The sequence below is a fragment of the Marinobacter bryozoorum genome (genome assembly GCF_023156245.1).
Lineage (GTDB): Bacteria > Pseudomonadota > Gammaproteobacteria > Pseudomonadales > Oleiphilaceae > Marinobacter > Marinobacter bryozoorum.
Genome location: NZ_JAKZAH010000006.1, coordinates 57672 through 171268 on the forward strand (window position 1 = coordinate 57672; position 113597 = coordinate 171268).

At 60.8% G+C, this 113597-nt stretch carries 110 protein-coding genes and 1 tRNA gene (1 of these 111 only partly in view); 53 read left to right on the top strand and 58 right to left on the bottom strand.

Annotation, left to right across the window (positions count from 1 at the left end; all coding sequences use genetic code 11):
• A protein-coding gene (locus MLC59_RS05250) for a long-chain-fatty-acid--CoA ligase (RefSeq protein WP_248231605.1) crosses the window boundary here: on the bottom strand, positions 1-862 show its 5' portion. 752 nt of this gene lie to the left of the window's left edge; the window shows 862 of its 1614 coding nt (coding positions 1-862); it begins with the start codon at positions 860-862; its stop codon lies beyond the left edge, outside the window.
• A gap of 299 nt (positions 863-1161) precedes the next feature.
• The gene (locus tag MLC59_RS05255; protein WP_248231606.1) at positions 1162-1896 is read right to left on the bottom strand and encodes a VC0807 family protein; all 735 of its coding nucleotides are present in this window, start codon (positions 1894-1896) and stop codon (positions 1162-1164) included.
• A 302-nt stretch (positions 1897-2198) separates the two neighbouring features.
• Between MLC59_RS05255 and MLC59_RS05260 the strand changes: the two genes are divergently transcribed.
• A complete protein-coding gene (locus tag MLC59_RS05260) occupies positions 2199-2522 on the top strand; it encodes a DUF3135 domain-containing protein (RefSeq protein ID WP_248231607.1) in 324 nt (107 codons plus the stop codon).
• Between the two features lie 261 nt (positions 2523-2783).
• Here the strand turns inward: MLC59_RS05260 and MLC59_RS05265 are convergent, their stop codons facing one another.
• From MLC59_RS05265 to MLC59_RS05360, 20 genes are all read right to left on the bottom strand, one after another.
• A complete protein-coding gene (locus MLC59_RS05265) occupies positions 2784-3182 on the bottom strand; it encodes an HAD family hydrolase (protein ID WP_248231608.1) in 399 nt (132 codons plus the stop codon).
• Between the two features lie 271 nt (positions 3183-3453).
• On the bottom strand, positions 3454-4032 hold the full coding sequence (locus tag MLC59_RS05270; protein ID WP_248231611.1) for a hypothetical protein: 579 nt from the start codon (positions 4030-4032) through the stop codon (positions 3454-3456).
• Complete coding sequence (locus MLC59_RS05275) at positions 4029-4514, bottom strand: hypothetical protein (protein ID WP_248231616.1); 486 nt, start codon at positions 4512-4514, stop codon at positions 4029-4031. The genes MLC59_RS05270 and MLC59_RS05275 overlap by 4 nt, the downstream gene beginning before the upstream one ends.
• Positions 4515-5075: 561 nt before the next feature.
• The gene (locus MLC59_RS05280; RefSeq protein ID WP_248231622.1) at positions 5076-5420 is read right to left on the bottom strand and encodes a putative quinol monooxygenase; all 345 of its coding nucleotides are present in this window, start codon (positions 5418-5420) and stop codon (positions 5076-5078) included.
• Positions 5421-5530: 110 nt separating this feature from the next.
• Positions 5531-5845, bottom strand: a complete 315-nt coding sequence (locus tag MLC59_RS05285; protein ID WP_248231627.1) for a HigA family addiction module antitoxin — start codon at positions 5843-5845, stop codon at positions 5531-5533.
• Positions 5846-5875: 30 nt separating this feature from the next.
• Positions 5876-6364: a hypothetical protein gene (locus MLC59_RS05290; protein WP_248231628.1), complete on the bottom strand. Its 489-nt coding sequence runs from the start codon at positions 6362-6364 to the stop codon at positions 5876-5878.
• Between the two features lie 572 nt (positions 6365-6936).
• A complete protein-coding gene (gene nuoN, locus MLC59_RS05295) occupies positions 6937-8376 on the bottom strand; it encodes an NADH-quinone oxidoreductase subunit NuoN (RefSeq protein ID WP_427901702.1) in 1440 nt (479 codons plus the stop codon).
• Entirely contained in the window at positions 8373-9905 is a 1533-nt protein-coding gene (nuoM, locus tag MLC59_RS05300) for an NADH-quinone oxidoreductase subunit M (RefSeq protein ID WP_248231633.1), read from the bottom strand. The genes nuoN and nuoM overlap by 4 nt, the downstream gene beginning before the upstream one ends.
• A complete protein-coding gene (gene nuoL / locus MLC59_RS05305; RefSeq protein WP_248231637.1) occupies positions 9902-11770 on the bottom strand; it encodes an NADH-quinone oxidoreductase subunit L in 1869 nt (622 codons plus the stop codon). The genes nuoM and nuoL overlap by 4 nt, the downstream gene beginning before the upstream one ends.
• The gene (nuoK, locus tag MLC59_RS05310; RefSeq protein WP_248231638.1) at positions 11767-12075 is read right to left on the bottom strand and encodes an NADH-quinone oxidoreductase subunit NuoK; all 309 of its coding nucleotides are present in this window, start codon (positions 12073-12075) and stop codon (positions 11767-11769) included. The genes nuoL and nuoK overlap by 4 nt, the downstream gene beginning before the upstream one ends.
• Positions 12072-12611, bottom strand: coding sequence for an NADH-quinone oxidoreductase subunit J (gene nuoJ / locus MLC59_RS05315; RefSeq protein WP_248231640.1), 540 nt, complete (start codon positions 12609-12611; stop codon positions 12072-12074). The genes nuoK and nuoJ overlap by 4 nt, the downstream gene beginning before the upstream one ends.
• Before the next feature lie 15 nt (positions 12612-12626).
• Positions 12627-13196 carry an NADH-quinone oxidoreductase subunit NuoI gene (nuoI, locus tag MLC59_RS05320; protein ID WP_248231642.1) on the bottom strand — a complete coding sequence of 190 codons (570 nt, stop codon included), beginning with the start codon at positions 13194-13196 and terminating at the stop codon, positions 12627-12629.
• An 8-nt stretch (positions 13197-13204) separates the two neighbouring features.
• On the bottom strand, positions 13205-14182 hold the full coding sequence (gene nuoH, locus MLC59_RS05325) for an NADH-quinone oxidoreductase subunit NuoH (RefSeq protein ID WP_248231643.1): 978 nt from the start codon (positions 14180-14182) through the stop codon (positions 13205-13207).
• A complete protein-coding gene (gene nuoG, locus MLC59_RS05330) occupies positions 14179-16905 on the bottom strand; it encodes an NADH-quinone oxidoreductase subunit NuoG (RefSeq protein ID WP_248231645.1) in 2727 nt (908 codons plus the stop codon). The genes nuoH and nuoG overlap by 4 nt, the downstream gene beginning before the upstream one ends.
• Positions 16906-16949: 44 nt before the next feature.
• Complete coding sequence (nuoF, locus tag MLC59_RS05335; protein WP_248231647.1) at positions 16950-18332, bottom strand: NADH-quinone oxidoreductase subunit NuoF; 1383 nt, start codon at positions 18330-18332, stop codon at positions 16950-16952.
• Entirely contained in the window at positions 18329-18841 is a 513-nt protein-coding gene (nuoE, locus tag MLC59_RS05340) for an NADH-quinone oxidoreductase subunit NuoE (RefSeq protein WP_248231650.1), read from the bottom strand. The genes nuoF and nuoE overlap by 4 nt, the downstream gene beginning before the upstream one ends.
• Before the next feature lie 2 nt (positions 18842-18843).
• Positions 18844-20610 carry an NADH-quinone oxidoreductase subunit C/D gene (nuoC, locus tag MLC59_RS05345; protein ID WP_248231657.1) on the bottom strand — a complete coding sequence of 589 codons (1767 nt, stop codon included), beginning with the start codon at positions 20608-20610 and terminating at the stop codon, positions 18844-18846.
• A gap of 39 nt (positions 20611-20649) precedes the next feature.
• Positions 20650-21327: a NuoB/complex I 20 kDa subunit family protein gene (locus MLC59_RS05350; protein ID WP_248231881.1), complete on the bottom strand. Its 678-nt coding sequence runs from the start codon at positions 21325-21327 to the stop codon at positions 20650-20652.
• Between the two features lie 70 nt (positions 21328-21397).
• The gene (ndhC, locus tag MLC59_RS05355) at positions 21398-21805 is read right to left on the bottom strand and encodes an NADH-quinone oxidoreductase subunit A (RefSeq protein ID WP_091850722.1); all 408 of its coding nucleotides are present in this window, start codon (positions 21803-21805) and stop codon (positions 21398-21400) included.
• 496 nt (positions 21806-22301) lie between these two features.
• Positions 22302-23987, bottom strand: a complete 1686-nt coding sequence (locus MLC59_RS05360) for an ABC transporter transmembrane domain-containing protein (protein ID WP_248231660.1) — start codon at positions 23985-23987, stop codon at positions 22302-22304.
• A gap of 327 nt (positions 23988-24314) precedes the next feature.
• Here MLC59_RS05360 and MLC59_RS05365 point away from each other — a divergent pair, with 327 nt between their 5' ends.
• Complete coding sequence (locus MLC59_RS05365) at positions 24315-26132, top strand: ABCB family ABC transporter ATP-binding protein/permease (RefSeq protein WP_248231663.1); 1818 nt, start codon at positions 24315-24317, stop codon at positions 26130-26132.
• 6 nt (positions 26133-26138) lie between these two features.
• On the opposite strand, the gene MLC59_RS05370 is transcribed toward MLC59_RS05365, so the two are convergent.
• Entirely contained in the window at positions 26139-27569 is a 1431-nt protein-coding gene (locus MLC59_RS05370) for an NAD-dependent succinate-semialdehyde dehydrogenase (protein WP_248231665.1), read from the bottom strand.
• Positions 27570-27660: 91 nt separating this feature from the next.
• On the opposite strand from MLC59_RS05370, the gene MLC59_RS05375 reads away from it, so the two are divergent.
• The 7 genes from MLC59_RS05375 to MLC59_RS05405 all read left to right on the top strand — a co-directional run bounded on the left by MLC59_RS05375 (position 27661) and on the right by MLC59_RS05405 (position 31275).
• A complete protein-coding gene (locus tag MLC59_RS05375) occupies positions 27661-28095 on the top strand; it encodes a MaoC family dehydratase (protein WP_248231668.1) in 435 nt (144 codons plus the stop codon).
• A gap of 255 nt (positions 28096-28350) precedes the next feature.
• The gene (gene fos / locus MLC59_RS05380) at positions 28351-28761 is read left to right on the top strand and encodes a fosfomycin resistance glutathione transferase (RefSeq protein ID WP_248231884.1); all 411 of its coding nucleotides are present in this window, start codon (positions 28351-28353) and stop codon (positions 28759-28761) included.
• 24 nt (positions 28762-28785) lie between these two features.
• Positions 28786-29427, top strand: a complete 642-nt coding sequence (locus MLC59_RS05385; protein WP_248231670.1) for a nucleoside/nucleotide kinase family protein — start codon at positions 28786-28788, stop codon at positions 29425-29427.
• Positions 29428-29506: 79 nt separating this feature from the next.
• The gene (locus tag MLC59_RS05390; RefSeq protein WP_248231672.1) at positions 29507-29965 is read left to right on the top strand and encodes a GNAT family N-acetyltransferase; all 459 of its coding nucleotides are present in this window, start codon (positions 29507-29509) and stop codon (positions 29963-29965) included.
• Between the two features lie 188 nt (positions 29966-30153).
• On the top strand, positions 30154-30387 hold the full coding sequence (locus tag MLC59_RS05395) for a hypothetical protein (protein WP_248231674.1): 234 nt from the start codon (positions 30154-30156) through the stop codon (positions 30385-30387).
• Positions 30374-30637: a type II toxin-antitoxin system RelE family toxin gene (locus MLC59_RS05400; protein ID WP_248231676.1), complete on the top strand. Its 264-nt coding sequence runs from the start codon at positions 30374-30376 to the stop codon at positions 30635-30637. Before MLC59_RS05395 ends, MLC59_RS05400 begins: the two co-directional genes overlap by 14 nt.
• Before the next feature lie 47 nt (positions 30638-30684).
• Positions 30685-31275: a GNAT family N-acetyltransferase gene (locus MLC59_RS05405; protein ID WP_248231679.1), complete on the top strand. Its 591-nt coding sequence runs from the start codon at positions 30685-30687 to the stop codon at positions 31273-31275.
• Between the two features lie 11 nt (positions 31276-31286).
• Here the strand turns inward: MLC59_RS05405 and MLC59_RS05410 are convergent.
• The 3 genes from MLC59_RS05410 to glyQ all read right to left on the bottom strand — a co-directional run bounded on the left by MLC59_RS05410 (position 31287) and on the right by glyQ (position 34526).
• Positions 31287-31363: transfer RNA gene (locus MLC59_RS05410), tRNA-Pro, on the bottom strand.
• 89 nt (positions 31364-31452) lie between these two features.
• The gene (gene glyS, locus MLC59_RS05415; protein ID WP_248231687.1) at positions 31453-33531 is read right to left on the bottom strand and encodes a glycine--tRNA ligase subunit beta; all 2079 of its coding nucleotides are present in this window, start codon (positions 33529-33531) and stop codon (positions 31453-31455) included.
• Positions 33532-33533: 2 nt separating this feature from the next.
• Positions 33534-34526 carry a glycine--tRNA ligase subunit alpha gene (glyQ, locus tag MLC59_RS05420; protein ID WP_248231887.1) on the bottom strand — a complete coding sequence of 331 codons (993 nt, stop codon included), beginning with the start codon at positions 34524-34526 and terminating at the stop codon, positions 33534-33536.
• Between the two features lie 541 nt (positions 34527-35067).
• Between glyQ and MLC59_RS05425 the strand changes: the two genes are divergently transcribed.
• Positions 35068-35637: a hypothetical protein gene (locus MLC59_RS05425; protein WP_248231689.1), complete on the top strand. Its 570-nt coding sequence runs from the start codon at positions 35068-35070 to the stop codon at positions 35635-35637.
• Positions 35634-36488: a hypothetical protein gene (locus MLC59_RS05430; RefSeq protein WP_248231692.1), complete on the top strand. Its 855-nt coding sequence runs from the start codon at positions 35634-35636 to the stop codon at positions 36486-36488. The genes MLC59_RS05425 and MLC59_RS05430 overlap by 4 nt, the downstream gene beginning before the upstream one ends.
• A gap of 127 nt (positions 36489-36615) precedes the next feature.
• Here MLC59_RS05430 and MLC59_RS05435 read toward each other — a convergent pair whose 3' ends face one another.
• The 5 genes from MLC59_RS05435 to def all read right to left on the bottom strand — a co-directional run bounded on the left by MLC59_RS05435 (position 36616) and on the right by def (position 42311).
• Positions 36616-38064, bottom strand: a complete 1449-nt coding sequence (locus MLC59_RS05435) for a TrkH family potassium uptake protein (RefSeq protein ID WP_248231697.1) — start codon at positions 38062-38064, stop codon at positions 36616-36618.
• A 33-nt stretch (positions 38065-38097) separates the two neighbouring features.
• Complete coding sequence (gene trkA / locus MLC59_RS05440) at positions 38098-39471, bottom strand: Trk system potassium transporter TrkA (protein ID WP_248231700.1); 1374 nt, start codon at positions 39469-39471, stop codon at positions 38098-38100.
• Positions 39468-40778: a 16S rRNA (cytosine(967)-C(5))-methyltransferase RsmB gene (gene rsmB / locus MLC59_RS05445; protein ID WP_248231704.1), complete on the bottom strand. Its 1311-nt coding sequence runs from the start codon at positions 40776-40778 to the stop codon at positions 39468-39470. Before rsmB ends, trkA begins: the two co-directional genes overlap by 4 nt.
• The gene (gene fmt / locus MLC59_RS05450) at positions 40778-41713 is read right to left on the bottom strand and encodes a methionyl-tRNA formyltransferase (protein WP_248231713.1); all 936 of its coding nucleotides are present in this window, start codon (positions 41711-41713) and stop codon (positions 40778-40780) included. Before fmt ends, rsmB begins: the two co-directional genes overlap by 1 nt.
• Positions 41714-41804: 91 nt before the next feature.
• Positions 41805-42311, bottom strand: a complete 507-nt coding sequence (gene def / locus MLC59_RS05455) for a peptide deformylase (RefSeq protein ID WP_248231896.1) — start codon at positions 42309-42311, stop codon at positions 41805-41807.
• 345 nt (positions 42312-42656) lie between these two features.
• Between def and MLC59_RS05460 the strand changes: the two genes are divergently transcribed.
• From MLC59_RS05460 to MLC59_RS05495, 8 genes are all read left to right on the top strand, one after another.
• The gene (locus tag MLC59_RS05460) at positions 42657-43673 is read left to right on the top strand and encodes a LysM peptidoglycan-binding domain-containing protein (protein ID WP_248231716.1); all 1017 of its coding nucleotides are present in this window, start codon (positions 42657-42659) and stop codon (positions 43671-43673) included.
• A gap of 81 nt (positions 43674-43754) precedes the next feature.
• A complete protein-coding gene (gene dprA, locus MLC59_RS05465; RefSeq protein WP_248231721.1) occupies positions 43755-44960 on the top strand; it encodes a DNA-processing protein DprA in 1206 nt (401 codons plus the stop codon).
• Between the two features lie 47 nt (positions 44961-45007).
• Positions 45008-45583: an L-threonylcarbamoyladenylate synthase type 1 TsaC gene (tsaC, locus tag MLC59_RS05470; RefSeq protein ID WP_248231723.1), complete on the top strand. Its 576-nt coding sequence runs from the start codon at positions 45008-45010 to the stop codon at positions 45581-45583.
• An 8-nt stretch (positions 45584-45591) separates the two neighbouring features.
• Positions 45592-46524 carry an oxygen-dependent coproporphyrinogen oxidase gene (hemF, locus tag MLC59_RS05475; protein ID WP_248231725.1) on the top strand — a complete coding sequence of 311 codons (933 nt, stop codon included), beginning with the start codon at positions 45592-45594 and terminating at the stop codon, positions 46522-46524.
• Positions 46517-47341: a shikimate dehydrogenase gene (gene aroE, locus MLC59_RS05480; protein ID WP_248231727.1), complete on the top strand. Its 825-nt coding sequence runs from the start codon at positions 46517-46519 to the stop codon at positions 47339-47341. Before hemF ends, aroE begins: the two co-directional genes overlap by 8 nt.
• Positions 47342-47449: 108 nt before the next feature.
• On the top strand, positions 47450-48223 hold the full coding sequence (locus MLC59_RS05485) for a MotA/TolQ/ExbB proton channel family protein (RefSeq protein ID WP_248231728.1): 774 nt from the start codon (positions 47450-47452) through the stop codon (positions 48221-48223).
• A gap of 3 nt (positions 48224-48226) precedes the next feature.
• A complete protein-coding gene (locus MLC59_RS05490) occupies positions 48227-49063 on the top strand; it encodes a flagellar motor protein MotB (protein WP_345799753.1) in 837 nt (278 codons plus the stop codon).
• A gap of 108 nt (positions 49064-49171) precedes the next feature.
• Entirely contained in the window at positions 49172-49489 is a 318-nt protein-coding gene (locus MLC59_RS05495; protein WP_248231730.1) for a PA4642 family protein, read from the top strand.
• A 51-nt stretch (positions 49490-49540) separates the two neighbouring features.
• Here MLC59_RS05495 and MLC59_RS05500 read toward each other — a convergent pair whose 3' ends face one another.
• Entirely contained in the window at positions 49541-49996 is a 456-nt protein-coding gene (locus tag MLC59_RS05500) for an Hsp20/alpha crystallin family protein (protein ID WP_248231731.1), read from the bottom strand.
• A gap of 343 nt (positions 49997-50339) precedes the next feature.
• On the bottom strand, positions 50340-50876 hold the full coding sequence (locus MLC59_RS05505; RefSeq protein WP_248231734.1) for a gamma carbonic anhydrase family protein: 537 nt from the start codon (positions 50874-50876) through the stop codon (positions 50340-50342).
• A gap of 290 nt (positions 50877-51166) precedes the next feature.
• Between MLC59_RS05505 and prlC the strand changes: the two genes are divergently transcribed.
• A complete protein-coding gene (gene prlC / locus MLC59_RS05510; RefSeq protein WP_248231735.1) occupies positions 51167-53218 on the top strand; it encodes an oligopeptidase A in 2052 nt (683 codons plus the stop codon).
• Positions 53219-53229: 11 nt separating this feature from the next.
• Positions 53230-53484 (top strand): YheV family putative zinc ribbon protein, encoded by a 255-nt coding sequence (locus MLC59_RS05515; RefSeq protein WP_248231737.1) that lies wholly within the window; start codon positions 53230-53232, stop codon positions 53482-53484.
• 295 nt (positions 53485-53779) lie between these two features.
• Here MLC59_RS05515 and MLC59_RS05520 read toward each other — a convergent pair whose 3' ends face one another.
• The 5 genes from MLC59_RS05520 to MLC59_RS05540 form a co-directional block, all read right to left on the bottom strand.
• Positions 53780-55111 carry a Na+/H+ antiporter family protein gene (locus MLC59_RS05520; RefSeq protein WP_248231738.1) on the bottom strand — a complete coding sequence of 444 codons (1332 nt, stop codon included), beginning with the start codon at positions 55109-55111 and terminating at the stop codon, positions 53780-53782.
• A 147-nt stretch (positions 55112-55258) separates the two neighbouring features.
• The gene (locus MLC59_RS05525) at positions 55259-55477 is read right to left on the bottom strand and encodes a DUF1653 domain-containing protein (RefSeq protein ID WP_248231739.1); all 219 of its coding nucleotides are present in this window, start codon (positions 55475-55477) and stop codon (positions 55259-55261) included.
• Positions 55478-55487: 10 nt separating this feature from the next.
• Positions 55488-55871 carry a DoxX family protein gene (locus tag MLC59_RS05530; protein ID WP_248231740.1) on the bottom strand — a complete coding sequence of 128 codons (384 nt, stop codon included), beginning with the start codon at positions 55869-55871 and terminating at the stop codon, positions 55488-55490.
• Positions 55872-56089: 218 nt separating this feature from the next.
• On the bottom strand, positions 56090-56731 hold the full coding sequence (locus tag MLC59_RS05535; RefSeq protein WP_248231741.1) for a hypothetical protein: 642 nt from the start codon (positions 56729-56731) through the stop codon (positions 56090-56092).
• A gap of 105 nt (positions 56732-56836) precedes the next feature.
• Positions 56837-58177 carry an MATE family efflux transporter gene (locus tag MLC59_RS05540; RefSeq protein WP_248231742.1) on the bottom strand — a complete coding sequence of 447 codons (1341 nt, stop codon included), beginning with the start codon at positions 58175-58177 and terminating at the stop codon, positions 56837-56839.
• A 322-nt stretch (positions 58178-58499) separates the two neighbouring features.
• On the opposite strand from MLC59_RS05540, the gene coxB reads away from it, so the two are divergent.
• From coxB to MLC59_RS05555, 3 genes are all read left to right on the top strand, one after another.
• A complete protein-coding gene (gene coxB, locus MLC59_RS05545; RefSeq protein ID WP_248231745.1) occupies positions 58500-59639 on the top strand; it encodes a cytochrome c oxidase subunit II in 1140 nt (379 codons plus the stop codon).
• A gap of 92 nt (positions 59640-59731) precedes the next feature.
• Positions 59732-61318 carry a cytochrome c oxidase subunit I gene (gene ctaD, locus MLC59_RS05550; RefSeq protein ID WP_248231746.1) on the top strand — a complete coding sequence of 529 codons (1587 nt, stop codon included), beginning with the start codon at positions 59732-59734 and terminating at the stop codon, positions 61316-61318.
• 114 nt (positions 61319-61432) lie between these two features.
• Positions 61433-62320, top strand: a complete 888-nt coding sequence (locus MLC59_RS05555) for a cytochrome c oxidase subunit 3 (RefSeq protein WP_248231750.1) — start codon at positions 61433-61435, stop codon at positions 62318-62320.
• Positions 62321-62385: 65 nt separating this feature from the next.
• Here the strand turns inward: MLC59_RS05555 and MLC59_RS05560 are convergent, their stop codons facing one another.
• Positions 62386-62598 (bottom strand): twin transmembrane helix small protein, encoded by a 213-nt coding sequence (locus MLC59_RS05560; protein ID WP_248231751.1) that lies wholly within the window; start codon positions 62596-62598, stop codon positions 62386-62388.
• 74 nt (positions 62599-62672) lie between these two features.
• Between MLC59_RS05560 and MLC59_RS05565 the strand changes: the two genes are divergently transcribed.
• From MLC59_RS05565 to MLC59_RS05615, 11 genes are all read left to right on the top strand, one after another.
• On the top strand, positions 62673-63398 hold the full coding sequence (locus tag MLC59_RS05565) for an SURF1 family protein (protein WP_248231752.1): 726 nt from the start codon (positions 62673-62675) through the stop codon (positions 63396-63398).
• Positions 63399-64034 (top strand): hypothetical protein, encoded by a 636-nt coding sequence (locus MLC59_RS05570; protein WP_248231753.1) that lies wholly within the window; start codon positions 63399-63401, stop codon positions 64032-64034.
• A gap of 104 nt (positions 64035-64138) precedes the next feature.
• Positions 64139-65188, top strand: coding sequence for a COX15/CtaA family protein (locus tag MLC59_RS05575; RefSeq protein ID WP_248231901.1), 1050 nt, complete (start codon positions 64139-64141; stop codon positions 65186-65188).
• The gene (gene cyoE / locus MLC59_RS05580; RefSeq protein ID WP_248231754.1) at positions 65185-66096 is read left to right on the top strand and encodes a heme o synthase; all 912 of its coding nucleotides are present in this window, start codon (positions 65185-65187) and stop codon (positions 66094-66096) included. Before MLC59_RS05575 ends, cyoE begins: the two co-directional genes overlap by 4 nt.
• 51 nt (positions 66097-66147) lie before the next feature.
• The gene (locus MLC59_RS05585) at positions 66148-66810 is read left to right on the top strand and encodes an SCO family protein (protein WP_248231755.1); all 663 of its coding nucleotides are present in this window, start codon (positions 66148-66150) and stop codon (positions 66808-66810) included.
• 50 nt (positions 66811-66860) lie between these two features.
• The gene (locus tag MLC59_RS05590) at positions 66861-67160 is read left to right on the top strand and encodes a putative quinol monooxygenase (protein ID WP_248231758.1); all 300 of its coding nucleotides are present in this window, start codon (positions 66861-66863) and stop codon (positions 67158-67160) included.
• A gap of 35 nt (positions 67161-67195) precedes the next feature.
• Positions 67196-68398 carry a YbfB/YjiJ family MFS transporter gene (locus tag MLC59_RS05595; RefSeq protein WP_248231759.1) on the top strand — a complete coding sequence of 401 codons (1203 nt, stop codon included), beginning with the start codon at positions 67196-67198 and terminating at the stop codon, positions 68396-68398.
• Between the two features lie 36 nt (positions 68399-68434).
• Positions 68435-70918 (top strand): ATP-dependent helicase HrpB, encoded by a 2484-nt coding sequence (hrpB, locus tag MLC59_RS05600; RefSeq protein WP_248231764.1) that lies wholly within the window; start codon positions 68435-68437, stop codon positions 70916-70918.
• A gap of 74 nt (positions 70919-70992) precedes the next feature.
• Positions 70993-71703, top strand: coding sequence for an aspartate/glutamate racemase family protein (locus MLC59_RS05605; RefSeq protein WP_248231767.1), 711 nt, complete (start codon positions 70993-70995; stop codon positions 71701-71703).
• Between the two features lie 292 nt (positions 71704-71995).
• Positions 71996-72457, top strand: coding sequence for a DUF5675 family protein (locus MLC59_RS05610; protein WP_248231773.1), 462 nt, complete (start codon positions 71996-71998; stop codon positions 72455-72457).
• A 7-nt stretch (positions 72458-72464) separates the two neighbouring features.
• Positions 72465-73193 (top strand): hypothetical protein, encoded by a 729-nt coding sequence (locus MLC59_RS05615; RefSeq protein ID WP_248231775.1) that lies wholly within the window; start codon positions 72465-72467, stop codon positions 73191-73193.
• A gap of 133 nt (positions 73194-73326) precedes the next feature.
• Here MLC59_RS05615 and MLC59_RS05620 read toward each other — a convergent pair whose 3' ends face one another.
• The 6 genes from MLC59_RS05620 to MLC59_RS05645 form a co-directional block, all read right to left on the bottom strand.
• Positions 73327-73734 (bottom strand): CBS domain-containing protein, encoded by a 408-nt coding sequence (locus MLC59_RS05620; protein ID WP_248231777.1) that lies wholly within the window; start codon positions 73732-73734, stop codon positions 73327-73329.
• A 136-nt stretch (positions 73735-73870) separates the two neighbouring features.
• Positions 73871-74602, bottom strand: a complete 732-nt coding sequence (locus MLC59_RS05625; RefSeq protein ID WP_248231780.1) for a sulfite exporter TauE/SafE family protein — start codon at positions 74600-74602, stop codon at positions 73871-73873.
• On the bottom strand, positions 74599-75432 hold the full coding sequence (locus MLC59_RS05630; RefSeq protein ID WP_248231783.1) for an SDR family oxidoreductase: 834 nt from the start codon (positions 75430-75432) through the stop codon (positions 74599-74601). The genes MLC59_RS05625 and MLC59_RS05630 overlap by 4 nt, the downstream gene beginning before the upstream one ends.
• Positions 75429-76370, bottom strand: a complete 942-nt coding sequence (locus MLC59_RS05635; RefSeq protein WP_248231788.1) for an SDR family oxidoreductase — start codon at positions 76368-76370, stop codon at positions 75429-75431. The genes MLC59_RS05630 and MLC59_RS05635 overlap by 4 nt, the downstream gene beginning before the upstream one ends.
• 4 nt (positions 76371-76374) lie before the next feature.
• On the bottom strand, positions 76375-77277 hold the full coding sequence (locus MLC59_RS05640) for a bile acid:sodium symporter family protein (protein WP_248231791.1): 903 nt from the start codon (positions 77275-77277) through the stop codon (positions 76375-76377).
• A 6-nt stretch (positions 77278-77283) separates the two neighbouring features.
• Positions 77284-78585, bottom strand: coding sequence for a flavin-containing monooxygenase (locus tag MLC59_RS05645; protein ID WP_248231792.1), 1302 nt, complete (start codon positions 78583-78585; stop codon positions 77284-77286).
• Positions 78586-78683: 98 nt separating this feature from the next.
• Here MLC59_RS05645 and MLC59_RS05650 point away from each other — a divergent pair, with 98 nt between their 5' ends.
• The gene (locus MLC59_RS05650) at positions 78684-79658 is read left to right on the top strand and encodes an AraC family transcriptional regulator (RefSeq protein ID WP_248231799.1); all 975 of its coding nucleotides are present in this window, start codon (positions 78684-78686) and stop codon (positions 79656-79658) included.
• A 153-nt stretch (positions 79659-79811) separates the two neighbouring features.
• On the opposite strand, the gene MLC59_RS05655 is transcribed toward MLC59_RS05650, so the two are convergent.
• The gene (locus MLC59_RS05655) at positions 79812-80180 is read right to left on the bottom strand and encodes a DUF6746 family protein (RefSeq protein ID WP_248231803.1); all 369 of its coding nucleotides are present in this window, start codon (positions 80178-80180) and stop codon (positions 79812-79814) included.
• A gap of 148 nt (positions 80181-80328) precedes the next feature.
• On the opposite strand from MLC59_RS05655, the gene MLC59_RS05660 reads away from it, so the two are divergent.
• The 3 genes from MLC59_RS05660 (at position 80329) to MLC59_RS05670 (ending at position 84251) form a co-directional block, all read left to right on the top strand.
• Entirely contained in the window at positions 80329-81138 is an 810-nt protein-coding gene (locus MLC59_RS05660) for an ATP-grasp domain-containing protein (protein ID WP_248231804.1), read from the top strand.
• 139 nt (positions 81139-81277) lie between these two features.
• A complete protein-coding gene (locus MLC59_RS05665; protein WP_248231809.1) occupies positions 81278-82453 on the top strand; it encodes a type III PLP-dependent enzyme in 1176 nt (391 codons plus the stop codon).
• A 193-nt stretch (positions 82454-82646) separates the two neighbouring features.
• Positions 82647-84251, top strand: a complete 1605-nt coding sequence (locus tag MLC59_RS05670) for a Na/Pi cotransporter family protein (RefSeq protein ID WP_248231810.1) — start codon at positions 82647-82649, stop codon at positions 84249-84251.
• A gap of 8 nt (positions 84252-84259) precedes the next feature.
• Here MLC59_RS05670 and MLC59_RS05675 read toward each other — a convergent pair whose 3' ends face one another.
• The 4 genes from MLC59_RS05675 to MLC59_RS05690 form a co-directional block, all read right to left on the bottom strand.
• A complete protein-coding gene (locus MLC59_RS05675; RefSeq protein WP_248231812.1) occupies positions 84260-85462 on the bottom strand; it encodes an MFS transporter in 1203 nt (400 codons plus the stop codon).
• 11 nt (positions 85463-85473) lie between these two features.
• Positions 85474-85869: an ectoine synthase gene (locus tag MLC59_RS05680; protein WP_248231814.1), complete on the bottom strand. Its 396-nt coding sequence runs from the start codon at positions 85867-85869 to the stop codon at positions 85474-85476.
• 75 nt (positions 85870-85944) lie between these two features.
• Positions 85945-87399, bottom strand: coding sequence for a GTPase/DUF3482 domain-containing protein (locus MLC59_RS05685; protein ID WP_248231818.1), 1455 nt, complete (start codon positions 87397-87399; stop codon positions 85945-85947).
• Complete coding sequence (locus MLC59_RS05690) at positions 87386-88765, bottom strand: DUF2868 domain-containing protein (RefSeq protein WP_248231828.1); 1380 nt, start codon at positions 88763-88765, stop codon at positions 87386-87388. The genes MLC59_RS05685 and MLC59_RS05690 overlap by 14 nt, the downstream gene beginning before the upstream one ends.
• 83 nt (positions 88766-88848) lie before the next feature.
• Between MLC59_RS05690 and MLC59_RS05695 the strand changes: the two genes are divergently transcribed.
• Entirely contained in the window at positions 88849-89211 is a 363-nt protein-coding gene (locus MLC59_RS05695) for a DUF6164 family protein (protein ID WP_248231830.1), read from the top strand.
• Here MLC59_RS05695 and MLC59_RS05700 read toward each other — a convergent pair.
• Positions 89168-90082: an alpha/beta hydrolase gene (locus MLC59_RS05700; RefSeq protein ID WP_248231832.1), complete on the bottom strand. Its 915-nt coding sequence runs from the start codon at positions 90080-90082 to the stop codon at positions 89168-89170. The genes MLC59_RS05695 and MLC59_RS05700 overlap by 44 nt on opposite strands.
• A 112-nt stretch (positions 90083-90194) precedes the next feature.
• On the opposite strand from MLC59_RS05700, the gene MLC59_RS05705 reads away from it, so the two are divergent.
• The 4 genes from MLC59_RS05705 to MLC59_RS05720 all read left to right on the top strand — a co-directional run bounded on the left by MLC59_RS05705 (position 90195) and on the right by MLC59_RS05720 (position 97156).
• On the top strand, positions 90195-91625 hold the full coding sequence (locus MLC59_RS05705) for a sigma-54 interaction domain-containing protein (RefSeq protein WP_248231839.1): 1431 nt from the start codon (positions 90195-90197) through the stop codon (positions 91623-91625).
• 188 nt (positions 91626-91813) lie between these two features.
• Positions 91814-92593 carry a 3-hydroxybutyrate dehydrogenase gene (locus MLC59_RS05710; RefSeq protein WP_248231841.1) on the top strand — a complete coding sequence of 260 codons (780 nt, stop codon included), beginning with the start codon at positions 91814-91816 and terminating at the stop codon, positions 92591-92593.
• A 13-nt stretch (positions 92594-92606) separates the two neighbouring features.
• The gene (locus MLC59_RS05715; protein ID WP_248231842.1) at positions 92607-94601 is read left to right on the top strand and encodes an acetoacetate--CoA ligase; all 1995 of its coding nucleotides are present in this window, start codon (positions 92607-92609) and stop codon (positions 94599-94601) included.
• A 305-nt stretch (positions 94602-94906) separates the two neighbouring features.
• Entirely contained in the window at positions 94907-97156 is a 2250-nt protein-coding gene (locus MLC59_RS05720) for an NADP-dependent isocitrate dehydrogenase (protein ID WP_248231844.1), read from the top strand.
• A gap of 240 nt (positions 97157-97396) precedes the next feature.
• Here the strand turns inward: MLC59_RS05720 and ybaK are convergent, their stop codons facing one another.
• A complete protein-coding gene (gene ybaK / locus MLC59_RS05725; RefSeq protein WP_248231845.1) occupies positions 97397-97864 on the bottom strand; it encodes a Cys-tRNA(Pro) deacylase in 468 nt (155 codons plus the stop codon).
• 54 nt (positions 97865-97918) lie between these two features.
• Positions 97919-99220, bottom strand: coding sequence for an MFS transporter (locus MLC59_RS05730; protein WP_248231846.1), 1302 nt, complete (start codon positions 99218-99220; stop codon positions 97919-97921).
• A 208-nt stretch (positions 99221-99428) separates the two neighbouring features.
• On the opposite strand from MLC59_RS05730, the gene MLC59_RS05735 reads away from it, so the two are divergent.
• The gene (locus MLC59_RS05735) at positions 99429-101015 is read left to right on the top strand and encodes a sensor domain-containing diguanylate cyclase (RefSeq protein WP_248231848.1); all 1587 of its coding nucleotides are present in this window, start codon (positions 99429-99431) and stop codon (positions 101013-101015) included.
• Here the strand turns inward: MLC59_RS05735 and MLC59_RS05740 are convergent.
• The 3 genes from MLC59_RS05740 to MLC59_RS05750 form a co-directional block, all read right to left on the bottom strand.
• On the bottom strand, positions 101001-101345 hold the full coding sequence (locus MLC59_RS05740) for a hypothetical protein (RefSeq protein WP_248231851.1): 345 nt from the start codon (positions 101343-101345) through the stop codon (positions 101001-101003). The two genes, MLC59_RS05735 and MLC59_RS05740, sit on opposite strands and share 15 nt — an antisense overlap.
• 55 nt (positions 101346-101400) lie before the next feature.
• Positions 101401-101673 carry a hypothetical protein gene (locus MLC59_RS05745; RefSeq protein WP_248231853.1) on the bottom strand — a complete coding sequence of 91 codons (273 nt, stop codon included), beginning with the start codon at positions 101671-101673 and terminating at the stop codon, positions 101401-101403.
• A gap of 549 nt (positions 101674-102222) precedes the next feature.
• Positions 102223-102750 carry a 3'-5' exonuclease gene (locus tag MLC59_RS05750; protein WP_248231855.1) on the bottom strand — a complete coding sequence of 176 codons (528 nt, stop codon included), beginning with the start codon at positions 102748-102750 and terminating at the stop codon, positions 102223-102225.
• Positions 102751-102917: 167 nt separating this feature from the next.
• Between MLC59_RS05750 and queC the strand changes: the two genes are divergently transcribed.
• Complete coding sequence (queC, locus tag MLC59_RS05755; RefSeq protein ID WP_248231861.1) at positions 102918-103583, top strand: 7-cyano-7-deazaguanine synthase QueC; 666 nt, start codon at positions 102918-102920, stop codon at positions 103581-103583.
• On the top strand, positions 103583-104260 hold the full coding sequence (queE, locus tag MLC59_RS05760) for a 7-carboxy-7-deazaguanine synthase (RefSeq protein WP_248231865.1): 678 nt from the start codon (positions 103583-103585) through the stop codon (positions 104258-104260). Before queC ends, queE begins: the two co-directional genes overlap by 1 nt.
• A 33-nt stretch (positions 104261-104293) precedes the next feature.
• Here the strand turns inward: queE and MLC59_RS05765 are convergent, their stop codons facing one another.
• The gene (locus MLC59_RS05765; RefSeq protein WP_248231866.1) at positions 104294-106030 is read right to left on the bottom strand and encodes an ExeM/NucH family extracellular endonuclease; all 1737 of its coding nucleotides are present in this window, start codon (positions 106028-106030) and stop codon (positions 104294-104296) included.
• Between the two features lie 55 nt (positions 106031-106085).
• Positions 106086-106997: a WYL domain-containing protein gene (locus MLC59_RS05770; protein ID WP_248231870.1), complete on the bottom strand. Its 912-nt coding sequence runs from the start codon at positions 106995-106997 to the stop codon at positions 106086-106088.
• Positions 106998-107308: 311 nt separating this feature from the next.
• Between MLC59_RS05770 and MLC59_RS05775 the strand changes: the two genes are divergently transcribed.
• The 6 genes from MLC59_RS05775 to MLC59_RS05800 all read left to right on the top strand — a co-directional run bounded on the left by MLC59_RS05775 (position 107309) and on the right by MLC59_RS05800 (position 113553).
• Complete coding sequence (locus MLC59_RS05775) at positions 107309-108589, top strand: MFS transporter (RefSeq protein ID WP_248231871.1); 1281 nt, start codon at positions 107309-107311, stop codon at positions 108587-108589.
• 107 nt (positions 108590-108696) lie between these two features.
• Positions 108697-109140, top strand: coding sequence for a MarR family transcriptional regulator (locus tag MLC59_RS05780; RefSeq protein ID WP_248231872.1), 444 nt, complete (start codon positions 108697-108699; stop codon positions 109138-109140).
• 288 nt (positions 109141-109428) lie between these two features.
• Positions 109429-109998, top strand: a complete 570-nt coding sequence (locus MLC59_RS05785) for a TMEM165/GDT1 family protein (protein WP_248231873.1) — start codon at positions 109429-109431, stop codon at positions 109996-109998.
• Positions 109999-110110: 112 nt separating this feature from the next.
• A complete protein-coding gene (locus MLC59_RS05790; protein WP_248231874.1) occupies positions 110111-111250 on the top strand; it encodes a L,D-transpeptidase family protein in 1140 nt (379 codons plus the stop codon).
• 72 nt (positions 111251-111322) lie between these two features.
• Positions 111323-112780 (top strand): NfeD family protein, encoded by a 1458-nt coding sequence (locus MLC59_RS05795; RefSeq protein ID WP_248231875.1) that lies wholly within the window; start codon positions 111323-111325, stop codon positions 112778-112780.
• A complete protein-coding gene (locus tag MLC59_RS05800) occupies positions 112777-113553 on the top strand; it encodes a slipin family protein (protein ID WP_248231876.1) in 777 nt (258 codons plus the stop codon). The genes MLC59_RS05795 and MLC59_RS05800 overlap by 4 nt, the downstream gene beginning before the upstream one ends.
• Positions 113554-113597: the final 44 nt, after the last annotated feature.

The following is a 113597-nucleotide window of genomic DNA, read 5'->3' on the forward strand; positions in this document are numbered from 1 at the left end:
GACGGCCAAGTTCCGTCAGCACCATGTTGAGAACGATCGGAGCACCGCACATATGGGTAACGCCATAGCGCTCAATACGCTGGTAGATATCGTCCGCGTCCACCTTGCGCAGGCAGACATGGGTTCCGCCGACGGCTGTGATTGCCCAGGTATAACCCCAGCCGTTGCAGTGGAACATGGGCAGGGTCCACAGATAGACGGTCTGGTCGTTCATGTTGAAGGCCATGGCATCGCTCATGGCGGCCAGGTAGGCGCCCCGGTGATGGTAGACCACCCCTTTGGGATTACCCGTCGTACCGGAGGTGTAGTTAAGGCTGATGGCATCCCATTCGTCCCTGGGGCCTGCCCATTCGGCATCCGGGTCGCCAGCGGCCAGCAGGGCCTCGTAGCTTTGCCCGGCAAGGCCACTGGTAGGGCCGGCGTCCCGCTCAATGGCGATCAGTAACGGCTGGTGATCCACCGATGCCAGTGTTTCCTGTACTACCGGCTCAAATTCGGTGTCGTACATCAGCACCCGGGCTTCGCCGTGGTTCAGGATAAAACCCAGGGTGGCGGCATCGAGGCGGATATTGAGGGTGTTGAGAACGGCGCCGCCCATGGGCACACCGTAATGGGCTTCCAGCATCTCGTGGCTGTTGGGGCACAGCATAGCCACCGTGTCGTCGTGGCCAATACCGGCGTTCGCCAGGGCGCTGGCCAGACGGGTGCTGCGTTCCAGCAGCTGTCGGTAGCTGAGGGTCATGTCATCATCGATGACGGCCGTCTTTTCAGGGTAGACAGTGGCCGAGCGCCTGAGAAAACTCACCGGGCTCAGGGTCGCGTAATTGGCCACGGTTTTGCCCAGTTCGTTGTATTTGTTCATGGGTGCAACCGTTTTGTGTCTGTACTGTTACGCTACTTGAAAGGTAGCGGATGACCATGGGTTATGTGGTCATGGGTACGATTTTTTGTTTTTGCTTCTGTCTAAAATTAGAGCGAGCGTTCGAAATACGCAATCAGAATGCCGATTGAATTTTTCTATAGGTAATATGAGTAGACCAATTCGCTTTAGATGAAAGCTGACAGGAAGGTATTTATCAGGTCAGTAAGTGCTCACAATCCTACTTTGGTATGAGCCGTGACGCACCCACAACCGGTAGGTGCGTTCCAGGTTAACGGTCATTAATTGCCTTTGTTGCACTGCCCGCTGGCAGCCGGAGAAATGACCTCTTCCAGGGTGTGCCCTGTAAGCCGGCGAATGCTACGCCAGAGGTAGAAGAAGATGGCGATCATCATCACCATGGAGGGAATGGCGATCATCGGATAGCTCACCAGGGTCATGCGCCCGAGCTCCTCGTTGAACGCCTGGGTGCCGGACGGGCTGGTAACAATCCACCGTGCCAGGATGTAGTTCATGATCGCGGAGAACAGGAAGGTTCCGGCAAAGAAGTAGCTGGCTTTCATCAGCCGGTTCTCGAATTCGGCTTCGCAGCCCCTTTCCTGCAGGGACTTCTGGATCTTGTCCACATCCAGCACATTGGGGTTATACAGGAGGGTGCGCACGAGGGGGTATTTTGTCCGCGTGGAAATCAGTACCGCCAGGCCGATGACCAGTGGCACCGCCGCCTCCTTGACTGCCAGCCATTGGGCATCGATTTCCATCAGCCCGATACCGCCGGTAAGCCCGACACTGATCACGCCAAGCACCGCAATGAAGTTCTTTTTCCGATATCGGATCAGCTCGAACAGCCCCCATCCCAGCGGAAAGGCCAGGCCGATAAGCAGTGCCCAGGTGTTACCCAGATACTCGTCGCCGCTGAGTTTCATGAGGATCACCGACGGTATGATGATGCTGACCAGAAGGTCCACCCAGGGGCGGGGCTTGTGGTCGGGGATCTGGTTAGGCTGGTCGGTCATTTTTGGGTCCCTGTGATGACGGTGTTTCTGGGCAGTCATGATGATAACACGGGGGGATGCTGGTCGTTACGGGGCAGCTGGCGGTGAACCGTGCATCGGTGGTCTTGCGGCTGAAGGGTGGTGGGCAAGGCTTCCGAAACAGTCAGAAAAACAAAGTTTTTCGTTTCGGAAGCCTTGCCCACCACCCTTCGGTCTGACCTTTTTGGTTACACTTTCGCAATTCAGGTGGATTTGCGGGCTGGACGGTCTAGCTTTGTTATTGGTTGTGGTTTGTTTCTTTGGACCAGGGAAGGAGGACAACCATGGATATGCCCACCTTTGAAGAGCTTCGGATGCTCGCCGAGCGTGACCCAGTGGGTTTCGAAACCCTGCGTGGCGAACTGATCGAGGACTGTATCAGTCAGAGCTCACCCTCTAACCAGCGCCGGCTGCGCGGGATTCAGTTTGTAATTGATGCCAGGCGGCGGGTCGCCGGCAGTCCCATGAAAGCACTGCTCGATATCCAGGGCATGATGTATGACTCGTTCCTGGAGTTACGTCTGGCCCTTAAGGGACAGTGGCGCCCTGCTGACCTGTCTGCGGAAGGACGAGCGCAAGTTTTGCCTCTTCGTCGGCCACCCCGATGAGCGTCTGTTTGTGAGCGGTATAGCCTGCGCCGATCGTGCCGTACGCCTCTGGGGTGGCTTTTTCTGCGGGACGGTAGCTTGCGGGAGGAAAGGGTTCCGCGGTGGACTTCCGGAATGAAAAACTTCGCTTTCTTACTTTTCCGGCAGCCCCGCCCGGAACCTTTCGTTATGACTTCAACATGGTTGACTGTGGTCAGGGCAGCAACTCGCTGAGCGAGCCTATGATTGTTACTCCATCCGGAGCTGTTGAAGCACTGGCTGTTAACCAAACGGTTTGATACCTGCAGCTAATGCTGGTGCGATATCTTTATCAAAGTTGTCTCCCACCATTGCGGTGTCCTGTGGCGTAAGGCCCAGCCGGTGAAGTATTTCGATGAGGAACTCAGGAGAGCCCTTGGGCTGACCGATGTTCGACTGGCAAAAGTAACCCGAGATGTATCGATCGAGTCCGACTCGCCGAAACGCCTTTTCTATGTCCCCCACAGTCGAATCAGCAGCGCCGGTGGCTACGTAAATACTGGCGTTCCTGGAAAGGTAGGCCAGAACTTGTTCTGCGCCCTCTACGGCTTGCACCTTAGTCCAGTCACACATTTTCCCGCATGAATGTGGAAAATCGACCATCAGGGTGTTACCCCAGTCAAAGAGATAACCTTTGGTCAAACCTGGCTTCTCCGGGGGCGGGCTTTTGAGGGCATTGTAGGGGTATTCTCCTGAATTGGGCGGATGTCCGAGGAGGAAAGGGCTCCGGGTACGCGTGCCGGAACGAAAAACTTACGTTTTCCTGACTGTTCCGGTACGCGTACCCGGAGCCCTTTCTATCAGACTTACTGGATAGTGCTTAGTCCAGTGCCAAGGATCCGTTCCAGTTGCGGTTTGGCAGTCAGACACCGGATGGTCACTGGACGTTTACAAGGAGAGATCCCCCAACCGCTCAATAGCTGGAAAAGAATATGTCGTTAATAATCTGATCACGGTCGCTCTGACGCAACAAAGGAGCGAAAAGCTCTCGGGAAGCACCCGCCGGAAGACTGCCAAGGAACTCATCCGCCGCCTTTTCAAACCTGTTAGAACCCGCCAGCTTCAGCGTCAGGACATAGTTAACGTCTGTCGCTGGTTTATCCAGTTGCAATTCGTAACGGCGTGCTGCCTCACGATAGCAGTCATCGCGTCCCCCATATTCACGTTTGCTCGCCTCCCCGGCCATACATTGGAAAAAATAGTCTTGCGGACTCCCGGTTAAATCTGCAACCGAGCGTGCCTCCTCTGCAGCTTCGTCCAGCTTACCAAGCCTTACGAGAACTCGGACCCGCTGTTTCTTCGCGGGTACGTACTCTTCGTCCAGATCTATTGCTTCGTTCAGGAGACTCAATGAACGACGAAGTTCGGCATTGTCAGAGTCAGGCGAGGTTAACGTTACCGCTTCTTCGGTCAGACGTTCTGCTGACTCATCCGACGAAGTGGAACAACCCGCCAATAAGGACACAATCATGAGTATCAGCAGCTGTTTCATTGCTTAACTCCGGTTATCCGGATGGATTCCCGTGCTATCGAGGACGAGTTGTAGCCGACACCGCTTCCGAAAGTATAAAACCCTTCAATAGCAAGAGAATATGCGTCAGACGTGGACATCGGGGGAAGCGAAATATTTGCAGAGCCAATCGCCACGTACTCATCATCCGGCCACACCTCATTCGAGCCGACTGCCAATCGTTTATGGGCAATCGACTTGCCGGCCCGAAGCAGACTGGCAGAGGCAAAAAACTCAATTGAATCCTTGTACTCTGGCAACGTCATGGCGGCGGTATGTCCCATCGCACTAACAAACAACTCGTTTCCACGGATGTTGACTGCACCTCTCAGGTAGAAGCTGCCTAGCGCACCAATACCTTCCTGCTGAAGATAAGAGAACTTCCGTACGAAAAACTCCCGCTTCTCGGGTACAAACGTGTGAAACCTTTCGCGGTCTATTGATGTAGCGATCCATCGTGTCATGTGAAAATCCTTTTTCTACTGAGATAGTTACGTTCAGAGCGTCAAATGCCAGAAGCGAATCCTACGAGAACAAGCCGAGCAAGGAAAGGAACGACCTCACGCCATGTAGTCCGGCTTTTCCAGCATGCACCGGGGCGGGTCTGATGGCCAATCTGGACTTCCTTTTGGAAGTGACTGTTCTTGCTTCTCTGCGTTATCCCAGTCAAAGAGATTAACTTTGGTCAAGCCTGGCTTCTCCGGGGGCGGGCTTTTGGGGGCATTGTAGGGGTATTTCTCCTGAATTGGGCGGATGTCCGAGGTGGAAAGGCCTCCGGGTACGCGTGCCGGAACGAAAAACTTACGTTTTCCTGACTGTTCCGGCACGCGTATCCGAAGCCCTTTCTGTTTACTTCAGTGGATGACGCTATTGATGTCTGCGGCCCCTGCAGCTGTCTGTCTGTCCGGGTTCCCGGACGTATCGGGGTGCGTGCCCCGGTAGCCTCAACGATTCCTTGGGTAATGTGCTGGTACCGTCTTTTAGTGACGATAGGCCTGCCGATTCCGTACAAGCGCCTGACTTTCTCAGCCAATCTCCTGGATATCATAGTGCCTTTCAGCATTTGCTGTGACCCGGCCCCACTTGGACCTGGATACGCGCTGCTGATGAGCCTGGAAGGTTTTGCGGTCGGCGAATATCTCGTATACCTGGAACCGTTTCGGGTTATTCAGGTCCTGCTTGACCATGAAATCCTGACAACCTGGTTCCTGTCTAGTCAGCGTTATGTGATTCGGCAATTCCTCCAAGACGTTGTTGAGATCACCTTCGGGGACAACGATATATCCCTGTAGAGTTATTGGTGGCATGAGGACATTCCTGTCAGGAACCGATGTATCCAGCTGAAGATCGCCCCTTGCGAGATCTGTCACGCAAACGCTTATATCTCGCCTGCCATAGGGCTTCGGATGGTAGCTGGCTCCCGGGGACCAGCTTGGCCTATTGCCTCTGGCTGGCTAACGGGTGTCCCGGTTTCCAGAGGTTATGCTCTGTGATCGATTTCAGACGCAGCATTCCACGGACGAATATTCTTCAACTGGTCCTCCAGGGCATCTTCCGCAATCTCAGTGTCGTAGGCTGCTTGAGCTCGCAACCAGTAGCCATTGGACAATCCAAAGAAGCGACAGAGTCGCAGGTCCGTGTCCGCGGTTATCGAACGTTTTCCCGCAATAATCTGGCCTATCCTTTGAGCAGGCACCTTAATCTCTTTAGCCAGGCGGTATTGAGAAATACCCATAGGCTCAAGGAACTCTTCTTTCAGTAACTCCCCTGGCGTTACCGCTTCAATGTTGCGCATGAGTTACCTTCTAATGGTAATTAACTTTTATCAGTCTAGCTCCCTCAAGATGCGCCTATCATCGAACGGCTCATCGAAGTACCCCGTTGCCATCAGATCTGTCTTTACGCTCTCTGGCAGCTCGATGTACTTCCGCTCAAGTTCCCAACTGCCCGGCCCGAAGATCAGCGGGCGGGTATTCTCAATAATCGCCCTCGCCTTATCGGAAAGATCCACTCCCTCCAGGCGACCGATGGTGTAGGCCAGCTCGGTCAGTTCAGGTTTTTCACAGGCTCTTTGAGCCATTGCACTGGACGTTATGAGAAAGCCACGGGCCATGTCCGGCTCCAGGCTGGCCAGCTTGTCCATCACTTCAGATGGAGGAAGGTCGCGAGAGCTCGCTTTCTCCTCGCACCGTTCGATCGCGGAACCATAGTCGGCGATTTTTTCGGCCAGATATCGATGCTCAATGTCTCTCTCGCCAGCCTGCGAGAAGGCGGAAGCCAGAAACATAATGGATACTGTCATCAAAATTTTCATTACCGACCTCTGCAGCCATTGTCTACAGCTTCCCAGAACTGGCGCTGCTGATAGTTGAGCCCCTGACGCAGGCGCTGCATCTTCGCGATGTCGGAAACCCTTCTGCGTACGATGGGGCTGATGCTGTCATGGACTGGGTAAACAGAACCCAGTCCGTGGAGGCGATATTAAACGCAGCCTCGGGCGCCTTATTACCCAAAAAGATCGTTGCCAGCACACCAACGGGGAGAGCTTTCTCCAGCCAGTCTCCGTTTCGTTCCACTTTCCGGATAGCTTCAAGAGCTTCCTGATTTTTTTCACTGAGCTGAAGATCTACAATGCTTGGACATTCCATTCCTTTTCACCTTCCTTGTTTGAGACGGCTGTAAGTGTAAAGCCAGACAGGCCCGGCAGTAAGTACTTGAGATGCCAGCAGGCACCTTTGTCTGGAAATTGAGGCCTGTAGCAATGGGGAACTTCTGCTCATTCTCTCTGACTAGGGGGCCCGTCTGGGTAATTCTCCGTAACTCCGACTTTTCCCGGTCAGATGTGCCGCTCCAAGGCATCAGCCAGAGACAGCACAAACAAGCCCTTCAAAGCGCTGCAGACAAGTCAACAACCCAGTCAATAACCGGCGCCGGATAAACCCCGATCACCAGGATCAGCACAGCTACCACCATCAGCGTCAGGCCACCAACACGGCTCCCCCAGTCCTCGGTCGCATCCCGCCGGCGCATCCCGGGTTCTGGCATATACAGCGTCACCATTACCCGCAGATAATAGAACAGGCCGATAGCACTGCCGGCGACTATGCTGCCCACCAGCCACCATCGGGCATCCGCCACACCCAGGGCAATTACATAGAATTTCCCGATAAACCCGGCGGTTAATGGAATACCCGCCAGCGAGAGGAAACTCACGGTCATGACAGCTGCCAGCCACGGCCGGCGCCAGAACAGGCCCCGGTAATGGTGCAGGCCGGCGGCGTCTTCGCCGCCGAAGGGGCTGGACACCTGGGTGACCACGCCGAAGGCAGCCAGGGTGGTGACCAGGTAGGTGATCAGGTAGACCCCGGTGGCTTCCACGGCCAGTTGCCCCCCTACGACGATCGCGACGAGCAGGTAGCCGAAGTGGGCGATGGACGAGTAGCCCAGCAGCCGCTTCAGGTTGGGCTGGAACAGCGCCAGCAGGTTGCCGCCGAGCATGGTGATGAGGGCTAGCAGGGTAAACAGGGTACGTAACCACTCACTATCAAAAATGGGTGCGACCATGACCAGCCGCAGCAACACCAGGAATACCGCCAGTTTGCTTACCGTGGCGAGGAAGATGGTGGCCGGTGCCGGGCCGCCCTGGTACACGTCCGGGGTCCATAGATGGAAAGGCACGATGGACAGCTTGAAGCCCAGGCCCACCACCATCAATACCGCGCCGGCCAGGGTCCAGGCATCCGGGGAGGCGGCCAGTCCGGCAGCGAGGCCGGCCAGGTCCATGCGGCCGGTGCGGGCGTAGATCAGCGCCATGCCGAACAGCAGGAAGGCAGTGGCGGCGGCGGATAGCACCAGGTACTTGATGCCTGCCTCCAGGGACCGTTCCGCCCGGAAGCTGTAGGCCAGCATGCCGTACAAGGGCATGGACAGCAGCTCCAGGCTGATGAACAGGGTCGCCAGGTGGTCGCTCGCCACCAACCCCAGGGCGCCGGTGACGGCACAGAGCAACAGCAGATAGAACTCTTCCCGGGGACCGATATAGCCAGTCAGGTAGTGGTGGCTGAGGGCCACGGTCACCAGGGCACACAGCAGCACCAGCACGCTGCCCATGATCGCCAGGCCGTCCACCGTCATCAGCGGCGGTGATGTCAGGGCTCCGGCGGCCAGGGGTACGCTCAGCAGGGCCAGCACCAGCCCACCGGCGGACACCATGGCGGTGCCGGCATGGTGCCGTTGCCAGGCCACACCCAGCATCACTACCACGGCGGTGGTGGCGACAATGATCAGCGGTAGCAGGGAAACCAGGCTTTCCAGGGTCAGCATCAGTTCACCTCCCCTGCCCGGGCGGCCAGATCACTGGCATCGGTGAACAGTTCAGCAACCGGTGCGGCCACGGCAGCGGTGGTATCCAGCAAGGGTTGCGGGTAGAGCCCCACGGCGATGGTCAGCACCAGCAGGGTCAGCATCATGCCGTACTCCCGGGCATCAGGACCTTTCAGCGGACCGGGGCGATACTCGGGCCCGTAGTGCACCCGCTGCATCAGTAGCAGGGAGTAGATGGCCGCCAGCACCAGCCCCACACTGGCGATGACCACCACCACCGGCGCGCTGGGGAAGGTGCCGAACAGCACCATGAACTCCCCCACAAAGTTGGCGGTGGCCGGCATGCCCAGGGAGGCGGCCACAAAACACAGGGTAAACCCGGGCAGCACCGGTATCCGGCTCCACAGCCCGCCCATGGTGCGCATGTCCCGGGTGTGGATGCGTTCGTAAAGCTGGCCGCTGAGGATAAACAGCCCGGCGCTGGAGAAGGCGTGGGCCACCATCAGGATAATGGCCCCCTGGATCGCCAGTTCCGAGCCGGAATACAGGGCAATCAGCACAAAGCCCATGTGGGAGATACTGGTATAGGCAATCAGTCGCTTGATGTCCTGCTGCCCGCAGGCCAGTACCGCCCCGTAGATGATGCCCACCAGCCCCAGGGTCATGGCGACCGGGGCAAAGGCCGCAGACTGTTCCGGGAACAGCGGCAGGGCAAAGCGGATCATGCCGTAGGCGGCGGTTTTCAGCAGGATGCCCGCCAGGTCGACACTGCCAGCCGTGGGCGCCTGGGCGTGGGCGTCCGGCAGCCAGCCGTGGAAGGGCACCACCGGCAGTTTCACCGCGAAGGCGATAAAGAACCCCAGCATCAGCCAGAACGCCAGCGGTTCCGGCACATCGGTACCCCGCAGCACGTCATAGCTGAACGACAGTTCGCCAGTATTGCTGTAATGGACGAACACCAGCGCGAGGATCGCCACCAGCATCAGCAGGCCGCTGGCCTGGGTGTAGATGAAGAAGCGGGTGGCGGCGCGGATGCGGGTCTGGCCGGGGGAGCCACTGTGGCCCCACAGGGCAATCAGGAAATACATGGGCACCAGCATCATTTCCCAGAACAGAAAGAACAGGAACAGGTCCAGGGCCAGGAATACGCCCACCACGCCGCCGAGGATAAACAGCAGGTTGAGGTGAAAGAAACCCACGCGGTGGGCAATCTCATGCCAGGAGCAGAGCACCGCCAGGGTGCCCAGAAAGCCGGTCAGCGCCACCAGTATCAGTGACAGGCCGTCCATTGCCAGGTGTATTTCGATGCCGAATCGGGGAATCCACGGTACCCGCCACTCCAGCAGCCACTGGCTTTCATAACTGCCGGGCAGACTGAAGTCACCCCCGAGCCATAGCACCACGCTGATCACCAGTACGAACAGCATGGTGGCCAGGGCGATCCAGCGGGGTGCCTGTTCGCCCCAGCGCTCTGCCTGCCAGCACAGCAGGCCCCCCAGGAACGGGATCAGGATCAGCCACACCAGGATCATGCGACACCTCCCGGTACCAGGGCCAGTGCCAGTAATATCACGGTGGCACCGAATACCATCACCACCGCATAGCTGCGGGTACGCCCGTTCTGGCTGCGTACCAGGCCGGCGTTGAATCCGCGGGCGATCAGTGCCGGCAGGTTCATGATCAGGTTGATAAAGTCGAACCGCAGCATCCGTACACTCCATTGCCAGGGCCGCACCAGTACCCGGTCGAACAGGGCATCGAAGCCCCAGGCGTGGTGCCAGAGTTTCCAGAGGCTGGCGCCGGCGCCTTTGCTGGCCACGTCATCAAGCCATGGTCGGCGCATCAGGAACAGCCATCCGGCCAGGGCCAGGCCGGCCACGACCGCGCCGATCGCCAGTACCTGCAACAGGGTATGGCCACCTTCGACGGCTTCCCCCGGGGCGTCCGGGAACAGCCCGCCCAGGCCCGGATACAGCCAGGCGCCGATGAAGGTAGAGAGTACTGCCAGCACCACCAGCGGCAGGTGGTGGGTGATCAGGTTGGTGCCGGGTTCGGGGTGACGGGCGTGGTCGCTGCCGGGTTCACCATGGAAGGTGCCGAGCACCAGCCGCACGGTGTAGATGCCGGTTAGTACGGCCCCCAGCAAACCGGCGATCAGCAGTCCGTTGCGGTCAGCGGCCATGGCCTGCCACAGGATTTCGTCCTTGCTGAAGAAGCCGGCGCTGACGAGCGGCAGGGCCACCAGGGCGGCGCCACCCACGATAAAGCCACCATAGGCCACCGGCAGCTTGCGCCACAGGCCGCCCAGCTTGCGCATATCCTGTTCATGGTGGCAGCTGATAATCACCGCCCCGGCGGAGAGGAACAACAGGGCCTTGAAGAAGGCGTGGGTGACCAGGTGGAAAATGGCCGCGTCGAAGGCCCCCACTCCCAGGGCGAGGAACATGTAGCCGATCTGGCTCATGGTGGAATAGGCCAGCACCCGCTTGATATCGGTCTGGGCCAGGGCCGCAAACGCCGCCAGCAGCAGGGAGATGGCGCCGATCACGCCCACCAGCAGCATCACGTCTGGCGCCAGCAGGAACAGGCCGTTTAGCCGGGCGATGAGGTAGATCCCGGCGGTGACCATGGTGGCGGCGTGGATGAGTGCGGACACCGGCGTGGGGCCAGCCATGGCGTCCGGTAGCCAGGTATGCAGCGGTACCTGGGCGGATTTGCCCAGGGCGCCGCCGAGTACCAGCAGGGCGGCGAGGTTGGCCGTGGCGCTTCCTTCGGCCCAGAACTCCGGTGCCCGGGTCAGCACGGTGGCGATGTCCAGGGTGCCCAACTCCATGAAGACCAGGAACAACCCCAGCGCCAGGAACACATCGCCGATGCGGGTCACCACAAAGGCCTTGAAGGCGGCCCGGGCATTATCCAGGCCCTGGTAGTAGTAGCCAATCAGCCCGTAACTGCACAGGCCGACGCCTTCCCAGCCCAGGAACAGCAACAGCAGGTTGTCCCCCAGCACCAGCAGCATCATGCTGAACACGAACAGGTTCATCCAGGCGTAGAAGCGGGTAATGCCGGCTTCGCCGGTCATGTACCAGGCGGCGAACAGGTGGATCAAAAAGCCCACCCCGGTGATCACCGCCATCATCACCAGCGCCAGGCCATCCACCCCCAGGCCGATGGTGGGCTGGAAGTCTCCCACCGAGATCCAGGTCCACAGGGTGATAATCTCGCGGTCGCCGGTGTGGGAAAGCACCGCCCATAAGGTGGCCAGGGCCGCCAGCCCCACGCTGCCCACGCCAATAACCGAGCTGCCCCGTGCCCCCAGCCGGCCGCTGGAAAACGCCAGCACCAGGGTGCCCATCAGAGGAAACAGGAACGAAAGTACCACCGGTGTAACCATCATCCACGCATCCTGCTGGCTGCATCGAGATCAAGGGAACGGTAACGCTGGTAGAGCTGGATCATCAGCGCCAGGCCGACACTGGCTTCCGCCGCCGCCAGGGTGATGACCAGCAGGAACATGGCCTGGCCGTCCGGCTGGCTCCAGGCGGTGGCCCCCACCACAAAGGCCAGGGCTGCCGAATTGAGCATCACTTCCAGGCTCATCAGCACGAACAGCATGCTGCGACGCAGCATCAACCCGGCCAGCCCCAGGCTGAACAGGATGCTGGCGAGGATCAGCCCGTGTTCCATGGGAATACCGTTCATGGCGTGCCTCCACGCTTGCGGTTGCCCGTCATCTTCCGGTTCAGGGGATTGCTGCGCCGGCCTACGTGGGACGCGGTAACCAGCGCCGCCAGCAGCAGGATGGCGGCCAGTTCCACCACCATCAGCCAGGGGCCGAACAGGGTCAGCCCCACGGCCCTGGCGGTGAGCAGTTCTCCGTCAATCACCTCGCTTACCCCACCCTGGCGCAGCAGCGCCAGCAAGGCTCCCAGCAGGACCAGCGCCAGCAGCGACGGTCCCAGCCAGTGGCGGGGGTGGGTCCAGGTCAGCTCGCGCTCGGCGTCCGGGCGCAGGTTGAGCATCATTACCACGAACACAAACAGCACCATGATGGCGCCGGCGTAGACAATGATCTCCAGGGCCCCGGCAAAGGGTGCACCCAGGGCGAAGAACACCATGGCCACCGCGATCAGCGAGACGATCAGGTACACCACCGCATGCACCGGGCTGGTGCCGGTGATCACGCCGACGGTAGCCAGCACCGCCACCAGGCCACTGAGGTAGAAGGCGATCTCCATCAGGTCCGGTTCCTTCTATGGCAGCAGTGAACGCACATCTTCCGGTGCCTCCTCGTTCTTGGCTTCGCCCTTGTCCTTGCCGCCGATGGCCAGTCCGGCCACCTTGTAGAAATGGTAGTCATGGTCCTTGCCGGGGCCGTTGATCAGCAGGTCTTCCTTCTCGTAAACCAGCTGCTGGCGGCCGTACTCCCCCATCTCGAAATCCGGTGTCAGCTGGATGGCGGAGGTGGGGCAGGCTTCCTCGCACATGCCACAGAAGATGCAGCGGGAGAAATTGATGCGGAAGAACTCCGGGTACCAGCGGCCGTCCTCCTGCTCTCCCTTTTGCAGGGAGATGCAATCCACCGGACAGGCCACCGCGCACAGGTTGCAGGCCACGCAGCGCTCCTCGCCGTCCGGGTCCCGGGTCAGCACGATGCGGCCCCGGTAGCGGGGCGGCAGGTATACCTGTTCCTCGGGGTAGTTGACGGTTTCCCGCTTGCGGAAACTGTGCATGAACACCATGCCCAGTGTGCGCAGCTGGGACCAGGTGGCCGGCACCAGCCAGAGTACGGAACGGATGACCGGGACCTTCTGTTTCTCCATAAGGCCTCCTATCCACCCACCAGGAGCATGACTGCTCCGGTGGCCAGTAAGTTGATCAGTGTCAGCGGCAGGCATACCTTCCAGCCGAAACTCATCACCCGGTCATACCGGGGCCGGGGCAGTGACGCCCGCAGCAGGATGAACAGCATGAGGAAGAACCCTGTCTTGATTGCGAACCAGAGAATCGGTGGCAGCCAGGGGCCGTGCCAGCCGCCGAAGAACAGGGTGACGATCAACGCGGACACCAGCACCATGCCCACGTATTCGCCGATAAAGAACATGCCGAACTTCATGCCGGAGTATTCAATATGGTAGCCGTCCGCCAGCTCCTGTTCGGCCTCCGGCTGGTCAAAGGGATGGCGGTGGGTCACGGCGACACCGGCGATGAAGAAGGTGGCGAAGCCGAAGAACTGGGGAATGATGAACCACAGGCCTTCCTGGGCGTTGACGATGTCGCGCATATTGAAGGATCCGGCCAGGGCCACCACCCCCATCAGCGACAGTCCCATGAATACCTCGTAGGACAGGGTCTGGGCCGACGCCCGCAGTGCCCCCAACAGGGCGTACTTATTGCCGCTGGCCCAGCCCCCAAGCAGCACGGCGTAGACGTTGATGCCCGCCATGGCCAGGAAGAACAACAAGCCGATGTGCATGTCCGCCACGCCCCAGCCGGGGGTGATGGGGATGATCACAAACGACAGCAGCAGTGAGGCAAAGGCGATGATCGGCGCCAGAACGAACAGGGGCCGGTCCGCGAAGGGCGGTATCCAGTCCTCCTTGAAGAAGATCTTAAGCATGTCGGCAATCAGTTGCCCTGTGCCGAAGGGCCCCACCCGGTTGGGGCCATAGCGGTCCTGCCACAGGCCCAGCAAACGACGCTCCACCACGGTCAGGGCTGCCCCCAGCAGCACCGCCCCCAGCAGGACCACCAGGGCCTGGAACATTCCCCAGAGAATGGCGGCCAGTTCCGGGGTCCACCAGTTCATGGCGCACCTCCTTCGGCCTTGCGCAGGGTCAGTGTGTCGCCCTGGGCCAGGCCGGGTAGCAGACCCGCAGGCAAACCAGCCCAACCGGAGGGCCACTCGCCCTGCTCTTGCACGGTCAGGGCCGGTCCATCACCGATGAGGACGCTGTCCCCCTGGCAGACCCCCAATGCCTCGGCATCCTTCTGGTTCAGGATAAGCACAGGCGTGGTCATTCTTTGCTGGATGGGCTCGGCCCGGGCCGAGGTTTCCTCGCCGCCGAACAGCCTTGGCAATATCAGGGCGCGCAGCGATCCATCCGTGGTGTCTCCCGGCGCGGGCGGCACAGCGGCGCTGTAGGACCGGTGCCCTGCTTCCCGCTGAATCAGGCGAATCCCCGGGTCGCCGCCCCGGAGGTGTCCGCCGATCTCGTCGGTGAACTTGTTCCAGGCCTGGGGAGAGTTCCAGCCCGGGGCCCAGGCGAAGGGCACCTGCTGGCGCGGCTGGTCGAAACCGCTGTAGCCCTCCATGGAAAACGCGAAGGGTGTGTCCGGGTCCTGCGGGGGGCGGACTTCGCTCACCGCCAGGTTGGCCCGCATGGCAGTACGGCCGCTGTAACGGTGGGGTTCCCGCGCCAGGCGCAAGCCTTCGATGCGGTAATCGGCCCCGGGGGCGGCGTCCACAATACCGGCCAGTGCGGCATGGGCCTCGGCGCAGGCCCGGGTTACGGCGTCCAGGTTGATGTCGGTGACCGCCTCTCCCCTTAATCCGGCCGTCAGGGCGTGCAGCCAGCGCCAGCTTTCATGGATGCGGGCCTCCGGACGCATATAGGCGGGTTCGAATACCTGGAAAAAGCGCTGGGCCCGGCCCTCGAGGTTGACCAGGGTGCCGTCGCCTTCGGCAAAGGTGGCCGCCGGCAGGGTGAAGTGAGCCCCTGACGTTGTTGCGGTGCTCTGGTGGTCCACGACCACCTGGATATCTGCGCGCCCCAGGGCTTGTTCCACCTGCTCCGGTGGTAGCCGCTGGTAAAGGTCGTTTTCCAGAACTACCACGGCGTCGGCCCGGCCCCCATTCAGTTCGTCCAGGGCCCAGTCCAGGGCCTGGCCACCCATCAGTGAAAGGCCGGTACTATTGGCTTCCCGGCGAATCAGCACCAAACCGCCCTGCTTGGCCCGCCGGGCCAGGGCCTGGGCAATATTGCCCGCCGCCTGCAACACGGCTTCCGACGCCAGGCTGCCACCGCTGACGATCAGCGGGCGCTCAGCGGCCATCAGGTCATCGGCGATACGCCTGGCCGTTTCGCGGGTGTCCGGGTCAAGGTGGTCCACCGCGGGTGCGGCCGGATCAATGAGATGGGCCACGGCAAAGCCCAGCCGGGCGATGTCGTCCGGCGCCAGGGAATAGCGGCCGGCGGCCACGTCGTCCAGGTCCGTGCCGGTGGGCCAGGCAATATGCATGGGATGGTAGCTGTCCTGCCCCAGGGTTTTCAGGGCTTCGGCATTCCAGGCCGGCACTCCGATCTTCTCGCCCATGGCTTCTCGCCGGGCCAGGGCTGCCTGGCGCAGGTTCAGCCCGAGGCGCCCGGCACTCTGTACCGGGTCTTCACCCAGCACCAGGATGGCGTCGTGGTCTTCGATCTCCCTTGGCGTCGGTGTGGGCAGGCCCGTGGTCCGCTGGAGGTGGTTCATCAGGTCAAGGCAGGCCTGCTCCCGGGACTCGATGCCAGTGGAGAAGTTGTCAGGGCCCACCAGTTCCCGCAACTGGTGATTACTCTCCAGGCTGGCCCGGGGTGAGCCTATGCCGATAATCCTGCGGGCATGGCGGAGGGCATCGGTGATGCGGTTCAGGGCCGTATCCACCTCCAGCGTTACCGGCGGCTGCCCGGCCCCATCCCGCCACAAGGGCACCAGGGGGCGGTCGTTACGGTTCACGTAGCCATAGCCGAAACGACCGCGGTCACAGAGGAAGTAACCATTCACTTCACCGTGGTAGCGGTTCTCGATGCGGCGGATGGTGCCATAGCGTTCCCCGGGGCTGATGTTGCAGCCGAGGGAGCACTGGTGGCAGATGCCCGGTGCAAACTGCAGGTCCCACTTGCGGGTGTAGTGGTCGGAATGGCTCTGGTCGGTGAAGACGCCGGTGGGGCAGACCTCGGTCAGGTTACCGGCGAACGGACTTTCCAGGGTGCCATCCTCGTAGCGCCCGAAGTAGATATTGTCCTTGGCGCCGAAGGCGCCCAGGTCGGTGCCGCCGGCGTAGTCGTTGTAGAAGCGCACACAACGGTAGCAGGTGATGCAGCGGTTCATCTCATGGGCGATGAACGGCCCCAGGTACTGGTTGCGGCGGGTGCGTTTGCGGTAGCGGTAACGGCGCCGGTCATGGCCGGTCATCACCGTCATGTCCTGCAAATGGCAGTGGCCGCCCTCCTCGCACACCGGGCAGTCGTGGGGGTGGTTGATCATCAGCCATTCCACCACGCTGGCGCGGAAGGCCTTCGCTTCCTCGTCGTCAATGGAAATGCGGGTCTGGTCTGTCGCCGGGCTCATGCAGGACATCACCAGCATGCCCTTGTCGTCGTCCGCGTCCTTGTACTGACGCACCGCGCACTGGCGGCAGGCACCGACGCTGCCCATGGCCGGGTGCCAGCAGAAATAGGGGATGTCCAGGCCCAGGGACAGGCAGGCCTGGAGCAGGTTCTGGGCCCCGTTCACCTCGTATTGCTGTCCGTCCACATGGATGATGGCCATGGTTCAGTCCCGTTTGCCTGGGTTTGTCACCGGGCGTTCTGTTCTCATACTTCCCCCACCGGAATCGGGTCCTGGTGGGCTTCGCCCCTGGGCTTGCCCACGCCTTGTTCGAATTCATGGCGGAAATGTCTGAGCGCCGTCTGCAACGGCATGGCGGCACCGGGGGCATGGGCGCAGAAGGTCAGGCCGGGACCGCAGTCCGCCGCCAGCTTGTCCAGGAGCTCGATATCGCCGGGCTCGCCCTGCCCTTGCTCCAGTGACTGCAGCAGTTTGACGACCCATGGCAGGCCGTCGCGGCAGGGCGTGCACCAGCCACAGGATTCCCGGGCGAAGAATTGCTCCAGGTTGCGCATCAGCGACACCATGCTCATATCATCCGGCACCACCGTGAGCAGACCGGTCCCAAGGCGGCTGCCCTCCTTGCCCATGGTGTCAAAGTCCAGGGGCAGCTCCAGGTGCTCTGGCAACAGGAATCCGGTACTGGCACCCCCGGGCAGCCAGGCCTTGAGCTGGCGGTTGTCCCGCAGACCCCCGGCGCGGTCGAGAATCTCCATCCCGGTGGTACCCATGGGCAGTTCCCACAGGCCAGGGTTGTCCACCGGGCCGGAACAGCCGTAGAGCTTGCTACCGCCATCGTCGGTGCGGTCGCCGGACAGGCCCTGGTACCACCCAGCGCCGTTAAGGATCACCGCCGGTACGTTACACAGGGTTTCCACGTTGTTCACCACCGAGGGTTTGCCCCAGGCACCGGACTGCCCCGGGAATGGGGGCTTGCCCCGGGGATTGGCGCGCTTGCCCTCCAGGGAGTTGATCAGCGCGGTTTCCTCGCCGCAGATGTAGCGCCCGGCGCCGGTGTGTACGGCAATGTCGAAGTCGAACCCGCTGCCGTTGATGTCCGGCCCCAGCCAGCCGGCGTCCCTGGCCTCATCAATGGCCCGGTTCAGAACCCGGGCGGCCTCCACGTACTCGCCGCGCAGGAAGATGTAGCCATAACGGCTGTTATTGGCAAAGGCCCCGAGGATCATGCCCTCGATGAGCAGGTGGGGCTGCTGTTCCATCAGCAACCGGTCCTTGAAGGTGCCTGGTTCCATCTCGTCCGCGTTACAGATCAGGTAACCACGGGGTATGTCGCCCCCTTGCAGGGTCAGGCTCCACTTGAGTCCGGCGGAGAAGCCCGCCCCGCCACGGCCGCGGACGTTGGCTTCCTTCATGGTGGCAATGATGGCCTGTGGGTCCCCTTCAGAGAGCGCCTTGCGCACGGACTGGTAGCCGTCCTTGCGCAGGTACTCGTCGAGCCAGACCGCCTCGCCGTCGTCCCGCAGCCGCCAGGTGAGCGGGTGGGTGTCGGCACGGCGTTCCGCCTCCGTTTGCAGCAGCCGGCTGCGATAGCCCACAGACCGGCGCTGGTTGGGTATGGACTCGCTCATGGGTAGCCCTCCAGCAGGCCGGGCAAGTCGTCGGCAGTCACCGGCCCGTAGGTATCGTCGTCGATCATCAGTGCCGGGGCACCGTCACACGCCCCCAGACAGCAAACCGGCAGCAAGGTGAAGCGGCTGTCGTTAGTGGTCTCGCCATAATCGATGCCCAGCTGATCCACCAGGGCCTGTTTGAGTTCGTCAAACCCGGTCAGGAAGCAGGAACTGCTGTCACACACCAGGATCACATGGCGCCCTACCGGCTGTCGGAAGATCAGGCTGTAAAAGGTGGCCACGCCCTCCACCGCACCGGGGCCGATGCCGAGTACCCGCGCAACCGCCGGGATCGCCTCATCCGGTACCCAGCCGTGGCGGCGTTGGACGATCTTCAGGGCCTCGATGCAGGCGGCCTGGGGCTGCTCGTAGTGTTCCAGTTCCCTCAGGATGGCGGTCTCATCTGCCGGGTGAAGCTCGAAGCCGTCGCTGCCGATAATCTGTGATGTAGCTACAGGCTCTGCCATGGTTAGCGGTCCACGTCTGCCATTACGAAATCGATGCTGCCCAGATGGGCGATCAGGTCCGGCACGAAGCCGCCCCGCATCACCGCCGGTATCTGCTGCAGATGCGGAAAACTCGGCGTGCGGATACGGGTGCGGTAACTCATGGTGTTGCCGTCGCTGGTCAGGTAGTAACTGTTGATGCCCTTGGTGGCCTCCACCATCTGCAGGGACTCCTGGGGCTTGAGCACCGGCCCCCAGGACACCTGCAGGAAGTGGGTAATCAGCGTTTCTATGTGCTGCAGCATGCGCTCCCGGGGTGGAGGCGTGGTGAGCGGATGGTCGGCCTTGTAGTCGCCGCTGGGCATGTGGTCCATGCACTGCTGGATGATGCGCAGGCTCTGGCGCATCTCGTCGATGCGTAGCTGGCCCCGGTCGAATACATCGCCGTTCTGGGCCAGGGGCACTTCGAAATCGAAATGCTCGTAGCCGGAATAGGGTCGCTGTTTGCGCAGGTCGAAGTTGCAGCCGGTGGCCCGCAGGTTGGGGCCAGTGACGCCCCATTCCAGCGCCTCAGCGGTGTTAAAGGCGGCCACGTGGCGGGTACGCTCCCGCACCAGGGCGTTTTCCATCATCGCCTTTTCGTATTCCCGCAGCCGCGGCGGCATCCAGTCCAGGAAGCCCTGCACCAGCTTTTCCCATCCCCGGGGCAGGTCCTGGGCAACACCGCCGATGCGGTACCAGGCCGGATGCATGCGAAAGCCGGTGATACCCTCGATCACTTCGTACCCCCGCTGGCGGTCGCTGAAGGTGTAGAACACCGGCGACATGGCCCCCAGGTCTTGCAGGTAGGTGCCCAGGAACAGCAGATGGCTGGTGATGCGGAACATCTCCGCCATCATCACCCGGATGGTTTTCACCCGGTCCGGTACTTCTATGCCGGCCAGTTTTTCCACCGCCAGTACATAGGGCAGGTTGTTCATCACCCCGCCGGTGTAGTCGATGCGGTCGGTATAGGGTATGAAACTGTGCCAGGACTGGCGCTCGGCCATTTTCTCGGCGCCCCGGTGGTGGTAGCCGATATCGGGCACGCAGTCGACCACCTCCTCACCGTCCAGCTGCAGCACGATACGGAAGGCGCCGTGGGCAGAGGGGTGGTTGGGCCCCAGGTTGAGGAACATGAACTCCGCGCCGTCCCGCTCCCGTTGCATGCCCCAGGCTTCCGGCTCGAAGCGCATGGCCTCCTGTTCCTCACCCTGGCCTTCCACGGTGAGGGTGTAGGGATCGAATTCTGTCGCCCGGGCGGGATAGTCCTTTCGCAGCGGGTGGCCTTCCCAGGTGGGAGGCATGAGGATACGTGCCAGGTGGGGGTGGCCCTCCACATGGATGCCGAACAGGTCCCACACCTCCCGCTCGTACCAGCTGGCATTGGCAAACACGCCAGTGACCGTGGGCACCCGCAGGTCCGACTCGTCCAGGGCGACCTTGAGCATCAGGTCCTCGTTCCGTTCCACCGAGAGCAGGTGGTAGAACACGGTGAAATCCGATGCGGGAAGCCCATCCCGGTGGCTACGCAGTCGCTCGTCCACCGCCGACAGGTCGTAGAGCATGCTGAACGGCGCCGGTACCTGTTTCAGATGGGCAAGGATGTCCACCAGGCTCTCCCGGCGCACCCAGAACACAGGCATGCCGGTGAGGGTGGGCTGCACGTGCAGCACATCCTCCCGGAACTGGTCCAGCAGGTGGCCGTTATCGGCGTTAGCCTGCGGGTTGTCGACGGTGCCTGTGGTCATGGTGCTGATCCATTCCCTGAGTTGTCGGTCTGCAATGGGTCAGAGTTTGTCCGGCGTCCTCAGCTCGGTAGCCTGGATGCGCCGGTCCCGCCACTTTTCCCGCTGGGAGGGCATTTCCGCCCGGTACACCCCCTGGTCGCCCACCACCCAGGACAGCGGCCGGCGCTCTTCCTGGATGGAATCCTGCAATAGCTGCAACCCTTGCAGGAACGCCTCCGGCCGGGGCGGACAGCCGGGCACGTAAACGTCCACCGGCAGAAACTTGTCGACGCCCTGAACCACCGAGTAAATGTCGTACATGCCGCCGGAATTGGCGCAGGAACCCATGGAGATCACCCACTTGGGTTCCAGCATCTGGTCGTACAGTTGCTGGATCACCGGCGCCATCTTGATAAAACAGGTGCCGGCAATAACCATGAAGTCAGCTTGCCGGGGTGAGGCCCGGATGACTTCGGAGCCGAAGCGGGCAATATCGTGGGGCGCGGTAAAGGCGGTGGTCATCTCCACATAACAGCAGGACAACCCGAAGTTGTAGGGCCACAGGGAGTTCTTGCGGCCCCAGTTGACCGCGTTGTTCAGCACCTCGCTGAGCTTGCCGGTGAACACGTTGCGTTCAAGCTGACGCTTGATCGGGTCCTCCGTCGGTTCACGGTGCCCGGTGGGATAGCGCCGGTCGCCGCCGGGATGTTCTTCTGCCCGGGTCAGGGTGTAGGCCATTGGTGCCTCCATGGACACCCCTTGCAGTGGACCCATGACCACCGCGGGATGCGTCCGGTGATACGTTGGTTCAGTCAGCCGGTTTGCGGCCGGACGCCTCCGGGGCCCAGTCCAGGGCGCCGGTGCGGCTGTCATAGAGCAGGCCGGCCAGCAGTATGAAGATGAAGACCGCTGCGCCCCAGAAGCCGGTCCACCCCACGTCCGGGATCACAATGGCCCAGGCGAACAGGAACACGGCTTCGATATCGAAGATCACGAACAGCATCGCGACCAGGTAGAACTTGACGGAAAACCGTTGGCGGGCATCGCCGGTGCCGACGATGCCGGATTCGAAAGGGAGGTTTTTGCTGACTCCCCGGCTACGACCACCGAGCAGGCTGGAGGCCCCTACCATAAAGGCGCACAGGCCCAGAGTAGCGACAATAAAGAAACCAGTGGCCCAGTATCGGGCCAGTAAATCGGTAACCGTGTCCGCCATGTGCTCTCCGTGACCGTGGTGGCGGTCGTTGAGATTAACGGTGGCGCCCTGGTTGCTTCCGGAGCGTTTAAATTCGGTGTCTGTTGGTTAAAAAACTAGCAACGGGTTGGGGAATGGGCAAACCTGTTGGTGGGTTATTCGTTGATTTGAATCATTGGGTGGGTGGTTCTTTGCTTTTCGTTGGCCTCGTAGCCTGCAGGGTTTGCGGGTGGAATAGGTCTGGGGGAGGCCTTCCGGAACGAAAAACTTACGTTTTCCTGACTGTTCCGGAAGGCCTCCCCCAGACCCATTCTTTAGGGCTTTTGTGGGGTCGCTTTTGCGGGAACAGTTCCTGGTTTTTAGCGGGACTGGCACCGATGTTCGCAGTGGGGGGGGGGGGGGGGGGGGGGGGGGGGGGGGGGGGGGGGGGGGGGGGGGGGGGGGGGGGGGGGGGGGGGGGGGGGCGCCCCCCCCCCCCCCCCCCCCCCCCCCCCCCACTACCCCCCAAGTCGAAAACTCAGGACTCCCCAGCAGAATCACGAAACTGAAGAGCAGCCAGGCGGGCATAAAGGCTGTTACGCCCAACCAGCTCATCATGCCGCCCCGCATCCAATAGCTGTCCCTGGTCCATCACCAGGATGCGGTCCGCATGTCGAACTGTAGCCAGCCGGTGGGCTATCACCAGGGTGGTGCGACCAGCCATCAGTTCCGGCATGGCCTGCTGCACCAGATATTCACTCTCTGCATCCAGGGCACTGGTGGCCTCATCCAGCAACAGGATGGGCGCGTCCGCCAGCAGCGCCCGGGCGATGGCCAGGCGTTGTTTCTGACCGCCGGATAAACCCAGGCCGACGTCGCCCAGCCTGGTCTCATAACCTGCCGGCAGCCGCTCGATAAACTCATGGGCATGGGCCGTGCGGGCGGCGGTGATGACTTTATCCAGGCTTGCTTCGGGTCGTGCGTAGCGAATGTTGTCGGCGATGGTGCCGTGGAACAGGGCTGGCGTCTGGGGTACCAGGGCGAAGCAGCTGCGCAGGTCCGCCGGGCTGAGCTGGCGGGAATCGAAGTCGTCGATCAGGATCTGCCCTTCCTGCGGATCATAGAATCGCAGCAGCAGATCAAACAGTGTGGATTTACCGGCTCCGGATGGACCGACAAGGGCAACGGTCTCACCGGCCCGGATGGTGACGGACAGATCCCGGATTACGGTCACATCGGGGCGGGCGGGGTAACCAAAGCTCACGTTGCGGAATTCGATCTCACCCTGCACAGGTTCGGCCAGCGCCCGTGAGCCGGTGGCCTCAGGGTCGATTTCCGTCTGTGTCTGTAACAGCTCAAAGATGCGGGCAGCGGCGCCGGCGGCCCGTTGCAGTTCCCCGATCACCTCGCTGAGGGCGCCGGCGGAGACGCCCACCAGCAGGCTGTAGAACACGAAGGCGGCCAGTTCTCCGGGGCTGGTTCGCCCGGCGATCACATCCAGGCCACCGATCCAGATCACGATACCGACGGCGCCCATGACCAGGGTGATGGCGATGGTCATCAGCCAGGCCCGCTGGCGGATACGGTCCCGGGCGATGGCGAAGGCGTTTTCCGCCACCGCGGCGAAGCGATCCCGGTCTACCGGCTGGTGGTTGAAGGCCTGCACGGTCTTGATCTGGGCCAGGTTCTCGCCCACATAACTGCCCACATCCGCCACCCGGTCCTGGCTTAGCCGGGAGAGCTTGCGCACCCGCCGGCCATAGAACAGGATGGGCACGATTACCACCGGAAAACCGAAGATGATCACGCTGGCCAGCTTGGGGTTGGTGATGAACAGCAGGATGATGCCGCCAAACAGCATCAGCAGGTTGCGCAGGGCGATGGACACGGTGGAGCCAATGACGGACTGCAACACTGTGGTATCGGCGGTAAACCGGGACTGGATTTCCAGGCTGCGGTTCTTCTCATAGAAGCCCGGGTGCAGGTCGATCAGGTGGTTGAAGACCTGCTTGCGGATGTCGGCCACGACCCGCTCGCCAATCCAGGACACCAGGTAGAAGCGGGTGAACGAGCCCACGGCCAGTCCCAGTACCAGCAGGAAGAACAACCCGACAGACCGGGCCAGCATTTCGGGTGACTGGGTTGCCAGGCCCTGGTCCACCAGGATGCGCAGCCCCTGGCCCAGGGACAGGGTGATGCCGGCGGTGATCACCAGTGCGGTCATGGCGCCGGCTACGGCCTTGCGGTAGGGCAGGATGAAGTTCCGGGCCAGGGCGAAGGCGCTTTTGTGTTGGCGTATTATGGTTTTGACTCCTGTCCGGGTTTTGGTTTGTTTCGCCTGTTGGTTTGGGGGTGGAACGGGTCCGGGGAGGGCCTTCCGGAACGAAAAACCTGGGTTTTTCTGACTGTTCCGGAAGGCCCTCCCCGGACCCGTTCTGCTGGACTTCCGTGCGATCGCCCTGGTCCCTGGGGGTATCGGATCCGGGGTCGTAACCCGCTATTCTACGGTCTATCATGCCCGATTGATCCATCCTCTGACCGGAACTGCCCCTTGCGAGCCTACGCCGACAACGACTACCCCGCCAATCACAAGCCGGACTGGAAGATCATCGCCGGGCTCTGGCCCTATCTGGCAGAGTACCGGGGCCGGGTGGTGCTGTCTGTGGTTTTGCTGGTGATGGCGAAGCTGGCAACCGTGGCTACGCCGGTAGCGCTCAAGTACATCGTCGACTACCTGGATACTACCAGTTCAGAACAGATCCTTTTGTGGATTCCGGTGATGCTGGTGGTGGCCTATGGCCTGTTACGGTTTGGCAGTACGCTGTTCAGTGAGCTGCGGGATGCGGTGTTTGCCCGGGTGGCAGAGCGTGCCATGAGGCGCGTGTCCCTGCGGGTGTTCCGTCACCTGCACCAGCTGGCACTGGGCTTTCACCTGGATCGCAAGACCGGCGGCCTGGCCCGTGACATTGAGCGGGGCACCAACGGTATCAGCTTCCTGCTGCGCTTCACCCTGTTCAATATTATCCCCACCATCCTCGAGATCCTGATGGTGTCTGCCATCCTGCTGTGGGCGTTCAGTCCTGGCTATGTGCTGGCCATCCTGGTGGCAGTGGTGGTGTATGTGGTGTTCTCCATCCGCGTCACGGAATGGCGCACCCGCTTTGTTCGCGAAGCCAACGCCCGGGACAACCAGTCCAATTCCCGTGCTGTGGACAGCCTGCTCAACTACGAGACGGTGAAGTACTTCAATAACGAGGAATTCGAGGCCCGGCGCTACGATGAAGACCTGCAGGAATGGGAACGGGCACGGCTCAACAACCGCCTGTCGCTGGCCGCCCTCAATACCGGGCAGGCCCTGATCATCGGCGTGGCGCTGATTGTCATCATGGCCATGGCGGTACAGGAGGTGGCCAGTGGTGCCATCACCCTGGGCGATTTCACCATGATCAACGCCTACCTGATCCAGTTGTTCATTCCCCTGAATGCCCTGGGCTTTGTCTACCGGGAAATTCGCCAGGCGCTGGTCAATGTGGAGCGGCTGTTCGGGCTGCTGGGCGAGCCTGCGGCGGTCACTGACGCCCCGGATGCGGGCCAGCTTGGTACCGCTGGCGGGTCGGTGCGGTTCGAGTCAGTGCGGTTTGGATACCAGCCCGACCGCACCATTCTCCATGATGTGAGCTTCGAGATCCCTGCCGGCCACAAGGTGGCGGTGGTGGGGGCCAGCGGGGCCGGCAAGTCCACCCTGGCCCGGCTGCTGTTCCGGTTTTTCGATGTGGATGGCGGGCGTATCACCATCGACGGCCAGGATATCCGCACCGTCACCCAGGACAGCCTGCGCTCCGCCATTGGTGTGGTGCCCCAGGACACGGTGCTGTTCAATGACACCCTGTACCAGAACCTGGCCTATGGCCGCCCGGGTGCCAGTGAGGAAGAGGTGCGGCGGGCCGCGAAACTGGCCCATCTGGACCACTTCATCGAAACCTTGCCCCAGGGCTATCAGACCCGGGTGGGTGAGCGGGGTCTGAAGCTGTCCGGTGGCGAGAAGCAGCGGGTTGCCATCGCCCGGGTCTTCCTCAAGAACCCGCCCATCCTGATTCTGGACGAGGCTACGTCATCCCTGGACTCGGTATCGGAACAGGTGATCCTGGAAGCGCTGCGGGAGGTTAGCGAACAGCGTACCACCCTGGTCATCGCCCACCGCCTGTCGACCGTGCGGGATGCCGATACCATTCTGGTGATGGACGGAGGCCGGATTGTGGAGCGGGGCACCCACCGGGAGTTGCTCACTGCCGGCGGGCGCTACGCGGACCTGTGGCTGCGCCAGCAGGAGGACGGAGAGGCCGAGGCCTCACCGAAACGACCTGACTGACCGGGTTCAGGCCCCGGCCACGGCGATACCGCCGAGCTTGGTTTCCAGGTATTCCTGGATGCCTTCCTGGGCGCCTTCCCGGCCCAGGCCGCTTTCCTTCATACCACCGAAGGGTGCCGCTGCGCTGGTGGGGTTGATGTCGTTGATGCCGATAATGCCGAAATCCAGCGCCTCGAACACCCGCATGCAGCGGGACAGGTTCTCCGAATAGATATAGGCGGCCAGGCCGTAACGGGTGTCGTTGGCCATGGCGATGGCTTCTTCCTCGGTATCGAAGGGAATGACGGCGGCCACCGGGCCAAAGGTTTCCTCCCGGTAGATCAGCATTTCCGGGGTCACGTCGGCCAGCAGCGTGGGTGCGTAGAAGTGACCGCCGGCCAGTTCCGGGGTCTGCAGTCGCTCCCCGCCGTTCAGTACCCGGGCGCCCTTGGCGACAGCGTCCTTCACCTGGTTGTCCACCTTGCGTACGGCCACGTCATTGATCAGTGGCCCGATGCGAACGCCCTCCTCCATACCGTTGCCGGCTTTCATGGTACTGATGCGTTTGCTCAGCTCTTCCAGGAACGGCCCCATCATATCCCGCTGCACCAGGATCCGGTTGGGGCTGATGCAGGCCTGGCCGGTGTTGAGGAATTTCACCAGCGACAGGCCCTTGGCGGCATGCACCGGGTCTGCATCCGCAAACACCAGTGCCGGGGCGTGGCCGCCCAGTTCCATGGACACCCGCTTCATGTGCCGGGCCGCCCGCTCGTTCAGCAATTTGCCCACGGCGGTGGAGCCGGTGAAGGTGAGCTTGCGTACCCGGGGGTCTTCGCACAGGGCCGTACCCACGGGCACCGGGTCCTTCTTGGTGATCAGATTGACCACGCCCTTGGGGAAGCCTGCCTGCTCAAAGATGCGGAACATGGCCATGGCGCACAGCGGGGTGCTTTCCGCAGGCTTGAGTACCACGGTGCAGCCGGCCGCCAGGGCCGGGCCCACCTTGCGGGTGATCATGGAAATGGGGTAGTTCCAGGGGGTAATGGCGCCGACCACGCCCACCGGCTGCTGCTGCACCCAGAAGCGCTGGTCCGGGCGGGCGGAAGGGATGCTCTGACCGTATAGGCGCTTGGCTTCTTCAGCAAACCACAGCAGGAAGTCGGCGCCGTACTGGACTTCATTCAGGGAGGCTTTCAGGGGTTTGCCCTGCTCCCGGGTCATCAGTTCCGCCAGTTCCCGTTTTTGTTCCATCATCAGCTGCCAGGCCCGGTACAGCAGGGTCGAGCGCTCGTAGGCGGTGGTCCGGCGCCAGCTGAAGAAGGCCTCGTGGGCTGCACCGATGGCTTCGTCAATCTGCGCGGCGCTGGCATCCGGCACCTGGCCGATAACTTCGCCATTGGCGGGGTTGGTGACTTCAAAGGTATGGCCGGTATCGACCCAGGTGCCGTTTATATACATACTTCGCTACCGTGTTGTTATGGATTGGGGGAGTTTCTGTAAACATCCTATTTATCCCCGCAAAGATCAACCGTACTAATGGAGCAAGGCCATGAATGACCTCCACGGCTATTACCTGGAAGACCTGGAAGTGGGCATGAGCGCCAGCTATGCCAAGACCATCACTGAAGCGGATGTGGTGTTGTTCGCCGGCATAACCGGTGACGATAACCCGGTGCATATGAACGCCGAGTTCGCCGCGGAAACGGCCTTCGGCCAGCGAATCGTCCACGGTATGTTCAATGCTGGCCTGATCTCGACGGTACTGGGCACACGCCTGCCCGGCCCCGGCGCTATCTATGTCGACCAGCAGTTACGCTTCAAGGCCCCGGTGCATATCGGTGACACAGTGACGGCCACGGCGACCGTGGAAGAGATCGATGAACGCCGTCGCCGGGTCAAACTGAAAACGGTGTGTACGGTCAAGGGTAAGGTGGTGGCTGACGGTTTTGCCACCAACATGGTGGACCGTCGGCCAGAGGCCTGAGTGGCCGACGCGATGCGGTTGCGGCCCGGGCATTTGGCCTGGTAACGCCAGTGGTGGCGGCGGGAAAGCAGGTCACTGATGAACGACAGAACCACGTGGCGGGTTTTCAGCCATGCACTCGGTGACTCAGGTTATGTGCTGGTGATGGTCTTCACAGATGCTCCAAATGTAGCCGACGAAGTCGACTGTCGCCAGACTGGGATTCTGGCTGAAAACCAGGGTGTTCGTGGAGGTGTAGGCAAAGAGGATAACAGCATGGTTAGTGGTATCAATCATATAACCCTGGCTGTCAGTGATCTTGAGCGATCATTTAGGTTTTATACCAGGGTGGTCGGACTGAAGCCGGTGGCGAAGTGGTCAGGGGGTGCATATCTCCTCGCTGGCGAAGGGTGGGTCTGTCTGTCGCTGGATGCGGGCAAGCGTAGCGAACCCGAGCCTGAGTACACCCACATAGCGTTTTCCGTGGAGAAGGGGTCCTTCAACGAGAGCGCTGAGGCTATCCGCTCGCATAATGTGAGGATCTGGAAAGAGAACCAGAGCGAGGGAGATTCCCTGTACTTTCTGGATCCGGACGGGCACAAACTGGAACTTCACGCGGGTGACCTCCAGACCCGGCTAGCTGCGCTCAGGGAACAACCGTACGAGGGCCTTGAGCTGTATGTCTAAAATTCAGGCAGGAGACTTTTTGTCTTGGCGATAGGGGAAATTGCGCAAACGGTCCTGGGTATCCAGAGCCCATTCGTGACGCGGGTCGCCATTGATGGCGTCGATGGCGCGGGCAAGACGGTATTCGCAGATGAGCTTGCTCGAAGGCTTGAGGCTTTTGGTGCGAAGGTGATCCGCGCCTCGGTGGACGGATTTCATCACCCTCGCTCGGTCAGGTACCGTCGTGGCCGGTATTGCCCGAAGGGATTTCACCACGACTCCTACGACTACCAGGCACTTGAGCAGGCGCTGCTTGAGCCGCTCTCGCCCGGAGGATCAGGCCAGTTCATTCCGGCGGTGTTCGATCACCGCACCGATACGCCGGTCAGAATGAGCCCGCGACAGGCGAGCGCGGGCGATATCCTGGTTTTTGACGGCATTTTTGCCCACCGGCGCGAGCTCCGCGGATACTGGGATCTGTCTGTATTTCTTGAGGTACCTTTTGAAACGTCGGTCCGGCGATTGGGCTGGCGGGACGGTACGTCTCCGGACCCGGATGCGCCCCTGAACAGGCGCTACATCGAAGGACAGCTGCTGTACCTGAGCGAGTGCTCGCCAGCTGATCGTGCCACGGTGGTGGTCGACAATAGCGAGCTTGGTTCCCCACGCATCCTTCGGTATGGTTAACGATTCGCCCTATTGCAGTCTGTTCCGTGAAAAGCCCGGAGCACAGTGCTGTACAGCCAGAGACAAAGGCAGGAGAGCCATGGAAGAACACCGGGTCAATTTCGTCACCGTCGATGACAAGCAGGACTGGCGCCCCCTGTTCGATGGCTACGCTGCATTCTACAAGACCCCGATAACCGACAGGATTGCCGATCAGGTCTGGGACTGGCTGCTGGATCCCGCCCATGAACTTGAGGGGCTGATCGCCCGCGACCAGAGGGGCAAGGCGCTGGGGATTGCCCATGTTCGTGCCTGTCCCCGTTCGCTCGCCGGGGGATATATCGGCTTTCTGGACGATATGTTTGTGGTGCCCGAAGCGAGAGGGAGCGGTGCCGCCGATGCCCTCTTTTCCCGGCTGAATGCACTGGCGCAGGAGCGCGGCTGGAGTGCCCTGCGCTGGATCACCCAGCATTTCAACGAGCGCGGCCGTGCGTTCTATGATCGCTACACCGGCGGGCCCAGTGATTTCATCGTGTATCAGCTGAACCGTGAGCAATAGACAATCGAACCTGAAGGGCCACCAGCTGATCTGGTCTGACCTGAACCGGGTGCGGGATATGCGGTTTGATGGCTTTTCGCCGGCAACATATCCGCTTAGGTGTGAAAGACTCTGGCAATGAATCCGACACTTGGCGCCAGGACGTCGTGACGTTATGATGTCCTTTTCTGGCTGAGTCGGAGATTGTCATGAGCGAACCCTCCAAGCGGTCGACCGTTTATTTTGACCCCCAGTTACATGCTGCGCTGCGCCTGAAGGCCGCACATACCAACCGCAGTGTCTCGGATATTGTGAACGACGCGGTTCGTGCTGCCCTGGCTGAAGACCAGGAGGACCTGGCGGCGTTTGAGGAACGGGTGGCTGAGCCCACTATGACCTATGAAGCGTTGCTGGATGACCTGAAAGCCCATGGCAAAATATAGGCTGGTTTTCAGAAAGTCTGTTTCCAAAGACCTCCGCTCCATAGCCAACCAGGACGTCGCTCGCATACTCAAGCGGATGAAAGCCCTGGAGGATGATCCCCGTCCCCCCGGCAGTGAGAAGCTGTCCGGGTTGGAGCGTTATCGGGTCCGTCAGGGTAACTATCGCATTGTCTACGAAGTGATTGACGATCAGTTGGTGGTTATCGTGGTCAGAATCGGTCATCGCAAAGACGTCTATAAACGCTTGTAAAAGTCTGGAGTTGTTCTCCGTTAAATTGTCGCTGAAAGGGAAGTCATATGGGATTTGAGGTAACGCAACCCCTGCTGGAAGGACGCCACGTTCGTTTGGAGCCGCTTTCGGACGCGCACGTGGAGGGCCTGTTCGGGATCGGCCAGCACCAGGAAGACTGGGCCTATTTGCCGACTGCGGCGTTCACCAGCTGCGCCGATGCCGAACAATGGATACAGCAGGCACTGGAGCTGGCCCGCAAGGAGCCGCATTACCCCTATGTGCTGGTTGAGCCCGCATCCGGCGCCCTGATGGGCAGCACCCGTTACCTCAATGTCCGACCCTGGGACCATGCCCTGGAGATCGGTTACACCTGGCTGGGGCGCGACTACCAGCGCACGCCGGTGAATACCGAGGCCAAGTACCTGCTGCTCAGGCATGCGTTTGAGGAACTGGGTGCCTACCGGGTGGAGCTGAAGACAGATGCACGGAACCTGCGTTCGCAGAAAGCCATCGAACGGCTGGGCGCTCAAAGGGAAGGTGTACTACGGCGGCATATGGTGGTTCAGGATGGCTATGTGCGGGATTCGGTAATGTACAGCATCACTGACCCGGACTGGCCGGATATCAAGAAAGGACTGCTGGGAAAACTGGGATAACGGGAAAGGAGTGGTCGGCGTGGCAGGATTCGAACCTGCGACCCCTTCGTCCCGAACGAAGTGCGCTACCAAGCTGCGCCACACGCCGAACAACGGCCGGTATTATACGTAAAACAGGCCGCTTTACCACCCCCCGGAACGGGAATTTCCAGGGGGTGGCGTTGCGGGTTCTGCCTATCAGGCGCCCGGCAGCACCGAGATGTCCGCTACCCGCAGGAACAGGTTGCGCAGGCGGTTCAGCAGGGCCAGGCGGTTGTTGCGGACCGCCTCGTCGTCTGCCATCACCATCACCTCGTCAAAGAAGGCATCCACCGGTGCCCGCAGGCTGGCCAGGGAGCTTAGGGCCGTGGCGTAGTCGCCCTGGTCGAACAGCGGTACCACCTTCTGGGCCTGCTCACTGACCTGCTCTGACAGGGCGATTTCCGCCTTGTCCTGCAGCAACGCGTTATCCACATGCTCCCCGATGGAATCGCCACCCTGCTTGGTGAGGATATTGGATACCCGTTTGTTGGCGGCTGCCAGTGCCTCGGCTTCTGGCAGCTTGCGGAAAGCGTCCACGGCTTTCACCCGGCGGTCGAAGTCCAGCGGGCGGGTGGGACGGCGGGCGTGGACGGCCAGGTAGACCTCGGCGCTGATGTCCTGCTCTTCGAAGTGAGCCCGGAAACGCTCCAGAATGTAGTCCACCACCGTGCTGGCGGTGTTCTGTTCGGTGAGCTGGGTGAAGTTCTGCTCGGCCCATTCGCACAGCTGCTGAAGGTCCAGGGGCAGCCCACGCTCGATGATGATGCGCAGCACACCCAGGGACGCCCGGCGCAATGCGAAGGGGTCACGGGTGCCGGAAGGCGGCTGGTTGATGCCGAACAGGCCCACCAGGGAATCAATCCGGTCGGCGATGGCCACGGCACAGCCTGTCAGGGTGGAGGGCAGGTCATCACCGGCAAAGCGGGGCATGTACTGTTCGTTCAGGGCCTTGGCCACGTCCTCGTGCTCGCCGTCGTTGGCCGCGTAGTACTGGCCCATGATGCCTTGCAGGTCGGTGAACTCCAGAACCATCTCGGTGACCAGGTCAGTCTTGCCCAGCATGGCAACACGTTCGGCCAGGGAGGGGTCGCTATTGATGGCTTCGGCAATCTTGCCGGCCAGGGCTGCGACGCGGACGGACTTGTCGTGGATGCTGCCCAGCTTTTCCTGGAACACGATCGGCTTGAGCTGGTCGATACGGTCTTCCAGCCGGGTCTTGCGATCGGTCTCATAGAAGAACGCGGCGTCGGACAGGCGCGGGCGGATAACCTTTTCATTGCCGGCTATGACCTGGCCCGGGTCCTTGCTCTCGAGGTTGGCCAGGGTGATGAAGACCGGCAGCATCTTCCCGTCGCGGTCCACCACGTGGAAGTACTTCTGGTGCTCCTTCATGGAGGAGATCAGCGCCTCGGCGGGCACGTCCAGGAAGCGCTCCTCGAACCGGCCCAGCAGTGGCACAGGCCACTCGTTGAGGGCGGTGACCTCGTCCAGCAGGTCCTCGTCGATCACGGCCTTGCCAGCGACTTCTTTCTCGGCAATTTCTGTCACGCCCTGGCGGATCACTTCCCGGCGTTCGGCGAAGTCCGCAATCACGTAGCCTTCCTGCTTGAGGACGATCTCGTAGTCGTTCGGAGTCGGCACAATCAGCGAGCGTGGGCAATGGAAGCGGTGACCACGGGTGGTGTTCCCCGGCTCCAGGCCCATGATGGGTGCGTTGACCACGGTATTGCCGTACATGAAGACCAGCCAGTGAACGGGCCGGACAAATTCCGTACGGTGGGCACCCCAGCGCATGCGCTTGGGAATGGGCAGGCCGGCCAGGGCCTGTTCTACCAGCTGTGGCAGCAGCTCAACCGTGGGCTTGCCCTGCTCTACCGTGCGATAGACGACCCAGGCACCCTTGTCGGTTTCCAGGGTATCCAGCTGCTCTGGCGTAACCCCCAGTGAGCTGGCGAACCCGTTAAGGGCCTTGGTGGGGTTGCCATCGTCATCGAAGGCGGCCTTGATGGCCGGGCCACGCTTCTCCACCGGTTTGTCCGGCTGGGCATCCTCCAGCTTGCGCACGCGCACGGCCAGGCGGCGGGGTGCGGCAAAGGCTTCGACCTTGTCAAAGGCAATGCCGGCCTCTTCCAGGCCACCACGGATACCCTCGGCAAACGCATCAGACAGGGGTTTGAGGGCCTTGGGAGGGAGTTCCTCGGTGCCCAGCTCGACCAGAAAATCCTGAGTAGCCATGATTATGCGTTCCCCTTCTTGGCGTTTTTGCCTTTCTTGCCCTTGCCGGCGTTCTCTTCAGCGGCCAGGACTTCCTTTCGCAGCGCATCCGGCGCCATCGGGAAGCCCAGGGCCTTGCGGCTGTCGAAATAGGCCTGGGCCACGGCCCGTGCCAGGGTACGAACCCGCAGGATGAAGCGCTGTCGCTCGGTGACAGAAATCGCGTGGCGGGCGTCTAGCAGGTTGAAGGTATGGGAGGCCTTGAGTACTTGCTCATAGGCAGGCAGGGCCAGGCCGGCTTCGATCAGGCGGGCACTCTCGCGTTCATAGACATCGAAGCTGTGGAACAGGAACTCGGTGTCCGCATGCTCGAAGTTGTAGGTGGACATCTCCACCTCCTGCTGGTGGAACACGTCGCCGTAGGTGACCACACCGTCCGGGCCCTCGGTCCACACCAGGTCGTATACGCTGTCCACCCCCTGCAGGTACATGGCGATGCGCTCCAGGCCGTAGGTCAGCTCACCGGTGACCGGGTAGCATTCCAGGCCGCCCACCTGCTGGAAGTAGGTGAACTGGGTCACCTCCATGCCGTTCAGCCAGATTTCCCAGCCGAGGCCCCAGGCCCCCAGGGTGGGGGATTCCCAATTGTCTTCCACGAAGCGGATGTCGTGTACCAGCGGGTCCAGCCCCAGCGCCCGCAGGGAATCCAGGTACAGCTCCTGGATGTTGTCCGGGGACGGCTTGAGCACGACCTGGAACTGGTAGTAGTGCTGCAGGCGGTTGGGGTTCTCGCCGTAACGGCCGTCAGTGGGGCGGCGGCTGGGCTGCACATAGGCAGCGTTCCAGGTTTCCGGACCGATGGAGCGCAGGAAGGTGGCGGGGTGAAAGGTGCCAGCCCCCACTTCCATATCCAGTGGCTGGAGAACCACGCAGCCATGCTGCGCCCAGAAATTCTGCAGTGCCAGGATCAGACCCTGGAAGGTCTTCAGATCCGGTTTTGACGGTTGTGATGCCATGGTTGTCACGACGGTAGCCTGCTATTCAGTCTGTGTGTTGCGGGCGGTCGGACAACATAACAGAGCCGGCCCGCATCGAAAGGCGGGTATTATACGCGTCAAGGCAGGGTATTTCTAAGGCGGTGTCGAAATAGTACACAAGCCCGTCTGCTGCTCGTGGGTAGGGGTGCTGCGACTACCTTGCGGGGTCGGCCAGTCGTCCAGGCTTGGTTTTCTGAAATGCCTCACATACATGGCGGCATCATTGTTGCCGGTAGCAAAGAATTGATATAGGTTCCTATTGCGGCCGTCAGGATGACAGGCCTCCAACGCGAGAGCTCATTCCTTCCAAAAACGCAAAGGATTGTGATGTTCCTACTGTTGTACTGCGCTGACTACCTTTGGTCAGTCTTCGTTTTTGGTATGTCTTCCGGAGGCCATATACCGTCACCATTGCTTGGGGGCTGCTCGCACTTTATATGGATATTAATTTACAAGGAGTAGTGATATGGAATTGCAAAGCACTGGCTGGTAAATTGCGGGCGCAAGCGGAGCTCAGGTTATGGCGGGGACACCGATTGCGAGGGTCGAAATAGGCGGCGCACATATCGTTCTGCCTATAAAACATACCGAAAACAAAAAGCTGGTGACGCTAAAAGGCCCAGGCGCAGGGTTCGGGCTGGGCGCCTCGATTTCTGTACCATTCGTAAACGGATCTTATAGCCATGAAGATTTCCCTGCGAGCAAGATCGGCAGTATCTACCAGGGACTTTCTCGGCCCAATCGCGGAGTGTATACGGAGGCTGATTTCAACGGCGGTGTGCTTGTAAAAACTCTGACGGCAGGAAAGCAGATCAGCGCAAACGTTTCAGCCGCCATGTGGTTTGATGCCCCCGTAGAAGCGTGTATGGCGAGAATGAGTTGCAGCCGTGAGGAATTTTTCCAGATCATGGAGAATGTGATTGTTTCCTACGTCAGGGGGAAGTTCAATGCGGTAGGTGTTGGAGTTCATACTATGGAACGATTCATGAAAAGCGTTAAAGCCGTTGGTTTCTTTTCGGGCTTGAGTCTTGAAACCCAGTTGATCGGTGCCAGCGTGGATGCATTTGTCTATAACGTGTCGTCGTCATGAAAATCACATTACTAATCGGTTTGGTGGGTCTGCTTATGACAGGTTGTCAGACCATGTCGCAAGGTGAACCCGTCACGTTTGAGTGGCGGGTTCAGGATTCTCCGGCTAAGTACCAAGTGGTCTATCAGGAAATAGACGTTAAGCCCGGATTGATGGTGAGTGGGTTTGAGGTTCTGGACAACCAGGAGCTCCGGAATCTGGTCAAGCAAGAGCTACGGTCATTGAGATTGCCTCCAGCGACATACGAAGGACGGGTTGAATCCCACGAGGGTCTGGTAAGAGCAACCGTTACCGGGGTTGTGCCCGATTACGACGGGCCCCCGCAAGATGACCAGGAAAAATTCCTGCGGCAGATGATAGAGAATAATGCCGGGAACGCAGAGTTGGTTGGTGACTTCTCGAATAATGGTGAGCTGAGGTCCTTCTATCATGCCCAGAAGCAACGTAACGCATTGAATTTACTGTTTTCGCTTGCTGGCCGGTCGTTAGAAACTGGTGATTACTGGCAGCCCAGGGTTTTTGGTGTTGAAGTGGGACCGGGCTTCTTCCCGGAAGACACCCGCCGGATTAGTCGGTCGTTCCTGGAATCGGTAACGGCAACCGATGATGGAGAACAAGTCGCCACGATGCTTTACGTCATCAGTGACGAAGTGGACGGATATTTTCGGGTTAAGCGTGAAGGGGAACTGAAAGAAGTCCCGGTCAGCATTTCCCATACTTATCTTGCGTTGGGTGACTTCAATGTCACGACTGGAAGGTGGGAAAGCTTCACAGGTGTTAGTGGCCATTTGTCCCGGGGAACTACTCGAAATGAGAGCATGATCCTTTATGCGCTACGTCCGGAAGGGTAGTAGGTTTGAGTAGTGAGCACGCCTCTCCTCAGACTGTTTTGGCTTCTCAGACAAGGAGTTCTGGCCCTGGCAGAGGCTAACTCACGAGGTTGGTAGCTGCCCCTTAGTAGGTAGGGGGCTTTAGGAGCTACCGCCGCCAGAAGGCAGGCGTCAGCAACACCAGCAGGGTGAAAACCTCCAGCCGGCCCAGCAGCATGGCGAAGCACAGCACCCACTTGGCGACGTCGTTGATGTTGCCGTAGTGGTAGGCGACCTCGCCCAGGCCCGGGCCCAGGTTGTTCATGGCGGCGGCGACCGCGGTCCAGGCGGTGACCTGGTCCAGGCCGGTGGCCAGCAGGATGATCAGCATGGCGACGAACATGAACATGTAGACCGAGAAGAAGCCCCACACGGCCTGCAGTACCCGGTCCGATACCGGCCGGTTACCCAGTTTCACCGGGATAACCGCATTGGGGTGTAACAGGCGTTTCACTTCCCGGGAGCCCTGCCGGTAGATCAGCAGGACCCGCATCACCTTCATGCCGCCGCCGGTAGAGCCCGCGCAGCCGCCCATGAACGCCAGTACGAACAGCATGAAGGGCAGCATCAGCGGCCACTGGCTGAAATCCGCCGCACCAAAACCGGTGGTGGTGGCAATGGAAACCACCTCGAAGATGCCCTTGGTGATCGCCGTTGAGGGATCCAGCGTGGCGGTGTAGATCAGCACCAGTACGGTAATCAGGCTGACCCCGGCCAGCATGCTGAAATAGAACCGGAACTCCGAGTCCTGCCAGTAGGATTTCAGGCTGCGCTGGCGGAAGGCCATGAAGTGCAGGGCGAAGTTGGCGCCGGCGATGATCATGAAGACCACGGCGATCATTTCAATCAGGGCGCTGTCGAAGTAGCCGATGCTGGCATCGTGGGTGGAAAAACCGCCGATAGCGATGGTGGAAAAACTGTGGCCGATGGCATCGAACCAGCTCATGCCGGCGGCCCAGTAAGCCAGCGCACACAGCACGGTCAGGGCCACGTAGATGTACCACAGGGCCTTGGCGGTCTCCCCGATGCGAGGGGTCAGCTTGTTGTCTTTCACCGGCCCTGGCACCTCGGCCCGATATAGCTGCATACCACCGATGCCCAGCATGGGCAGGATGGCCACCGCCAGTACGATGATCCCCATGCCACCGAGCCACTGTAACTGCTGCCGATACCAGAGCATGGATTCCGGCAGGGAATCGATGCCGGTGATCACCGTGGCGCCGGTTGTGGTGAGGCCGGACACCGCTTCAAACAGGGCGTCCACGTAGGTGTAGGGGGCATTGTTGCTCAGGTAGAAGGGGATGGAGCCGGCCACACTCAGCACCACCCAGAACAGGGTGGTAATCAGGAAGCCATCCCGCACCCGCAGGTCCCCGGCCACCTTGCGGAACGGCAGCCACACCACCAGACCGCCGATCATGACCATCAGCAGACCGTTGCTGAAACGTTGCCACTGGCCGTCGTCATACAGCAGGGAGATACCCAGGGGCGGCAGCATGGTGAGGCTGAACAGCATCATCAGCAGGCCAAGAACCTTGGCGATCACCGGCAGGCGCATTCTAGAGTCCCCTGTCTCGCATCGGCATGGTCATCAGAAGAACGTCAGCCCCACCTGGAACAGTTTTTCCACCTCGCGGATACGGGTCTTGTCCACCAGGAACAGGATAACGTGGTCATCCGGTTGCACCCGCAGGTGATCGTGGGCGATAAGTACTTCGTTATGGCGCACGATGGCACCGATGGTGGTGCCCTGGGGCAGCTTGATCTCGTCCAGCCGCTTGCCGACTACCCGGGATGAGCGGTGGTCGCCATGGGCGATGGCTTCGATGGCTTCGGCGGCACCGCGGCGCAGCGCGTGCACGTTGACCACATCGCCCTTGCGTACGTGGGTGAGCAGGCTGCCGATGGTGGTCTGCTGGGGGGAAATGGCCACGTCGATCTCGCCACCCTGGATCAGGTCCACGTAGTCCGGGTTATTGATCAGGGTGAGGACCTTGCGGGCCCCCAGGCGCTTGGCCAGCAATGACGCCATGATGTTGGCTTCGTCATCGTTGGTGACCGCGCAGAATACATCGGTGCTCTCGATGTTCTCTTCCAGCAGGATGTCCTTGTTGGCGGCGTTGCCTTCCAGCACGATGGTCTTGCGCAGGTTTTCCGACAGCATCACGCATCGGTCCCGGTCACGCTCCAGCAGCTTGACCTGGTAGCGGTTCTCCAGGGTGTGGGCCAGGCGCTGGCCGATGTTGCCGCCACCGCAGATAAAGATGCGCTTGTAGGGCTTCTCCAGGGGCTGGAGTTCGCTCATGACCGAGCGGATATGGTCGGTGCCGGCGATGAAGAAGACTTCGTCGCCATCCTCGATCACCGTATCCCCCTGGGGGATGATGGGCCGGTCCTTGCGGAAGATGGCGGCGACCCGGGTGTCGATGCGGGGCATGTGGGTGCGCAGGTAGGACAGCTCATGGCCCACCAGTGGACCGCCCTCGGTGGCGCGGATGGCCACCAGCCGCACCAGGCCATTGGAGAACTCCAGCACCTGCAGGGCGCCGGGGTATTCGATCAGCCTGGTGATGTGCTGGGTTACCAGGTGCTCCGGGCTGATCAGCACGTCTACCGGGAAGCCGTTCTCGCCGAACAGTTCCTTGCGGGCCAGGTAGGCGTTGGCCCGCACCCGGCTGATCTTGGAGGGTGTGCGAAACAGGGAAAAGGCCACCTGGCAGGCGACCATGTTGGTTTCGTCGGAATTGGTGACGGCAATCAGCATGTCCGCGTCTTCGGCGCCGGCCTGTCTCAGAACCGTGGGGTAGGAGGCCAGGCCCTGTACGGTGCGGATGTCCAGGCGGTCCTGCAGCTCCCGCAGGCGCAGGCCGTCACTGTCGATCACCGTGATATCGTTGGCCTCGTTGGCCAGGTTCTCGGCCAGGCTGCCGCCCACCTGCCCTGCACCGAGGATAATGATCTTCACTGGCGCTCCTCCGGCCTGCCCTTGACCAGGCAGGCGTAGAAAAATCCGTCGTGGCTTCGCGGGTCCGGCAGTAGCTGCCGGCCATACCCGGTGTCCAGCCCCCATGGTGCGTCGGCTGGCAGCAGGGAGGCATCGGCCTGCTGGTCCAGGAACCGCCGGATTATACGACTGTTCTCCTGGGGAAACACGGAACATGTCGCGTAAACCAGCCGGCCACCGGGTTTCAGGGTGGCCCAGAGGTTCGCAAGCAGTCCGGACTGGATCCCCGCCAGCGGCGTGATATCCGTCTCCCGGCGCAGCAGTTTGATATCCGGGTGCCGGCGGATGACGCCGGTGGCGCTGCAGGGGACGTCGAGCAGAATGCTGTCAAACAGGGCGCCGTCCCACCAGCGGTCAGTATCACCTGCGTCAGCCTCTTTCAGTGTGGCAGACAGCTGCAGGCGATCCAGGTTTTCCTGGATACGGGGCAGGCGCTCCGCGGACTCGTCGATGGCGATCACCTCCGCCTGGTTGGCTGCCGCCTCCAGGATGGCGCAGGTCTTGCCGCCGGGAGCTGCACAGGCGTCCAGGATGCGCTGGCCTGGTTCGGGTTGCAGCCACTGGGTACACAGCTGGGCCGCTTCGTCCTGGACGCTGGCATCGCCCTCGGCAAAGCCCGGTAACAAATCCACCGGTACCGGGCGGTCCAGCTGGATGCCATGGGGCGCGAAACGGGTGGCCTTGCCGGGAATGCCGGCTTCGCGAAGCCGCTCCAGGTACTCATCCCGGGTGCCATGCAGGGTATTCACCCGCAGGGTCATGGGCGCCTGGACGTTGTTGGCATCGAGGATGGCAGCCCAGTGGTCTGGCCAGTTGTGCCGCAACTTGGCGATCATCCAGCCAGGGTGGCTGTAGCGGGCTTCGTCGGTAGACGGCTCCGGTGCGCCTTCGCGCTCCGCCGCACGCAGTACGCCATTAACCAGTCCCGCCAGGGGTGTCTTGCCCAGCGCCTTGCAGGCCTCCACAGTCTCGTTGAGGATCGCGTAGGTGGCGTTATCGCTGAACCTCAGCTGGAACAGGGCCACCAGCATCAGGTGGTGAACCACCCGGTCCTGTTTGCGAAGGGGTTTGCGCAGGCGGCCGTTGAGCTCGGCATCGAGACGGTGGAACCAGCGGCAGGTGCCGTAGCACAGGGCCTGCAGCTGGGGGCGGAGGTCCGGGTCCAGGTCGGCCGCGGTACGGGGCAGGCACTGGCTCATGGACTCCCCCTGCTCCACCGCCTGGATGACCTGGGCGGCGACCGCCCTGAGGGGTAGTTCCCGGGCCATCACTGCAGCACCTGGCCGGGTTCCAGCACCGGTTTGCCGCCGTTGATGAGGTCGGATACCGACATGGCTCGGGTGCCGGGCAGCTGAATCCGGGAGACACGCAATATGCCCGACCCGCAGGCGATATCGACGCCACTGCGCTCCCGTGCCAGCACGGTTCCGGGGACGGCGTCACTTTGTTCGTCAATGTGACGGGCCTCGTGGATGCGGATGCGCTGGCCTTCCAGCTCGCCATCAGTCCCCGGCCAGGGATTGAACGCGCGAACCTTGCGGGCGATGCTCGCGGCGTCTGACTGCCATTCAATGTGGGCTTCGTCCTTGCTCAGCTTGTGGGCGTAGGTGGCGTCGTTGTCGTTCTGGGGTTCCGGGTTCAGGCCCCGGGAGTCCAGTGCGGCCAGGGCTTCGACGATGGCAGCCCCACCCATGTCGGCGAGCCTGTCATGGAGGCTGCCGCCGGTATCGTCGTCATGGATCGGGGTGCGATGTTTCAGCAGCATGTCGCCGGTATCCAGCCCGGCATCCATTTGCATGATGGTAATACCGGTTTCGGCGTCACCGGCTTCGATGGCCCGGTGGATGGGGGCGGCACCACGCCAGCGGGGCAGTATGGATGCATGGATATTCAGGCAGCCCTTCGTGGGAATATCCAGTACCGCCTGTGGCAGGATCAGGCCGTAGGCTGCCACCACCATGACATCGGGCGCCAGCTCTTGCAGTTGCTGTTGCTCTTCCGGTGACTTCAGTGATGTGGGCTGGTAAACCGGGATGCCGGCCGTAACGGCGGTCTGTTTGACCGGGCCAAACTGTTGTTTGCGACCACGGCCAGCGGGGCGATCCGGTTGGGTGTAGACCGCGACAACCTCGTGGTCGGTTTTCAGCAGCGCCCGGAGGGCGACAGCGGCAAAGTCCGGGGTTCCGGCAAAGACAATTCGCACAGCAATTTCCTGTTTCTGGCTGCGTTGGCGACGGCAGCAACGAAAAAACCGGGTGCTTACACCCGGTTCTTCAGGCTCTGACCCGGTGTGGTCAGGCGCTTTTCTTGTGGAGCTTCTCCAGCTTCTTGCGAATCCGGTTGCGTTTGAGGGCGCTCAGGTAATCCACGAAAAGCTTGCCGTTGAGGTGGTCCATCTCGTGCTGGATGCAAACCGCCAACAGGCCGGTGGCTTCCAGCTCGTAGGGCTTGCCATCGTAATCCCGCGCCTTGATGCGAACATGCTCGATGCGCTCAACATCCTCATAGAAGCCGGGTACCGAGAGGCAGCCTTCCTGCATTGGCTGGTAGTCGCCGTCGAGCACTTCCACTTCCGGGTTGATAAATACCCGGGGCTCGCTCTTGTCCTCGGACAGGTCCATGACGATGATCTGCTCATGGACGTTGACCTGGGTGGCCGCCAGGCCGATACCCGGAGCGTCGTACATGGTTTCGAACATGTCGTCGATCAGCTTGCGGTGCCGGTCGGTGACTTCTTCCACCGGCTTGGCGATGGTCCGCAACCTGGGGTCCGGATATTCAAGAATGTTCAGAATCATAATTGCCCGTGCTTGCCTGAGTTGCCATGATCTCCGGGAGATCCCTGGCTGGTGTCACAAAATGCGATCGCGTACCGCGACTTTTGCTGTCTACTGGCTATCATAATCGGAGCGAAACCCCCGTGTTCAAGGGGCGCCAGCGTTTTATGGTGACTATTATCCCCCGAAGATCGATTGAATACAAACTGATCAGACGATAGCCAGAAACTACTACAAGAGAAGAATATAAGATCACAATTTCTTTACTTTCCTCTATATTAGAGGTGTCGGAGAGCCCCGCCGCTTTCCCGATGATCTCTCTGTAAGGGGGAGCACGCTTTCAAGGCACGCGCGATGAAGGATTCTACAATGAGGAAACTGCTGTACGCTCTGGCAGCCGTAATGCTGCTGTCCGCCTCCTGGGCACAGGCGCAGGGCCCGGAGTTCCGGTCTGATCACCCCGAGCGTTACACCGTCAAGCAGGGTGATACCTTATGGGATATCTCTTCCCGCTTCCTTAGCAACCCCTGGTATTGGCCGGAAATCTGGCACGTAAACCCGCAGGTCAATAACCCCCACCTGATCTACCCCGGGGATGAGCTGGCGCTGGTGTACATCGACGGCAAGCCACGTCTGACCAAGGCCAGCAACGGCGTGATAAAGCTGTCGCCGAAGGTGCGTTCCGAGCGGATCGACACCCCGATTCCTGCCATCCCGCTGGATGCTATTGAAAGCTTCCTGACCAAGACCCGCATCGTGTCGCAGGAGGAGCTGGAAAGCGCCCCCTATGTGCTGGAGGGGGAGGAGAGCCGCATTGTCACCGGCGCCGGTGACCGGGTATACGCCCGTGGCGAGGCTCCTGCCCGCAGTGTCGGGATCTTCCGCAAGAGTCGGGCCCACGTGGACCCGGACACCGGTGAATTTCTGGGGCTGGAAGCCCGCTCCATCGGTGATGGCAATGTTACCGACGAGCAAGGGGATATCCTCACCGTACAGCTGACCAAGACCCGCGAGGAGGTCCGCATCGAGGACCGCCTGCTGGCCCGGGAAGACCGTCGTATCAACACCAGCTTCACCCCCAGTGCACCGGACGGTGACGTTGAAGGCAAGATGATTGCCGTGGAGACCGGCGTAACACAGATTGGTCAGTACAATGTGGTGGTGCTGAACCGTGGCGCCCGTGATGGACTCAGGGTTGGCAACGTATTGGCTGTGCTCAAGGCTGGTAACCGGGCGAGGGACCCGGTCACTGACGAGATCGTACAGCTGCCGGACGAGCGTGCTGGCCTGCTGATGGTCTTCCAGACCTATGAAAAACTCAGCTATGGCCTGGTGCTGAAAGCCACCCGCTCCCTGTCCATCGGTGACAAGGTCACCAATCCCTGATACTGGCAGGCCCCGGCCTGATTTGATGACCGGGCTGCCAGGATGGCAGCCTCTGTTACTACACGGAGGTTCGCTGTGACGATGACAACGGCACCCGATACCAGGTTCCTTACCTCTTCTTCCGCTCCCTGGCTGTTACTGGCGATGCTGCCCCGCTTCAGTGGCAAACGCTGGCTGGCCGTCTGCGACTCGTTCTCCGACCCCCGGGAATTCCTTGAGGCCTCGACGGCCACCCAAAAGTCCTTTGGCGCCGGGCCCGAGGCCCGCGCCCTGATGGCGGCCTGGCAGCGGCAGGACCTGGCGTTTCAGCCGTTGGCTGAGGTAGCTCAGGCCTTCGATACCTGTCAGCACAAAGCCATTCAGTTGGTCGGCTGGGGCGAAGCGGAGTACCCCGAGCCCCTGCGCCACATCCCGGATGCCCCGGCGGTGCTCTATGTCCGTGGCCGGGCGGAACTGTTGTCGCGCCCACAACTGGCCATTGTCGGGTCTCGCAATGCTACCCGGGCCGGCCTCGACCGTGCCTGGCAATTTGCCGCGGCGCTGGCACGAAAGGGTTATGGCGTTACCAGCGGACTGGCACAGGGCGTTGATGGAGCCGCCCATGCCGGCGCACTCTCCGTGGGTGGCGACACCCTGGCCGTGGTGGGCACCGGGGTTGACGTCATCTATCCCCGGAGCCATGCAGAACTGACCCGCCAGATCGCTGAGCAGGGTGTACTGGTGTCAGAGTATCCGCCCGGAACGGGACCCAAGTCCGGTCACTTTCCCCGCCGCAACCGGATCATCAGCGGCCTGAGTCGCGGCATCCTGGTGGTGGAGGCCGGGCTCAGGTCCGGCTCGCTGATTACCGCCCGCCTGGCCCTGGAGCAGGGGCGGGAAGTCTTCGCTGTGCCCGGTTCCATTCATAACCCGCTGGCCCGGGGCTGCCATTCTCTGATCCGCCAGGGTGCCCGGTTGGTGGAGACGGTGGACGATATCGAGGAAGAACTCTCGGCCTGGTGGAACGAGCCCGTTAAACCACGGCCCCGCCCTGCCCGTAAACCAGCAGTGGCCCCGGATCTGTTTGCCGCTGAGCCTGCAACTGCCCCCATGCCGGAACACCTGGCAGAGCGGGAAATCGCGGTATTACAGGCTTTAGGGTATGATCCCCGCTCAACCGATCAACTTTGCACTGCCACGGGATTGCCTGCCGACCAGCTGATGCAGTCGCTGCTGTTGCTGGAGATGGAAGGGCTGGTGGAGTCGGCGCCCGGAGGCTACCTGCGGGTGTTGCAGACTCCGTCCTGATGGCTCCAGGCAAACCTGGTGGCAGTGGCTACCTTCAGCGGAGTGTCATGACTGCGACCATCAACCTTGCGACGGAATGGGGCCGCCAGCGGCTGGTCAGTACCGTCGATAACAATGGCGTCATTGCCTATCCCACCGAAGCCGTATGGGGCCTGGGCTGCAATCCCTGGAGCGAGTTTGCGGTTGATACCATACTGGCCCTGAAACAGCGGCCCATGCACAAGGGGCTGATCCTGGTAGCCGGTTCCGTGGAGCAGGTGCGCTTCCTGCTGGACCCGTTGCCTGAAGAGTTACGGCGAAGGGCCGAGCAGCACTGGCCTGGACCGGTGACCTGTGTGGTACCGGATGTGAAAGAACAGGTACCCCATTGGGTCCGTGGAGACCACGACTCGATTGCGGTGCGGGTCAGCGCACACCCCCTGGTACAACGGCTGTGCAACCTGGCAGGTATGCCGCTGGTGTCCACGTCCTGCAACCCTGCAGGCCGGGAACCGGCCCGTTCACCCTGGCAGGTCAGCCGTTATTTCCCGGCGGGCATTGACCTGATGGTGTCCGGCGCGTTGGGCGGCGCCCGCCAGCCCAGTACCATCATCGATATCACCACTGGCCAGACACTGCGATAGGAGGCCCGATGACCGACGCTGCGATGCCCGATACCAATGCCGTTCACCAATACCTGCTGGGACTCCAGGAGAGTATCTGCGAGCGGCTGGAAGCCCTCGATGGCAAGGCCCGTTTTGTCACCGACTCCTGGGACCGACCGGAAGGCGGTGGCGGTATCAGTCGCGTTATCACGGACGGTGACGTGTTTGAGAAAGGCGGCGTGAATTTCTCCCGGGTTATGGGTAACCAGATGCCGCCGTCCGCCACGGCCCACCGCCCCCACCTGGCGGGGGCACCCTGGCAGGCCATGGGCGTGTCCCTGGTGATGCATCCCCAGAACCCCTATGTACCCACGTCCCACGCCAACGTTCGTTTCTTCGTAGCGACACCCAAAGATGGCGAGCCGGTCTGGTGGTTCGGTGGTGGCTTTGACCTGACGCCCTATTACGGCTTCGAGGAAGACTGTATCCACTGGCATGAGACCGCCCGCAATGCCTGCCGGCCCTTTGGTGCCGATGTCTACAACCGGTACAAGCAGTGGTGCGACGAATACTTCTACCTGAAGCACCGGCAGGAGCCCCGGGGTATCGGTGGACTGTTCTTCGACGACCACAACACCGGCAACTTCGATGACGATTTCGGCCTGATGCAATCCGTCGGCTCCAGTTTCATCGCCGCCTACGAACCCATTGTCCAGCGGCGCAGGGATATCCCCTGGGGCGAACGGGAGCGGGAGTTCCAGCTTTACCGTCGGGGCCGGTATGTGGAGTTCAACCTGGTGTACGACCGTGGCACCCTGTTCGGGCTGCAGTCCGGTGGGCGCACGGAGTCCATCCTTATGTCCCTGCCGCCGCTGGTACGCTGGGACTATGACCGCCGCCCGGAACCGGGTACCGAGGAGGCTCGCCTGACCGAGCACTTCCTGACCGGGCGCAACTGGCTGGAGGAAGAAAATGAATGAACTCTACGCAGTGGTGGGCAACCCCATCAGCCACAGCAAATCCCCCAGGATTCACAGCCTGTTCGCCGCGCAGACCGGTGAACCGGTGGAGTACACGGCCATTCAGGCTCCCCTGGACGGGTTCGCGGAAACGGTGCGGGAGTTCTTCGCAAAGGGTGGCAAGGGCCTGAACGTTACGGTTCCTTTCAAAGAGCAGGCCTGGCAGCTGGCGGACCGGCGCAGTGAGCGCGCAGAGAAAGCTGGTGCCGCCAATACCCTTTACCAGGACAGTCAGGGCCGCCTGGTGGCGGATAACACGGATGGCGCCGGCCTGGTGACGGACCTGAAGGTAAACGCTGGTATCACGCTGGCCGGGCGCCGTGTGCTGGTGCTGGGGGCTGGCGGTGCTGTGCGGGGGGTGCTCGGGCCCCTGCTGGCTGAGCAGCCGGGTGAACTGGTCATAGCCAATCGCACAGTGGCCAAGGCCCAGGGGCTGGCGTCCCTGTTCCGCGACGAGGCAGGGCCCGCTGAGCTCAGGGCTTGCGGCTTCGGGGCGGTAAACGGTGCTTTCGATGTCATTATCAATGGCACCAGTGCCAGCCTTCAGGGCGATTTGCCACCGCTGCCAGCGACCGTGATCACACCGGCTACCGTGGTCTACGACATGATGTATGCTGCCGGCGACACACCGTTCAACGAATGGGCCCGGGCGCAGGGCGCCGGCAAGGTGCTGGACGGACTGGGTATGCTGGTGCAGCAGGCGGCTGAATCCTTTCGGATATGGCGGGGCGTAGAACCGCAAACCGTCCCTGTTATCGAGGAATTGCGTAACCACTGACAGACGGTTACGCACCGTTACCGTTTGCCTTTTGAGTGAGCGGCGCGGGGCGGAGAGCATGGACTATGTTGTGAACAGTTTCTGGCATCCGTCAATATAAGGCGCTACATGGATATCCTTACCCTGGTCGGTCTGGTGGCGGGCATTGCCATCGTCATCATTGCCATGCTGGCCAATGCTTCGATCCTGACCTTTTTGAACCTGCCCGGCATTGCTATCGTTCTGGGCGGAACCTTTGCAGTAACCCTGGTGCGCTTCCGGCTGTCTACGGTGACCGCTTCGGTAAGGCTGGCCATGCATACCGTATTTACGGACCGGCTTGACCGACCCAATGACCTGATCCGGGAAGTCGGCGAACTGGCCCGGGTCGTTCGCAAGGATGGCATTCTGGGCCTTGAAAGCCACGAAACGGAAAACCCGTTCCTGCAGAAAGCCATCAACCTGTGTGTGGACGGTCACCCGCCGGAAATGGTGGAAGAGACCCTGGCCCAGGACATCCAGCAGACGGGTGAGCGATACGAAGTGGCAGAGCGGGTGTTCCGGGGCATCGGCGATTCCGCTCCGGCCATTGGTATGCTGGGTACCCTGGTGGGGCTGGTGCAGATGCTGAATACCCTCGATGACCCCGCTTCCATCGGTCCTGCCATGGCCATTGCACTGTTGACCACACTTTACGGCGCCTTTATCGCACAGCTGATTGCGATCCCACTGGCGGACAAGCTTCAGTTGAAGGCAGAAGACGAGCGCCGCAACCAGCTGTTGATTGTGACCAGTATCCAGAACATCCTGCGGGGCCAGAATCCCCGGGTCATCACCGAGATTCTCTCGTCCTTCGTGCACCCCGGCCAGCAGCCTTCCACGCAAGAGAGTGAGGAGGCCTGACCGGTGGCGTTACGCCCTATAGCGCCTCGCTCCAAAAAGGCATCCGGCGGTGCACCTGCGTGGATGGTAACCTTTGCGGACCTGGCCACCCTGATGCTCACCTTCTTCATCCTGCTGTTGTCGTTCGCGGAGATGGATGCAGAGAAGTACCGGGCTATGGCGCAGTCCATGGCCGTGGCCTTTGGCACGGCTAACGTGGTGGCAGAAGATGTGGGTGGCTCGCCCCTGACCCTGATCGAGTCAGACACGGTCTCGCTGCCTGATCCGCCGGACAGTCCAAAAGAGGAGGCAGAATTCATCGATGATCGGGGTGCGTCGCCTGAGCTCACTACCATTCCGGATGGTATTGTCGAGCTGTCACAGCGATTGATCGGTGAGCTGGAGGCGGAGGTGGCCGATGAGTCACTCAGCATCAACTATGACCAGCAACAGGTGGTGATCCGCTTCTCCGAGCAGGCCACCTTCAATTCGGGGGAGGCTGAGATCAAAACCGGTATGCTGCCGATTATTGATCGTGTCGTGGAGGTGGTGTCCCAGTGCATGGGGGATGTTATCGTGGCCGGCTACACGGATGATGTACCCATTACCAGCAGCCGCTTTCGCTCGAACTGGGATCTCTCGGCTGCCCGCGCTGTCTCCGTAGTGCATGAGCTGGTGCTGAACCGCAAAATTCCCGCTGAGCGGGTGATTGCGGCAGGGCGGGCGGAAACCCAGCCACTGGTACCGAACAACTCTGCTGAGAACCGTGCCCTGAACCGTCGGGTGGAAATCTCCATTCGCGAGCCGGAGTGTGGCGATTCGGTACCCACCCGCGACCTGCCGGTGGAAATCCTGCCCTGATATTCCCGCCCGCTAGAACCTAAGACACAATTCGTCTAGGTAGACTCCGCATCCTGTCGTTATACTGTTTGGTCCTGATTTTTTACCACCCTTATAACGAGAGAGACCATGAGCGGACCGGAAAAGCCAAAGGTTATCGGAGAAGAATGGAGCGACGAGCGGGTAAAGAGCTTTCTGTTCCTGAGCCCTGTCGATGCCCGAATCAATCCCGATCACCATGTTCTGATCAAGGCGTATGAAGCCATGCGGGCCGAGGATTTCGAGCGCTTCCTGGGCTTTTTCGTGGCAGCGGGCAGGGATATCAATGCCCGGGATGAGCATGGTGAGACCATGTTGGACCACGTATCCCGCCACCGTCGGATGACGGCCTATGCAGAGGCATTGCGAAAGGCCGGTGCTAAAAAAGCGGCTGAGGTGGAAGCCTGAGCTTCCACCCTCGCCGCATCCCTGTAAGGCTCTGCAGAGCCTGGGCTGAGGTCAGTCGACGTCGACCTCAATGGCTTTCGGCTCTACCGGCTCGGCCTTGTTCAGCGTCAGTGACAGTATACCGTCCTTGAACTTTGCCTTGATGCTGTCGGCATCCACGTTGTCGGGCAGGGTAAAGCGGCGCATGAAGCTGCCGTAAACCCGCTCCACACGGTGGTGTTTGTCGTCACCGCTTTCGCTCTCCTGCTTGCGTTCGCCCTGGATGGTCAGCACACCCTCGTGGACGGTGACTTTCACATCTTCCTTGTTCATGCCAGGTAGCTCGGCATCAATCACGAAGGCCTCATTGGTTTCCTTGATATCCACGGCCGGTGCCCAGTCGTTGCGACGGAACAGGTCCTTGCCTTCCCGCTCGCCGTTGGTGGCGGGCAGGCCGAAGTAGCGGTTGTAGCGGTTGATCAGGTCTTCAAACTCACTGACCGGATTCCAGCGGGTAAGATTGCTCATAATGAAACTCCTCCTTTGAACCTGAATACGGTTTATCTATTCAGCTTCATTCGCGGAACAGCTCCATCACGGTGGCGCCAGCCGGATGGTTATCCGTGAACTTCTGCTGGGATTGAATCTAGGTGCGGATTGGGGATTTTCAAGCGGTGTTCTGGTTGTTTTTTGATCTGGATCAGGTTGGGGTTGGTAGCCTGCGAGTTTGGGGTGGCATGGGTCCCGAAGAGGCCATCCGGAACGAAAAACTCCGTTTTCCTGACTGTTCCGGATGGCCTCTTCGGGACCCATAGCCGTTGAACATCAGTGATAACGCCTGTGGTCGCTACTCGATGTTAAGGATTATTTTTCACTGCTCCGCCAGGTAGTCGTCCTTCAGCTTCACGTAATTGGCAGCCGTGTACTTGAAGAAGGTTTTTTCCTTGTCGGTCAGTGCCCGGGCCTTTTTGCAGGGGGAGCCGACATACAGGTGACCGGATTCCAGGGTCTTGCCGGGCGGGACGAGGCAGCCGGCGGCGATGATAACGTCGTCTTCCACCACCGCGCCGTCCATGATGATGGCACCCATCCCCACGAGCACACGACTGCCGATGGTCGCGCCGTGGATCAGCGCCTTGTGGCCAACGGTGACGTCGTCACCCAGTGTGGTGGGCCAGCCGCCGGGGTTGTAATCGGAGGCGTGGGTGATGTGGATGACGGTACCGTCCTGAATGCTGCAGCGGTCACCGATGCGGATCCGGTGCATGTCGCCGCGTACCACGGTCATGGGCCAGACGGAGCAGTCGTCACCCATTTCCACGTCGCCGATGACGGCTGCGGACTCATCCACCCATGCCCGGGCACCGAATTTTGGGGTGTAACCCTTGTGAGAACGTATGTTCGCCATTACATACACCTATTAGCCAGAAGGTTTGTCGGGGATTATCTTCACAGATAAACCTGACAATATCACGGGTGCCGGTATCGCAAGCTTAGCTCTGGCGGTATCAGAAATGCCGGAAGGACAGGTATGGGGGAGTATTTTCGCAGCAGCGACAGGATGTCGCGGAGCAAGGTCGGTCCAGGGATGGACCGTGAATTGCGGCGAAGAAAATACTCCCCCATACCTGGCCCGCCCCCGAATTTACAGGCTACCTGAACGTCAATGTCCAAATTCGTCAGCAAAGAAGAGGCCACATGAACAATCCACTGCTCACCGAAGAACTGCTCCCCAGCTTCGACCACATCCGCGTCGAACACATGGAGCCCGCGATTGACCAGATCCTCAGCGACAACCGCGTCCAGATCCAGGACCTGGCCGGCCAGGACGATCCTACCTGGGATACCCTGGTACAGCCCATGCAGTCCCTGGATGACCGGCTCAATAATGCCTGGTCGGTGATCTCCCACCTCAACGGCGTGATGAACAACGAGGAGCTCCGCGCGGTCCACAAGCGGTGCCTCGAAAAGCTCACGGAGTACGGCACTGAGGTCAGTCAGAACGAGCAGCTGTGCGCAGCGTTCAAGAAAGTCGCCGACCGGCCAGACTTCAAGGATCTCAGTGAAGCCCAGCAGAAGATGGTGAACAACACCCTGCGGGACTTCCACCTGGGTGGTGTTGACCTGCCGGAGGACAAAAAGAAAACCTTTGCCAACCTGTCCCGGGAACTGGCCGACCTGTCCAGCCGTTTCAGTGATAACGTACTGGACGCCACCCAGAACTGGTTCAAACACATCACCGATGAGAAGGAGCTGTCCGGCGTTCCCGAATCGGCCCTTGATGGCGCCCGTCAGGCCGCAAAGCAGAAAGACCTGGACGGTTTCGTGATTACCCTGGATTTCCCCAGCTTCTTCCCGGTGATGACTTATTGCGACAACCGGGAATTACGCCGGGAAGTCTACGAAGCCTTTGTTACCCGGGCGTCGGATATGGGGCCGGATGCCGGCAAGTGGGATAACACTCCGATCATGGCGGAGATCCTCAAGCGCCGTCATGCCCAGTCGAAACTGCTGGGCTTCAACAACTACGCAGAACGCTCCCTGGCCACCAAGATGGCGTCCAGCGTGGATGAGGTGCTGGAGTTCCTGCACCAACTGGCCGCGAAGTCCAAGCCGGTGGCTGAAAAGGAAGTCGCAGAACTCAAGGCCTTCGCAAAAGATGAGTATGGCGTTGAGGATCTGCAAGCCTGGGATATCGGCTATTACAGCGAGAAGCTGCGTCAGAAGCGTTACGACATTTCCCCGGAAACCCTGCGTCCCTGGTTCCCGGCCGAGCGGGTGATTTCCGGCATGTTCCAGGTCACGGAGAAGCTGTTCGGTGTCCAGATCGAGCAGCAGCCGCAGGTGGAAACCTGGCACAAGGACGCCACCGCCTACCGCATCTCCCGTAATGGTGAAGCCATTGCGTGGTTCTACCTGGACCCCTACGCCCGTCAGGGCAAGCGTGGTGGCGCCTGGATGGCCGACTGCCGGGTAAGGTGGGAAAACCAGCGTGGCCAGCTGCAGCTGCCGGTGGCCTTCCTCACCTGCAACTTCACCCCGCCGGTGGAAGGCAAGCCGTCCCTGCTGACCCATGATGAGGTCACTACCCTGTTCCACGAGTTCGGCCATGGCCTGCACCACATGCTCACCCAGGTGGATGTGGCGGATGTCTCCGGTATCAATGGCGTCGCCTGGGACGCGGTGGAGTTGCCCAGCCAGTTCCTGGAAAACTGGTGCTGGAACCCGGAATCCCTGGAGCTGATTGCCGCCCATCACGAGACTGGCGAGCCCTTGCCCCAGGATCTGCTAGACAAGATGCTGGCCGCGAAGAATTTCCAGGCCGGCATGCAGATGGTGCGGCAGCTGGAGTTCTCCCTGTTCGACTTCCGTCTGCACGCGGAATTCACGGAGGAGGCACCCACCAATCCGCTGGAGATGCACCGGGAAGTTCGCAAGGAAATCGCGGTGGTGGAGTCACCGGCGTTCAACCGGTTCCCGAATGCGTTTTCCCATATCTTCGCGGGGGGTTATGCGGCCGGTTACTACAGCTACAAGTGGGCGGAAGTGCTGGCAGCGGATGCGTTCTCACTGTTTGAGGAGAACGGTATCTTCGATCCGGAAACCGGCCATTCCTTCCGGGAGAATATCCTGGAGATGGGTGGTTCCCGGGAGCCGGCAGAGTTGTTCAAGGCCTTCCGTGGGCGTGATCCGGATGTGGACGCCCTGCTCCGCCAGTCCGGCATCACCGACCACGATCACGCAGCCTGAGGAGTCAGACTATGGCCCGTACACCGAAACGTTTTATTGCCGGGGCCGTGTGCCCCCGGTGCGCGGCCATGGACCGGCTGACCATGTTTACCGATGACGACGGGGTGCAGCACAGGGAGTGTGTGTCCTGCGGGTTTTCCGACAGTCAGGGGGGGGACGGTCCTTCTGGTAATCCTGAACTGGAGACGCGGGTGAACAAGCGGACCAATGAGGAGGACCATACGGTCAAGCAGGTGGTTTTCTTCAAGGCCCGCTCTGACGAGTGACTGTTGCTTGGTCGTTTGGTTGTAGCCTGCTGATTCTGGGGGCTTCAAGGGTCCGTGTGGGCGGTTCCGAAACGAAAACCCTGTTTTCTGACTGTTTCGGAACCGCCCACACGGACCCTTTCGTTTTCGCTTTTTGAATATCGCCCGGGGTAGTTCTTTTCGCTTGCGGCCAGCCTGGGGTTTATCGTGAGGGTTTGGTGGGGTGATTTCAAAACAGTCAGAAAACAGGGTTTTCGTTTTGAAACCACCCCACCAAACCCTCACCTCCCCCAAAACAACAGGCCAATAAAACAGGTCAGAGCACCATAGCCGCCAACCACCCAAACACCAGCAAGGGCAGGTTATAGTGCAGGAACGTGGGCACCACCGTATCCCAGATGTGGTTGTGCTGTCCGTCGACGTTCAGGCCGGCGGTTGGACCGAGGGTTGAGTCGGACGCCGGTGAACCCGCATCACCGAGTGCACCAGCAGTACCCACCAGGGCAACGATGGCGAGCGGGCTGAAACCCAGCTCCAGGGCCAGCGGTACATAGAGAGCGGCGATAATGGGAATGGTCGAGAACGACGACCCGATACCCATGGTGATCAGCAGACCTACCACCAGCATCAGGAAAGCGGCCAGCGCCTTGTTATCGCCAATGGCTTCCACCGAGCCCTGGACCAGGGTGGCGATCTGGCCGGTTTCACGCATTACTTCGGCAAAACCGTTGGCGGCGATCATGATGAAACCGATCATGGCCAGCATTTTCATGCCTTCGGTAAACAGGTCGTCCGACTCCTTCCAGCGCACCACGCCTGACAGGTTGAACAGCACGAAGCCGGTCAGGGCACCGAGGATCATCGAACCCAGCCACAGTTGCACCACGAAGGCTGCGGCAATGGCGACCAGGGCCATGAACAGGGTCCAGCTGTTGTAGTGGGTGTCGACACGCTCAGTCCGTTGAATCTTTGACAGGTCATACGTCCGATCGCCCCGGTAGCTGAAAAATACCGCAACCAACAGGCCCACGAGCATACCCAGGGCGGGCAGTGCCATGGCGGACATGACGTGCAAGTCCTCGGTGACGATTCCGTTGTCACTGACATTGGCCAGCAGGATCTCGTTCAGGTAGATGCCGCCGAAGCCCACCGGCAGGAACATGTAGGGCGTAATCAGGCCGAAGGTCAGTACACAGGCCACCAGGCGCCGGTCCAGGTTGAGCTTGGCCATCACGTACAACAGCGGCGGTACGATCAATGGAACGAACGCGATGTGAATCGGCAGGATGTTCTGGGATGACATGGCTACCGCAAGCAGCAGGCCAATGATCAGGAAGCGGACGCCCTTGCCGGCGGCTCCGGCAGCATCGCTATCCTGGCGGCCGACCATTGCCAGCGCCCGGTCGGCCAGGGCGTGGGCCAGGCCGGATTTGCCGATGGCAACGGCGAAAGCACCCAGGGTGGCGTAGGACAGGGCGACGGTGGCGCCTCCGCCAAGACCGCTATTAAAGGCCTCGATGGTGGCTTCCAGTGACATGCCGCCAACCAGGCCCCCGGTCAGGGCACCAAGGATCAGGGCAACAACAACGTGGATGCGTAGCAGGCTCAGTACGAGCATGACGACGACCGCAGCGACAACGGCGTTCATGGTAAGACTCCGTGACAGGCGAAAGCCCTTATGGGGCTGTATGCGCGTTTGATGAAAAATCGGACAGGTTCGGAAGGGGCGCTAATTTGCAGGAAACTGATGGCAGAGTCAAAAATGCCCGACCTCCTGGTGGCCGGGCACGAAGGATCAGTCACTTATACGGGTAAACCGGGGCACCTGCTCACCAGCGACCTCCACGGATTCCCGGAACATGTCCAGTGGTCGCACCCAAAGGCTTTGGTCTCCGTACAGGGTGTGGTAGACCACCAGCCACTCTTCGGTTTCACTGTGGCGAGCGGTGCCGATCACCTGGTAGTCCTTGCCCTTGTAGTGGCGATAGCGCCCGGGTTCAACAGTTCGGCTCATAATGGGTACCTCAGTTCTTGAGCTTGTAGCGGCCCGGTCCAAGGAAGATCAGCGCCAGTGCGGTAAACAGGAAGAAGCCCTGCAGCTCCAGGGCCCAGCCGCCGTTGCCGCCAAGTTTCAGCAACTCCTGGGTGTGCACCAGGGCAATGGCTACCAGCATGTTGAATGCGATCAGCAGGGCGCCGATGCGGGTGTGATAGCCCAGGATCACCATCAGCGGAGCCAGCAGTTCACCGATAAATACACCATAGGCGAAGAACGCGGGAATGCCATGGCTCGCCAGCAGTCCCTCGATAAAGCCGGTGCCGTTGAGCAGCTTGCTGATACCGTGAAACAGCAGCAGTCCCCCCAGGGTCAGGCGAAGGATCAGCTTTCCGAGATCGGCATTATCCATGGTGATGGTACTCCGTTGACGTTGTGTGTAAGCCCGGCGGCAGCGGGACGTTGGGGTTCCCGGTGCGTGCGGAATGCCCGCAAGCTTACCGTCGACCGGGACGGGCGCCAAGGTCGGCAGGTGGGCAGGGGCAAAGATTACATGGTGGGAGCTGGGGGCATGGGCTGGAGTGATCCCGGGTCTTCGGGTTGTAAGCAGGAATCAGCGTTGCCGGGTATTCAGGGTATAAGGGTAAAGCGGATGTGATTGCGGGTCAGCAGGTTTTCCCAGTATTCCTGCATCCAGTCATGGGCGGCCTTGCGCAGCTCCGTCACAAAGGGATCCAGGTTCAGTTCGTAGTAGTCCGGCGAACCCGCCAGGTTGAGTACAGTGAGGGTAATGGACTCATCGAGCTCGTTGGCAAAGGGCTCACCGATCAGTTGGTGGGCGAGCAGGTTGGCCTGGGTGGCTTGCAGGTCCACCAGCTTGCTGCGACGGGTCGACAGGTTGTTTTCGTACATCTCCTCCATCAGGCGGTGACACAGGTAAGCCTTGACCAGCAAGCCGTCCAGGCCATCGTAGCGGGTCAGTATCAGCGAGGGTTGTGTGAAGTAGCGGATCGCGGTCTGGATAAACGGATCAAACAGCCGGCGCCGGCCTGACTTACAGGCGCAATCGTCAATACAGTCGATCAGGCGGGGAGCCATTTCGATGTACTCGATGGCGAACTGGAACAGGCACGTAGCGGGCTGGTAGCCTTCAACGATCACGCTGCCGGGCAAATGGGCTGCCTTCTCGCGCATCTGGCGGAGAAACTCACCGGAACGGGCTTCCTGCCGACGGGCCTGATCAATGATGTTCAATACTGCCTCTGGAGTCATGTCAGACAATGCCGGGTTTGCTGGGTATCGCAGGGTGTCCGGCGCTGGACGCCCCTTGATTTGCAGTGTAGTTGAGATTTGTGGGTGTGCTGTCGGGATTAATAATCACTCATGTCGGAACCATGACCGGTTCCTTGTTCGCACCATGAAGACAGTGGCCATACTGGTGGCCCTGGCCAACATCAGCGTGATCAGGGCAAACCATAGCCCGTGATTACCCCAGCCTGTGGTCAGCCACCACGCGGGTAGGAACACCGCGATTGCGGAAAACAGCATGGTGTTTTGCATGTCCCGGGTCCGGGTGGCGCCGATGAAAATGCCATCGAACAGGTAACCCCAGACGGCCGTGAACGGCAGCAGCCATAGCCAGGGCAGGAACTGGCGGGCGGTGGCGCGGACTTCCTCGATGCTGGTCAGCAGTCCGATAAGCCAGTGTCCCCCGGCAACGAACAGGACAGTGAGTATCAGCGAGCCGATCAGTGACCAGCGTGCAGCGGTGCGGCAGGCGACCAGGAAACGCCGGTGGGAACCCCCGCCCACGGCCTGGCCGACCATGGCCTCTGCCGCATTGGCAAACCCGTCCAGGCCGTTGGAAATGACCAGCAGGAAGGTCAGCAGCACCGCGTTGGCGGCAAGCACTACCTCCCCCTGGCGGGCCCCCTGGGCGGTGAAAAAGGCCAGTACCAGCAACAGGGCGATGGTACGAACCATCAGGAAGCGATTAACGCGAATCAGGGCCAGGTAATCGGCCATATGACCAAGCAGTGTGCGCAACGACGCCCGGTGGTCCGGCAGTCGTTGCCAGACCAGCCACAGCCCGATACCAGCGGCGGAATACTCGGCCATGACCGTCGCCAGGGCGACGCCCTGGCTGTTCCAGCCAAGCAGGGTGACGAACGCCACGTCCAGCATGATGTTCATGCCGTTGGCGGCAATCAGCATGATCATTGGCCCCCGGGGCAGCTGACAGCCGATGAGCCAGCCCACCAGGGTGTACTGGGCGAGGACTGCCGGCGCACTCCAGATGCGAATGGCAGCGTACTCCGCTGCCAGTTCGGCTACTTCAGGGCCGGGGTTCATCAGGTGTAGGCCGGTGCTGATCAATGGCGACTGCAAGGCAATCAGGATCAGGGCGATGCCAAGGGCCAGCAGTAGCGAGCGCAGCAACAGCGCTGTCTGGGCGGTAGCGTCCCGGCGTCCGTAGGCCTGGGCGGCCAGGCCGGTGGTGCCCATACGCATGAAGCCGAAGGTCCAGTAAAGAATGCTGAACAGGTTGGCGCCAACGGCCACGGCCCCAAGGTAAACCGGGCTTTCCAGGTGACCCAGCACGGCGGTATCGACCAGCCCCAGCAGTGGAACGGTCAGGTTGGTGAGCATCAATGGCCAGGCCAGGCGCCAGAGATGACGATCCGAGCGGGTAAGCTGGTACCGGATGAATTTCGTCATACTGGCTCCATAGCCTGTCTGCAATGATGTATGTCAAAATAGACTAAGCTTATAACTATAAATTTTCTCAAAATGTGCCCAAGTTTTTGAGTGTCTGCTAACTCTCTGTCTATACTGGGATCTGGTTATCCGTGAACAGACTTCCCGGCATCACCGGTTGCGTGTGCGAGCGTAACTGGATTTTCTGACGCCCGGGGGGCGTACTTCCATGTAGTCTGGAAGTGTCACGCAGATCCGCCAGACATGGCAGGTAGCAGTCGCAGGAGAGACGGCTCTTAGTGTGTCTGTCATGAACAAGAACAACATTCTGTGGAGACGCGGTATGCACGTGCACGTTAAACGGGCAGGTGCCCTTATTGCGGGAACATTATTGTCTGCGCCGGCGTTGGCCGACTGGACAATGAATATGTCCCCGGGGGCTACTGAATCGAGTAACCAGGTCTTTGACCTTCACATGACCATCCTGTGGATCTGTGTCGCCATCGGCATTGTGGTTTTCGGGATCATGTTCTGGTCGATCTTTGCTCACCGTAAGTCCAAGGGGCATGAACCGGCCCATTTCCACGAGAACACGGTCGTGGAAATCCTCTGGACGATTATACCCTTTGCCATCCTGGTCATCATGGCCATTCCCGCAACTGCCACCCTGGTCGATATGTATGACACCTCAGAAGCCGAGGTGGACATCAAGGTTACCGGTTACCAGTGGCGCTGGCGCTATGAGTATCTCGAGAATCCGGGTACTGAGGGCGACCCCGAGTTTGGTTTCTTCTCGAATATGGCCACCTCCAGGGATGAGATCTACAACCGCATGGACAAGAACGAGAACTACCTGCTGGATGTGGACAACCCCATGGTTGTGCCCGTCGGCAAGCGGGTCCGGTTGCTGTTAACCGCCAATGACGTTATTCACTCCTGGTGGGTGCCCGAATTTGCCATCAAGAAAGACGCCATCCCGGGCTTTATCAACGAAGTCTGGTTCAAGGTTGACGAGCCTGGCACCTACCGGGGGCAGTGTACCGAGCTGTGTGGCAAGGATCACGGCTTCATGCCGGTAGTGGTTGAGGCTGTGCCGGAGGAAGAATACACCCAGTGGGCGGCGAATCTCCGTGAAGCGGCAGAAAAGGAGCGCCAGCTGACGGAGAAGGAATGGACGCTGGAAGAGCTGGTTGAGCGTGGCGAAGGTGTCTATGCCACCGCATGCGCGAGCTGTCACGGTGATGACGGTTCCGGTGGCGGGCCGTTCCCGTCCCTGAGGGGCACGCCAGTGGTTACTGAAGACGTCGATGCGCATATGGATATCGTGGTCAACGGGGTCAGCGGAACGGCCATGCAGGCCTTCGGCAGTCAGCTCAGTGAGGCCGATCTCGCGGCGGTCATTACCTATGAGCGTAATGCCTGGGGTAATAACACCGGCGAGATGGTGACACCCAAGGAAGTCTTCGACTACAAGAATCAGTAAGAGACAGCCGGATGGCGGGCTATCCCGCCATCAGGTTCGCCAGATAACAAAACACGCCAGCTATAAGAAACAGGCGGCAACGGGGGTTTCAAATGAGTGCGGTCGCAGATACCCACGCCCAGGACCACCACCATGGTCCCGCCAAGGGCATTACCCGGTGGCTGTTAACCACCAACCATAAAGACATCGGGTCCATGTACCTGATGTTCAGTTTCGCCATGTTCCTGCTTGGGGGCAGCATGGCGATGGTGATCCGGGCGGAGCTTTTCCAGCCGGGGCTCCAAATCGTGGAGCCGGAATTCTTCAACCAGATGACCACCATGCACGGCCTTATCATGGTGTTTGGTGCGGTTATGCCAGCGTTTGTGGGGTTGGCAAACTGGATGCTTCCCCTGATGGTGGGGGCGCCGGACATGGCCCTGCCACGGATGAATAACTGGAGCTTCTGGCTGCTGCCGGCAGCGTTCCTGATGCTGGTGTCCACCCTGTTCATGCAGGGCGGTGCCCCCAACTTCGGCTGGACCTTCTACGCCCCCCTGTCGACGACCTACGGGCCGCCGAGCACCACCTTCTTCATTTTTGCCATCCATATCATGGGTGTATCGTCCATCATGGGTGCCATCAATGTGATAGCCACCATTCTGAACATGCGCGCACCGGGCATGACCCTGATGAAAATGCCCATGTTTGTCTGGACCTGGCTGATTACCGCCTTCCTGCTGATCGCTGTTATGCCGGTGCTGGCCGGCGTGGTCACCATGATGCTGATGGACATCAATTTCGGCACATCGTTCTTTGACGCTGCCGGTGGCGGTGATCCGGTACTGTTCCAGCACGTGTTCTGGTTCTTCGGGCATCCAGAGGTGTACATCATGATCCTGCCGGCGTTTGGTGTTGTCTCTCACATCATTCCGGCGTTTGCCCGCAAGAAGCTGTTTGGCTATGCCTCCATGGTCTATGCGGTGGGTGCCATTGCCCTGCTGTCGTTCCTGGTGTGGGCGCACCACATGTTCACTGTGGGCATTCCCATCTTCGGGCAGCTGTTCTTCATGTACGCCACCATGCTGATCGCGGTGCCTACCGGGGTTAAGGTGTTCAACTGGGTGGCTACCATGTTCCGCGGGTCCATGACCTTCGAGGCGCCCATGCTGTTCTCGGTGGCCTTCGTCATCCTGTTCACCATCGGTGGCTTTTCCGGCCTGATGCTGGCCATCGCGCCGGCGGACTTCCAGTACCACGATACCTACTTCGTCGTGGCTCACTTCCACTACGTACTGGTACCGGGCGCTATCTTCGGTATCTTTGCCGCCGCCTACTACTGGTTGCCCAAGTGGACCGGGACCATGTACGACGAAACCCTGGCCAAGACCCATTTCTGGCTCTCGTTCGTGGGTATGAACCTGGCGTTCTTCCCCATGCACTTCCTGGGCCTGGCCGGCATGCCCCGTCGTATTCCGGATTACGCCCTGCAGTTCGCGGACTTCAACATGGTCTCCAGTGTCGGAGCCTTTATGTTCGGCGCTACGCAGCTTCTGTTCCTGTTTATCGTGGTGAAATGCGCCAGGGGTAATGGCGAGAAGGCAGCCGCCAAGCCCTGGGACGGTGCAGAGGGTCTGGAGTGGACCGTGCCTTCACCCGCTCCTTACCACACCTTTGCGACGCCGCCAGAAGTGAAGTGAGCGTCTGCTGCCAGTGCCGGAGATGTTATGCCGGCACTGGCGCAGCAAAGCGAGTGACACGAAAACAATAAACGAGAATGGACAGGCCAGCGGAGCAGGCCTCTGGAGAAACACATGGCGAATAACCAGACGTACTACGTACCAGAGCAGAGCAAGTGGCCAATAGTGGCTACGATCGGGTTGGTCCTTACCCTTTACGGGGTTGCCTCGGTAATGGTGAACGGGTCCCAGGGGGAATCTACTGACGGGTCCTGGTTCATTTTCCTTATCGGCGCCCTGGTGATGGTTTACATGCTGTTTGGCTGGTTCGGATCGGTGATCCGGGAGAGCCGGGCAGGGCTCTACAGTCCCCAGATGGACCGGTCTTTCCGCTGGGGTATGAGCTGGTTTATTTTTTCCGAGGTGATGTTCTTTGCCGCGTTCTTTGGCGCCCTCTTCTATTCCCGGGTTTTTGTGGTGCCCTGGCTGGGAGGAGAAGGTGACAAGGGCTCCAGCGCGATGCTCTGGGAGGGCTTCCAGGCCGCCTGGCCCTTGATCAATAACCCGAACCCCGAGGCCTATCCCGCGCCAGACGGCGTTATCGGCGCCTGGGGCCTGCCACTGGTGAACACAATCCTGCTGGTTACCTCATCGTTCACCGTGACCGTGGCACACCATGCTCTCAAGGAAGATAATCGCAAGAAGGTAAAAATCTGGCTTGGTGCCACCATTGTGCTGGCCCTGGTCTTCCTTGGCCTGCAGGCAGAGGAATACGTCCACGCCTACCAGGACCTGAACCTGACCCTGCAGTCCGGCATCTACGGCAGCACCTTCTTTATGCTCACCGGGTTCCACGGTGCCCACGTGATTCTCGGTACGATCATCCTGATCGTGATGTTCTTCCGCATCCAGAAAGGGCACTTCACCGGCGACAATCACTTCGGATTCGAGGCGGCCAGCTGGTACTGGCACTTTGTTGACGTGGTGTGGCTGGGTCTGTTTATCTTCGTCTACGTCATCTGACGTTCCTGGGCTCCGGGCAGCATTGCCCGGAGTCCTTCAGGTACTGCCTGCCACTTGGCAGCGGTTTAATGATAGGGCGTGGGGTTGAGGTCCAGCCCCCCTTGCCAAAGTGACAGCAGGATAACCGCCAGTAACAAGATGCTGAGCGCGACCCTGACTACCAGTGAATTGACCACCCGCCGTCGGCCCCCATCGTCCCTGATCAGGAAAAACAAGCCACTGAACAGGCTGACGATCACGGCCAGCATCAATACCACGATCAGGATTTTGAGAAGCATGAGCCTCGTCCCCGCGTTGGAAGGTCTTTATTATTGTCTGTATGAAGGCAATGAACCTGTGACTATAACAGAGCATGTCTGAACATGAATCCCGACACCGGGTCTGGGCGCCTGACTGGCGGCTGCTGCTGCTCGCGGCCGCACTACTGCCAGTCCTGCTATGGCTCGGGTTTTGGCAGCTTGATCGTGCGGAAGAGAAAAACCGGTTGCTGGCACAGTGGGAAGATGTTGCCGGTGCGCTGGCCTGGGTCGAGGTTGCTGGGGCCGAGCCGGCCAGCGGGCAGCCGGTCAGGGTTAGCGGACGGTACCGGCCAGCCACCTGGCTACTCGATAACCGTACCCGTGATGGTATCCCGGGTTACGAAGTATTGACGTTATTCCAGCCGGATCGCGGGCCACCGCTGGTGGTGAATCGGGGCTGGGTTGCGGCTGAGCGGACCCGTTCCCGGTTACCGGAAGTGCAGACCCCGGAGGGCGAGGTCTCCTTGCTGGCGCGGATTGCAGACTATCCGGAACCGCCCGTGTTGGCCGGTGAGGCTGCCGGGGAGCCGTCCATGGGTACCGGGCCGCAGCGCGTACAGGCGCTCCCCAGAAGGGTAGTGACCGGCGTAGAGCCCTCCATAGCACATAACATCCTGAGACTGGATGACAGTAATCAACCGGGAGCCTTCCGGGTGGACTGGGAACCGGATATGATGGATCCTCAGACCCACTATGGTTATGCCCTGCAATGGTTTTCCCTGGCAGCGGCGCTCATCATACTGACAATAATAGCGAGCTATCGTAAGCAGGAGTCCTGAATGACTGATACCACTGCCGAGCTGCACGAAGCCGAACCGACCCCGGAACAGGTCCGTCGTGGCCGCCGTACCGCCCTGCTCCTGTTTGCCATCGGTTTCGGCCCGATGATCTTCGCCACCATCATGTATTACACAGGTTGGCTCCATCCCGAGACGCGCAGTAACCATGGCGAACTTATCCAGCCGGCGGTTCCCGTGGCGGAGCTGAACCTTCTGGATGCCGGGGGTGACTCCCTGGAAACCCGTTTCGGTCCACAACTGCAGGAGCCCAAATGGATGCTCATGGTCACCGCCCAGACCTGCGGCGATGATTGTGAGCAGTTGCTGTACCTGGCGCGCCAGGTAAACATTGCCCTTGGCAAACACGCAAACCGGGTTGGTCGTGCCGCCTGGATCGGAGAGGTCTCGCCGGAACTCCAGCAGCGTTGGGATACCGATTACCGCTCCATGGAGCGTCTGCAGATTGCCCCGGGTGCCCGGCCAGCCTGGCCTGAACAGGCAAATCCGGCGGATGCGCCGGGCATCCTGGTCGTCGACCCCTTTGGTAATGTGATGATGCATTACGACGCCGAACACACGGGGAAGCAAATGCTCGAAGACCTCAAGCACCTGATGAAATTGTCCCAGATAGGCTAGCGGCCCGGCCGGGCATTGCCCCCCGGGCCAACCAGACAAGGTAACGGATTGTGCAAGAACAATTACAAGACACCCGGACACCGCACAGCCACGCCCATCGCGTGATGGCACGCTGGGCACTTATCGCCGCCCTGTTCACCGTTGTGGTTGTCATGCTCGGCGCCTGGACCCGGCTGGTGGATGCCGGTCTGGGCTGCCCCGACTGGCCCGGATGTTATGGCTTCCTGACCGTGCCCCAGAGCGAGTCCAGTATAGCCGTGGCAAATGCCCGCTTCCCCGACTCGCCGGTGGATGTGTCCAAGGGCTGGCCGGAGATGATTCACCGTTATGCAGCGGGCACCCTGGGTCTGATCGTATTTGGTATCGCAGCTTATGGGGTCCGGCATCGCCGTGAAGGGGTACCGGTCAAACTGCCCCTGTTCATTGCCGGCTTTATCGTATTGCAGGCGCTGTTCGGTATGTGGACGGTCACCCTCCAGCTCTGGCCAAAGGTAGTGGCCCTGCACCTGCTGGGAGGCTTCACCACGCTGAGCCTGTTAACCCTCCTGACGCTGCGCTTACGGGGCCGGCGAAAACCCCTTGCGCCAGACCGTGCCAGCGCAGTAGCCCGGCTGCGGCCGTGGATCTACGGGGGCCTGGCACTGGTGATACTGCAGATTGCCCTTGGAGCTTGGACGGCGGCCAACTATGCAGCCGTTGCCTGCACTGACCTGCCTACCTGCCAGGGACAGTGGTGGCCCGACAATATGGACTTCCGCCATGGCTTTGACCTGTTGCAGACCATCGGTCCCAACTATCTCGGTGGCCAGTTGACAGCGGACGGGCGGGTCGCCATCCACGTTACCCACCGTTTGGGCGCAGTGATCGTACTGGCCTATCTCGGTCTGCTCCTGCTGGCCCTCTGGCGTCACACCCGGAATTCACCGGCAAGGTCCATGGTGCTCTTGACCGCCACCGCCCTGGTCATGCAGATTGGGCTCGGCATTGCCAATATCCTGTTCCATATTCCCCTGTCAGTGGCGGTGGCCCATAACGCCATGGGAGCCGGTCTGTTACTGACCGTAATCCACATGCTCTGGCAGGTTCATGGCTATGCACGCCAGCCGGTCGCAGAACCGGCGCACACAACAACAAATCGCGAGGTACCCGCATGACAGACCAGGCCAAGGCCCTGACGGCCCGCCCGACCACCACCCGGTCGGTTTCCTGGCGTGACTTCCTGGAGCTGACCAAGCCCCGTGTGGTCGCGCTGATGATCCTGACGGCGGTTATCGGTATGCTGCTTGCCACACCAGGCGTGCCGGGCTGGGATGTGCTGCTCTTCGGCAACCTCGGTATCGCTTTGCTCGCTGGCGCTGCGGCGGTAGTGAACCATGTCGTGGACCAGAAGATCGATACCGTGATGGCTCGCACCCGCCGACGGCCGGTGGCCACCGGCCGGGTCAGCCAGGTGGACGCCCTGCTCTTCGCAACCGTGCTTGCACTGGCCGGCATGATGATCCTGATGTGGCAAGTCAATGCCCTGACTGCCTGGCTGACCCTGGCCTCACTGGTAGGCTATGCCGGCGTCTACACGCTTTTCCTCAAGCGGGCCACGCCCCAGAATATTGTCATTGGCGGCCTTGCCGGGGCCATGCCGCCGCTGCTGGGCTGGACTGCTGTGACCAACCAGGTGGAGGGCCACGCCCTGTTGCTGGTGCTGATTATCTTTGCGTGGACACCGCCCCACTTCTGGGCCCTGGCCATCCATCGCAAGGAGGAATACGCCAAGGCCGGTATTCCGATGCTGCCAGTGACTCACGGCAACCGCTATACCGAGCTTCATATCCTGCTATACACCTTGATGCTGCTGGCAGTGACCCTGCTACCTTTTGCCACAGGCATGTCGGGCTGGATCTATCTGGCCGGCGCCACGGCACTTGGGTTACGCTTCCTCCAGTACTCGGTTCGCCTGCTCAGGGGCGATGACCGCCGGGTCGCACTGGCAACCTTCAAATACTCCATAACCTACCTGATGGCCCTGTTCGTGGTGTTGCTGGTCGACCACTTCTTCTATTTCTGATGTCCCGGCGGTCCTTTCGGGGACCGCCTTTGACCACTGACAGGAGTTTCCATGACTCGCTCGGTCCGGCGTACGCTGGTGCTGCTATTGATGGTTGTCGCAGCCATTTTCTCGCTCGTTGTCTATCAACAGACGGACACGCAAACCCGGGAACCGGAGCCTGCCCCTGACCTGAGTGCCATGAATACCTTTGTCTACCCAGAGCCGCGGGCACTTGCGGAATTTACCCTGACCAGCGAACAGGGTGAGGAAAAGACCCGCCAGGACCTGCGAGGTCAGTGGACGTTCGTATTCGTCGGCTATACCCATTGCCCGGATATCTGCCCCGCCACCATGGCGACCCTGCGGCAGGCTGACAGCCGGATTCCTGCGGAGCTGCCGCAGCCGGAATACCTGCTGGTAAGCGCGGACCCGGAGCGGGATACACCTGAGCAGTTGCGGGATTACCTGGGGTTCTTTGGCGAGGACTTCCACGGGCTGACTGGAGATATCGATGTGCTGCGGGAGTTGGCAAAAAGTGTAGGCGCTGTCTTTGTGCACCGGGACGATGGTAACGGCAATAACCTGGTCGACCACAGTGGCCACCTGGCGCTGCTCAATCCCGATGGCAGGATGGCTGCCGTCATTCAGCCGCCCCACGACCCGGATAAACTGGTCAAAGCTTACCGAGAGATCTACGAGTGGACCCGGCAGAACCAGGCCCGGTCTGGTTGAGGGTCTTATAACAACAGCGCCCACGCGGGCGCACCACACTGAGGAAAACCATGCTATACGTACGTGCCATCCTGAACGTCAAACCTGATCAGCGCGAAACCCTGATTGAAGCGGCCAAGCCCTGCATCGAAGCCACCCTGAAAGAGCCCGGCTGTGTCGAGTACGAACTGCATACCAGCCTGTCCGATCCCAATCGCCTGGTGTTCCTGGAAGTTTGGGAATCCGCCGAACACCTGGGACCCCATGGCAAGAGCGATCATATGAAGGCATTTGGCAAGGTCGCCGCCGGCTGTCTGGCAGCGCCTCCGCGAATCGAGTACATTACCCCGGCCAAGGTTGACGTAAAATAACCCCATCCATACCGGAATAATCCCCTGGAGTAATAATGACAGAGCATCGGCCCGCCTCGGACGCCAGGCAGCTCATGTCGGTCGTGCTGGCCGGTGCTATCCTCCTGCTGGTGGTCCACGCCCTGGGCCGCTTTATTTACACCCCCCTGTTGCCGTACCTGGTTGGTGATGGCCAACTGACAGCCAGTGAAGGCGCGTCTGTTGCCACCTGGAACTACCTGGGCTATCTCATTGGTGCGTTGCTGGCGGTTCGATGGTACCGCCCTGACCAGATCCGCATCTCCCTGCCCATTGCCATGCTGGTGCATGTGATCACTACCCTGGCCCAGACCCAGGTGGAGCCTGTGGCTGCTCTGTCGGGCCTGCGGCTGGTCAACGGCATTGCCAATGGCGTGGTGTTTGTGCAGGCGCCGGCGCTGATCCTGGAATGGCTGGTGCGACGTAACCGTACGGGTGCCAGCGGGCTGGTGTATGTGGGCGTGGGTGCCGGTTTGCTGGTGTCCAGCTTCCTGGTCTCCGGCACGGCAGACCTGCTCTCCGGTCCGGCCCGCTGGTGGCCAGCTGCCCTGCTGTCCATTCCGCTGGCCCTGTGGGCCACCTGGCGCCTGGTCAGGCTGGATGTGCCGGCCCGTATCCAGCGGGACGATGGCTCCTATGTCGATAAAGGGCCCTTGCTGGACCGGGCCAGCATTCCCCTGTTCCTTTCCTACGCGGGTGCCGGGCTGGGCTATATCCTGCCCATGACCTTCCTGCCCCTGCTGACCAAGACCCAGTTGCCCGATGGCCACTGGCTGGTGGACGGGTCCTGGTTGCTGGTAGCCGTGGTCACCATTCCCACGCCCATCATCTGGAGTTTCCTCGGGTCCCGTTTCGGTGACTTGCCGGCCCTGCGGCTCAACTACCTGATCCAGTTCCTGGGCGCCCTGGCCGTTGTCATCTGGCCTGGCCCCCTGGGCATCGTACTCTGTGCACTGCTGGTGGGCAGTACCTTTGTGGGCACCGTGCTGCTGACCCAGCGCATCGGCCGAGCCTTGCACCCTCACCAGGGCCCGCGACTCTCAGCCGCGATGGTTGCTTTGTACAGCGTGACCCAGATGGCCGGCCCCTGGCTGACACGGCAGTGGCTGGATGCCGGCGGCACCCTGGTGGGCGCCTTTACCCTGGGGGCGGTCGCACTGGGTTGGGGGCTGCTGCTGGCGCTGTTCGTGCCCCGGCCGGAGGACTGGCATGCCCGTTAACGGGCACACAGGCTCTCAACTGCCAGGTTGAACGGCATGTTACCCATCGACCAGGTCCTGCCCGAACTGATCCGAACGCTGGAGCAGCACACCACGGTGCTGCTGCAGGCACCGCCGGGTGCCGGCAAGACCACACGGGTTCCCATGGCCCTGAAGGACGCCTCCTGGCGGGATGGCCGCAAGATCCTGATGCTGGAGCCGCGTCGCCTGGCGGCCCGCTCCGCAGCCGCCTACATGGCCCGCCAGCTGGGCGAGAAGCCCGGGCAGACCGTTGGCTACCGAACCCGCCTGGACACGCGAATCGGCGCTGACACCATTATTGAAGTAGTGACCGAAGGTATTCTCACCCGGCTGATCCAGGGCGATTCGTTGCTGGAGGACTACGCCGCCATCCTGTTCGATGAATTCCATGAGCGTTCCCTGCAGGCGGACCTTGGCCTTGCATTGGTAAGGGAAACCCAGCAGGTGTTGCGGCCGGGCCTGCGGGTACTGGTCATGTCCGCCACCCTGGATACCGGACCCCTGGCTCATCTGCTGGGGGGCGCCCCGGTGATTTCGAGCGAAGGCCGGGCCTTCCCGGTGGAGGTGCACTACCGTCCTTCCGCGGTCTCCGCGGGGCGACCACCCAGGCTGCTGGACCAGGTGGTCACGGTGATCCATGAAGCCCTGGCGGAGCATCCCGGATCCATCCTGGTGTTCCTTCCCGGCGCCGGTGAAATTCACAAGGTGGAGCAACTGCTCAGAGCCCACCTGCCAGCCAATACATGGCTCGTGCCCCTGTATGGCAACCTGAAAGGCGATGCCCAGGACCAGGCCATCGAACCGGCTCCGGAAGGGCAGCGCAAGGTTGTCCTTGCCACTGCCATTGCCGAAACCAGCCTGACCATTGAGGGTGTTCGTGTAGTGGTCGACGCTGGCCAGGCCCGCCGCGCGGTCTTCGACCCCAACAGCGGCATGACCCGCCTGGTCACGGGGCGGGTTTCCCGCGCTGCGGCAGAGCAACGCCGGGGCCGCGCAGGGCGTGTCGAGCCTGGTGTGTGCTTCCGCTTGTGGGGCGAGACGGAACACCACAGCCTGGCGGACTATACGCCGCCGGAAATCCTCGCAGCCGACCTGGCACCCCTGGCCCTGGAACTGGCCCAGTGGGGCGCCCGGGCCCCCGACGACCTGGAGTGGCTGGACCTGCCCCCGAAAGCCCACTGGGCGCAGGCAGTCGAATTATTGCAGTGGCTGGATCTGCTGGATGGAGAAGGCGCCATTACCGACCATGGTCGCCAGGCCCGGCAACTGGGTGTCCATCCCAGGCTGGCTCATATGGTGCTCAAAGGGCGTGAGCTGGGCTATCCGAGAACCGCTGCCCGCCTCGCTGCCCTCTTCGGTGAGCGTGATTTGCTGGGGCGTGGCGCTGGAGCGGACATCGTGTACCGGCTACAGGCGCTGGCCGGTGATTACCGCGTACCAGGACTGGACAGGGGCCGGCTGGATGCCATTCGACGAGCGGCGGACCGACTGCTGCCGCACGAACAGACGGAAGACGAGGACGACGCCCTGCCGGCCGGTCGTCTGTTGGCGTTCGCTTACCCGGACCGGGTAGGCCGACGGCGGACCGGTGATGCCAATCGTTACCAGCTGAGTAATGGTCGGGGTGCCCGCCTGGCTGACGATGATGCCCTGGGCACCCGGCAATGGATTGTCGCCGCCGACCTGGACGGACAGGCCCGGGAAGCGCAGGTCTTCCTGGCCGCCGCTACTGATCGCGCCACCCTGGAAGCCGACCTGGAGGCCCATATCGAAACAGTTGAGGAAGCCTTGTGGGACGACAGGCGCGGCACGGTCGTTGCTCGTCGGGTAACCCGCCTGGGTGCACTGATGCTGGCGGAGCAGTCCCTGCCGGATCCGGGGCCTGAGCAGGTCCAGCAAGGACTGCTCAATGCCGTGCGCCAGAAGGACATAGGAAGCCTGCCTTGGAATGAAACGGCCAGACAATGGCAGGCCCGGGTCCAGGCCATGCGGCGGCTGGAGCCGGACCAGTGGCCCGATGTTTCCGACAACGGCCTGTTGGCCGCACTGGATCAATGGTTGGCACCGTTCCTGGCGGGCGTGCGTAACTGGAAGGCGCTGCAGCAGGTTTCGCTGGTGGATGCCCTGCAGTCACTGCTGCCATGGGATCAGCAACAGCGTTTGTCCAGGGCGCTGCCCACCACGCTGGAGATACCCACCGGCCAGCACCTGCGACTGGATTACACCGCCGAGAACGGCCCGGTGCTGGCCACAAAGCTGCAAGCCCTGTTCGGCTGGACGGAAACCCCCAGGCTCGCCGATGGCCGCATCCCGGTCGTTATTCACTTGCTGTCCCCGGCCCAGCGACCCCTTGCCGTCACAGCCGACCTTAAGAATTTCTGGACGCAGGTATACCCGGAAGTCCGCAAGGAGATGCGTGGCCGTTATCCCAAGCATCCCTGGCCTGAAGATCCCCTGACAGCGGAGGCGAAGATGGGGACCAAAAAATCGGGCAGGTAGTCGCGTCGGCCTTAGTAAATTTCGCATGTTCTGCTAGGTTAGATGTTTTCATAACAGAACAAGGAGACGTTCAGATGAAAACCATGGGCCTGATCGGTGGTATGAGCTGGGAGTCCACCCAGACCTATTACCGGCTCATCAACCAGGCAGTCCGGGAACAGCTCGGCGGGCTGCATTCCGCACAGCTTGTGCTCTACAGTGTCGACTTTGCGGAAATCGAGGCGCTCCAGCACCAGGGTGACTGGGAGGCCACTGCCGCTATTCTCTCCGGGGCTGCCCGGTCCCTGCGCTCTGCTGGCGCAGACTTCCTCGTACTTTGTACCAATACCATGCACAAGGTGGCGCCCAGGATCGAGCAGGCCTCGGAACTGCCCTTGCTGCACATCGCGGATGCGACCGCAGACGTTCTGCAGGGTGACGGCGTAACCCGGGTCGGCTTGCTGGGTACCGGGTTTACCATGGAACAGGCCTTCTATCGGGAGCGCCTGGAGGCCCGGGGGATCGAGGTGCTGGTTCCGGACAAGGCCCAGCGGGAACTGGTTCACCGGGTCATCTACGAGGAGCTGTGCCTGGGTGACATCCGGCCCGCCTCGAAGCAGGCCTACCTGGAGGTGGTCACCTCGCTGGCTGACCGCGGCGCCCAGGGCGTCATTCTCGGCTGCACCGAGATCGGGCTGCTGATCCAGGCACCCGATACCCCGGTCAGGCTCTACGACACCACCGCCATCCATGCCAGCCAGGCGGTGGCGCATGCCTTGAATGGCACTGATCACCCGGACCACTGATGGAAAGAGGCCCTTTGGCATCTGAGGTTCATAAAACGGGCATTGGTCCAGACCCGGCACGATCCCGGGTCAGAGTCGCAGGCGTTCGGTTTGGCCTTACGGCTGGTTGATCCACTGAGTCATGATCCCGGCATGAAATTCCAGGTTTCTTGTGTGCTGGAAATGTGACTGGTTTCTCGAAGATGTAGGTTTTGACTTAAGGTTCATTCACAAATGCCCCGCTCTTTTCCAGCCTGCCGTACTATTCAGCTCACTGAGTATCTGGTTACAAGACAACAAGGAGGGATTTGTCTTGCTTATTCGGCTGAAGCGCAAATGGGAGACGGAGCGGTCCAAGATCGGGCAATACGCAATCGAGGGCACTAATATCAAAGGCTATATGCTTGAACGACCGGGCCCCGATACGTTGGAGGCAGGTCTGAGGAAGCGGGTACCTGAGGGAACCTACCAACTTTGCTGGCACATCGGTGAAGCCTTTCAGAATGTTCTCAAGCTCTATAACAGTGAGGTACCGAAGGAGCGGGCGATACTGATCCATATTGGAAACTATCCGAGAGACACCGACGGTTGTCTTCTCCCAGGGCTGACGAGAGAGACTGACGTCGTGTGGAACAGCGGAACAGCGATGAAGCGTATCAGGGATCACGTCAAGTCGATCGGCTTTGAAGGTAGCGGCGGACCACAGAACAATGCCCGGATAAGGGGCGGTGCCACCATAGTCATCGAGAACTGTTTCGAACCATCGGAGGGTTAACAGAACCATGATGAAATATGGAGTGCTTTGGTTAGCTTGTCTGGCTTTTACACCGCTTTCTGGCTTTGCTGATTCCAGAGGGGTGCCGGTTTATTTCGACATGGGGTCAGAGGAGAAAGCGAGATTCGGTGAGGCCCGCGCCCCTGCATTTCTGACGGCAAGGGATTTTGCTGGACTGGTATCGGCAGAGAGAGAGTTTCTGGGCTACATCGGGCCTGACTACACCCGGTTGCATATCGGTTTTAGCGAGATTCATCCAGAGAAGGGAGGTCACCCTGCTGTTCGGGTTTCGGGATACCTGAGGGTGGATGATGTTTATTGTGAAATGGCTGGTCTGATCAGGGCGGAACGTAGCCATGACCTGAAACAGCTGGACTATGGTGTCGACAACAAGCATCGCGATGCGGGGATAAAGCGTCAGGGAATGCTTTTCGGCTCCTATGAGCTTAAGACTTCCGGCGATAAGCCCTGTAAAGGCTCTCTGGCGGGACGCAACAGGGTCAGCTGGATGCTGATGGACGACGGCTCGGTCAAGCGTAACGACATTGGCAACGTCCGCTTTCTCCGCGGAGATAACCAGTATGCCGGCGTCTGGCAGCGCGACTCAGAGAAAGACCCGGTTACGGTTAACTGGGGCGAGTATCGTATTCCCTTTGCACGTCCTGAGCTGGATATTGGCGCAGGAGAGTTCTCCGTTAATCCTGATTACCGTGACCATGGGTGGCAGGACTTTTAAAGACCCTTACACATTCGCCCTGGTACAACAGGAGCCTCTGTCCCGGCCTACATTTGCTTGGTCTGCCTGCATCGCGCCCGGCTCTCAAGGCGTCCGGCAGAGCAGTGGATTGGTGAAGTTGCCAGATGGGACATCAGGCCACCCGGCAGGCCTTTAGCTGGTCGTTCAGGGCGGCCATGACCCGGGAACGGGTGAGCACGCCCAGTACGCGGTTGTTCTTGTCCACCACCGGGTACACCTTGGGCCTTTGCCCGGAGAACAGGTTGGCGAGGGCCAGTTCTGACATCTCCGGGGTAACCGATACCGGGTTGCGGGACATGATGTCGCTGATGCGGACCCAGTTGTCGCAGTGATAGCTGCTGCTGGCCAGCGAGCGGATGCAGTCCTGCTCGGACAGGAAGCCCACCAGGCGGTTGTTATCGTCCACGACCGGCAGGCCGGTATGACCACTGGAGAGGATCTGGTCCACGGCCCGGCTCAGGTAATCCCGTTCGTGGAGGGCGGGAGTCCACTTGGACATAAGGTCTTCTACGGTGCGCATGGGTACCTCCTGGGAATCAGTTGATGCGTCTGATTCCCAGTATCCTCAAGGCGCTGTCTGATGCCCAATGGGGCTTTCCAATCCTTTTGATTCGCTAAAGCTATGAGCAAACGAAATTCGATAGCTTTGTGGAATTCTATGGCCGCAGTATCAGCAGTAACCCGGTGATCAGTAACACGCTGTATACCGCTTGCCGAAACCGCTCTTCATTGAGCCGGTGATGGAGGAACTCCCCCACCAGTACCCCGACGACCAGTAACGGCAGGTACCACACCAGTCGATCGGCACTGGCTATCAGGCTGCCATCGAAAAGGTAGAGCATACTCAGCGTCAGGTTCAGGGTGAACCACACCGTCAGCAAGGTGGCTCGGGTACGGCTTTTGTCCAGTTGGATACCGGCCAGGGCATAGACCAGCAGGGGGCCGCCGGAGGCGAACAGGCCGTGGGTGATGCCGGCGCCGAAAGTGATGATGCGGCTGGTCACCAGACCGTGGGGTTCCGCCACATGGCCGCCGAACAGGCGCCACAGTTCCTTGCCGGCAAACCACACCACCAGGACACCAAACAGCACTTTGAGGATACCGGCTCCCAGCCAGGGCGTAAGTATGTAGCCGGTCAGGGTGCCGGCCACCATCAGCGGCAGGATGAGTGTGGCCAGCAGGCGCCAGTGGATGTGCTGGCGGTGTTTCCAGGTGAGGTAGCCACTCATGAACACGTTCAGCGGCACCAGCACTGGCAGCATCTCCGGGATGGGCAGCAGGATGGCCCCCAGGGACAGGGCGATGACAATGGAACCGAAACCGGTGATGGCTTCAATGGTGTAGGCCAGCAGGATGGCCAGGCCGAGCCAGAGCCAGGGGTCGATCATGTTGCAGGGTTCCCGTTGGACGTGGCGGACTCATGGGTCGGGTGGCCGGCGATGTCACCGGCGAATTTCCGGCGTACGGCTTTCAGGTACAGGGAGGGCGCGATCCGCCACAGCAGGCTGCCAAAGCGGGATACCGGCTCGGGCAGGAGCCAGCGCTTGCGCCTGGCCAGGGCGCCATCGATCATCCGGGCCATGTCCGCGGCGCTGCCCATGCCACCGATGGTGGAGCGGGCGTGGGTAGCCTTGCGGCCATCGGCTCCCAGGGCGTTCTGCTCGATGGGCGTGTCCAGGAAACTGGGGTAGACCATCAGCAGGTGTATACCCCGGGGTTCGAGCTCCAGTCGCAGCACCTCGAAGAACTGGATCAGGGCACCCTTGGCGGCGCAGTAGCCGGCCCGGCCCGGTACCGGCATCCAGCCGGCCATGGAGCCGATGCATACGATCTGTCCCTTACTGCGTTCCAGCAGTGGCAGCGCCAGCTGGGTAAGTTCCACCGGCCCCTGCCAGTCTACGGCCATCACCTTGCGGAATACGCCCGGGTTGGTGCTCGCGGCCGGGGACCGGTGGGTGATACCGGCGTTGTTTACCAGCAGGTCCAGGCGTCCGTAAACGTCTTCGGTTTCCCGCACCAGTCGCTCCAGGTCCGGCGTGTGGGTGACGTCGACAGTGACAATATGCACCCGGGTGTCGTCGCCCAGTTCATTACGACGGCGCAGCAGGGCTTCGGCGTCGATATCCGCCAGTACCAGGCAGTGACCGGCCTTGTACCAGTGTTGCGCCATGGCCCAGCCCAGGCCACTGGCGGCGCCGGTGATCAGGGTAACGGTCACAGATCCCCCTTCTTTCTCGCCTGTTCAATGAAGTAGTCGAAGGTCTCCGCCGAGGTTTTCTGCAGCCGATACCCGAATTCTTCCTTAAGCCGTCGGTTGCTCAGCACCGGGCGGTAGCGAAGGAAGTTGATTTGCTCCGGTCCCACTGGCTTGCCCAGCCATTTCGCTATCTGAAGGCCGCCTTTGACTACGCTGGCGGGGAGGGTCAGCAGGGGCTTGTCCAGCCTACTGGCGATCTCCCGGATGGTCAGGGCGCCATCGCCGGCCATGTTGTAGCGACCGGTTTTGTCCTCGCGAATGCCCTGCTCCATGGCGCCGACCACGTCCTGGTCCCAGATAAACACGAAGGGTGAGTCACTGCCGCGAATGGCCAGCAGGCGGGGCGCCAGGAACAGGCCGGTAATCTGGTTACGGGTTTCGGACCCCAGTACCGTACCTGGCCTGAAGATCAGCTGTTGCAGTTGCGGGTGCTCGTTCCGGTATTTCTCCAGCAACTCCTCCACCTGGCGCTTGTGGTCCGAGTAGGCAAACTCCGGGTTGCCCCGCAGCGGATCATCCTCGTCGATCCAGGCCGGGTTGTCCGGGTGGTAGCCATAGGCGGCACCGGAACTGGTCACAGTGATGTGCTTTACCTTCGCCGCGACACAGGCCTCCAGCACGTTGCGGGTGCCGTTGACGTCGATGTCGTAGTCCCGCTGCCGGTCCGGGGAAGCCTGGAGTATGGATGCCAGGTGGATCACATGGGTGATGCGGTATTCCGCCAGGGTGAGCACCAGGTTGTTGTCGCGCACGTCCAGCACTTCCAGGGGAAACTCAAGGCCGTCCCGCTTGTTGATGTCGGTGCCGAAGACAAAATAGTCCTTCGCCAGACGATTACCCAGCTGGTGACCAATGTAGCCGGCGGCGCCGGTGATGAGAATACGTTTTTCCTGGGTCATGGGGTCAGCTTGCTTGTTCTGTTGGGTGGGGAATGGGCCGGCGGGCCCAGATTTGCGACAGGGTCAGCCCGGATACCAGGTGCCAGACGCCCCAGAAGGCGGTAATCAGCATCATGCCGCCGGCATCGGCGAAGAAGGTGAACAGGATAACCAGCCCCAGGCCGGAGTTCTGGATGCCCACTTCCATGGTCACCGCCCGCTGGTCCGGCACCGACAGCTTCATCAGTCGGGCCATGCCATAGCCGAGTCCCAGGGCCAGCAGGTTATGGCCCACCACCAGCCAGAAGAAGGTATGGAATCGGGCGAGGAACAGTTCCACGTTGTTCAGGAAAGCGATGGCCACAAAGGCCAGGAAGATCAGCAGCGAGACAAGGCGCAGGGGCTTTTCGCTGCGCACCGCCAGTTTGGGAAAGCGCCCGCCGGTAACCATGCCCAGTATCAGCGGCAGGGCCAGTACCAGCAACACCAGCAGCAGGATATTGCCGGGTTCGATGGCGATTTCCTGCAGGTAGGCCCGGGTATGGGGGTTGAGCCAGCCATACAGGGCAAAGTTGAAAGGCGTCATCACCGTCGCCGCCAGGCTGGAGACCGCGGTCATGCTCACCGACACCGCCACACTGCCCTTGCCCAGCCAGGTCATGATGTTGGAGAAGCTGCCACCGGGGCAGGAGGCCACCAGGATCATGCCCAGCGCCAGCTCCGGGTCGATGCGGAAAACCCAGGTAAACAGGCAGGTGCCCAGGGGCAGCAGCAGGAACTGGGCGATCAGCCCGGCTACCGGTGCCCTTGGTATGGTCAGAACCCGCTGGAAGTCCGCGGGTCTGAGGTTGAGCGACACTCCGAACATCATCAATGCGAGGATAACGTTCAGGGTGATCAGGCTGGCGGGGTCGAACTGCACGGTCATGGCCGCTTACCCCTTGTTGCCGGATTCAAGGTCCGCGATATGGCTGGCGAGGCTGTCCAGGTAGGCGTCCTTGTTTACATAGTAGGCCATGCGGGCCAGCTTGATGTAGTTATAGCCGCCGTCCAGCCGTTCACCGGCATGGGTTTTCTTTTTCTGGCGCAGGGCACCAGCCGCTGCCGACCCTTTCTGCTGTTCACGGATGAACAGGGCAGCCAGCCGCGCCTGCTGGTTACGGCCTTCCCAGCCCAGGCCGGTGGCCTCGATCATGCCCATCAGGAACAGGTTGTCGTAGTCCGGGTGCATCATGTTCAGGTAAAGCCGGGGGGCGTCCTCATTTTTCGGCCAGTTCAGGTGCTTGCGATCGATGAACGGGTAGTCCAGCAGATAGCCGGTGGCCATCAGGATCAGGTCATAGTCCCCGGACTCGCCGTCACTGAAGTACACGGTGTGCCCCTCGATGCGGTCAATGGAGCGGCGCGGGCGAATATCCCCATGGCCCAGGTGGTGGAGTACCAGGGAGTTGATCACCGGGTGGGACTCGTACATGCGGTAGTCCGGGTCCGGCAGGCCATAGTCGGAAGGCTTGCCCATAACCATGCGGATCAGCAGGGCATCCATACGCTGCTTGATGGGCCGGGGCAGTTTCAGCTTGCCGCCGATGGTGTCGATGGGCTTGCCCTTGAGAAACTTGGGCAGGAAGTAATAGCCCCGGCGCAGACTCATGTCCACGGAGTTGGCATGGTGCACCGCATCCACGGCGATATCCGCCCCCGAGTTGCCACAGCCCACCACCAGCACCCGCTTGTCCCGGAAGACCTCCGGATTGCGGTAGTCGGCGGAGTGCATGACCGTGCCGGCAAAGTCACCGGGCAGTTCCGGCCTGTTGGGGGTATGCAGGGTGCCGTTGGCGATCATCACCCCGTCAAAGGCCCGGGTCTGTTGCTGGCCATCACGCTCGGTGGTCACCTGCCACTGGTCGCCATCGGGCTCGACGTTGATGACCCGGGTATTGAATTCGTAATGCTCGCGCAGGCCGAAATGATCCACGAAGTCCCGGAAGTAGGTTTTCAGCTCGTGGTGGCTGGGATACTGGGCCACCGAATCCTTCATGGGAAACTCGGTGAACTCCGTCATCCGCTTGGATGAAATCAGATGGGCGGTGTCGTACATGGTGCTGTGGGGGTTGTCGATGTCCCACAGGCCCCCCACATCGTTGTGGAGCTCGAATCCGGTAAAGGGAATACCCTGCTTCTGAAGGTTGCGGGCACAGGCCAGGCCCATGGGGCCGGCGCCAATCACTGCGTACATGATGGTTTTCCTGATTTTGTTGTTATGATCCCGTATCTTACGATTTGATGCGCCGGTTTTCCTGACCGGACGGGACACAAACCACGACAATTCGGGCCATGATCGGAACCTCCCCCAGTGTAACCCACCTCTATGCCCAGGCGATCCTGCAGGCGGCCCAACGCCGTGGTATTACCCTGCCGGAATCTATTACCTGTGAGGTGGTACCAGGTCAACGGGTGCCGCTGGCGGTGCAGGATCAGCTGTGGGAGGAGTACTGCCGCCAGGCCAATGATCCGCTGGCGGGCCTCGATATTGGCCTGGGTTTGCAGGTGGGACACCTGGACAGCGCCGGCATGCTGCTGGTCAGCTGCGATACCCTGAGGGATGGATTGGAAGCACTGGTGGAGTATGCGCCGGTGGTGGGCGATGGTGGCGAGTTTTCATTGTCGGAGGAAGGGGAGCTGTTGTTGTTGTGTTATCACCCGGAATTCCGGGTGAGAGTGGCCGAGCGGGTCGAGGCGGTTATGGCGTCGCTGGTCCGGTTGGCCGGTTGGGCAACGGGGGAGGCCTTTATGCCTGAAACCCTCCTGTTTGCCCATGAGCCGGAGGTCGGTGAGTCAGTCTATCGTGAGCGATTGGGTATGGCGGTGGCGTTCGGCGCTGGCCGAAACTGTCTGCGGTTCCATCGGGACCAGGGGCAGTTGCCGTTGATCCAGGCCAACAGCGCCCTGCGGGATCATTTACGGCAGCTGGCGGATCATACGCTGGAGGCGCTTGGTCATCAGAGTCTGAGTGGCCAAGTGAGTCAGCTGGTCCGGCAGCACCCTGGCTGGGGCAAGGAGCGGGTGGCGTCGGAGCTGCATATGAGCGGCCGCCATCTGACCCGGTTGCTCGCTGAGGAGGGGCTTTCCTTCAAGGTTTTGCGCGAGCGGGACTTGCATCGGCTGGCGGTTGGAATGCTTCGGTCGGGGGACTCGGTGGCGCTGGTTTCCGAGCAACTTGGTTTTTCCGAGGAGGCAGCTTTTTCCCGGGCTTTTCGGCGGTGGGAGGGAGTTAGTCCTTCCCGGTTTCGTTCGGGGCTTTCTGGATAACGTAGCCTTGTGGCTTGGGTGCCGGCGCGGAGCAAGGCCGGTCCAGGGATGGACCGCGAATTGCGGCGGAGAAAGCCCCCCCACCCCGGCACCAGACTCCACAACCCGCAGTCTGGGTGCCCCAGCCCTGACGTCTACCTAAGCTTTCAATGTTTATTCAACTAACTGCCGGGACTTCTCCAGATAGGCCGCGCCCTGCTCAGAAACAGTGTCACTGTCAGCACTCTCGGAAGCCAGGTGTACTTCCTCCAGGGTCACCGCCAGGTTATCCAGCTCCTCACTCATCCTGGCAATGGCTTTCTCCAGGGTATAGGTCAGCTGGTGAACCTCGTTCATCGCCTCCGGCGTCAGCTCCCCGTCCAGAACCGCTTCCAGCTTGTCATTGTACTCAGAGAAGTTGGCGACAGCTTCCGGCAATGTGTTGGAGTCCTTGCCTTCGAAGTGTTCAACGTCAGTGGCAACAGCCAGGCCAGAGAATGCCAGGGCGGCGGTCAGGGTGGTGCATTGGATCAGGGTTTTCATGGAATTCAGCTCCGTTAATTAAGTGATAAGCATTATCATCCGCATCATAGTCCCATTAAATGACGCAGATCAAGCTTCGGTAAATAATTCTTGCCAGTTCCCGGGTTGCGCATAAAATGCGCACTTTCCATCTGAGCACCCCAGACCCATGCAGCTGGTTTCCTTTGATATTTTCCGAACCCTCGGCTTCCCCGATACTACTGTGCTCAAGCCGGCGCAGTTCCTGAACCATAAACCGCTGTTGCAGGAGGCAGACTGGGTACTGTTCCCGGAGTACTGGCAACTGAACGCCCTGGTCTATGGCCTCGGCTGCCGGGTTTTCCCCAGTGAAGCGAGTTATCGCATCGGCCACGACAAAGTGGAAATGACCCGGGCTTTCCAGGCGGTGGCGCCGGAACATACGCCCTGGACCATCATTGAAGCGAACGGGCCACAAGAGCGTGAGCAGATCTGGGGCACCATGCCCCTGCCGTTTGTCGCCAAGCTACCCAAGGCTTCCATGGGTGAAGGGGTGTGGCTGATTGAGTCCCGGGCGGACTGGCTGGCCTATTGTGAGAAAACCCCGGTGCTGTATGTGCAGGAATACCTGCCCATCGACCGGGATGTGCGGGTAGTCGTCGTCGGTGATCGTGTAGTGACTGCCTACTGGCGAACCCAGGCGGACCAGGGGTTCTATAACAATGTGTCCCGGGGTGGGCGCATCGATACCGGGCCGGTGCCGGCGTCTGTTACTGACCTGGCGTTACGCCTGGCGCAGATACTGGGCGTCGACCATGCAGGATTTGATATCGCACTGGTGGAGGGCTACCCCTACGTACTGGAGTTCAACAGGTTATTCGGCAATCAGGGGCTGGGGCAGGGTTCTGAATTGAAAGAGGCTATCCTGGGTTATCTGCGTAGCCAGAGCGCACCGGAAGATCCCGACGGACCGGCGCCCCTATGGCCGGTTGCGGTGTGAATTAACACCTTCGATCATGGGTATTTCTGCTCATATCCGGGTTTGTGAAAAAGCCCGATGATCGCGCCAATTACGGGGTGGCAGCCAGGCTGTCGCCCTTTTTTATTGCGCGTATACCCTGTGGAGGGAAACACCACCCATGACCGACCTTGCCAACGCCAACATCGCTGACTACTACGACACCGAAACCTTCAAGCGCATCAAGGATTTTGCCGATACGAAGGAAACGCCGTTCGTGGTCATCGACACCGCTATGATCAACCGTCAGTACGACGAGCTGGTGGAGGGCTTCCCCTACGCCAGTGTTTACTATGCGGTGAAGGCGAACCCGGCCCCGCAGATCCTGACCATGTTGCGGGACAAGGGGGCCAACTTTGATATCGCCTCGGTGTACGAGCTGGAGAAGGTTATGGCCCTGGGTGTCACCGGCGACCGGATCAGCTACGGCAATACCATCAAGAAGGCGAAGGACGTCCGCACCTTCTACGAGAAAGGTGTGCGCCTGTTTGCCACTGACTCCGAGGCAGACCTGCGCAATATTGCCAAGGCGGCACCCGGTTCCAAGGTGTATGTACGCATCCTCACCGAAGGCACGCTGACCGCGGACTGGCCCCTGTCACGCAAGTTTGGCTGCCAGACGGATATGGCCATGGACCTGCTGATCCTGGCCCGCGACCTGGGCCTGGTACCTTACGGTGTGTCTTTCCATGTGGGCTCCCAGCAGCGGGAAATCGGCGCCTGGGATGCGGCCCTGGGCAAGGTCAAGGTGATCTTCGAGCGCCTGAAGGAAGAAGACGGCATTGAGCTGAAGATGATCAACATGGGGGGCGGGTTCCCTGCCAACTACATCACCCGCACCAACGAGCTGGGTGTGTACGCCGAGGAAATCGCCCGTTTCCTGCAGGAGGACTTTGGTGATGACCTGCCGGAGATCATTATCGAGCCGGGTCGCTCGCTGATTTCCAATGCGGGGGTGCTGGTCAGCGAAGTGGTGCTGATTTCCCGTAAATCCCGTACTGCCCTGCATCGCTGGGTGTTTACGGATGTGGGCAAGTTCAGCGGGCTGATTGAGACCCTGGATGAGTCCATCAAGTTTCCTATCTGGACCGAGAAGACCGGCGAAGGCGAGGATTGTGTGATCGCGGGACCGACCTGCGACAGTGCGGACATCATGTACGAGCACCACAAGTACCCTCTGCCGCTGAACCTGGCGATTGGTGATCGCATGTACTGGTTGTCCACCGGTGCCTATACTACGACTTACAGTGCGGTGGAGTTTAACGGCTTTCCTCCGTTGAAAGACTACTACATCTGAGCCTGCTCTTCCCCGGTCAAGGGGGAGGCCGCGGGGCGGGGAGGCATTCCTTTCGGGAACAAAAAACTCGCTTCGCTCAGACAATTGTTCCCTGCAGGAATGCCTCCCCGCCCCACGGCTTCTGGCTGATGGGGTGGCTTCCTTTTCGCATCGACCTGCCGGGGTATCCTGAACATCTGACAGGGAGTCCTTTTTGAGCACTTCTGTGGTAATCCAGGCCGCTGGCGGCCTCGCCCTGTTCCTGCTGGCCATGGGCATGATGACCGATGGCCTGAAAACCTTTGCCGGGGCCGGGCTCAAACGCCTGCTCGAACGCTGGACAGACCGACCGCTGCGGGGGCTGGCCACCGGTATCCTGATCACCGGCCTGGTTCAGTCGTCCAGTGCGGTGACGGTGGCCACCATCGGCTTTGTAAACGCCGGCATGCTGACCCTGTCCCAGGCGATTGCCGTGGTGTTCGGTGCCAATGTCGGGACCACGGTGACCAGCTGGCTGGTGGCACTGGTGGGCAGTGGGTTCAAGATCAGTGCCCTGGCGCTGCCGATCCTGACCGTGGGGGTCATTCTCCGTATTGCCGGCTCGGGCGGCCGCTGGGCGTCACTGGGTGAGGCGCTGGCCGGTTTCGGGTTGTTCTTTCTGGGCCTGGACCTGCTCAAGGATTCCCTGGGAGGCTTTGCCACCGGCTTCAGCTCCACGGTTGAAGGCGGAGCTGGTACCCACTGGGCCATGTATCTGGGTATCGGCTTTGTGATTACCCTGCTCACCCAGTCTTCGTCCGCCACATTGGCCATTGTGCTTACCGCGGCGGGTACCGGTGTAATCAGCCTGGAAGCCGGCGCTGCGGGTGTGATTGGTGCCAGCCTGGGCACGACCTCAACCGCGGCGGTGGCGGTGCTCAATGCGACCGCGAATGCCCGCCGCCTGGCCATGAGTCATATCCTTTTCAACGTGGTCGCCGGTGTGATCGCCCTGGCGGTGATGCCCCTTGTCCTGGCCCTTGCCGGTGTGCTGGCGGACTGGCTGGACCTGGAAGGCAGCCCGGCGATTCTGCTGGCGGCCTTCCATACCCTGTTCAAGCTGATTGGTATCGCCCTGCTCCTGCCCCTGGTGCCCTGGCTGGCCCGCCGGCTGGACCGGTTTTTCCGCAGTGCCGAGGAGGACCTGTCACGGCCCCGGTACCTGGACCGTACCGTGGCGTCGACGCCGGAGCTGGCGGTGGGCGCCCTGCAGCAGGAACTGGAGCGGATGGAAGAACTGGTCACAGGCCTGGTCCATGCCGCCCTGACCCGCGAGGGCATGACCGTTGCTGCTGGTACCCGCCAGACCTCCGCTATCCATAGCCTGTATCACGCCATTACCGGATTCGCTGCCAGGACCCGGGCCGAGAAAATGTCTCCGGAGCTGGTGGAACAACTGACGGTGGCGGTTCGCACCGCTCGCTATCTCTCGGAGATGGCTGGTCAGGCCGGCAGTGCTATCCGGTTACGGGAAGTGCGTCGCGTGCTCCCGGAAGACACGGTCCGGCTGCTGATGGACCGGTACCTGGAGGCGGTGAACCGGTTGCTGACCTCGGAGGACGTCGCCGGTGAATCAGTCAGCGAGACCGAAGCCCTGTATCAGAAGCTCAAAGCCTCCGTCTTGCGGGCCATCGTGAACGCTGAGCTGGATGAAGACCAGGGCCAGGCCACGCTGGATGATCTCAGCGCGCTGCGACGTATGCTGGATCAGGGCCTGAAGGCAAAGGGCATGCTGGCCGGTACAGACTCTGATTCCGCCCTGCCCCAGGCCGAAGCCTGAAGCCGGTATCAGTTATTCTGGGCACGCCTGGCAGGTGTCAGGTCCAGGGTTCGGATGACCGGCAGTACCAGGATACTGTAAACAATCATCACCAGGATGCTGTGACGGATATCCCCGGTCATGTCCGCTACCGCACCGCCAGTCATGGGCACCAGGAAGGCAATGGTGTAGCCCACCAGGAAGGTGCCTGCTGATAATCGGCCGGTTTCTCCGGGGCGGGTCAGCAGGGGCGGCAGCGCCACCAGCAGGATCAGCAGTATGCCGGCGACGAAGCTCATCACCGTGGCACTGGCAATGGCCCACCAGCCTTCCAGCAAGATGGCGCCAATGGTGCCCACTACACTGATCACGGCCATCACCCCGATCAGGTAGCGACGACCGACCCACCGGCGTGCGGTTTTCAGCATCACCAGTGAGGCGAACACCTGGGCAATGTTGTAGAAGAACAGGGCGCGGGAGAGTTTGTCGAAGTGCCCGGTCTGCTCTAGCAGGTTACCCATGTAGGCGTTGAGTCCAAAGAACATGGAGGCGGACAGCCCCAGCAGCAGGCCGATTTTCAGGGTCAGCGGGTTGGACCAGTCTGGCAGCCAGGCGGCACGCTGTACCGGTCGGGCCAGGCCCCGTTTCGGCAGGAACAGGGCGGCGGCGACCAGCAGGGCCGGCAGGGACCAGGCCAGCAGGGTCAGCCGCCAGCTGTTATCCATCAGGGGGACCAGCACCGGCAGGGTCACGCCAGCGCCCACAAACTCCCCCATCAGCATACCGTTCATGTAAATTGCCGTGCCCATGGCCACATGGTGTGGCTGCAGCCATCGGGGCAGCAATGCCGGTAGGGCCGGCTGCATCATGGCAATGCCCAGTCCCATAACGGTGCTGGCGGCTAACAGGGTGATGATCTCGGGTGCCAGGCCCCGGGCGGCGGAACCCATCGCCATGATGACCATGGCCAGTACCAGGGTATTGCGGGGTCCAAGGCGGGATATGGCCAGGGAGCCGGGCATGGCGCCGACGGCGAGCATCAGGATGGGGAGGGTGGTCAGCGCGCCGGTGAGGGTCTGGTTCAGCCCCAGGTCAGCACTGATAAACGGTGCTAGTGGCGGTGCCACCAGGATCGGGACTCGCAGGTAAAGTCCTGCCAGCCAAAGCAACACCGCCACCGGCAGCAGGCGTGCTGGCGATGGCGGTGTTTCAGCGGTCAGATCAGCGGCCATTTCCGGCCGGATCAGTTATCGCTGGTGTCCGGCAGGTAGGCGCCGTCCTCGTCATGGACTTCCTGCCCGGTAACCGGCGGGTTGAAGGAGCAGATCAGGCGCATGTCCTCGGTGCCACCGTACAGGGTGTGCTTGTCGTGGTTGTCCAGGGCGTAGAGGGTCCCGTCGGTAATCTCATGGACTTCACCCGTGGCCAGGTCCTTGATGCGACCGTTACCGGCGACACAGTAAACCGCTTCCAGGTGGTGCTTGTACCAGAAGGTGTGCTCGGAGCCTGCCTTGATGATGGTTTCGTGGAACGAGAATCCCATTCCATCCTTTTTCAGCAGCAGGCGGCGGCTGGTCCACTGCTTGTCGCTGACTTCACGCTCGGTACCAATGATGTCCTGAACTCTAACGATTTTCATGGGCGTACCTCATGGTTGGTTGGCCAGAATCGGGTGAAACAGCTTTATAGTATAAACATTAGACCTCTATGTATTTCAAGCGGTGCTTTCCAGCCGCCAGCGGTTATACCCTTCCAGGGCGCTCTGAACGGCGGCTTCCAGCTCTTGCTGCTCCCCCTGGTTGAGCTTGCGGTTTTTCCGTAACCGGGTCAGGGCCCGCTGGAGCGCCTTGCGGGTGTCAGCCCCCAGGGTTTCCAGCCAATGGCTTTCCGAGGGTGGCAGTTCCAGCGGGTCCCGTCCGGCATGGTTACGCTGGCTGATATGCCACCAGTGGTCCACCGCCCGCCCCAGAACAATATAGCCGAATTGCAGGTCCTGCACCGGACCGAATGTGGCGGTTTGCAGGTCACCTGCACCCTTGAGGGAGCCCAGGCTCAGTGCGCGGATGGCCAGCCGGTCGCCATAGAAATAACTGCCTGCCGCACCCAGCAGACCGCCGATCAGAGCGCCCGCGCCCAGGGAGTGCCCCAGGGTCAGGGCGTCGATACCGACACCGCCGACCGCGCCCGCGCCGAAACCGGCGGTGGCCAGGTAAGTCTTGCTCACAGCCCAGGCCCGGCGCGTCTCTTCACTGAACAGGTCATGGTCGTGGTGCCAGCTCAGGGCCGCTTCCTGGCGGGCGATCTGGTGGTGCTGGTAGAGTGCCTCGACGTCCTTGCGCAGTTTTTCCTCCCGCTCCCGCTGGTGCTGGTACCAGCGCTCCCGAAGGCGGGCTTCCAGGGCTTCCCGGCTGTCACTACCCGGTGTGGCCAGGTTTTTCGGCAGGGTGCGGGATTCCTGGTGGGTCATCATTCCGATCAGCGCTTCGGTGATTAACTGGGCTGAGCGCCATTGCCGGTCCTCACGCTGTCGGGTCAGGAAGCCGGTGGCAGCCTCCAGGGGTTGCTCCCAGTCGGGGCGCAGTTGGCCAAATGCCTTCAATAAGCCCAGATGTTGCTCAAACGGGGCGCGAACAGCGTCGAAGCTGCGGACAATCTGAAAGAACTGGCCCAGGGCCGACTGCCAGCTGGCGGTGTGGTCATCGGACCCGATACGGTTAATCAGCGCCAGGCTTGGCTGCCCAGTCCACCGCAGGATGGTCATCTCCGCTTCCTGCTCAGCGGTATAGGGCACCGAACCGTCCACCACGTAGATAATACCGGCGCCGTCGATGATAGGCGCCAGCAGTTCACACTCGTCCCGAAACCGCGGGTTGTCCCGGTGCTGGTGGACAAAGGCGGCTACCGTATCCGGCCGGTCGGACGCGGACAGGCTGTGGGACTCAAGCCATTCCAGGACCCGCCGGGGGCGCTGGAATCCGGGGGTGTCCACCAGGGTGTAGAGCGTGCGGCCGTCCACCTGTAGCGGGTAGCGCTGACTTTCCCGGGTCGTTCCCGGCTCCAGGGCGATGGCGATGCGGTCATTCTGGGACAGGGTGGCGACCACGCTGGACTTGCCGCGGTTGGGGTGTCCGACCACTGCGAATACCGGTGTTTGGTCAGTGGACACCATGGGTGGCCTCCTGTGTTTCAGCCACTGCTACGCGGACCCCCTGCCCGACTCGCTCGGCAAACCGGAGCCACTGGCCCAGCTGTTGGTCGTTCGGTCGCTGGGCCGGGTCTCCAGCCACTGGCAACAGGGTGATGGTGACACCGGGCAGCTGTTCGCGGGCGTCTTCCAGGAAGTCCTCCAGTTCGGCGGTGGGTGGCTCCCAGCTGCGGGTCACCACCACCAGTTGGCGGTGTCCTGCCGTCATTTGCTCTGCCAGTTGTGCCAGCGTGTCACGGTCCGCCTGCAGGCTCTGGGCGCCGCCGGCCCTGGGCAGGGGCCTGTCGACACCCGCCAGAAGTCCGTCGGCGGTTGCTCCAGCCCAGCTGACCGCCAGTGGTGCGTGGGGAACCGTTACTGTGGCTGAGCGGTGATCTTCGGGCAGCTGTCCACTGTCGCTGGTATCTGCGCCGGTATCGACGGAGGGTGTTTCCATACGCCAGAGCAGCGCCTGGTAGCCCGGGTGTTGCGTCAGGGCGCTGCGACCCTTTGCACGCAGGTCCACGGTGGCAACCGCCAGCAGCAAAGCGCGGGGCAGGATGACCCAGGCCAGCCAGGTCATGGCCACAAAGGGCCACCACTCGCCCCAGCGGGCAGACGCTGTGCCTGCCTCGCTCCCTTCCAGCCGGAAGAACCGGGTATCTTCCGCCAGTTCCAGCGAGGGGCTGGCCACCGGCAGCCAGCCGGACCAGGGCAAGGCCACCCAGCTGACTACCCGGTGCCATGCCTCAGCGGATGTCTCCAGTGTGGTGCTCCAGCCAAAGGCCAGGTCCTGGAACACCACCGAAAGCAGCAGGGTGATCAGGGCAGTGGCCCCGAAAACAAGTCCGGCTGCCTGGGCGGTCCTGGTCATCATCGGGCCCAGCAGGGGCGCCAGTGCTGGCGAGGGCTGTTGCTTCTGCAGGCGTTGTTGCAGGCCGTGGATGACGGGCGCCCAGGGCTGCCATCCGGCCAGGCCCTGGACGGCGGTGTACAGGGCCAGGAGCAGTTGCAGCAGGACAAAGCCCAGAATGACCGTTACATTGATTTGCTGACCGCCCTCATAGAACAGCAGGCCGGACATGGTAATGACACCGAGCAGGGCGCCTGCGGTGATAAAACCGGTGGAAAAGCGCCGCCAGAAGCGGATTTCCGGAAAGTCGGGCCGGTCTGCGGTGTGGCTGCCAATGGCGTGAAGCTGGGTGAGCCACCGGGCAATGTCCGGCGCTTGTCCCTCACCGCTATCCAGTGCGTAACGACGATCCCGGCGGTGGAGAAAGACCGGCGACTGCTGCTGGTCACGCTGGTACTGACGATCAAAGGCCAGCAGGGTCTCAAGGTGGCCGGGCATGAAGTATCCTTGTATGAATAACACCGAACAGGCTTGGAGTCTGTGCGATTTTTGCCTTGCAGGCTCCTGGGAGAGTGTAACCGATGCCCCACCATTTGATGAATCTGCGCCATGTACCCGATGACGAGGCCGATGAGATCCGCGCCCTGTTCGAGGAGCACGGGGTGAACTATTACGAAACACCGCCTTCGTTCTGGGGTATCAGCATGGGGGGCTTCTGGACCCATGATACGGGGGAGGCGGAACGAGCAAGGGAGTTGCTCAAGGCCTACCAGTCGAAACGCCTGAGTACCCAGCGCCAGGCCTGGGACGAGGCTGTCCAGGAAGGCAGGGGTACGGGGGTGTGGCACCAGTTCCTGCGCAAACCGGTAACCGTTATTGCCGCGTTGCTGGCACTGGTCTTCATTCTGGGCGTTTCACTGGCTCCGTTTCTCCGGCTGGGCTGACGGCATGCCTGTAGAGAAATGCCAGGGCCTCGTCCATCACCGTGCCCTGAAACAGGAAGCCGGTGACATGGCCCTGACCGCGCATCAGCAACAGCTGGTTGCTCACCCCGGCCGTGGCCAGTCTCCGCTGGTAGTCACGTGCCTGGGAGACAGGCACCAGTCGGTCCCAAGTGCCATGGAACAACAGGTGGGGCGGTGTATCCGGCGTTACCCATGCGGCTGGCGAAGCGCGCCGGTAGCGCCCTGGCATGGCCTCACGGGTGTCGCCAAGGAACTGCTTCAGCAGTCGTCCTGAATCAAAGGTCCGCAGGTCAGCGGGCAGGCCCCCGGCAACCACGGCCACCAGGCCACGCTGGTCGGGATTCCAGGGAGCCTGGTCCGGGTGATCGCTGCTGGTCACCGTCGCCAGAAGACTCACCAGGTGCGCGCCGGAGGAGTAACCGAAGCCGGCTATCCGTTCAGGGTCGATGTTGAGCTCTCCGTGGTTCTGCCTGAGCCAGTCCAGTCCCCTTTGCAGGTCACGGAGCTGGGCCGGATACTGATGTTGCGGGGCGAAGCGATAATCGATGTTCATGGTCGTGAAGCCATGCCGGGCAAGCTCGCGGGCCGTGTCGGTCATGTCTGCACGGGAGCGGCCCTCCCAGCCACCCCCATGAACCACCAGTACGGCAGGTCCCGGAGAGGACTGTTGTGCCAGGTAAAGGTCTGCATGAAGTGGCTCGGGCCAGTCCGCTGGCGAGTAGCGAATGTTGAGTCGCTCCTCCAACACGGTATGCTTTGGCATCACCGGATTATCCGGCGCATTGATGTGGGTTGTGCAGGCGCTGAGCAAGAGAGCGCCGGGCGCGAACAGCCAGTAACCGAGCTTCATCGGTAGTCCCTCCGTCAGGCTCTTGGTTAGAGCATACGGCGGCCGGCCGCAGTCGGGTCAGTCTTCACTGACAAGGACGTGATGCCATGCGTAGACACAACAAGAGAAAGGTATGCCAGAAGCCTATGAGCCCGGACGTATACAAGGGCTAACCCGTGAAATGATCGATGCGCTAATGGCGATGTTCGAGAAGGCCAGTGCCGGTGCTATTGCGGTCGACCGGGAGTCCCGGGTTACCTGGATCAACGATAGCTACTGCCAGCTGCTTGGCAAACGTCAGGGCGACGTTATCGGGCAACTGGTCCGGCGTATTATCCCCCATAGCCGCATGCCGGAAGTGGTGGAGAGCGGTGACCCCCTGCTGTTGGACATCATGGAGCATGAGGGGCAGCAACTGGTTGTTACACGCCTGCCCTGGTATGACGGGGAGGGTAAGGTTAGCGGTGCTATCGCCTGCGTTCTCTACGATGACCTGCAACCCCTGACCCCACTGGTTGCCCGCTATCGCCGGTTGCACCAGGACCTGCAGGCCGCGCGCAAGGCCCTGGCCAGGCGCTCGCGAAGTGCCCGCTACAACCTGTCTGACTTTGTGGGTGCGACCCCGCAGGCACTGGAGATCAAGCGTAAGGCACGGCTGGCAGCGGGGCGGGACATGCCAGTGCTTATCCGGGGAGAAACCGGCACTGGCAAGGAGGTGTTGGCCCAGGCCATCCATGCCGCCTCGCACCGTTCGGAAAGCCCCTTCGTGGCGGTCAATGTGGCCGCCGTACCCGAGAGCCTTCTGGAGGCGGAATTCTTCGGTGTGGCCCCCGGCGCATTCACCGGCGCCAGCCGGTATCGTGATGGGCGCTTCCAGTTGGCTCACAGCGGTACCCTGTTCCTGGATGAGGTGGGTGATATGCCGCTGCCGACGCAGGCAAAGCTTTTGCGAGCCCTGCAGGAAGGTGAGGTGGAGCCACTGGGCTCAGGCCAGGTTCAGTCGGTAGACGTCCGGGTCATTGCCGCAACCAGCCGTGACCTGCCGGCCATGATGGCCCAGGGGCAGTTCAGGTCGGATCTGTACTATCGTCTCAATGTGCTGGAGATACTTGTGCCGCCGCTGCGGGAACGGCCTGCCGACCTCGGCATATTGTGTGAGGGGTTGTTGGCAGAACTTGCCGGCGGAGCTGGCCCGGAAGCGGGCATTACCCGTGAGGCGCTGGAACTGCTGGGGCGCCACAGCTGGCCGGGTAATGTCCGTGAGCTTCGCAATGTCCTGGAGCGGGCGCTGACGCTGGCGGAGGATGCCTCGGTGGTGGATGTGCGGGCACTGTCCCAGGCGTTGCCGCCTCTTGGACCAGTCGAAGCCGGCCGAAACTCTGGCGTGGCGCCTGAGGAGGTGGTCACCTTGCCTGTGAAGCCTCTCGCTGACGTGGTAGCCCGAGCTGAAGCCGATGCCATTAATGCGGCACTGGATGCAACAGGTGGTAATCGGACGCGCGCGGCAAGGTTGTTGGGGGTGTCCCGCTCGGCCTTGTATGAGAAGCTTGGCAAGTTGTCCTGATAGCCGGACACCTGTCCTGAAAGCCGGACATATTATTCACGGTTTGTCCAGGAGACCGGACACACGGCGTGCTGTTGAACTAAACCGATAAAGTTAACTAGTTGAAATAAAAACAAAAAAATAACCGGCACAGATGCTGCTACACCCGGGGCCCGACTACCAGAATCCAACAACAAGGGGTATCCGCTATGCGACTCACCAACAGAACTGCCCTCATCACCGGCGCAGGCCGCGGCATTGGTCGCGCCATTGCCGAACTCTATGCCCGGGAAGGTGCCCGGGTTGCGATTGCTGACCTGGACCTGCAAGCCGCCACTGAGGCGGCTGACGCCATCCGGGCGGCCGGTGGCGACGCCATGGCCCTGGTCATGGATGTGACCGACGAACAAGCCGTGGACGACGGCTTCCAGGCGGTGGCCGACCAGTGGGGTGGCGTCGACATCGCCCTGGCCAATGCCGGCATCCAGCATATCGACCCCATTCACAAGCTGGCCTACGCTGACTGGCAGAAGGTCATTGATGTCCACCTCCACGGTGCGTTTCTTGTCACCCGGGCTGCGTTGCGACAGATGTACGCCGGCAAGGGCGGCGCCATGCTGTACATGGGGTCGGTACATTCGGTAGAGGCCTCGCCCCTGAAATCTCCCTACGTAGCCGCCAAGCACGGCCTGCTGGGACTCTGCCGGGCCGTGGCAAAGGAGGGGGCCGAACACAGGGTACGCAGCAATATCATTTGCCCGGGTTTTGTGCGCACGCCGCTGGTGGAAAAGCAGATCCCCGAACAGGCAAAGGAACTGGGTATCTCCGAGGAGGAGGTTATCCGCAACGTGATGCTCAAGAACACGGTCGATGGTGAATTCACCACAGTCGAGGATGTGGCCGAACTCGCGGTGCACCTGGCCGCCTTCCCTTCCTCTGCCCTGACCGGCCAGTCCATCGTTGTCAGCCATGGCTGGCACATGCAGTAAACAGGAGATTTGGATGAGTACAACAGAACAATCCCCCATCGTCTGGACTCCGTCGCAGGAGACCCTGGAGCAGTCCCGCATGGGGCGCTTCAAGGCGTCCCTGGAGCAGCAGGGTTACGGCCCGTTTGCGGATTACCACGCCCTGCACCGGTGGTCCATCGAGCACCTGGACACTTTCTGGCAACAGGTCTGGGACTGGTGTGGCCTGGTCTGCGATACCCCTGCGGACAAGGTGCTGGGCAGTCGTGACATGCCCGGTGCCCAGTGGTTCCCGGGTATGAAGCTGAACTTCGCCGCCAACCTGCTGCGGATGGCAGAGGGCGAGCATGCCGATAGTGAAGCGGTGGTGGCCCATTGCGAGACACGGCCGGTACTGCGACGTAGCTACCGGCAGCTGAAAGCGGATGTAGGTGCCCTGGAGGCCTTCCTGCGCAGCCAGGGGGTGCAGCAGGGGGACCGGGTGGCCGGTATCGTCACCAACGGTTACGAGGCCATCGTCGGCATGCTGGCCGCCACCAGCATGGGGGCCATCTGGAGTTCGGCGTCCCCTGACTTCGGGGTTGGCGCTATCAATGACCGTTTTGGCCAGATTGAGCCGGCGGCACTGATCACGGTTAACGGTTATGGCTATGGCGGCAAGGTTTTCCGTCGCCAGGAGGAGTTCGCCGGGCTGGTAGCGCAACTGCCCTCCCTGAAGTGTGTTGTCAGTATTCCCCAGTTGACCGATGACGAGCCTCTGACCGGTGACAAGGTCACCACCTGGGACGATGCGCTGGCGGCTGGTGAGGGTGTGGCGCCCTCGTTTACCCCGCTGCCCCCGGACCACCCGGTTTACATCCTCTATTCCTCCGGTACCACCGGCAAGCCCAAGTGCATCGTCCACGGCAGTGCCGGTATCCTGGTGAACCATGCCAAGGAACTGATGCTGCACGGCGATGTAGGCCCCGAGGACCGTTTCCTGTACTTCACCACCTGCGGCTGGATGATGTGGAACTGGCAGGTGTCGGCGCTGATGACCGGTGCGGCCGTGGTCACGGTTGATGGTTCGCCTGGGTACCCCGACATCAGCATGTTGTGGGACCTTGTTGCCAGTGAACGAGTGACCCATTTCGGCACCAGTGCGAAGTTCATTGCCGGTTGCCGCAAGGCGGAAATCCAGCCGGCAAGGGACCTGGATCAGGGCCGTCTGAGGGTGATTTTTTCAACCGGTTCGCCGCTGCTCCCCGAGGACTACGACTGGATCTATAGCGACGGGGCACCGGACGTACTGCTGGGGTCCATCGCTGGTGGCACCGATATCTGTGGCTGTTTTGTCGGCGCCTGCCCGCTGCTGCCGGTACGTCGTGGAGAGATTCAGTGTCGTTTCCTGGGGGTAGACGCGGAGGCCTACGGCGACGACGGCAAACCGGTGACTGAAGGACGGGGAGAACTGGTCTGTCAACAGCCGCTGCCTTCCATGCCGGTGCGGTTCTGGAACGATCCGGATGGTGAGCGTTATCGCAGCGCGTACTTTGACACCTTCCCGGGTGTGTGGGCCCACGGTGACTTTATCGAGTTTACCGAACACGGCGGTGCGATTATCTATGGGCGCTCCGATGCCACCCTGAATCCAGGCGGCGTCCGTATCGGTACTGCCGAGATCTATCGGCAGGTGGAAACCGTTGCCGAGGTGGCTGACAGCCTGGTGGTAGGCCGGCAGGTCGAGGGCGATGTCGAGATCGTGCTGCTGCTGGTGCCAGCCGCCGGGTATCAGCTCACCGACGAACTCAGTCAGGCCCTGCGACGTCGTATTCGGGAGGGGGCCAGCCCCCGCCATGTGCCGAAGCATATCGTCGCCGTCTCGGATATCCCTTACACCCGCAGTGGCAAGAAGGTGGAGCTGGCGGTAGCGCGACTTCTCAACGGCTCGGCCCGTGCCGATAACCGGGACGCCCTGGCCAACCCGGAAGCCCTGGACAGCATCCGGGAAACCCTGGCAGGGGCGGGTTTGCTGGTGCAGGGCGAGTGATTGCCGGTGCGCATCCGGCGATGGTCGGATGCGCACCATCAATGGCCTGCAGACAACGTGTCAGGTTGCCTCCTCTATTATTGGTTAATCGGAGGAGATGTGACTTTAGACTAAAATCGTAACCTGAGTGACCTAAAAACTGGTATATTGTTCAACTCCAATAAAAAGTTCGTAATCAGTGTCTGCGTAAGGAGGCTCTGACCTATCTGATGCCCCGTGCAACAGAGCTTCCTGAATCCGGAGTCCACAAGACGCCGGTATCAGCCCTGACCGTCCTGAACTGACAACCAACCTTGAGGACGCACATGACAGAATCAAACCCGAAGATTGTCTATACACTGACCGACGAAGCTCCGGCACTGGCGACCCGCTCTCTTCTGCCCATTCTTCAGACGTTTACCACCCCAGCGGGTATTACCTTCGAGACCAGCGATATTTCACTGGCCGCCCGTATCCTGGCGACGTTCCCCGACTACCTTGAAGAAGACCAGCGTGTTCCCGATGCCCTTGCTGAACTGGGCGATTACACGAAGGACCCGGCGGCCAACATCATCAAGCTGCCGAATATCAGCGCGTCCATCCCCCAGCTCCGTGCTGCCATCAAGGAACTGAACGACCAGGGCTACAAGGTTCCCGAATACAAGGAACACCCGGACACCGATGAAGAGAAGGAAATCCAGGCCCGTTACTCCAAGGTACTGGGTAGTGCTGTTAACCCGGTACTGCGGGAAGGCAACTCGGATCGTCGCGCCCCGTCTGCGGTCAAGGCCTTCGCCCGCAAATACCCCCATACCATGGGTGAGTGGAGCCCGGCTTCCCGCACCCACGTGGCCCATATGCGCGGTGGTGACTTCTACTCCAGCGAGCAGTCCGTCACCCTGGACAAGGCCACCAATGCCCGCATCGTGTTCGAGAACGCCAAGGGCGAGCAGACGGTTCTCAAGTCTGACCTGCCCCTGCTGGAAGGCGAAGTGATCGACGGCATGTTTATGAGCAAGAAAAAGCTCGTGAAGTTCTTCGAAGATGCGATCGAAGACTGCGAAAAGACCGGCGTGATGTTCTCCCTCCACGTCAAGGCCACCATGATGAAGATCTCCCACCCGATCGTATTCGGGCATGCGGTGAAGGTCTTCTACAAGGAGTTGTTCGACAAGTACGGCGACCTGTTCGAGGAAATCGGCGTCAACCCGAACAACGGCCTCTCGTCAGTGGTCGAGAAGATCAAGCAACTGCCGGAATCGAAGCAGGAGCAGATCCAGGAAGACCTGCACAAGACCTACGAGCACCGCCCGGAAATTGCCATGGTGGATTCCGTAAAAGGCATCACCAACCTGCACGTGCCCAGTGACGTGATCGTGGATGCGTCCATGCCGGCGATGATCCGTAACTCCGGCAAGATGTGGGCCCGTGACGGCAAGCTCAAGGACACCAAGGCTGTCATGCCCGAGTCCACCTACGCCACGATCTACCAGGAAGCAATCAACTTCTGTAAGACCCACGGTGCCTTTGATCCAACCACCATGGGTACAGTGCCCAACGTGGGCCTGATGGCCCAGAAGGCGGAGGAATACGGTTCCCATGACAAGACCTTCGAGATTCCCGAAGACGGCGTCGTACGGCTGGTAACCGAAGATGGCAAGGTACTCACCGAGCACAAGGTCGAGCAGGGCGATATCTGGCGCGCCTGCCAGACCAAGGACCTGCCGATCCGCGACTGGGTCAAGCTGGCGGTGAACCGGTCCCGTTCCAGCGGCATGCCCGCTGTGTTCTGGCTGGACGAAGAACGTCCCCACGATGCACAGCTGATCAAGAAGGTGGAGACCTACCTGAAGGAGCATGACACCGAAGGGCTGGATATCCGCATCATGTCGCCGGTGCTGGCGATCCGCCATACCATGGAACGCCTGATTCGTGGCAAGGACACCATCTCCGTAACCGGTAACGTACTGCGTGACTACCTCACCGACCTGTTCCCGATCCTGGAGCTGGGCACCAGCGCCAAGATGCTGTCCATCGTACCGCTGCTCAATGGCGGTGGCCTGTACGAGACCGGTGCCGGTGGCTCTGCGCCCAAGCACGTACAGCAGCTGCTGGAAGAGAACCACCTGCGCTGGGATTCCCTGGGTGAATTCCTGGCCATCGCCGTATCCCTGGAGGAGCTGGGCGAGAAGCAGGATAACGCCCGCGCCCGCCTGATGGGTGAAGCACTGGACAAGGCCACCGGCCGCCTGCTGGAGAACAACCAGTCTCCGTCACGGGTCACCGGCGAGCTGGACAACCGGGGCAGTCACTTCCACCTGGCCTGTTACTGGGCGGAAGAGCTGGCCAACCAGGATAACGACAAGGACCTGAAGGCGTTCTTTGAAAAGCTGTCGAAGAAGCTGGAAGACAACAAGGACAAGATCCTGGAAGAAATGAGCGTGATCCAGGGCCATCCGGCGGATATCGGTGGTTACTACCACCCGCCCGCGGAGAAGGTCTGCAAGGTCATGCAGCCCAGCGACACCCTCAATGCCATCCTTGAGGAAGCCCGCCAGGAAGGCGCCAGCAAGTAATACACTGGCAGCCTGAAAAGAACCCGGGGAGCGGCGACGTTCTCCGGGTTTTTTATTGCCACGGAATCCACGGAAGAACACGGAATGAAAAGATTTTTTAGCCACTAAACCCACAAAAGGACACGAAATAATGACGGCTGAATAGAAAGGCTTTGATTTCCAAATTTCGTGTTTTTCGTGGCAAATGCTGTTTTTCTTTGTCTTTTTTCCGTGTTCTTCCGTGGATTCCGTGGCAAAAAATCATGCTTTTATAGGTGCAAACGAAGCCCGAGTCAGGTCCGCCAGGTCCGCCGGTGCCAGCTCGATTTCCAGCCCCCGCCGGCCGGCGCTGACGTGGATAGTGTCGAAGGCCTGCGCGGATTCATCGATAACGGTCCTCAGGGCCTTTTTCTGCCCCAGTGGGCTGACGCCCCCGAGTACATACCCCGTGGTGCGCTGCACCTTCTGCTTGTCCGCCATGGCTGCTTTCTTGGCCTTTGCTGCCTTTGCCAACTGTTTCAGGTTCAGGTTGCCGGAGACCGGGACGATAGCGACCACAAGTTCGCCTGTGTCCGTCTCCGCCACCAGGGTCTTGAACACCTGCTCCGGATCCAGTCCCAGTTTTTCGGCCGCCTCGGTGCCGTAGGATTCGCTCTTGGGGTCGTGGGGGTAATCGTGCAGGGTATGGGCAATGCCCTGTTTGCGCAAAAGGTTAATGGCGGGGGTCATCGGGTACTCCTTTGTCTCGTTCGCCCGGAAGGATAACGCCGGGCTGCTGACAAGTCAGGACCGTTCATGGCTTACCTTCGATGCCTGAGGAACGGACAGCATGATCAGGAACCCCGCTGCCAGAAATACCAAGATGGTGGCCATGCCCCAGCGCTGGCTACCCGTGGCAACGGTAACCCAGCCAACCAGCAGGGGGCCGGCAAAGGCGGTGGCCTTGCCGGAAAAGGCGAACAGGCCGAACATCTGGGTCTGCAGGTCAGGGGGTACCACCCGGGCCATATAGGACCGGCTGGCGGACTGCAGTGGGCCGACGAAGATGCCCAGGGTCATCCCCCAGATCCAGAACCAGAGTACCGAGTCCACCAGCAGGATAGCCAGGGCGCTGGTACCCAGTCCGACCAGCGATAACAGTACCGTATTACGACCGCCGAGGGCGTCATCTACCCAGGCAAATCCCAGCGCCCCGAGGCCGGAAGTCACGTTGAGGGCGATAGCAAACTGCAGTACCTGGGTCTGGTCCATGCCGAATGTACCGGCGGCATAGACGCCGCCAAAGGTGAAGATGGTGGCCAGTCCGTCCGTGTAGAGCATCCGTGCCACCAGGAAACGGAGAATATGCCCCAGCTCCCGTACCTTGCTGAGGGAATCCTTCAGCTGGCCAAGGCCGGACCGGATCGCCTGGCCGATGGACAGGCCACGGGAAGGCTGGTCAGGAATGAGGAAAAACGCCGGCAGGGAAAACACCAGGTACCACAGTGCAACCAGCACAAAGGTGGCCCGTACGTGTTCCAGGTTGTCGCGATCCAGTCCAAGCCAGCTGGTATCTCCTTCGATAAACCCGAACAGCGCCACCACGAGACAGGTAACGCCACCCACATAGCCCAGTCCCCAGGACCAGCCGGACCATCGCCCCAGCCGGCTGGGGGAAGCCAGGTCCGGCAGCATGGCGTTATAGAAAATAAAGGCGCACTCGGCACCCAGGATGCCCACGCTGACCCAGAAGGCAGAGAACCACAGATCCCCACTGCCCGGTTCCACAAACCACAGCATGCCACTGCCCAGCACACACAGCAGCGTGAAGGCGATGAGCCAGGGCTTGCGGCGGCCAGACTGGTCGGCAATGGCTCCAAGTACCGGGGCCACCAGTGCCACCACGATTCCCGAGACACCCACGATGTTGCCCCAGGCACTGGTGCCGGCCACGTCGTCCTGTACCACCGACTGACTGAAGTACCGTGCAAATATAAACGTCAGGATAATGGTAAAGAAGGCACTGTTGGCCCAGTCATAGAGCGCCCAGGACCAAAGTGCCCTGGTGTTCTCCTGTTGTGCCGTTCTGGGTGGGCCTGCTGCCATGCCTGGGTTCCTGTTTCAGTGAAAGTTGCCGGTTCGTCAAGCTGTCAGACTATCGCACCAAGTATGGCAGTCGTAAAACATTGTTTAAGCGGTCGACGTGACCGTTGTGACACACTACTTTCATTACAGAGGACTGGCTTGCAGTTCAGTCGGGTGCCAGCGGCGTCTTTGCGGTTGGTACGCAACGGTTCAGGACAAAATATTACCCATGGACAAGCACAAGGCACAGGGAACGGCGTTGGGGCGTTCCCTCAAAATAACCATGGCCTATCTGCTGGCAGGCGCGCTGTGGATACTGTTTTCCGACGCTGCAGTCGAACGCCTGGTCAGCGATCCGGTCGCCCTCAGCCGGCTGCAAACCTGGAAAGGCTGGGCGTTTGTTCTGGTGACTGGTGCCGTGCTTTACCTGGTGCTGTTGCGACAGTTGCGGCGGGACCGGGAACAGATCCTGATGCGCGAGGCCCAGCAGGAGGAAATCCTGCGACTGAGCCAGTTCCAGCAAGGTGTGATTAACAACGCCAATGTCTGGCTTAACGTGCTGGACTCTTACGGGCGGGTACTGATCTGGAACCGGGCAGCTGAACGAATCAGCGGCTATACCAGTGACGAGGTCTCTGGCAGTGACGAAATCTGGCAAAAGCTTTACCCGGACCCGAACTATCGTGACTGGGTACTAAGCCGGGCCAAGTCTGTTTTGACAGGCCTGGAAGAGGTGGAGGGGCTCGAAACCTATATCCAGACAGGCGACAACGGCGAGCGCCTGATTGCCTGGAATTCCCGGGCACTCAAGGACTCCCGGGGTGAGGTGGTGGGCTCGATTGCCATAGGTATGGATATTACCGAGCAGCGGGCGGCTGAAACCGCCCTGATGGCCAGGGAGCGCCAGCTTGCCAACCTGATGGACAGCCTGCCGGGTATGGCTTACCGCTGCCTTTACGACGAACACTGGACCATGAAGTTTGTGTCCAGCGGCTGCTTTGAACTCACCGGTTATCGGCCAGTTGACCTGATCGATAACCGGAGGGTGGCCTGGGCCGAACTGATGGACTCCGGTGATGCTTCTGCCGTCCTGCGGAAGGTGGAGGAGGCGATCGGAAGTGCGTCCGCGTTTTCAGTGGAGTATCGCCTCCGCCGTGAATCCGGGGAGCTTATCTGGGTCTGGGAGCGTGGTCGTGGTGTGGAAGGAGACAATGGCCTGGTGCTGGAGGGGATTGTTCTCGATATTACCGAACGCAAGCGCCTGGAACAGGAACTGTCAGAGCTGGCGACCCTGGATCCGCTCACTGGCCAGTTCAACCGGCGGGAAACGGAGCGGATCCTGCAGGAGGAGCTGGTCAGGGCAGAACGCTATGGGCGCCAGCTTGCCCTGCTCTGGGTCGACCTGGACCACTTCAAGGCCGTTAATGACTCCTGGGGTCACGCCATAGGGGACCAGGTGCTGCGGACGGTGAGCCTGAGACTTGCCGATAGCATACGGTCAGTGGACACCCTGGGACGCTTCGGGGGCGAGGAATTCCTGGTGGTGCTGCCGGAGATGTCAGTGGAGGAGGCCTGCGAGACGGCCGAACGTCTGCGCCGGCGGGTGGTGTCGGAGCCGGTGCCGGTGGTGGCGGGTCAGACGCTGGATATGACTGTCAGCATCGGAGTGGCCGTCTTTCCGAACCATGGGCAGAGCGCGGAAGAACTGTGCGGCCGCGCGGACAAGGCCATGTACCTGGCGAAGAACCTGGGGCGCAACAGGGTCGAAGTATACGCACCGGCCCCAGCCGAGGACGCCACCTCAGATCGTGCGTAACTGGGCTTCCAGGATGCCCAGCACGGACGACACGATGTCCCGGAAATCCGTCAGGGTCTGGGTCCGCTGGATGATGTCATAACGCTGCTCGTCCAGGCGCTCCAGTTGCGGAACAACTCGCCGCACACCTTCGGTAATGACCTCGTAGGGATAGTGATGGTCCTGGATGCTGAGTTTGTTCAGTTCTGCCACTTCCTGGTGGAAGATGGTGATGATGTCGTACAGCAGGTCCTTGTGGGCGATGCTGCCCGCTTCCCAGTAGGCATCATCCAGCAGTTCCAGCAGTGACAGGTACTCGCGAAGGGTATCGGCAACGGATGTCTGGCTCATGGCACACTCCCTGGTTACATGAGCCAGACTATAGCAGTTCATCGGCGCGCAGGCCCTATGCGACCTGGCGGGCGATCCATGAATCGTAGCGGCTCGCCAGAGACTTCACATAGCGCGCCTCTGCCCCGTCCAGCGAGGCAAGCACTCCATTGAAGATCCAGCCGCGTTCATACAGGCCCAGCACACTGCGTTCGTCCTCGACGTTGACCCGCTGGTTCAGCTTCTTGCAGATGGCATCGAGCAGCGGCAGTTTTTCCGGGCGGCGGATGGGGCCGGGCCGGCGACTGGCCGGAACGTTGGCGGCACGTCTGGTTGTTGGTCTGTTCATGGCACTCTCCTTACCGTTATGCGGCTGCAAAAACCAGAAAACCCGGCCTCACGGGACCGGGTTTTCATGCGGGAGACTGCATGCCCGGTCGCCTGAAGCTTCCGGGCAGGGCCGAAAGCGTTACCTGAAAATCACCATGCCACGGACAGGCAGCAGTGCCCTGATCCGCGCGCTCATATCGACAAGGTGGCTTTGTTTCTTCAAGCCCATCGGGACTCTCCGTAATGGCTCTGTTCAGGGATTGTTCAGGTAATGCTGTTCAGCGTACGCCAGCCAGGAAAAGCGGCCAGCAATGATCAGTGTATCGTGGCCGCCAGAGTTTGCAAATGGGGTGCGCGTAGCGGGCGATACGCATTAACCCTGCCTTCGGCAAACCCTTACAGACCGTGGGCTACAGGCCGACGATAATTACTCCCGTCACGTGTTTTACGTTGTGCAATCCGCAGTAGCACGTCGGGTTTCGTCAGTTACTGTGTGATCTCTCCTTTATTGTCTTGGCGCTCCGGGTTTCCCGCAGCGCCTTTTTTTATTCCGTTATGCAGCGAATGTTCAATGACTTTGGGGAGAGTCGGAGTGACCCTGGTCGGCGGCGGTGACCAGCTGCCAGGTCGTTTGCAGGATGCGGGCGTCATTGGCTGCCCGGTGTACCGGCAGGCCCAGTTCCGCAATCACCTGCTGCCGTGCCGGTGTCCAGCGCTGGACCTGGGTTGGGTCAAGCAGCAGCGAGATGGATTCCAGCTGGAAGCCGGGTTGCATTTCGGCGGCACGGAACAGCCGGTGTAACCAGAAGCTGTCGAAGGTCCAGGCGTCACAGAAGACCTGCCCGGTGAGCAGATTATTGAGGTAGCCGGCAACCTGCTGCACGGTGTGGCCCTTTTCGATCAATACCGCACGGGGTATGCCATGGATCGCCTCGGCGCTTTCAGACCAGTCATGCCAAAGCACGTGGGGGCGGATCAGCCAGCTGTAGACCGCGCCATCCGGCAGGCACACTCCTACCTCGATCGGGTAGCTGGCGATCAGGTCGAGGCTTGAGGCCTCGAAGTCAATAAAGGCCGGCGTGGTGGCTTGGGTCATCGGTATTTCGGTCAGTTGCTGTGCTGTGTGCAAAGTGTAACCGTCCCTCTGGTCTGACGCGAACCCATCGTCGCTGGTGGCTGTTACAATAGAAAGTCCGTGGGCAGCGTGATGCTGAACACTTTGCGGTTAAATAACCAGTATCCATTTGGCAAGCAGGAGGACGGGTGTCTGAACGTGTTGTTGTGATCTATTCGGGTGGGATGGACTCCTTCACCCTGCTTCATCGTGCCCTGGCGGACGGTCACGATGTCCATGCCCTGTCCTTTGACTACGGCCAGAAGCATGTCCGTGAGTTACAGGTGGCATCGCAGGTGTGTGAACAGCTGGGCCTTCCCCATAAAGTGATTGATATCCGGGCGATGAAGGCCGTGATGGCGGGCTCGGCACTGACCGGTGGAAGCGAGGTGCCCGAAGGCCACTACGAAGAAGAGTCCATGAAATCCACCGTGGTGCCCAACCGCAATATGATCCTGCTGGCCCTGGCCACCGGGTATGCGGTCACGGTGGAGGCCGATGCGGTCTGGTTCGGCGCCCATGGGGGCGACCATGCCATCTATCCGGACTGTCGCCCGGAGTTCGTGGAAAAAATGGATGCCGTCTGTCGTGTCGCCAACTATGAGCCGGTACGCATTGAAGCCCCATATATCCGTGCCAGCAAGACAGATATCCTTGCCGATGGACTGACCATGGGGCTGGATTACAGCCAGACCTGGACCTGTTACAACGGACGAGAAAAAGCCTGTGGTGCCTGTGGATCCTGCGTGGAGCGACTGGAGGCCTTTGCCGCCCATGGCCTTTCCGACCCACTGGCCTATGAGGCCCGCAACTGATGTACCGGGTCAAGGAAGCTTTTTACACCTTGCAGGGTGAGGGCGCCCAGGCCGGGCGTGCGGCGGTGTTCTGTCGTTTCAGCAAGTGCAACCTGTGGAATGGCCGGGAGGCGGACCGGGCGAGTGCCGTGTGCAATTTCTGCGATACGGACTTTGTCGGCACCGATGGCCAGAATGGCGGGCGGTTCGAGACATCAGCCGCCCTGGCAGATCACATCGCGGCACTGTGGCCGTTTGACATGGCCGAATGCCAGCAGCAGGGGGTGAAACCCTATGTGGTTTGCACCGGTGGTGAACCCTTGTTGCAGCTGGATGAGCCCCTTGTCTCGGCGTTCCATGCCCGGGGGTTTGACGTGGGTGTGGAAACCAATGGCACCTTACCGGCCCCGGCGGGCATTGACTGGCTGTGCGTGAGCCCCAAGGCAAATGCCACCGTGGTTATTGACCAGTGCGACGAGCTGAAACTGGTATATCCCCAGCCCCTGGCCATGCCCGAGCGCTTCCTGTCCGTGCGCGCCCGTCACTATTTCCTCTCACCCATGGCTTCCCCTGCGACACCGGATAGCGGCGCAGATCCGGTAAAGGCCAGCAATACCCGCAAGGCGGTGGACTATTGCCTGCACCATCCCCGCTGGCGCCTGACCATTCAGATGCACAAGCTCGTTGGCATCGACTGAAGCTTGCCCGGGGCTGCATCCCTGCCGTGCGGGCTACTGTCTGCGTTCAAGCCGAAGGTCGGTTATCACCGGGTTATGGTCGGACGCCCGCCAGATATAGGCCGGGGGCAGGTCCATGTCAGTGTGTGCGTCATAGGCCCAGATTCGCGGCTCCTCAGCATTGACTGACCACACATGGCTGGCCAGGACCTGTTTTCGCGCCGACGGGTTGGCGAGGTGATAATCCAGGGTGCCCTGGCGGCCGTGGAAGCGGAAGGTCTGGGTACGGGGCCCGTGAAATTCACGAACCAGGTCATGGTAGCCTGCTGCAGCCAATATCCGGAGCGGGTCTTCCATGGCGTAGGCATTGAAATCGCCCACCAGCAGTACCGCAGATTCGTCACCTGATTCCCGACGGGCCAGTTCCCGGGCAGCTTCGGCCCTGGCCCGGGCGAAACAGGCCTGGCCATCCCCGGTTGCTTGCTGTGATGCCGGGGCATTGCGGCAGCTCTTGGATTTCAGGTGCACCGCGATAATGGTGAGGGTGTCACTGCCCCCGGCAAGCTCGAATTGCTGGGCCAGCGCGGGTCGATGCCAGTGTGTGAATGCGCCCTGGTCCATTAGCTGAGCCGGTCCTGCCGGGCGGGTCCGGTCAGCACGGTAAAGCAATCCGTTGCGGATTTCATCGCTGTGAGTGTTGGTTGATCCTTTGACAAAACGCCAGTGCTTACCTAGCTGCTCCGCAAGGTGTGCGATGGCACTACGTGGCCGGTAGCCATCGTTCTCCAGCTCGGATACTGCGAGGATGTCCGGATCCATTGCGGTTATCTGGGCGGCAAGGCGCACCAGCTGTTGCTGGTAGGCATCACGGTTGCGGGCGCCACGGGGAGTGGGAAACCCGCCGCCCTGTCCGTTTCCATTGAACAGATTCCCGAGGTTCAGTGAGGCGACTCTCAGATTGGCACTTTGGTGCCGGCCAGGTGCCGGCGAACGAGGCTTCGTGGCGCTGAACTCTGGTGGCGACAGGGGCTGCAGTCGCCAGTGCCCGAACCGGTAGTCGAGGATACCGGTAACGGGACCAACCCGGTCGCCGATGCGCACCGGGTTATCCGGCGCCAGGTTGCCAGTAGGCCACGGAACCGGGCGGGGGCCCTGCCTGCGCTGGCCATCATCCAGCATCAGCCGGACCTGTTCCTGTTTGTCGAGCCGACTTACCAGGCCGGGGGCAGGTTGTTGCAACTGGGTAGGTACCCACTGCAGTTCCGGTGCCAGGACCAGTTCGCCGTAACGGGCCAGGTTCCAGGTGTCAGTGACCACCAGGGGGTGCTCTGTACGCACCAGCATGCCTTCGAAAGGTTCCCGATGGTCGGCGGTGGTTTGCCCGGGATCAAAAATAGTTGGAGGCGGCAGGCCCGGGGACCCACACACGGTGACGCTGTTTACCCGGCTCAGGGATGTAAGGCCATAGTATTCACCGACCCTGCCACGCACCCGGACCCGGTCTCCGGGCACGCCGGCACCGGATCGGGTATGGATAAACACCGCTTCGGATGTCGCCGGATCATCATCCTGTTCAGGTCGGGCCTGCTGGAGATAGAAACCCTCGAACCCGCCAGTCTGGCGGAGGTCAAGGGTCATGATGCCTTCTGCCGTTACCGTCTGCCCGGCCAGGGGCGACTCGTCTCCGGGTCCCTGAATACCGGAAACGGCAGTGTGTGTGTCGCCACAAGTCTGTGCCCCGGCCTGGAAGGCCAGTATCAGCAGGGCAGGGGCAACAACCATTCTCAGCATGTCTACCGCGCAGATTCCCGGGCCTGGTCTGGCCTGTTGGTTGATGAGGCCTTGTTTATACGGTGTCTGACTGAGTCTCGGCTACCGTATTTCGACTGGGGGTTTTCAGCCACGCCGGCAGGGCATCCCCATTGCACAGCTCCAGCTGGCGACCCGGTATATCCCCTTCGCGACCGTTGGCAGGCAGCCCGAGCATGGGCAGCAGCCAGGGCACCATGGCTTCCCGACAGCGTACCTCAAGGGGCGCATCGTCGATACCATAGTCAGCACAGACCAGGCGACGGCTGGCCGTATCCAGCCCGGCTGCCGGTTGCACCCTGAGGCTGATCATCCGGTTCCAGCGCTCATCATGCTCTTCCCGGTGACGGGATTTGTCCCGGGTGACCCGAACCTGGCCGGTAAGGCGGCTGAGCCGGTAATCACCAAAACCCTGGCGGCGGTCATTCCAGGCCCGCACATACCAGCCCTGGCCAGTCATGACCAGGGTGTGTGGCTCGAGCACGAGGGCTTCCCCGTCGGGGCTTTCAAGGGTGAGGTAGCGTGCTTCCAGTTTGCGTTTCTGGCGACAGGCGGTGATGACCGCGCGGGTAACCTCGGGGCTGGCCTGGCCGCATGGCGCCCGCACCACACAGCTGTCGGGCAGCCCGATATCGAGGTTTTCAAAGCAGTTGCTCAGCGACTGGTGCCGGCAGGCCAGCTCCAGGTACTCTTCAGGCTTGCCCCGGGTCACGACGGGCTGGAAATCCGGCGCCGGGATGTAGCCTTTCAGGTGCCTGTCGTAGACCAGGTTGCCGGGTGCCAGTTCCCGCAGATAGGTATTGATGTCCTTTGACGCCTGCTGACGGCCAATGCCAAAGCCGTGGCAGATGTGGTTGGTGGTAAGGCGGCCTTCCCAAAGGGCTACAATTTCTATCAGGCGATAGCGCAGCAGCAGATCCCAGCGAATGGGCCATTCCGTTTTTTTCATAATGTCGGGCTCTTGGTGATGGCTGACAGAGGTCTGGTCGACAGTGACCGATCCATGATCACCCGACCGATGTTATCAGTATTACCACAGGTCAGTGTGTTACGGGCGATTAATGTAAAATTATGTGAAATGCAGTCGTGGCGTGACTTGCAGAGCTGTTTTTCTGTTCAGCCAGGGGCCGTTTCGGCAACTGCGTAATGGCTGTTGGCGCTATTGGATGCTTAAATCAAGTTTGCTGTCTGTTAGCCAGCTGAACATTCACTGTTGCCGGGTCCTGGGCCCGCTTTCTACCTGTTTCCGGAGACTTCCTGATGACCCGAATGGTGGCGTCCCTGTCGGCGTTGATCATCAGTATTATTTTGCTCGTCAGTGGCAACGCGTTCCTGACAACCTTGCTGGGTATCCGCCTCAGTATCGAATCGGTGGAGCCTTCGGTAATAGGCTGGGTACTGGTGTGTTATTCGGTTGGTTTTGTCCTGGGCACCCTGTACGTGAACCGGATCATTGCACGCGTCGGACACATTCGCGCCTTTGCGGTATTTGCAGCGCTGGCGGCGGTGACTGCGCTTATCTATCCGCTGTCTGTCACCATGGTGTTGTGGGCGGTATTGCGGGCGTTGTCCGGCTTCAGCATTGCGGGCGTACTGGTGGTCATCGAGAGCTGGTTCAGTAGTCGCGCCACCAACAGTAACCGCGGCGCCCTGTTTGCGGTTTACCAGATTGTTTTCTACATCGCGGCGGCTGGCGGCCAGCTGGTCGTTAATCTGGGTGATCCGGCCAACTTCATGCCCTTTACGTTGGCGGCCATCCTGCTGACCCTGGCGCTGATTCCCCTGTCGCTGACCCGAATGGAGGCGCCCCACATAGAAACGGCGGATCGGCTTTCTTTCTTTACCCTGGCCCGGGAGTCGTTTACCGGTATGGCCGGCGCCCTGATCTGCGGCGTGCTGATCGGTGGTTTCTACGCGCTCGGACCGGTCTACGCCACCATGGCGGGGCTGGATGTATCCCGAACCTCCCTGTTTATGGCGGCGGCTATCGTTGCGGCGATGATCCTGGCCTGGCCGCTTGGCCGTATCTGCGACACCTTTGACCGTCGTCGGGTGATGTTTATCGTGGCGGTGGCGGCTGCCGTGACAGCGGTTACCGTCGCCATGACAGGCAGTGCCAACCTGACACTGCTGATGTTGCTTGTAGGGGTGTTTACCGGCCTGTCGGCAACCCTGTATCCCATTGCCGTGGCGATTACCAATGACCGTATGGAATCTCACCGCATCGTGGCGGCCAGTGCCACCCTGTTGCTCAGTTATGGTATCGGCAGTGTGATCGGCCCGGTGGTGATGGCCGAACTGATGGGAGTTCTGGGGCCATCTGGCCTGTTCTGGGGCAGTGCGGGCTTCCTGGTCCTGCTGGCCGCTGCCACCAGTTATCGCATCAGCCACACCCCGGATGTTCCGGTAGAGGAGCAGGAGCAATTCGTGGCTGCCATGCCGGAAGCGTCGCCGGTGCTGGCGGAAATCGATCCCCGGAACGAAGAGTTCCTCGCCTCGCCGGAAGCGGAAGCCGACGAGCTGGCCCGGGAATCTGCCTGACGTTGCAGGTTACATCTTGATCTGGCGCAAACCTGATCAATGTGTAACTTGTGTTCGTCTCAATGATTAGCTTACTATTGCTGAAATCTCAGTAACAGGACAGTGACATGGACCCGCAAACTTCCCGAGATCAGTTCCCCTTCGCCAACGCCCGGGTTACCCGGCGCTGGCGCAAGTTGTTGGATGAGCGCCTCAAGGACCTGGGGGTTACCCAGGCGCGCTGGTCCACCATGGTGTACCTGCAGCGTGGCGGAGAAGGGCTGACCCAGCGGGAACTGGCCCACCTGATGGCCATCGAGAATCCGACCCTGGTACGCCTGCTCGATAGCCTGGAGGAACAGGGCCTGATTGAGCGCCGGCCCTGCAAGCGCGACCGACGGGCCCGCCGGCTTTACCTCACCAGTGGGGGTGAGCGCTTTATGAGCGACCTGAATCAACGGGGCAACCTGCTGCGTGATCAATTGCTTGAGGGTGTCGAGGACAAAGACCTCGAAGTGGCCCTGAGTGTGTTCGAGCGGGTCATGGAGAACGCTGGCCAGCTGAAAAAGTAGGCAGCCCGGACCCGGTTGAGTTTTGGCAGCCGGGTCGCTATGCTTGCCCCTCCTTCAGGGGAGTAGTCTCCGCAGCCTTTGACGGGCTGCGGGTGATGGTCAACATAATCGGAGCACATCTCCGTGGCCACCACGTTCCTGTTTTGCTGCTGGCAAGAGCGCTGCGAGAAAGCCGTCTGGTGCTGGTCGCAGCGGGCGGAACTGACAAGACCTGGGGAACAGCTACTTCCGTGGGCGGAGGGTGGCGGTTCCTCATGTCGTCATGCTCCGCCCCGGACTTTCATTGCTATGGATGCTTTTCTCGCCTCGACCCTGTCTGTATTCATTGCCGAGATCGGCGACAAGACCCAGCTGCTGTCGCTTTTCCTGATTACCCGCTTTCATCACCGCACCCCCATTATCCTTGGCATTTTTATCGCCACGCTGGTGAACCACGGCCTGTCAGCCTTGCTGGGCGCCTGGGTGGCCAGCTGGCTTCCGCAGACCTGGGTACCCTGGCTGGTGGCGGCCAGTTTTGTCGCAATTGCCCTGTGGCTACTGTTCCCGGACAAGGAAAATGGTGAAGATTCAAAACTGCTTGGCCTTGGGGCATTCGCCGCCACCACCCTGATGTTTTTCCTGGCCGAGATTGGTGACAAGACCCAGATTGCCACTGTCGTGCTGGCGGCCCGGTACGATGCGACCTTCTGGGTGATCGTGGGCACGACCATTGGTATGCTGTTGGCGAATGTGCCGGTGATCCTGGCGGGCAAGTGGCTTATGGAGCGTATGCCCATGGCAACGGCCCGCATCGGGGCCAGCATCCTGTTTATTGTATTGGCGATTATTACGGTTGTGGCGGCCTTTAACGGCTTGTGAGGGCCATATCGGTGCCACCAGGGGAACTCCGCCATGGCGGAAACATCCAAGGTAGCAACAGGTTTTGACCGGTCCTGGACGGGGCCACGAATATCGAACTGGAATACCCATAATGGCTAACACCCTGAAATCTGTTATTGCATTGATGGTTACTGGCCTCCTGGCCTGTGGGAGCGCAGTCTCGGCCCTCGCGCAGCAATCTCCGGATGACGGACAGGCCCGGGGCGGTACGCCGCTGGATAGCCTGGCAGTCCACGGCAATGCCAACGGGGAAGAAACCGCCCCGAAGGACAGCCGTGCCCGCTCACCGGTATGGGCGCTGGAAGGGGACCTGGCGGGCAAGCTGCAGATGATGACCACCCGGTACGAGGATACCTTTGCCGAAATTGGTACCCAGCGCAGCCTGGGTTACCTGGAGCTGGTGAAGGCGAACCCGGAGGTGGATCCCTGGCTGCCGGGTGACGGTACCCGGATCACCCTGCCACGCAAGTATGTGCTACCGGACTCCCGTCGGGACGGTATTGTCATCAACCTGGCGGAATATCGTCTCTATTACTTTCGTGATGGCGGTGTGCAGGTGTTCCCGGTGGGTGTGGGAACGGAGGAAAATCCCTCGCCCCTGACCGATGCCGAGGTCACCATGGGCCTTGAGTCCCCGGCCTGGTATCCGCCTGCAAGTATCCGCGCCGAATACGAAGCCAGTGGTGAATACCTGCCGAGAATGATTCCTCCGGGACCGGAAAACCCGCTGGGCAGCCATGCGCTGATACTCAGTGAGGATGGGTACCTGATCCATGGTACCAACAAGGGCTTCGGGGTGGGCATGCAGGTCAGTCATGGCTGCTTCCGCATGTACAACGATGATATCTCCCGTTTTGTCAATGAAGTCAGCAAGGGCACACCGGTTCAGGTGATACACCAGCCGGTCAAGGTGGGTATGCGCAATGGCCAGTTGTGGCTGGAGGTGCATCGTGCCAGGGAAGAATACCCGGAAGAAGAAAAAGAGCGTCTGTGGGAGCAGGTGGCCGAAGCCCTTGAAGCCTACACGCAAGAGAACGAGAAGCTGGAGATCCAGCGCCGGGTTGTTGAGCAGGTGATTGAACAGGCTGACGGTATTCCGCGTATGATTGGTGAGAGGGTAACGCACCTGGCCAGTCGCGATACCGAGGCGGCCAGTGACAGCCAGGCAAGCGAGCGACCGGGTGCTGCGCCCGGTGCCTCCGGATCAGGCTCTCCCCAACGCTGGTTCTGATATCAAGGGACGAGGGTTTGGGGCCAGCTCGCTGACCCCGGTTTCGGGGCGGCTCACGCAAGGGAGCAGGTAATGGAACCACTGACAGCCATCTCTCGTCCTCCCCGCCATCGTTACAGGCTCTGGCTTGGCCTGCTTTTGCTTGGCCTTGCCCTCAGTGTCGGCCAGTGGGTGCTTGCCCAGTCTTCCGGTGAACGCACAGCGACGGTATTAACCATTGATGGTGCCATCGGCCCGGCCACCATGGATTATGTGGTACGGGGCATTGAAGACGCTGAAGAAAGCGGCGCGGCTCTGGTGGTGATCAGGATGGACACCCCCGGTGGGTTGATGGATTCCACCCGCTCTCTGATCAAGGCCATCCTGGCCTCTGAGGTACCAGTAATGACCTGGGTAGCACCATCCGGTGCCAGGGCCGCCAGCGCCGGTACCTATATCCTCTATGCCAGCCATATTGCCGCCATGTCGCCCGCGACTAACCTGGGTTCTGCCACCCCGGTTCAGATGGGCGGTATGCCTGGCTCCGATCAGGCACCGGATGACTCCGGTAGTGAACCCGGCTCCGCAGAGGAAGAATCGACTGGCGACGGGTCCGGCTCTGATGACAGCAGCACCGCGATGGAACGCAAGGTGATGGAGGACGCTGTAAGTTACATCCGGGGCCTGGCAGATCGGCATGGGCGCAATGCTGACTGGGCCGAGCAGGCCGTACGTGAAGCGGTTAACCTGGGGGCGGCGGAAGCCCTCGAAAAGAACGTGGTTGATGTGGTCGCCTCCAGCCTGGATGAGTTGCTCAGCCAGGTCCATGGTCGAGAAGTGGCCATGGTCTCCGGCACCCGAACCCTGGATACGGAAAACCTCGCCATTGTTCGCCAGCAACCGGACTGGCGAACCAGTCTGCTTTCGGTGATCACCGACCCTAACGTGGCCTATTTCCTGATGATCATCGGCTTTTACGGCATCATCTTCGAGTTGGCCAATCCGGGTAGCCTGTACCCGGGGGTCATTGGCGCTATCTGCCTGGTGCTGGCTCTGTTTGCGTTCCAGGTGCTGTCCGTGAACTATGCTGGCCTGGCACTGATTCTGCTGGGACTTGCCTTTATTGTGGGGGAAGCCTTCATGCCGAGTTTCGGTATGTTGGGCGTGGGCGGCATTGTGGCCTTCGTGCTGGGGTCGGTGATTCTTATGGATGGGTCTCACCAGGCCATCTCATTACCTGCCGTAGGCGGCACTGCCGCGGTAGCAGGCGGCTTCATACTGTGGACCGTGACCCGGTTCATGGGGCTCAGGCGCAAGGCGCCTGCGGTAGGTGCCGAACATATGGCCGAAGAACGCTGCCAGGCGCTGGACGATTTTTCCAGCGATGGCGACTACTACCGGGGCCACGTTCGCCTTTCCGGTGAGCGTTGGAATGCCATCAGCGACGACGCCATCGTCACTGGTCAGTGGTTACGTGTACAGTCACTGGAGGGGCTCACCGTGAAGGTTATCCCGGTACAAAAGGATCATAGCCGTAAGGAGGCATTATGATAGGTGAACTGATTCCCTGGATTGCACCCATTGTGGTGTTGTTACTGATTCTTGGCTCGGCCATCCGGATTCTGCCGGAATATGAGCGGGGCGTGGTTTTCTTCCTGGGCCGCTTTCAGGGGGTCAAGGGACCGGGGCTGATTATCATCATCCCGGGTATTCAGCAGGTGGTGCGGGTTGATTTACGGGTCATCACCCTGGACGTTCCCAGCCAGGACGTGATTTCGAAGGACAACGTGACGGTTCGGGTAAATGCGGTGCTGTATTTCCGCGTAGTGGATCCCGAAAGGGCGATACTGCGGGTGGAAGACTTTGGTTCTGCGACCAGTCAGCTTTCCCAGACCACTCTGAGATCCGTACTGGGCAAGCATGACCTGGACGAAATGCTCTCAGAGCGGGATAAACTGAATTCCGATATACAGGAAATCATTGATGCCCAGACCGAGGACTGGGGCATCAAGGTGGCCAATGTCGAGATCAAGCACGTGGACCTGAACGAGTCCATGATCCGTGCCATCGCCCGTCAGGCGGAAGCCGAGCGGGAGCGTCGCGCGAAGGTGATCCATGCGGAAGGCGAACTGCAGGCATCGAAGAAGCTGGTTGAAGCCGCCCAGGTAATGTCAGTGGACTCAGGCGCCATGCAGCTGCGCTACCTGCAGACCCTTGCCGATATGAGCACCAGCAACTCTTCAACCATCGTGTTCCCGTTACCGATGGATATTATGGAAACCTTTATGAACGGGTCTTCCCCAATCATGGTGGGTAATCATTGACGGATTCCAGCCGGATACAGCTGAAGACCGCCGAGGTGGAAGTA

Bases quoted from the DNA above. Each gene is read 5' to 3' on its own strand.
- MLC59_RS05255 (WP_248231606.1), bottom strand. From the start codon at position 1,896: ATGACCGACCAGCCTAACCAGATCCCCGACCACAAGCCCCGCCCCTGG.
- MLC59_RS05260 (WP_248231607.1), top strand. From the start codon at position 2,199: ATGGATATGCCCACCTTTGAAGAGCTTCGGATGCTCGCCGAGCGTGAC.
- MLC59_RS05270 (WP_248231611.1), bottom strand. From the start codon at position 4,032: ATGAAACAGCTGCTGATACTCATGATTGTGTCCTTATTGGCGGGTTGT.
- MLC59_RS05275 (WP_248231616.1), bottom strand. From the start codon at position 4,514: ATGACACGATGGATCGCTACATCAATAGACCGCGAAAGGTTTCACACG.
- MLC59_RS05285 (WP_248231627.1), bottom strand. From the start codon at position 5,845: ATGCGCAACATTGAAGCGGTAACGCCAGGGGAGTTACTGAAAGAAGAG.
- MLC59_RS05290 (WP_248231628.1), bottom strand. From the start codon at position 6,364: ATGAAAATTTTGATGACAGTATCCATTATGTTTCTGGCTTCCGCCTTC.
- nuoM (WP_248231633.1), bottom strand. From the start codon at position 9,905: ATGATCCTGGTGTGGCTGATCCTGATCCCGTTCCTGGGGGGCCTGCTG.
- nuoL (WP_248231637.1), bottom strand. From the start codon at position 11,770: ATGATGGTTACACCGGTGGTACTTTCGTTCCTGTTTCCTCTGATGGGC.
- nuoK (WP_248231638.1), bottom strand. From the start codon at position 12,075: ATGAACGGTATTCCCATGGAACACGGGCTGATCCTCGCCAGCATCCTG.
- nuoJ (WP_248231640.1), bottom strand. From the start codon at position 12,611: ATGGAGATCGCCTTCTACCTCAGTGGCCTGGTGGCGGTGCTGGCTACC.
- nuoI (WP_248231642.1), bottom strand. From the start codon at position 13,196: ATGGAGAAACAGAAGGTCCCGGTCATCCGTTCCGTACTCTGGCTGGTG.
- nuoH (WP_248231643.1), bottom strand. From the start codon at position 14,182: ATGAACTGGTGGACCCCGGAACTGGCCGCCATTCTCTGGGGAATGTTC.
- nuoG (WP_248231645.1), bottom strand. From the start codon at position 16,905: ATGGCCATCATCCATGTGGACGGACAGCAATACGAGGTGAACGGGGCC.
- nuoF (WP_248231647.1), bottom strand. From the start codon at position 18,332: ATGAGCGAGTCCATACCCAACCAGCGCCGGTCTGTGGGCTATCGCAGC.
- nuoE (WP_248231650.1), bottom strand. From the start codon at position 18,841: ATGGCAGAGCCTGTAGCTACATCACAGATTATCGGCAGCGACGGCTTC.
- nuoC (WP_248231657.1), bottom strand. From the start codon at position 20,610: ATGACCACAGGCACCGTCGACAACCCGCAGGCTAACGCCGATAACGGC.
- MLC59_RS05350 (WP_248231881.1), bottom strand. From the start codon at position 21,327: ATGGCCTACACCCTGACCCGGGCAGAAGAACATCCCGGCGGCGACCGG.
- ndhC (WP_091850722.1), bottom strand. From the start codon at position 21,805: ATGGCGGACACGGTTACCGATTTACTGGCCCGATACTGGGCCACTGGT.
- MLC59_RS05360 (WP_248231660.1), bottom strand. From the start codon at position 23,987: ATGACCGCACTGGTGATCACCGCCGGCATCACCCTGTCCCTGGGCCAG.
- MLC59_RS05370 (WP_248231665.1), bottom strand. From the start codon at position 27,569: ATGTATATAAACGGCACCTGGGTCGATACCGGCCATACCTTTGAAGTC.
- MLC59_RS05375 (WP_248231668.1), top strand. From the start codon at position 27,661: ATGAATGACCTCCACGGCTATTACCTGGAAGACCTGGAAGTGGGCATG.
- fos (WP_248231884.1), top strand. From the start codon at position 28,351: ATGGTTAGTGGTATCAATCATATAACCCTGGCTGTCAGTGATCTTGAG.
- MLC59_RS05390 (WP_248231672.1), top strand. From the start codon at position 29,507: ATGGAAGAACACCGGGTCAATTTCGTCACCGTCGATGACAAGCAGGAC.
- MLC59_RS05395 (WP_248231674.1), top strand. From the start codon at position 30,154: ATGAGCGAACCCTCCAAGCGGTCGACCGTTTATTTTGACCCCCAGTTA.
- MLC59_RS05400 (WP_248231676.1), top strand. From the start codon at position 30,374: ATGGCAAAATATAGGCTGGTTTTCAGAAAGTCTGTTTCCAAAGACCTC.
- MLC59_RS05405 (WP_248231679.1), top strand. From the start codon at position 30,685: ATGGGATTTGAGGTAACGCAACCCCTGCTGGAAGGACGCCACGTTCGT.
- glyS (WP_248231687.1), bottom strand. From the start codon at position 33,531: ATGGCTACTCAGGATTTTCTGGTCGAGCTGGGCACCGAGGAACTCCCT.
- glyQ (WP_248231887.1), bottom strand. From the start codon at position 34,526: ATGGCATCACAACCGTCAAAACCGGATCTGAAGACCTTCCAGGGTCTG.
- MLC59_RS05425 (WP_248231689.1), top strand. From the start codon at position 35,068: ATGGCGGGGACACCGATTGCGAGGGTCGAAATAGGCGGCGCACATATC.
- MLC59_RS05430 (WP_248231692.1), top strand. From the start codon at position 35,634: ATGAAAATCACATTACTAATCGGTTTGGTGGGTCTGCTTATGACAGGT.
- MLC59_RS05435 (WP_248231697.1), bottom strand. From the start codon at position 38,064: ATGCGCCTGCCGGTGATCGCCAAGGTTCTTGGCCTGCTGATGATGCTG.
- rsmB (WP_248231704.1), bottom strand. From the start codon at position 40,778: ATGGCCCGGGAACTACCCCTCAGGGCGGTCGCCGCCCAGGTCATCCAG.
- MLC59_RS05460 (WP_248231716.1), top strand. From the start codon at position 42,657: ATGAGGAAACTGCTGTACGCTCTGGCAGCCGTAATGCTGCTGTCCGCC.
- dprA (WP_248231721.1), top strand. From the start codon at position 43,755: ATGACAACGGCACCCGATACCAGGTTCCTTACCTCTTCTTCCGCTCCC.
- tsaC (WP_248231723.1), top strand. From the start codon at position 45,008: ATGACTGCGACCATCAACCTTGCGACGGAATGGGGCCGCCAGCGGCTG.
- hemF (WP_248231725.1), top strand. From the start codon at position 45,592: ATGACCGACGCTGCGATGCCCGATACCAATGCCGTTCACCAATACCTG.
- aroE (WP_248231727.1), top strand. From the start codon at position 46,517: ATGAATGAACTCTACGCAGTGGTGGGCAACCCCATCAGCCACAGCAAA.
- MLC59_RS05485 (WP_248231728.1), top strand. From the start codon at position 47,450: ATGGATATCCTTACCCTGGTCGGTCTGGTGGCGGGCATTGCCATCGTC.
- MLC59_RS05495 (WP_248231730.1), top strand. From the start codon at position 49,172: ATGAGCGGACCGGAAAAGCCAAAGGTTATCGGAGAAGAATGGAGCGAC.
- MLC59_RS05500 (WP_248231731.1), bottom strand. From the start codon at position 49,996: ATGAGCAATCTTACCCGCTGGAATCCGGTCAGTGAGTTTGAAGACCTG.
- MLC59_RS05505 (WP_248231734.1), bottom strand. From the start codon at position 50,876: ATGGCGAACATACGTTCTCACAAGGGTTACACCCCAAAATTCGGTGCC.
- prlC (WP_248231735.1), top strand. From the start codon at position 51,167: ATGAACAATCCACTGCTCACCGAAGAACTGCTCCCCAGCTTCGACCAC.
- MLC59_RS05515 (WP_248231737.1), top strand. From the start codon at position 53,230: ATGGCCCGTACACCGAAACGTTTTATTGCCGGGGCCGTGTGCCCCCGG.
- MLC59_RS05520 (WP_248231738.1), bottom strand. From the start codon at position 55,111: ATGAACGCCGTTGTCGCTGCGGTCGTCGTCATGCTCGTACTGAGCCTG.
- MLC59_RS05525 (WP_248231739.1), bottom strand. From the start codon at position 55,477: ATGAGCCGAACTGTTGAACCCGGGCGCTATCGCCACTACAAGGGCAAG.
- MLC59_RS05530 (WP_248231740.1), bottom strand. From the start codon at position 55,871: ATGGATAATGCCGATCTCGGAAAGCTGATCCTTCGCCTGACCCTGGGG.
- MLC59_RS05535 (WP_248231741.1), bottom strand. From the start codon at position 56,731: ATGACTCCAGAGGCAGTATTGAACATCATTGATCAGGCCCGTCGGCAG.
- MLC59_RS05540 (WP_248231742.1), bottom strand. From the start codon at position 58,177: ATGACGAAATTCATCCGGTACCAGCTTACCCGCTCGGATCGTCATCTC.
- coxB (WP_248231745.1), top strand. From the start codon at position 58,500: ATGCACGTGCACGTTAAACGGGCAGGTGCCCTTATTGCGGGAACATTA.
- ctaD (WP_248231746.1), top strand. From the start codon at position 59,732: ATGAGTGCGGTCGCAGATACCCACGCCCAGGACCACCACCATGGTCCC.
- MLC59_RS05555 (WP_248231750.1), top strand. From the start codon at position 61,433: ATGGCGAATAACCAGACGTACTACGTACCAGAGCAGAGCAAGTGGCCA.
- MLC59_RS05560 (WP_248231751.1), bottom strand. From the start codon at position 62,598: ATGCTTCTCAAAATCCTGATCGTGGTATTGATGCTGGCCGTGATCGTC.
- MLC59_RS05565 (WP_248231752.1), top strand. From the start codon at position 62,673: ATGTCTGAACATGAATCCCGACACCGGGTCTGGGCGCCTGACTGGCGG.
- MLC59_RS05570 (WP_248231753.1), top strand. From the start codon at position 63,399: ATGACTGATACCACTGCCGAGCTGCACGAAGCCGAACCGACCCCGGAA.
- MLC59_RS05575 (WP_248231901.1), top strand. From the start codon at position 64,139: ATGGCACGCTGGGCACTTATCGCCGCCCTGTTCACCGTTGTGGTTGTC.
- cyoE (WP_248231754.1), top strand. From the start codon at position 65,185: ATGACAGACCAGGCCAAGGCCCTGACGGCCCGCCCGACCACCACCCGG.
- MLC59_RS05585 (WP_248231755.1), top strand. From the start codon at position 66,148: ATGACTCGCTCGGTCCGGCGTACGCTGGTGCTGCTATTGATGGTTGTC.
- MLC59_RS05590 (WP_248231758.1), top strand. From the start codon at position 66,861: ATGCTATACGTACGTGCCATCCTGAACGTCAAACCTGATCAGCGCGAA.
- MLC59_RS05595 (WP_248231759.1), top strand. From the start codon at position 67,196: ATGACAGAGCATCGGCCCGCCTCGGACGCCAGGCAGCTCATGTCGGTC.
- hrpB (WP_248231764.1), top strand. From the start codon at position 68,435: ATGTTACCCATCGACCAGGTCCTGCCCGAACTGATCCGAACGCTGGAG.
- MLC59_RS05605 (WP_248231767.1), top strand. From the start codon at position 70,993: ATGAAAACCATGGGCCTGATCGGTGGTATGAGCTGGGAGTCCACCCAG.
- MLC59_RS05615 (WP_248231775.1), top strand. From the start codon at position 72,465: ATGATGAAATATGGAGTGCTTTGGTTAGCTTGTCTGGCTTTTACACCG.
- MLC59_RS05620 (WP_248231777.1), bottom strand. From the start codon at position 73,734: ATGCGCACCGTAGAAGACCTTATGTCCAAGTGGACTCCCGCCCTCCAC.
- MLC59_RS05625 (WP_248231780.1), bottom strand. From the start codon at position 74,602: ATGATCGACCCCTGGCTCTGGCTCGGCCTGGCCATCCTGCTGGCCTAC.
- MLC59_RS05635 (WP_248231788.1), bottom strand. From the start codon at position 76,370: ATGACCCAGGAAAAACGTATTCTCATCACCGGCGCCGCCGGCTACATT.
- MLC59_RS05640 (WP_248231791.1), bottom strand. From the start codon at position 77,277: ATGACCGTGCAGTTCGACCCCGCCAGCCTGATCACCCTGAACGTTATC.
- MLC59_RS05645 (WP_248231792.1), bottom strand. From the start codon at position 78,585: ATGTACGCAGTGATTGGCGCCGGCCCCATGGGCCTGGCCTGTGCCCGC.
- MLC59_RS05650 (WP_248231799.1), top strand. From the start codon at position 78,684: ATGATCGGAACCTCCCCCAGTGTAACCCACCTCTATGCCCAGGCGATC.
- MLC59_RS05655 (WP_248231803.1), bottom strand. From the start codon at position 80,180: ATGAAAACCCTGATCCAATGCACCACCCTGACCGCCGCCCTGGCATTC.
- MLC59_RS05660 (WP_248231804.1), top strand. From the start codon at position 80,329: ATGCAGCTGGTTTCCTTTGATATTTTCCGAACCCTCGGCTTCCCCGAT.
- MLC59_RS05665 (WP_248231809.1), top strand. From the start codon at position 81,278: ATGACCGACCTTGCCAACGCCAACATCGCTGACTACTACGACACCGAA.
- MLC59_RS05675 (WP_248231812.1), bottom strand. From the start codon at position 85,462: ATGGCCGCTGATCTGACCGCTGAAACACCGCCATCGCCAGCACGCCTG.
- MLC59_RS05680 (WP_248231814.1), bottom strand. From the start codon at position 85,869: ATGAAAATCGTTAGAGTTCAGGACATCATTGGTACCGAGCGTGAAGTC.
- MLC59_RS05685 (WP_248231818.1), bottom strand. From the start codon at position 87,399: ATGGTGTCCACTGACCAAACACCGGTATTCGCAGTGGTCGGACACCCC.
- MLC59_RS05690 (WP_248231828.1), bottom strand. From the start codon at position 88,765: ATGCCCGGCCACCTTGAGACCCTGCTGGCCTTTGATCGTCAGTACCAG.
- MLC59_RS05695 (WP_248231830.1), top strand. From the start codon at position 88,849: ATGCCCCACCATTTGATGAATCTGCGCCATGTACCCGATGACGAGGCC.
- MLC59_RS05700 (WP_248231832.1), bottom strand. From the start codon at position 90,082: ATGAAGCTCGGTTACTGGCTGTTCGCGCCCGGCGCTCTCTTGCTCAGC.
- MLC59_RS05705 (WP_248231839.1), top strand. From the start codon at position 90,195: ATGCCAGAAGCCTATGAGCCCGGACGTATACAAGGGCTAACCCGTGAA.
- MLC59_RS05710 (WP_248231841.1), top strand. From the start codon at position 91,814: ATGCGACTCACCAACAGAACTGCCCTCATCACCGGCGCAGGCCGCGGC.
- MLC59_RS05715 (WP_248231842.1), top strand. From the start codon at position 92,607: ATGAGTACAACAGAACAATCCCCCATCGTCTGGACTCCGTCGCAGGAG.
- MLC59_RS05720 (WP_248231844.1), top strand. From the start codon at position 94,907: ATGACAGAATCAAACCCGAAGATTGTCTATACACTGACCGACGAAGCT.
- ybaK (WP_248231845.1), bottom strand. From the start codon at position 97,864: ATGACCCCCGCCATTAACCTTTTGCGCAAACAGGGCATTGCCCATACC.
- MLC59_RS05730 (WP_248231846.1), bottom strand. From the start codon at position 99,220: ATGGCAGCAGGCCCACCCAGAACGGCACAACAGGAGAACACCAGGGCA.
- MLC59_RS05735 (WP_248231848.1), top strand. From the start codon at position 99,429: ATGGACAAGCACAAGGCACAGGGAACGGCGTTGGGGCGTTCCCTCAAA.
- MLC59_RS05740 (WP_248231851.1), bottom strand. From the start codon at position 101,345: ATGAGCCAGACATCCGTTGCCGATACCCTTCGCGAGTACCTGTCACTG.
- MLC59_RS05745 (WP_248231853.1), bottom strand. From the start codon at position 101,673: ATGAACAGACCAACAACCAGACGTGCCGCCAACGTTCCGGCCAGTCGC.
- MLC59_RS05750 (WP_248231855.1), bottom strand. From the start codon at position 102,750: ATGACCCAAGCCACCACGCCGGCCTTTATTGACTTCGAGGCCTCAAGC.
- queE (WP_248231865.1), top strand. From the start codon at position 103,583: ATGTACCGGGTCAAGGAAGCTTTTTACACCTTGCAGGGTGAGGGCGCC.
- MLC59_RS05765 (WP_248231866.1), bottom strand. From the start codon at position 106,030: ATGCTGAGAATGGTTGTTGCCCCTGCCCTGCTGATACTGGCCTTCCAG.
- MLC59_RS05770 (WP_248231870.1), bottom strand. From the start codon at position 106,997: ATGAAAAAAACGGAATGGCCCATTCGCTGGGATCTGCTGCTGCGCTAT.
- MLC59_RS05775 (WP_248231871.1), top strand. From the start codon at position 107,309: ATGACCCGAATGGTGGCGTCCCTGTCGGCGTTGATCATCAGTATTATT.
- MLC59_RS05780 (WP_248231872.1), top strand. From the start codon at position 108,697: ATGGACCCGCAAACTTCCCGAGATCAGTTCCCCTTCGCCAACGCCCGG.
- MLC59_RS05785 (WP_248231873.1), top strand. From the start codon at position 109,429: ATGGATGCTTTTCTCGCCTCGACCCTGTCTGTATTCATTGCCGAGATC.
- MLC59_RS05790 (WP_248231874.1), top strand. From the start codon at position 110,111: ATGGCTAACACCCTGAAATCTGTTATTGCATTGATGGTTACTGGCCTC.
- MLC59_RS05795 (WP_248231875.1), top strand. From the start codon at position 111,323: ATGGAACCACTGACAGCCATCTCTCGTCCTCCCCGCCATCGTTACAGG.
- MLC59_RS05800 (WP_248231876.1), top strand. From the start codon at position 112,777: ATGATAGGTGAACTGATTCCCTGGATTGCACCCATTGTGGTGTTGTTA.